Origin of the sequence: Paraburkholderia sp. GAS206C (assembly GCF_050435645.1) — a bacterium.
GTDB classification, from domain to species: Bacteria; Pseudomonadota; Gammaproteobacteria; order Burkholderiales; family Burkholderiaceae; genus Paraburkholderia; species Paraburkholderia phenazinium_B.
Window position 1 is genome coordinate 55,938 of record NZ_JBNDKR010000016.1, and the last position, 102,906, is coordinate 158,843.

General features: G+C 61.1%; 84 protein-coding genes (1 of these 84 cut by a window edge). 51 read left to right on the forward strand and 33 right to left on the reverse strand.

Annotation, left to right across the window (positions count from 1 at the left end; all coding sequences use genetic code 11):
* Together P3T20_RS34535 and P3T20_RS34540 are read right to left on the reverse strand one after the other, a co-directional pair.
* Positions 1-1,561, reverse strand: the 5' portion of a protein-coding gene (locus P3T20_RS34535) for an MFS transporter (protein ID WP_429289301.1). It extends 11 nt beyond the left edge of the window; only the first 1,561 of its 1,572 coding nucleotides appear in the window; the start codon lies at positions 1,559-1,561; the stop codon falls past the left edge of the window.
* 105 nt (positions 1,562-1,666) lie between these two features.
* Entirely contained in the window at positions 1,667-2,341 is a 675-nt protein-coding gene (locus P3T20_RS34540; protein ID WP_429289302.1) for an antibiotic biosynthesis monooxygenase family protein, read from the reverse strand.
* Between the two features lie 241 nt (positions 2,342-2,582).
* Between P3T20_RS34540 and P3T20_RS34545 the strand changes: the two genes are divergently transcribed.
* Positions 2,583-3,515, forward strand: coding sequence for a LysR family transcriptional regulator (locus tag P3T20_RS34545; RefSeq protein WP_074266493.1), 933 nt, complete (start codon positions 2,583-2,585; stop codon positions 3,513-3,515).
* Here P3T20_RS34545 and mug read toward each other — a convergent pair.
* Together mug and P3T20_RS34555 are read right to left on the reverse strand one after the other, a co-directional pair.
* Positions 3,476-4,006: a G/U mismatch-specific DNA glycosylase gene (mug, locus tag P3T20_RS34550; protein ID WP_429289238.1), complete on the reverse strand. Its 531-nt coding sequence runs from the start codon at positions 4,004-4,006 to the stop codon at positions 3,476-3,478. The genes P3T20_RS34545 and mug overlap by 40 nt on opposite strands.
* Positions 4,003-5,028, reverse strand: coding sequence for a GlxA family transcriptional regulator (locus P3T20_RS34555; RefSeq protein WP_429289239.1), 1,026 nt, complete (start codon positions 5,026-5,028; stop codon positions 4,003-4,005). The genes mug and P3T20_RS34555 overlap by 4 nt, the downstream gene beginning before the upstream one ends.
* 299 nt (positions 5,029-5,327) lie before the next feature.
* On the opposite strand from P3T20_RS34555, the gene P3T20_RS34560 reads away from it, so the two are divergent.
* The 3 genes from P3T20_RS34560 to P3T20_RS34570 all read left to right on the forward strand — a co-directional run bounded on the left by P3T20_RS34560 (position 5,328) and on the right by P3T20_RS34570 (position 7,235).
* A complete protein-coding gene (locus P3T20_RS34560; RefSeq protein ID WP_429289240.1) occupies positions 5,328-5,903 on the forward strand; it encodes a DJ-1/PfpI family protein in 576 nt (191 codons plus the stop codon).
* Between the two features lie 65 nt (positions 5,904-5,968).
* On the forward strand, positions 5,969-6,268 hold the full coding sequence (locus tag P3T20_RS34565) for an ArsR/SmtB family transcription factor (RefSeq protein ID WP_429289241.1): 300 nt from the start codon (positions 5,969-5,971) through the stop codon (positions 6,266-6,268).
* A gap of 229 nt (positions 6,269-6,497) precedes the next feature.
* A complete protein-coding gene (locus tag P3T20_RS34570) occupies positions 6,498-7,235 on the forward strand; it encodes a dienelactone hydrolase family protein (RefSeq protein ID WP_429289242.1) in 738 nt (245 codons plus the stop codon).
* 137 nt (positions 7,236-7,372) lie between these two features.
* On the opposite strand, the gene metG is transcribed toward P3T20_RS34570, so the two are convergent.
* Both metG and P3T20_RS34580 read right to left on the reverse strand, forming a co-directional pair.
* Positions 7,373-8,908: a methionine--tRNA ligase gene (gene metG / locus P3T20_RS34575; protein ID WP_429289243.1), complete on the reverse strand. Its 1,536-nt coding sequence runs from the start codon at positions 8,906-8,908 to the stop codon at positions 7,373-7,375.
* A gap of 264 nt (positions 8,909-9,172) precedes the next feature.
* The gene (locus P3T20_RS34580; protein WP_429289244.1) at positions 9,173-9,964 is read right to left on the reverse strand and encodes an SDR family NAD(P)-dependent oxidoreductase; all 792 of its coding nucleotides are present in this window, start codon (positions 9,962-9,964) and stop codon (positions 9,173-9,175) included.
* Positions 9,965-10,161: 197 nt separating this feature from the next.
* Here P3T20_RS34580 and P3T20_RS34585 point away from each other — a divergent pair, with 197 nt between their 5' ends.
* From P3T20_RS34585 to P3T20_RS34600, 4 genes are all read left to right on the forward strand, one after another.
* Positions 10,162-11,127: a GlxA family transcriptional regulator gene (locus P3T20_RS34585; protein ID WP_429289245.1), complete on the forward strand. Its 966-nt coding sequence runs from the start codon at positions 10,162-10,164 to the stop codon at positions 11,125-11,127.
* A 145-nt stretch (positions 11,128-11,272) separates the two neighbouring features.
* Entirely contained in the window at positions 11,273-11,563 is a 291-nt protein-coding gene (locus P3T20_RS34590) for a hypothetical protein (protein ID WP_429289246.1), read from the forward strand.
* A 154-nt stretch (positions 11,564-11,717) separates the two neighbouring features.
* On the forward strand, positions 11,718-12,548 hold the full coding sequence (locus P3T20_RS34595; RefSeq protein ID WP_429289247.1) for a class I SAM-dependent methyltransferase: 831 nt from the start codon (positions 11,718-11,720) through the stop codon (positions 12,546-12,548).
* Between the two features lie 121 nt (positions 12,549-12,669).
* A complete protein-coding gene (locus P3T20_RS34600; RefSeq protein WP_429289248.1) occupies positions 12,670-13,818 on the forward strand; it encodes an iron-containing alcohol dehydrogenase in 1,149 nt (382 codons plus the stop codon).
* A 60-nt stretch (positions 13,819-13,878) separates the two neighbouring features.
* Here the strand turns inward: P3T20_RS34600 and P3T20_RS34605 are convergent, their stop codons facing one another.
* Positions 13,879-15,690 (reverse strand): IlvD/Edd family dehydratase, encoded by a 1,812-nt coding sequence (locus P3T20_RS34605; RefSeq protein WP_429289249.1) that lies wholly within the window; start codon positions 15,688-15,690, stop codon positions 13,879-13,881.
* Between the two features lie 293 nt (positions 15,691-15,983).
* Between P3T20_RS34605 and P3T20_RS34610 the strand changes: the two genes are divergently transcribed.
* The 5 genes from P3T20_RS34610 (at position 15,984) to katG (ending at position 21,488) form a co-directional block, all read left to right on the forward strand.
* Complete coding sequence (locus tag P3T20_RS34610) at positions 15,984-16,754, forward strand: SDR family oxidoreductase (protein ID WP_074266481.1); 771 nt, start codon at positions 15,984-15,986, stop codon at positions 16,752-16,754.
* 40 nt (positions 16,755-16,794) lie between these two features.
* The gene (locus tag P3T20_RS34615; protein WP_429289250.1) at positions 16,795-17,550 is read left to right on the forward strand and encodes an aldolase; all 756 of its coding nucleotides are present in this window, start codon (positions 16,795-16,797) and stop codon (positions 17,548-17,550) included.
* A gap of 101 nt (positions 17,551-17,651) precedes the next feature.
* Positions 17,652-18,539 (forward strand): LysR family transcriptional regulator, encoded by an 888-nt coding sequence (locus tag P3T20_RS34620; protein WP_429289251.1) that lies wholly within the window; start codon positions 17,652-17,654, stop codon positions 18,537-18,539.
* A gap of 134 nt (positions 18,540-18,673) precedes the next feature.
* Entirely contained in the window at positions 18,674-19,102 is a 429-nt protein-coding gene (locus P3T20_RS34625) for an ester cyclase (RefSeq protein ID WP_429289252.1), read from the forward strand.
* Between the two features lie 205 nt (positions 19,103-19,307).
* Positions 19,308-21,488: a catalase/peroxidase HPI gene (gene katG, locus P3T20_RS34630; protein ID WP_429289253.1), complete on the forward strand. Its 2,181-nt coding sequence runs from the start codon at positions 19,308-19,310 to the stop codon at positions 21,486-21,488.
* Between the two features lie 94 nt (positions 21,489-21,582).
* Here the strand turns inward: katG and P3T20_RS34635 are convergent, their stop codons facing one another.
* Complete coding sequence (locus P3T20_RS34635; protein ID WP_074266477.1) at positions 21,583-22,101, reverse strand: cysteine hydrolase family protein; 519 nt, start codon at positions 22,099-22,101, stop codon at positions 21,583-21,585.
* Positions 22,102-22,223: 122 nt separating this feature from the next.
* On the opposite strand from P3T20_RS34635, the gene P3T20_RS34640 reads away from it, so the two are divergent.
* A complete protein-coding gene (locus P3T20_RS34640; protein ID WP_429289254.1) occupies positions 22,224-23,180 on the forward strand; it encodes a helix-turn-helix domain-containing protein in 957 nt (318 codons plus the stop codon).
* A 28-nt stretch (positions 23,181-23,208) separates the two neighbouring features.
* Here the strand turns inward: P3T20_RS34640 and P3T20_RS34645 are convergent, their stop codons facing one another.
* A complete protein-coding gene (locus tag P3T20_RS34645) occupies positions 23,209-24,303 on the reverse strand; it encodes an adenosine deaminase family protein (RefSeq protein ID WP_429289255.1) in 1,095 nt (364 codons plus the stop codon).
* A gap of 27 nt (positions 24,304-24,330) precedes the next feature.
* Complete coding sequence (locus P3T20_RS34650) at positions 24,331-25,722, reverse strand: NCS2 family permease (RefSeq protein WP_429289256.1); 1,392 nt, start codon at positions 25,720-25,722, stop codon at positions 24,331-24,333.
* Positions 25,723-25,807: 85 nt separating this feature from the next.
* On the opposite strand from P3T20_RS34650, the gene P3T20_RS34655 reads away from it, so the two are divergent.
* On the forward strand, positions 25,808-26,722 hold the full coding sequence (locus P3T20_RS34655; RefSeq protein ID WP_429289257.1) for a LysR family transcriptional regulator: 915 nt from the start codon (positions 25,808-25,810) through the stop codon (positions 26,720-26,722).
* A gap of 396 nt (positions 26,723-27,118) precedes the next feature.
* Positions 27,119-28,294, forward strand: coding sequence for a porin (locus P3T20_RS34660; protein ID WP_429289258.1), 1,176 nt, complete (start codon positions 27,119-27,121; stop codon positions 28,292-28,294).
* A gap of 65 nt (positions 28,295-28,359) precedes the next feature.
* Here the strand turns inward: P3T20_RS34660 and P3T20_RS34665 are convergent, their stop codons facing one another.
* A complete protein-coding gene (locus tag P3T20_RS34665) occupies positions 28,360-28,605 on the reverse strand; it encodes a hypothetical protein (protein WP_429289259.1) in 246 nt (81 codons plus the stop codon).
* A gap of 183 nt (positions 28,606-28,788) precedes the next feature.
* On the reverse strand, positions 28,789-30,072 hold the full coding sequence (locus P3T20_RS34670) for an MFS transporter (protein ID WP_429289260.1): 1,284 nt from the start codon (positions 30,070-30,072) through the stop codon (positions 28,789-28,791).
* Between the two features lie 104 nt (positions 30,073-30,176).
* Between P3T20_RS34670 and P3T20_RS34675 the strand changes: the two genes are divergently transcribed.
* Positions 30,177-31,076 carry a LysR substrate-binding domain-containing protein gene (locus tag P3T20_RS34675; protein ID WP_074266474.1) on the forward strand — a complete coding sequence of 300 codons (900 nt, stop codon included), beginning with the start codon at positions 30,177-30,179 and terminating at the stop codon, positions 31,074-31,076.
* A 6-nt stretch (positions 31,077-31,082) separates the two neighbouring features.
* Here P3T20_RS34675 and P3T20_RS34680 read toward each other — a convergent pair whose 3' ends face one another.
* The 4 genes from P3T20_RS34680 to msrB all read right to left on the reverse strand — a co-directional run bounded on the left by P3T20_RS34680 (position 31,083) and on the right by msrB (position 35,465).
* Positions 31,083-32,021, reverse strand: coding sequence for a glycoside hydrolase family 6 protein (locus P3T20_RS34680; protein ID WP_429289261.1), 939 nt, complete (start codon positions 32,019-32,021; stop codon positions 31,083-31,085).
* A 190-nt stretch (positions 32,022-32,211) separates the two neighbouring features.
* A complete protein-coding gene (gene msrA, locus P3T20_RS34685; RefSeq protein WP_429289303.1) occupies positions 32,212-32,919 on the reverse strand; it encodes a peptide-methionine (S)-S-oxide reductase MsrA in 708 nt (235 codons plus the stop codon).
* 104 nt (positions 32,920-33,023) lie between these two features.
* Entirely contained in the window at positions 33,024-34,907 is a 1,884-nt protein-coding gene (locus tag P3T20_RS34690) for a cytochrome c biogenesis protein DipZ (protein WP_429289262.1), read from the reverse strand.
* A 45-nt stretch (positions 34,908-34,952) separates the two neighbouring features.
* Entirely contained in the window at positions 34,953-35,465 is a 513-nt protein-coding gene (gene msrB / locus P3T20_RS34695; protein ID WP_074266471.1) for a peptide-methionine (R)-S-oxide reductase MsrB, read from the reverse strand.
* Between the two features lie 198 nt (positions 35,466-35,663).
* Here msrB and P3T20_RS34700 point away from each other — a divergent pair, with 198 nt between their 5' ends.
* Complete coding sequence (locus tag P3T20_RS34700) at positions 35,664-36,413, forward strand: response regulator transcription factor (RefSeq protein ID WP_074266470.1); 750 nt, start codon at positions 35,664-35,666, stop codon at positions 36,411-36,413.
* Positions 36,410-37,891 carry an ATP-binding protein gene (locus tag P3T20_RS34705; protein WP_429289263.1) on the forward strand — a complete coding sequence of 494 codons (1,482 nt, stop codon included), beginning with the start codon at positions 36,410-36,412 and terminating at the stop codon, positions 37,889-37,891. Before P3T20_RS34700 ends, P3T20_RS34705 begins: the two co-directional genes overlap by 4 nt.
* A 15-nt stretch (positions 37,892-37,906) precedes the next feature.
* On the opposite strand, the gene alr is transcribed toward P3T20_RS34705, so the two are convergent.
* Positions 37,907-38,974, reverse strand: coding sequence for an alanine racemase (alr, locus tag P3T20_RS34710; RefSeq protein ID WP_429289264.1), 1,068 nt, complete (start codon positions 38,972-38,974; stop codon positions 37,907-37,909).
* A gap of 243 nt (positions 38,975-39,217) precedes the next feature.
* Between alr and P3T20_RS34715 the strand changes: the two genes are divergently transcribed.
* From P3T20_RS34715 to P3T20_RS34750, 8 genes are all read left to right on the forward strand, one after another.
* Positions 39,218-40,336: a metallophosphoesterase family protein gene (locus P3T20_RS34715; RefSeq protein WP_429289265.1), complete on the forward strand. Its 1,119-nt coding sequence runs from the start codon at positions 39,218-39,220 to the stop codon at positions 40,334-40,336.
* The gene (locus P3T20_RS34720) at positions 40,333-42,960 is read left to right on the forward strand and encodes an AAA family ATPase (RefSeq protein WP_429289266.1); all 2,628 of its coding nucleotides are present in this window, start codon (positions 40,333-40,335) and stop codon (positions 42,958-42,960) included. The genes P3T20_RS34715 and P3T20_RS34720 overlap by 4 nt, the downstream gene beginning before the upstream one ends.
* Positions 42,957-46,601 carry an exodeoxyribonuclease V subunit gamma gene (gene recC, locus P3T20_RS34725; RefSeq protein WP_429289267.1) on the forward strand — a complete coding sequence of 1,215 codons (3,645 nt, stop codon included), beginning with the start codon at positions 42,957-42,959 and terminating at the stop codon, positions 46,599-46,601. Before P3T20_RS34720 ends, recC begins: the two co-directional genes overlap by 4 nt.
* The gene (recB, locus tag P3T20_RS34730) at positions 46,598-50,500 is read left to right on the forward strand and encodes an exodeoxyribonuclease V subunit beta (RefSeq protein ID WP_429289268.1); all 3,903 of its coding nucleotides are present in this window, start codon (positions 46,598-46,600) and stop codon (positions 50,498-50,500) included. The genes recC and recB overlap by 4 nt, the downstream gene beginning before the upstream one ends.
* On the forward strand, positions 50,497-52,647 hold the full coding sequence (gene recD, locus P3T20_RS34735) for an exodeoxyribonuclease V subunit alpha (RefSeq protein ID WP_429289269.1): 2,151 nt from the start codon (positions 50,497-50,499) through the stop codon (positions 52,645-52,647). The genes recB and recD overlap by 4 nt, the downstream gene beginning before the upstream one ends.
* Positions 52,648-52,753: 106 nt before the next feature.
* Positions 52,754-53,464, forward strand: coding sequence for a response regulator transcription factor (locus tag P3T20_RS34740; protein ID WP_074266462.1), 711 nt, complete (start codon positions 52,754-52,756; stop codon positions 53,462-53,464).
* Positions 53,465-53,618: 154 nt separating this feature from the next.
* Positions 53,619-53,993, forward strand: a complete 375-nt coding sequence (locus P3T20_RS34745) for a transposase (RefSeq protein WP_074266461.1) — start codon at positions 53,619-53,621, stop codon at positions 53,991-53,993.
* Positions 53,994-54,144: 151 nt separating this feature from the next.
* The gene (locus P3T20_RS34750) at positions 54,145-55,818 is read left to right on the forward strand and encodes an acyl-CoA synthetase (protein WP_429289270.1); all 1,674 of its coding nucleotides are present in this window, start codon (positions 54,145-54,147) and stop codon (positions 55,816-55,818) included.
* Between the two features lie 16 nt (positions 55,819-55,834).
* Here P3T20_RS34750 and P3T20_RS34755 read toward each other — a convergent pair whose 3' ends face one another.
* From P3T20_RS34755 to P3T20_RS34765, 3 genes are all read right to left on the reverse strand, one after another.
* Positions 55,835-56,059, reverse strand: a complete 225-nt coding sequence (locus tag P3T20_RS34755; RefSeq protein WP_074266459.1) for a hypothetical protein — start codon at positions 56,057-56,059, stop codon at positions 55,835-55,837.
* Positions 56,060-56,304: 245 nt separating this feature from the next.
* Entirely contained in the window at positions 56,305-56,508 is a 204-nt protein-coding gene (locus P3T20_RS34760; protein WP_012428559.1) for a cold-shock protein, read from the reverse strand.
* Positions 56,509-56,840: 332 nt separating this feature from the next.
* Positions 56,841-57,479: a LysE family translocator gene (locus P3T20_RS34765; protein ID WP_074266458.1), complete on the reverse strand. Its 639-nt coding sequence runs from the start codon at positions 57,477-57,479 to the stop codon at positions 56,841-56,843.
* 373 nt (positions 57,480-57,852) lie between these two features.
* On the opposite strand from P3T20_RS34765, the gene P3T20_RS34770 reads away from it, so the two are divergent.
* The 3 genes from P3T20_RS34770 (at position 57,853) to P3T20_RS34780 (ending at position 60,934) form a co-directional block, all read left to right on the forward strand.
* The gene (locus tag P3T20_RS34770) at positions 57,853-58,116 is read left to right on the forward strand and encodes an H-NS family nucleoid-associated regulatory protein (RefSeq protein WP_074266457.1); all 264 of its coding nucleotides are present in this window, start codon (positions 57,853-57,855) and stop codon (positions 58,114-58,116) included.
* 221 nt (positions 58,117-58,337) lie between these two features.
* On the forward strand, positions 58,338-59,855 hold the full coding sequence (locus P3T20_RS34775) for a sugar ABC transporter ATP-binding protein (RefSeq protein WP_429289271.1): 1,518 nt from the start codon (positions 58,338-58,340) through the stop codon (positions 59,853-59,855).
* Between the two features lie 122 nt (positions 59,856-59,977).
* A complete protein-coding gene (locus P3T20_RS34780) occupies positions 59,978-60,934 on the forward strand; it encodes an ABC transporter permease (RefSeq protein WP_429289304.1) in 957 nt (318 codons plus the stop codon).
* Here P3T20_RS34780 and P3T20_RS34785 read toward each other — a convergent pair.
* The 4 genes from P3T20_RS34785 to P3T20_RS34800 are packed head-to-tail and all read right to left on the reverse strand — an operon-like array spanning position 60,925 to position 65,429.
* Positions 60,925-61,884: an ABC transporter permease gene (locus P3T20_RS34785; protein ID WP_429289272.1), complete on the reverse strand. Its 960-nt coding sequence runs from the start codon at positions 61,882-61,884 to the stop codon at positions 60,925-60,927. The genes P3T20_RS34780 and P3T20_RS34785 overlap by 10 nt on opposite strands.
* Entirely contained in the window at positions 61,877-62,902 is a 1,026-nt protein-coding gene (locus P3T20_RS34790; RefSeq protein ID WP_074266453.1) for an ABC transporter permease, read from the reverse strand. Before P3T20_RS34790 ends, P3T20_RS34785 begins: the two co-directional genes overlap by 8 nt.
* Positions 62,899-64,458: a sugar ABC transporter ATP-binding protein gene (locus P3T20_RS34795; RefSeq protein ID WP_429289273.1), complete on the reverse strand. Its 1,560-nt coding sequence runs from the start codon at positions 64,456-64,458 to the stop codon at positions 62,899-62,901. The genes P3T20_RS34790 and P3T20_RS34795 overlap by 4 nt, the downstream gene beginning before the upstream one ends.
* Complete coding sequence (locus P3T20_RS34800; protein WP_429289305.1) at positions 64,455-65,429, reverse strand: sugar ABC transporter substrate-binding protein; 975 nt, start codon at positions 65,427-65,429, stop codon at positions 64,455-64,457. The genes P3T20_RS34795 and P3T20_RS34800 overlap by 4 nt, the downstream gene beginning before the upstream one ends.
* Positions 65,430-65,720: 291 nt before the next feature.
* On the opposite strand from P3T20_RS34800, the gene P3T20_RS34805 reads away from it, so the two are divergent.
* The 5 genes from P3T20_RS34805 to P3T20_RS34825 all read left to right on the forward strand — a co-directional run bounded on the left by P3T20_RS34805 (position 65,721) and on the right by P3T20_RS34825 (position 71,441).
* Positions 65,721-66,959, forward strand: coding sequence for an SfnB family sulfur acquisition oxidoreductase (locus P3T20_RS34805; RefSeq protein WP_429289274.1), 1,239 nt, complete (start codon positions 65,721-65,723; stop codon positions 66,957-66,959).
* A gap of 4 nt (positions 66,960-66,963) precedes the next feature.
* Positions 66,964-68,193: an SfnB family sulfur acquisition oxidoreductase gene (locus tag P3T20_RS34810; protein ID WP_429289275.1), complete on the forward strand. Its 1,230-nt coding sequence runs from the start codon at positions 66,964-66,966 to the stop codon at positions 68,191-68,193.
* A gap of 55 nt (positions 68,194-68,248) precedes the next feature.
* Entirely contained in the window at positions 68,249-69,631 is a 1,383-nt protein-coding gene (locus P3T20_RS34815) for an LLM class flavin-dependent oxidoreductase (protein ID WP_429289276.1), read from the forward strand.
* 59 nt (positions 69,632-69,690) lie between these two features.
* Positions 69,691-70,761, forward strand: a complete 1,071-nt coding sequence (locus P3T20_RS34820; protein WP_429289277.1) for a substrate-binding domain-containing protein — start codon at positions 69,691-69,693, stop codon at positions 70,759-70,761.
* A gap of 101 nt (positions 70,762-70,862) precedes the next feature.
* Positions 70,863-71,441, forward strand: a complete 579-nt coding sequence (locus P3T20_RS34825; RefSeq protein WP_429289278.1) for an NnrU family protein — start codon at positions 70,863-70,865, stop codon at positions 71,439-71,441.
* 142 nt (positions 71,442-71,583) lie between these two features.
* Here the strand turns inward: P3T20_RS34825 and pcaG are convergent, their stop codons facing one another.
* Together pcaG and pcaH are read right to left on the reverse strand one after the other, a co-directional pair.
* A complete protein-coding gene (pcaG, locus tag P3T20_RS34830) occupies positions 71,584-72,174 on the reverse strand; it encodes a protocatechuate 3,4-dioxygenase subunit alpha (RefSeq protein WP_429289279.1) in 591 nt (196 codons plus the stop codon).
* 3 nt (positions 72,175-72,177) lie between these two features.
* Positions 72,178-72,882: a protocatechuate 3,4-dioxygenase subunit beta gene (pcaH, locus tag P3T20_RS34835; RefSeq protein WP_074266444.1), complete on the reverse strand. Its 705-nt coding sequence runs from the start codon at positions 72,880-72,882 to the stop codon at positions 72,178-72,180.
* Positions 72,883-72,991: 109 nt separating this feature from the next.
* On the opposite strand from pcaH, the gene pcaQ reads away from it, so the two are divergent.
* Together pcaQ and P3T20_RS34845 are read left to right on the forward strand one after the other, a co-directional pair.
* A complete protein-coding gene (pcaQ, locus tag P3T20_RS34840; protein ID WP_429289280.1) occupies positions 72,992-74,056 on the forward strand; it encodes a pca operon transcription factor PcaQ in 1,065 nt (354 codons plus the stop codon).
* Positions 74,057-74,309: 253 nt separating this feature from the next.
* Positions 74,310-75,428, forward strand: coding sequence for a 4-hydroxyphenylpyruvate dioxygenase family protein (locus tag P3T20_RS34845; protein ID WP_429289281.1), 1,119 nt, complete (start codon positions 74,310-74,312; stop codon positions 75,426-75,428).
* A 70-nt stretch (positions 75,429-75,498) separates the two neighbouring features.
* On the opposite strand, the gene P3T20_RS34850 is transcribed toward P3T20_RS34845, so the two are convergent.
* Entirely contained in the window at positions 75,499-76,431 is a 933-nt protein-coding gene (locus P3T20_RS34850; RefSeq protein ID WP_429289282.1) for a LysR substrate-binding domain-containing protein, read from the reverse strand.
* Between the two features lie 176 nt (positions 76,432-76,607).
* Between P3T20_RS34850 and P3T20_RS34855 the strand changes: the two genes are divergently transcribed.
* Both P3T20_RS34855 and P3T20_RS34860 read left to right on the forward strand, forming a co-directional pair.
* Positions 76,608-77,636 (forward strand): DUF1338 domain-containing protein, encoded by a 1,029-nt coding sequence (locus P3T20_RS34855; RefSeq protein WP_429289306.1) that lies wholly within the window; start codon positions 76,608-76,610, stop codon positions 77,634-77,636.
* Positions 77,637-77,792: 156 nt separating this feature from the next.
* The gene (locus P3T20_RS34860; protein WP_429289283.1) at positions 77,793-80,813 is read left to right on the forward strand and encodes an FAD-binding and (Fe-S)-binding domain-containing protein; all 3,021 of its coding nucleotides are present in this window, start codon (positions 77,793-77,795) and stop codon (positions 80,811-80,813) included.
* Here the strand turns inward: P3T20_RS34860 and P3T20_RS34865 are convergent.
* Positions 80,731-81,357, reverse strand: a complete 627-nt coding sequence (locus P3T20_RS34865) for a helix-turn-helix domain-containing protein (RefSeq protein ID WP_429289284.1) — start codon at positions 81,355-81,357, stop codon at positions 80,731-80,733. The two genes, P3T20_RS34860 and P3T20_RS34865, sit on opposite strands and share 83 nt — an antisense overlap.
* Before the next feature lie 384 nt (positions 81,358-81,741).
* Between P3T20_RS34865 and P3T20_RS34870 the strand changes: the two genes are divergently transcribed.
* Positions 81,742-82,887, forward strand: a complete 1,146-nt coding sequence (locus P3T20_RS34870; protein WP_429289285.1) for an acyl-CoA dehydrogenase family protein — start codon at positions 81,742-81,744, stop codon at positions 82,885-82,887.
* Between the two features lie 24 nt (positions 82,888-82,911).
* Here the strand turns inward: P3T20_RS34870 and P3T20_RS34875 are convergent, their stop codons facing one another.
* Positions 82,912-84,468, reverse strand: a complete 1,557-nt coding sequence (locus P3T20_RS34875; protein ID WP_429289286.1) for a class I adenylate-forming enzyme family protein — start codon at positions 84,466-84,468, stop codon at positions 82,912-82,914.
* Between the two features lie 543 nt (positions 84,469-85,011).
* On the opposite strand from P3T20_RS34875, the gene P3T20_RS34880 reads away from it, so the two are divergent.
* From P3T20_RS34880 to P3T20_RS34915, 8 genes are all read left to right on the forward strand, one after another.
* Entirely contained in the window at positions 85,012-86,256 is a 1,245-nt protein-coding gene (locus P3T20_RS34880) for a branched-chain amino acid ABC transporter substrate-binding protein (RefSeq protein ID WP_074266438.1), read from the forward strand.
* A gap of 67 nt (positions 86,257-86,323) precedes the next feature.
* Complete coding sequence (locus P3T20_RS34885) at positions 86,324-87,271, forward strand: branched-chain amino acid ABC transporter permease (RefSeq protein WP_074266437.1); 948 nt, start codon at positions 86,324-86,326, stop codon at positions 87,269-87,271.
* 3 nt (positions 87,272-87,274) lie between these two features.
* Complete coding sequence (locus P3T20_RS34890) at positions 87,275-88,591, forward strand: branched-chain amino acid ABC transporter permease (RefSeq protein ID WP_429289287.1); 1,317 nt, start codon at positions 87,275-87,277, stop codon at positions 88,589-88,591.
* Positions 88,588-89,361 (forward strand): ABC transporter ATP-binding protein, encoded by a 774-nt coding sequence (locus tag P3T20_RS34895; protein ID WP_074266435.1) that lies wholly within the window; start codon positions 88,588-88,590, stop codon positions 89,359-89,361. The genes P3T20_RS34890 and P3T20_RS34895 overlap by 4 nt, the downstream gene beginning before the upstream one ends.
* On the forward strand, positions 89,361-90,074 hold the full coding sequence (locus P3T20_RS34900; RefSeq protein ID WP_429289288.1) for an ABC transporter ATP-binding protein: 714 nt from the start codon (positions 89,361-89,363) through the stop codon (positions 90,072-90,074). Before P3T20_RS34895 ends, P3T20_RS34900 begins: the two co-directional genes overlap by 1 nt.
* A gap of 25 nt (positions 90,075-90,099) precedes the next feature.
* Complete coding sequence (locus P3T20_RS34905; RefSeq protein WP_429289289.1) at positions 90,100-92,139, forward strand: acetoacetate--CoA ligase; 2,040 nt, start codon at positions 90,100-90,102, stop codon at positions 92,137-92,139.
* A gap of 100 nt (positions 92,140-92,239) precedes the next feature.
* The gene (locus tag P3T20_RS34910) at positions 92,240-93,409 is read left to right on the forward strand and encodes a fumarylacetoacetate hydrolase family protein (protein ID WP_429289290.1); all 1,170 of its coding nucleotides are present in this window, start codon (positions 92,240-92,242) and stop codon (positions 93,407-93,409) included.
* A 37-nt stretch (positions 93,410-93,446) separates the two neighbouring features.
* The gene (locus tag P3T20_RS34915; RefSeq protein ID WP_429289291.1) at positions 93,447-94,832 is read left to right on the forward strand and encodes an FAD-binding oxidoreductase; all 1,386 of its coding nucleotides are present in this window, start codon (positions 93,447-93,449) and stop codon (positions 94,830-94,832) included.
* A gap of 52 nt (positions 94,833-94,884) precedes the next feature.
* On the opposite strand, the gene P3T20_RS34920 is transcribed toward P3T20_RS34915, so the two are convergent.
* Together P3T20_RS34920 and P3T20_RS34925 are read right to left on the reverse strand one after the other, a co-directional pair.
* Entirely contained in the window at positions 94,885-96,555 is a 1,671-nt protein-coding gene (locus tag P3T20_RS34920) for a glycoside hydrolase family 13 protein (RefSeq protein WP_429289292.1), read from the reverse strand.
* Positions 96,556-96,755: 200 nt separating this feature from the next.
* On the reverse strand, positions 96,756-97,022 hold the full coding sequence (locus tag P3T20_RS34925; RefSeq protein WP_429289293.1) for a DUF4148 domain-containing protein: 267 nt from the start codon (positions 97,020-97,022) through the stop codon (positions 96,756-96,758).
* 257 nt (positions 97,023-97,279) lie between these two features.
* On the opposite strand from P3T20_RS34925, the gene P3T20_RS34930 reads away from it, so the two are divergent.
* The 3 genes from P3T20_RS34930 to P3T20_RS34940 are packed head-to-tail and all read left to right on the forward strand — an operon-like array spanning position 97,280 to position 100,094.
* Complete coding sequence (locus P3T20_RS34930) at positions 97,280-97,957, forward strand: response regulator transcription factor (RefSeq protein ID WP_074266429.1); 678 nt, start codon at positions 97,280-97,282, stop codon at positions 97,955-97,957.
* Positions 97,958-97,966: 9 nt separating this feature from the next.
* Entirely contained in the window at positions 97,967-99,328 is a 1,362-nt protein-coding gene (locus P3T20_RS34935; protein ID WP_074266428.1) for a sensor histidine kinase, read from the forward strand.
* 13 nt (positions 99,329-99,341) lie between these two features.
* Positions 99,342-100,094 (forward strand): response regulator transcription factor, encoded by a 753-nt coding sequence (locus P3T20_RS34940; protein ID WP_429289294.1) that lies wholly within the window; start codon positions 99,342-99,344, stop codon positions 100,092-100,094.
* 106 nt (positions 100,095-100,200) lie between these two features.
* Here P3T20_RS34940 and rpoD read toward each other — a convergent pair whose 3' ends face one another.
* Positions 100,201-102,186, reverse strand: a complete 1,986-nt coding sequence (gene rpoD / locus P3T20_RS34945; protein ID WP_074266426.1) for an RNA polymerase sigma factor RpoD — start codon at positions 102,184-102,186, stop codon at positions 100,201-100,203.
* A gap of 190 nt (positions 102,187-102,376) precedes the next feature.
* A partial coding sequence (locus tag P3T20_RS34950) for a hypothetical protein (RefSeq protein WP_429289295.1) occupies positions 102,377-102,906 on the reverse strand: 530 nt, incomplete at its 5' end.

Sequence of the window (102,906 nt, forward strand, 5' to 3'; positions counted from 1 at the left end):
TGGAGGGCGTCGTGCACCACGGCGGGTAGATCCGCACGGGTAACACGGGCACCAGGAAAAGGAGGGCGATGGCAACACCCGCCATGACCCGGTAGAGATCCGCCGACGTCAGCACCACTGCCTGCTCGTGGATCCGGTGTGCAAGTTCGCCGAGGCTATAAGCTGCGTCGACGCTTTGACTTGCTACAAGCGCGTGGTTGCCTAAATGGTCCACGAGCATGTTCGAATGAAGGTGTTCCCGATCGGTGCTCAGCCCTTCGATGAGTGCCGTTGCTACAGCCGCTGAAAAGGTTTTGAGCGAGTTGAACATCGCCGAAGCAAATGGGCCGTCTGTCGGGGCCAGGCCCGTCGTCACACCCATCAGGATTCCCAGGATTACCATCGGCTGCGCGACGATCTGGATCGATTGAAGCCAGTAGAAGTTGTTGCGAATCCATTCGGAGGTAATGAAGCTTCCCATCAGGCACGTGGCAAGCATGAGGCACAGGCCGATCGCCATGACCCACCGGTGATCGACCCGCCGCAGATTCAGAACGGCAGCGGTCAGTGGGAGCGTGATCAGAAGCGGGATCGCAACCAGCAACGACAAGGGCGCAGTCTGCAGCGGCCTGTAGGCATGAACGCTCGCGAGATACTGGCCGGGTATTGCGGCCACACCCACCAGCAGGATCACCGCGCCCAGCAGGGTCGTCAGTCCGTGCGTGAAGTTTCTGCGCGACAGCAACTGCAGCTTGAAAAAAGGCAGGGGGTGAAACCACTCGTTGACGAGGAATGTCGCAAACAGAAGCCCCCCGCCAATAAACATCACGCGAATGAGCTCGGAATCGAGCCAGTCCAGACGATCGCCTTGCAGCAGGCCCGTCACGAGCATCGCGACGGCCGGAAATCCCGTCAGAAACCCGGTCCAGTTGAATGCCTTGAGCCGTTCGAGTTTGAGGGGATCGGCGGGAAGCCCTTGCTGGATCGCCACACAGCACGCGATACCAAGCGGCACGATTTGCCAGAACGCCATCTGCCAGCCGACATACTCGGTCCACAAAGCAGCGAGCGGCGTGCCGAGCGCCGGTCCAAAGGTCGCCGTGAGGGCGTAGCCCGCGAGGCCGTATAGCTTCACCTTGGGCGGAAGGTAGCGCAGCGCCACGATGATCAGCATCGGGGGCAGACATCCTCCTGCAATTCCCTGCAGGACGCGCAGCGCATAGAGCGTCAGCAGGTTTGGTGCGAAGGGGCAGAGGATCCCGAACAGCATCGTCGCGATCACGGCGCCGATGGTGAATCGCTTGAGCGTGAACGTGATGCCAAACCACGGAGCAAACACCATCGTCGCGACATTGGCTGCTTCGAATAAAGCGGTCAGCCAGGTTCCGTCGTCATGCCCTATCGAGAGCGCGCCCTGAATGTCCGCCAGGGACTGCGCGGTGACCTGTTCGTTGAGAATGGCCAATAAAGACGCGAGCAGCATGCCAACGAGACCAATCGCCAGGCGAAGCGGAAGCGCGGATTGTGCGGGCGCCGCCTGCGCAGGAGCGGCTGTGGTCGTTAAAAGGTTGGCTGTAGTCATGGCAATCCCGTTACTGTTCAGGTTCAATAGGGCTTCTAAATGTCGGTGTTGGAGATCACATGAGAAGCGAAGACTCTCCGGCACCGATAGCGGCCGGCGGCCGGGTTACATCTTCGGTTGCGCCTCTTTGAAGTACTGCGGCGCTTCCCGGCGATCGAACATGCCGTACTCCCGGATAACGCGGATATTGCGCACGCGCGATGCATCCGCCGTAGCTGCCTTGGCCAGGAACGCTTCGGCTGCTGCATGGTCGCGCCACGTCAGAACGGCGATGACGTCTCCCGGTGCCAGCAGTGCGTCGAAGACGTCCCAGGAAACGAGGTCAGTCGCGCTCGTATCCACTCCGAGTGATTTCGCCACCTCGTCTGCGCTGCTCTGCTTCACCCATGCCGGCGAGAATTTCCCGTCATGTAGCGTCACTGCCTTACCTTTTCCCGTCTCGGTGACATCCAGGCGCTGCTCGAGCAAGGCGTGTCCCGCGGGAACATGCGTATCGCTGACGGTCTGACCAATGCGCAGGCGATAGTCGGAAAACACGCGGTCGCGCGCAGCCTGCATGATCCTGTTGTGCGTCGCTTCGGTACGCCAGCGGATGAGCGATTTCTCGTCGCGCCAACTCGACAGCGAAAGAAGCCACCCCTCGCGTGTGAGACTTGCGTAGCGGTTGTTGTCAATAAATCCGTCGATTTTGTCCAGTTCAGGACGCAGCATTTTGGCCATGCCGAGATAGGCATCGACCTGCTCAGGGATCGGGTGAACTTCAAGCATTGCGGAGAACATGTGGACCTCTCTCGTTTGGTTAGTCGTACAACGTGTAGAGATTGTCCAGGATCGGCCCGATTCATTGGAGTCCAAACGGGTTGGTATTGGGCCAATGAGTGATCGAAATTTGCCATGCTTTCAAGGACGTTCTGCATAACCCTCACGGCCTGAAAGAGTCTTTTGCAGGCCGATCTCCGGCACCTCGATCACAACGCATAGAATCACGGCTTATGGACGCGTGATGAGGGTAGGGAGCGAAATGGACAAATTGCGTGAGATGGAGATTTTCGTGGCCATCGTCGACCGGGGCAGCTTCACGGGTGCGGCTGACAAAGTTGGCATGTCGTCCGCCGCGGTCTCGCGGGCGGTCAATTCGCTGGAATCGCGTCTCGGCACACATCTGCTGGCCCGCACGACCCGAACGGTTCGTCCGACGGATGCAGGCCTGTCATACCTCGAAGCCTGCCGCAAGGTGTTGGACACCATCACGGATGCAGAAGCGACCTTGGCGGCCGATCAACTCAATCCCGTGGGGACATTGACTATTTCCGCACCGGTCCTGTTCGGCCAGCGATATGTTGCGCCGCTGGTCAACGCATTCGTGCTGCGTTATCCGGACGTCAACGTCAATGCGGTGTACGCCGATCGAACGACGCGGCTTCTGGAAGAGGGTGTGGATATTGCCATCCGTATCGGCCATCTCGGCGACTCTTCGGCATTCGCCGTTCCGCTAGGCTTTGTGCGGCGTCGGACGTACGCAGCGCCTTCCTATCTCGCCGAGCATGGGGAGCCCCTTCACCCCAGAGATCTGGCCGATCACCACTGTGTATCTTTCACGGGCGTCTCGCTTCCGCTCGAGTGGGCGTTCAACGAGAACGGTTCGCGGCTGCCTGTGAGACTTCAGCCGCGGATGATTGTCGACCTGGGTCCTGCTGCTCTTCTCGCTGCCGTCGATGGAGTGGGAATCGCCCAGTTTCTGTCGTATCAGGCAGCGCCTGATGTAGCCGATGGCAGGCTCCAACCGGTGCTGACCTCATTCGAGCCCGAGGCGACACCGGTGAGCCTGCTTCACGTAGAAAGGCGAAGCACCAGCGGCAAGATTCGCGCTTTCGTGGAGTTCGTGACCGAGGCGCTACGCAAAAATGCGCACCTTCAGGACGTGGACGCTACAGCGACGCGAACTTCCCGGTAGGCGGCCACCAGCGCGTCAAGGCCGAACGCCCGGTTCAATCCGCTTGGATTGGGTACGACCCACGCGTATGCGCCACCGAAGGGTTTTGTTTGCAGCCCCCAATCGATATCGCGCGTGCCGGAGATGGCCGCGAGTGCCATCTTTCCGAGGAAAACGACGTGTTGCGGGGCGTACCGCCCGATCTTTAGCCGAAAAGCCTCCCCGGCCAACTCGATCTCCGAGCGCGACAACTCGGCAGCCTGCGCTGTGGCGCGCGGGACCACCGCGGTGAGACCGCAACCGTATCGAAGAAGCGAACGGTCGTCTTCGGGAGGGATCTGTTCAGGCGTGAAGCCTGCAAGATGCAGCACCCGCCAAAACCGGTTGCCGCGGCCCGCAAAGTGATGACCTGTCGACGCCGCACGCTGACCCGGATTGATCCCGCAAAAGATTACCGACAGGCCCGGTTCAAGGATGTCAGGAAGCGGCTGAATGGAATCAGCTTCGGTCACAGATGAGCCAGTCCTTGAAGCGATATCTGCTTGCCGGCACCCTGATTGGCCCACGGTTGCGCGCCGGCCTCGCCGCGGAATCGTTGCCGATATTGTTTCGGGGTGACCTCGAGGCGGCGCGAGAAAGTCGTGCGCATATGTGTGGCACTCCGAAATCCGCATTTGAATGCGACGGTTTTCAGCGGTGCATCCGAGTCTTCGAGCAACTTTCTTGCGGTGTCGACGCGAACCTGTTCGACGAACGCGGAGGGCGTCACCTTGGCATACTTCGCGAATACTCGCGAGAAGGTTCTTCGACTCACCGCAACTGCGCCAGCGAGCTGTTCGATCGATAGCGCTTCGGTGATGTGCTCGGTCACGTAGCGGTGGACCTTGCCGATAATCGGATCTTCATCCCTTCCGCTTCCGACGTATGGGCTGTACTGGGACTGACCACCTTCGCGCTGGATGTAGACGACAAGACGCTTTGCGACGCGCACCGCCAGTTCATGCCCCCAGTCTTCGGCGACAAGCGAGAGGCACAGATCGATGCCGGCCGTCACACCTGCCGAGGTAATCAGGCGTCCGTCACGAACGAAGATCTTGTCGGGCTGCACGGAGGCCTGCGGAAATTCGTGGGCGAGGCGATCTGCGTCCGACCAATGAGTCGTCACTTCCTTGCCGTCGAGCAGTCCCGCATGAGCCAGTACGAATGCACCATTGCAAACGGAGCCAAACCGCGTCGCGTTGCTTGCCTGATTTTGCAGCCACGTCAGGAAGTCACTGGACGGTTGAGCGTCGGGCAATTGCGGGCCGCCTGCGACGAGTAGCAGATCCCATTGCGTGTCGAGGTCCGCGTAGCCGAACGGCACGGAAAGTCCCATCCCGTTCGAGCAGGTCACGGTACCGGCGCGCGCGCCCACCAGCGAGACTTCGTACTTCTGATGTTCGGGCAGGATCGTGTTTGCTTCCGCGAACACGTCGAGGGGGCCTGCAACGTCGAGCGCCTGGACACCATCGAATATGACAATGGCGACTTTCATACCGTGACCTTCGTGGAGTGAATGGACCCGTTTCCGAGCGGTATTGCAGCTTACCGCAATGGCCCAGAAAGAGGGACGCACTAACCGGTAATTGACTTTTGCAGCGGTGTAACAAGCGGACGGGCGTCCAGCCGTGCCTGGCCCAAATCTCACGTTGATTGGCCCGGTATCGTGCTATCCGCGTGTTTCCTCTCCCATGCCGTCTGATTAGACTTTATCCCATGGATACGGCTATAGCCGCCCCTTCGTCGCGGTCTACGTTGACACGGGACGACAACCAGGGACAGGAGTGACGGCGCATGCATGTTGCAATGATGCTCTACGCAGGATTTCGGCTGCTCGAAGTGACGGGCCCGATGGAGGTTTTCCACGAAGCGAACCGCTTGTGCGGCGCAACGATGTACGAGCAGCATCTCGTGGGGCCGTCCCGAGGGCCGGTGGTGTGCTCGAGTGGCGTGGCGGTTAGCACGACTGAGTGTCTGCTGGATGTGAGCGCTCCATTTGACATCGTCGTAGTGCCAGGTTCGCCGGTGGTTGGCCCGAGGCACGGGCATCGCGAGCTGGTGGAGTGGCTCAGTGACGCCGGCCGTCGGGTGCGAAGGCTCGTGTCGGTGTCCAATGGGGCCTTTTTAATCACACGCGCCGGCCTCGCCGACCATCGCTCGCTGACCACGCATTGGCGCGACGCCGAACGGCTCTCCAGCGACTACCCCTTGGTGCACGTCATGAGCAATCAAGGCAGCGTGAAGGACGGCAACCTCCACTCGTCGCGCGGCGTCAGTGACGGTATGCGGGTGGCGTTGGCCCTGGTCAGGGAGGACCTTGGTGACGAATTCGCCACGAACCTCGCACGGTCATTGTCGAGGCAGTCATGACCCGGGACCCTATCGTCGAATGTGACGGATCTGCCTTTCACGCGCTAACGGTCGAAATGAAATGTATGGTTGACGAAAACCTGATCCATAAGGCACTCGCAAATCCGTTCCGGCGCGAGATCTTGAGATGGTTAAAGACGCCAGAAGAATACTTTTTGCGAAGTCGAATCGATCTTGGATGCGGGGTACCTTTAAACGCAATTCACGCGCGCAGTGGGCTATCCCAGTCGACCGTGTCGGCCCACCTTGCGATCCTGGTCGAAGCCGGACTGCTTGTTTCGACGCGCGTCGGTCAGTGGATGTTTGTGATGCGAAACGATGAAGTGATTCGCGCCTTCGCGGAACAGATAAGGAAAGAAATATAGTCGCATCAGATGGTTAAGGCTGCATCCAGCTGAGGGCACGAACGCTTGCAACGATCTCCATCGCACGCTGGCGACAGCCCTCAAGGCCTGGCCGAGTTGAAGGCGCCGTCCGCCCATGCTTGTAATGACGATCCCCGTTACAATTAAGTTTTCCCTGAATAACCATGATCGTCGTGATCATTGGGCCGATGTCGGGAACCCGCGGCGAACACACACGGAGGCGTAGCGCATGAGCGAATCACAAGTCACCATTCAGGAACAGGAAGGTGCCTGTAAGGCGTGGGTCCTGACGCCCGAAGGCGAGGGCAAATGGCCCGCTGTGATCTTCTACATGGACGCCTTTGGCATCCGGCCAGGCATGCTCCAGATGGCAAAGCACGTGGCGAGCAAAGGGTACGTTGTGCTTCTGCCCGACCTGTTTTACCGCTTCGGAGCTTACGGGCCGCTCGACCCCAAGGAAGTGCTGAAGGGCGATTTCCGTGCCACCGTTGGGCCCATGATGGCCAGCAGCGACAACCACAAAGCCGCTGAAGACACCGCGGCCTTTATCGAATACCTCGATACGCGCGCTGATGTGGCCGGTAAGAAGATTGGCACCGTCGGTTTCTGCATGGGCGGCGGCATGGCACTCACGGCGGCGGCTTACTACCCGGATCGCATTGTTGCGGCGGCGAGCTTCCACGGCGGCAATCTCGCGACCGACCAGCCGACGAGTCCCCACCTGCTTCTCGACAAGATCAAGGCCGAGTTGTATATCGGCATTGCCGACAACGATCACAGCTTCCCACCCGAAATGGGCGAGCGCTTCGAAGCCGCGCTGGGCGCCGCGGACGTGAAGCACAAGAGCGAACTGTACAAAGGCAAGGCGCACGGCTGGATGAAGCCGGACATGCCCGTCTACGACGCAGAGGCGGCCGAGCGGGGCTGGAAGGAGCTGTTCTCGTTGTACGCTCGAACGCTCAAATAACAGTTCCTGATGCGCGGGAGACTCAGCGCGCAGTGAGCCGTCGGGCTTGAACCGGTACCTTTGATTGCTGTGCAGATCCGCAAACACCGTTCTGATAAAGACGGTGGATTGCGGATTGAACAGATCAGATCAAATGGCTAGTCCGGGTGTTCAGCGCCCGGCCGCTTTGGAAACAGGATGCCTTCCTTGACCTGCGTCCCCGGTCTTACGCCATGACCCCAAGGCAGATTCCACTGCGCTTCGGCGGAAACCCCAAGCAAGCCTCGCAACTCCTCCATCTTGCCCGGCATCACAGGATGCAAAAGATTGCTGGCGCTGCAAAGCGCTTCTAACAGCGTATAGAGCACCGTATCCAACTGGTCCGACGCGTTGGAATCCGTCGCCAGTGCCCATGGCGCGCTACTCGCAACGTAGCCGTTCAGGTGTTTGACGAAATCCATTACCTGTTCCACCGCGCGACTCAGTTTCATTTCTTCCACTAGTGCCAGAACGATGCCGGGCAGTTCGTTCGACCAGCCGATGATCGCTTCCTCGCGCGCTTCATAGGCCTTCGGCGCAGGCACCGTGCCGCCGCGATATTTCATCGCCATGGCCAGCGTGCGCGCGGCCAGATTGCCCAGATCGTCGGCGAGATCCCGATTCAGGCGTTGTTCGATCACTGCGTTACTAACGATTCCGTCGAAGCCGAAGCTGACCTCCCGGATTAGCGTGTAGCGCAGCGTATCGACACCGTAGGTATCGGCGGCCTCCAGCGGATCGACGCCATTGCCGAGCGACTTGCTCATCTTGCGGCCATCGGAACCGAGCAGGTGTCCGGAAACATGCAAGCGCTGATACGGCGCGATTCCCAATGCATGGGTCATGCTCAACCAGAAGAGCGTGTGCGTGCGCAGGATGTCCTTGCCGATCACATGCCGCACCGACGGCCAGTAATCAGCGAAGGCAGGCTGGTCGGGATAACCCAGTGGCGAAACGTAGCTGAGGAGCGCGTCGAACCATACGTACGTAACATGTCCGGCATCCCACGGAATCGGGATGCCCCAGTCGAGACGATCCACGGGACGCGAAATACTCAGGTCACCTATCGGCTGTTCCAGCAGCTTCAATATCTCGTTGCGGTATTGCACCGGTTGGATGAGGTCTGGCGTGTCCAGCAACAGCTGACGCATCCATTCGCGATGCGCTTCCATGCGGAAGAAATAATTGGGTTCGCGCCGCAACACAGGCGGTTCCTTGTCTTCAGGAAGTTTGCCATCCACCAGTTCCTTCTCAGTGACAAAGCGCTCCTGACCGATCGAATAAAGCCCCTCGTAGTCCGCCAGGTAGATATCCCCGGCATCGAAGAGCCGTGTCAGGCAATCGGACACCACCCTGGCGTGCGCGGGGTTCGTGGTGCGAACGAACATGTGGGGCTTGACTGCCAGGCGCCGCCACGCTTCCTTGAAGCTCTGTGCGTGGCGTTCCACAAACACTTGTGGCGCCTCGTTGGCCTGCAGGGCGGCCCTGGCGATCTTCTCGCCGTGCTCGTCAGCGCCCGTTAGCAGCAGGACCTGGTGACCGGCAGCACGCAGGTAGCGGGCCATGATGTCAGCATGCACGCTGGCGTAAGCATGGCCCAGATGCGGCCGATCGTTTACGTAGTAAATCGGCGTGGTGATGTATCGGTATGACATTGCCGCTCCAAAAAAGAAAAGGGACGCCTGCGGCGTCCCTTTTTCAGAAGCAAAAAAGCCCTCAGCGCCTGGGGGGAGAACCTGCCAGGGGCATACGCATCGAACGAAGGAGGACTTGGTTAGCTTGCATTGTGTTGGGGTTAAATTCAAAGAAGAATCGGCGGATTCATCCGCGGTGGATGAATCCTGCCAGCTAATTTAATGATTGTCTAGCGCCGGGCGCGTCGATCGTTGCTCGCACTTGCATGGCGCATTGCAGTTTCCCTAAACCGTCCTTAACATCCCGCCATCGACAAAGTAGGTCGACCCGACGCTGTAGCTAGCCTTGTCGGAACAAAGAAACACAATAAAGTTGGCCAACTCTTCCGGAGACGCAAACCTGCGGATAGGCGCGTGCTCGTCCGCGACCTGCTGCAGATGTCCCTCCCAATCACCGCCTGAATCCTGCGTCAACTGCCTGGCGGTCTTGATCCAGTCGGGTGTGAGCACGAGCCCCGGATTAATCGTATTCACGCGGATGTTGTCCTGTATGAATTCGTTCGCCATATTCTTCGACAACATCATCAACGCCGCTTTCGTCACGTTATAGATCGGCTCGTAGCCGAGCGGCTGTGTTGCGCAAATCGATGCGTTGTTCAGGATCGTGCCGCCGCCGCGTGCTTTCATCAAAGGTACGAGGCCGCGTGCGATGCGCACTGCAGCCATCACATGAAGGTCCCAGTACGCGAGCCACTTTTCATCGGGCGCGTTCATGATCGTTTCGTTGCTGCCCGTGCCCGCGTTATTGAAGACAATATCCGCGCCACCGAAATTTTCCTTCGCGGCAGCAACCAGTTTGTCGACGCCTGCCGAAGTCGACACATCGCAAGCGACCGGCACAGCGGTCACGCCGAACTTCGTTGCGATGCCTGCTGCGGCAGCGGACAGGCGCTCCTCATTGCGCGCCGCGAGCAGAAGATGCGTGCCTTCCGCTGCGAACGCCTCTGCCACAGCCAGCCCGATACCCACGCTGGCTCCCGTCAATACGGCCACCTTACCGCGTAAATTCAGATCCATTTCGTTGTCTCCGTTTTTGATAGTCCAGGCTCGACGCTTAAGGCTGCTTTGGCGTCATTGACCTCACCACTGTGCTTGCGCAGAGCTGCGTTGTAAAGGCCTTCGCTTGTTGCGTATGTGCATGTCTGGCTCGCCGGATACGCATGAAGGTGATAGCTGGTAGAGTCGCAAATACCGGCTTTGGAGGTATTTACGCCATGCGCATTTCTGTGCTCGCTCTTGAAGGGCTCTTCGATACGGGGCTCACCGTCATGCTCGACGCGTTCGGGCTCGCCAACAAATTCTCGGCCACGCAACTAGGTGGCACACCGCGTTTCGATGTATCGATCGTAGGCGTGCGCAAGCGGGTTCGGTCCGGACAAGGGCTGACGATACCTGTGCAACCCGTAACGGCAGGTTTGAAACCGGACTGGGTAGTTGTTCCGGCATTGAGCACTGGCACGCCTGAGCAGCTGGTTCCTGCTCTCACGAGACCGGATGTGGTTCAGGCCAAAGCGCAACTGCTGAAATGGCATGCCGAGGGAGCGCTGATCGCCGCGTCCTGTATCGGAACATTTCTTGTGGCGGAAACCGGACTTCTCGATCAGCAGGAAGCGACGACGACGTGGTGGCTCGGCCCGCTGTTTCGACAACGCTACCCCAACGTGTCGCTCGACGAGTCTCGCATGCTGGTACCGTCAGATGTAGGTGTGACAGCCGGCGCGGCTTTAGGACATCTCGATCTCGCCCTCTGGCTGATACGGCGCGCGAGCCCCGAGTTGGCCACGCTCGTCTCGCGTTACCTGCTGGCTGATATACGCTCCTCGCAGGCGCCGTACATCATTCCCAATCACCTCGCGCAGGCAGATCCGCTGATTCAACGCTTCGAACAGTGGTCGCGGAAAAATCTTCGCTCGGGCTTTTCGCTGCAGGAAGCCGCCAGCGCACTCGCGACGAGCACGCGCTCGCTGCAGCGCCGTTGTCAGGAGGTGCTTGGCAAATCGCCGCTTGCCTACTTCCAGGACCTGCGAGTCGAGCACGCACAATCGCTTCTGCGCGGGGGACGCCTCGACCTCGAAGCGATCGCAAGCGAAGTCGGCTACGGCGATGGTGCGACATTGCGTACGCTGCTGCGCCAACGTCTGGGACGGGGTGTGCGCGACCTCCGTTCCGACCTGCTCTGACACGCGGATGCGCCTGGCGCGAATGGCTCTAAAGTTGGCGTTTGTGACTGTGTGAGTTCTAGGGTTCAGAGACTAGACTCGATCGCGCTGTTTGCAGCAATGAACACGCAGTCTCTGTCAATGAACGTTGAACCAGGAGTTATCCATGAAAGTTTTTGCCATCGCATCCGCCAAGCCGACCCTCACACCGGAGAAGCTCCAGCAGCATATGCCAAACGAAGTTCCGGCCACACTCAAGCTCTATCTCGACGGCAAGGTCGAGCAGTTCTGGTTTCGTGAGAAGGGCGGTCCGATCTTTCTGATGAATGTCGAATCGGTCGAGCACGCCAAGGCGACGCTCGATACGTTGCCGCTCGTGGCTGACGGCGTCATGAGCTACGAACTGTTGCCAGTCGGCCCGCTGGCCCCGCTTGGCATGCTGATCCAGAACAAGTGAAGTCAGTGAAGTCATAAGCCGGAGCTTATGGCGATCCGTTTGACGTGTTGGATCTCGTTGAAGAACCATTCGATGAGATTTCACCGATGATGGATCGCCTGCAGTTACGGCATCCGTAGCCGCATCGAGATGTGCATCACGAAGGAGTACGAAGATGGACGACGCAGCAGAGATCACCCGGCATTACGAGCGCGAGAGCCTGGTCGAGCACCTTCGCTCGGCTATGGCCAAAAGCGGACTCGGCGAGAAACAACTCTCTGCGCGAGATCTTGCTCAACTTGACCAGTTTCATTCGCGCGGCCTCGCGGCCACCGTAGAACTGGCGAAGGCCCTGCCGATCACCGAGGCGACCCGTGTTGTCGATATCGGATCTGGGCTGGGCGGCCCGTCGCGCTATCTGGCGGAAACCTATGGCTGCACGGTGCACGGCGTCGACCTCAGTCAGTCGTTCGTCGAGGCTGCTACGTTTCTGGCGGAGCGTTCGGGTCTCGGAGGCAAGGTCACGTATCAGCGCGGCAATGCGCTCTCGCTGCCGTTCCCCGCCGACGCTTTCGATCTCGCGTGGACGCAGCACGTTGCCATGAACATTAGCGACCGCGCTGCGCTTTACGGTGAAACATGCCGCGTTTTACGTTCTGGCGGCCATTTCGCCATCTTCGATGTCATCGCTGCATCCAACGAACCCCTGCATTTCCCTGTGCCGTGGGCGAGCGTGCCTGAGTCAAGCTTCCTGGTGACGGCGGACGAGATGCGCACTGTTCTCGCTAAGGAGGGGTTCCGCATCACGTCCTGGACCGACTGCACGGAAGCCGGGATCAGCTGGTTTCTGGAGCGCGAAGCCGAACGCAAGCAGTCTTCGACGCCACCGTTGCTCGCACTCGGCGCTGTGATGGGCCCCGAGTTCGGGCAAGCGACCGTCAACCTTCGCCGCAATCTGAGCGAGGGGCGTGCGGCGCTTATCCAGGCTATCTGCGAAAAGGTCTGAGGATGCTTGAGCCAGAAGGTGCGACAATGTTTTGCGACTTCCATGTAGTCGATGCACTCTGCCGCGTTGTTCATCCCGTGCCGACGGTCGCCACGAACCCCACTCTGGAGGCTTCCGATCCATGTCGCTCATCAATTACATCACGCAGATCCAGTTCGATTTCGGCGCGATTGCGAAACTGCCTGACGAATGCACACGGATCGGCATCAAACGACCTCTGATCGTCACCGACGCGGGCGTGAAAGCCGCGGGCCTCATCGACAAGGTGCTCATTGCTCTTCAGGCAGATCACGAGCCCCCTATCTTTCTGGACACCCCTCCGAACCCCAACGAGCGGGCTGTGCGGGCCGCTGTCGCGATGTACAAGGAGAATCAGTGCGATGGCGTCGTCGCGGTAGGAGGAGGCAGTTCGATCGATCTGGCCAAGGGCGTCGCAGTGTGCGCGACCCACGAAGGACCTTTGCGCCAGTTCGCGCTTATCGAAGGTGGATTGCAGCGCATCACAGCGGCTACGGCGCCGGTTATCGCAGTCCCAACGACTGCCGGCACTGGCAGCGAAGTGGGGCGCGGCGCCATCCTGATTCTCGATGACGGCCGCAAGCTCGGCATTATTTCCCCCTACATCGTGCCCCGTTCCGCAATCTGCGATCCGCAACTCACGTTAGGGTTGCCCCCGCAACTCACCGCTGCAACGGGAATGGATGCGATTGCCCATTGCATCGAGACCTTCCTGTCGCCGGCGTTTAACCCGCCTGCCGATGGCATCGCCCTCGACGGACTTTGGCGTGCATGGCGTCACATCGAGATTGCAACGCGTGACGGCAGCAACGTCACCGCACGTCTGAACATGATGAGCGCTTCATTGCAGGGAGCGCTTGCGTTCCAGAAAGGGCTGGGATGTGTCCATAGCCTGAGCCACTCGCTGGGCGGCATCAATCCGAAACTGCATCACGGAACGTTGAACGCGATCTTTCTTCCCGCGGTGATCCGCTTCAATCGCGAAGCCCCTACAGTCCAGGACGAAGGAAAAATGGTGCGGTTAGCAGGCGCAATGGGGCTGGAATCGCCAGCGGACGTAGAAAGCGCGATTGCGCGCATGACGGCCGACCTGGGGCTGCCGACGCGCTTGTCGACGCTTGGGGTGGAGCGTGAGCAGTTCGACAGGATTATCGAAGGCGCACTCGCCGATCATAGTCACAAGACCAATCCGCGCGAGGCAAGCCCTGCGGACTATCGGGCCATGCTCGAAGAGTCGTTCCAGGGGTTCTAAAGAACAGAGGGAGATGCGCCGGCACGACTGCTTGCTGGTAGCCGTGTCGGCGCGTCCGTATCAGTGGTTATGGCGCGATTCGCCGCGCGTTTCCAGGATGTTGAGATACAGCGTTGCCGGCTCGAGGCATGCGCCACTCGCCTGCTGACCTACCATGCTGCGATAGATCTCTTCCCACGGCGTTTTGTTCTGCAGAACAGGCGCTTTCCACTGTGCGCGGCGTGCTGCCAGTTCGCTCTCGGGGATCATCACGTCGACCTTGCGCGAGTTCAGGTCGATGCGGACCCGATCGCCGGTTCGCAGCAACGCAAGCCCGCCGCCGACTGCCGCTTCCGGCGAAACGTTGAGAATCGAAGGCGTGGCCGAGGTACCGCTTTGACGGCCGTCGCCAAGGGTCGGCAGCGTGTCGACACCTTGCTTGAGCAACGCCGCAGGCGGCTGCATGTTGACCACCTCGGCGCCGCCCGGATAACCGACCGGCCCGCAGTTGCGAATCACGAGGATAGAGCGCTCGTCGACGCCCAGTTGCGGATCTTCGATGCGCGCATGGTAGTCCTCCGGCCCTTCGAATACGATCGCTTTCCCTTCGAACACGTCGGGATGCTCAGGATCGGCGAGGAAGCGTTTGCGGAACGCCTGGTCGATCACGCTGATTTTCATCACGGCGCTGTCGAACAGATTGCCGGACATCACCACGTAACCTGCTGCTTCCTTGAGCGGCTGCTGGTAGCTGCGGATCACTTCGCGATCGGGCTCGACGACTTCCGCGAGATCCTCGGCAAGCGTGCGGCCGGAAACCGTACGCACATCGCCGTTCAGCTTGCCTGCGTTGAGCAGCTCGCGCATCACGGCGGGAACGCCACCTGCGCGATGGAATGCTTCGCCCAGAAAGCGACCGGCCGGCTGGCAATCGACAAGCAGCGGAACGTCCGGTCCCAGTCGTTGCCAGTCGTCGAGCGAATGTTCGACGCCCATGTGCCGTGCGATCGCGACCATATGGATCGGACAGTTCGACGATGCACCAAGTGCGGCAGCGGCCACGACCGCGTTTTCGAAAGCCTCTTTGGTCATGACATCCGACGGGCGCAGATTCTCCGCGACCATCTCGACGATGCGTTTGCCCGTGCGATACGCCATCCAGCCGCGCTCGCGATGTGGCGCCGGAATCGCCGCGCAGCCCGGCAGCGACATACCCAATGCTTCGGCGAGCGAGTTCATCGACAGGGCGGTGCCCATCGTATTGCAATGGCCGACGGAGGGTGCCGACGAGGACACCATGTTCATGAATTCCTCGTAGTCGATCTCTCCGCCGGCGAGGCGCTTGCGCGCGTCCCAGATGACCGTGCCGGAACCTGCGAGCTTGCCGTGCCACCAGCCGTCGAGCATCGGGCCGCCCGAGAGCACGATGGCCGGGATGTTCACGGTCGCCGCTGCCATCAGGCACGCGGGCGTGGTCTTGTCGCACCCAGTGGTGAGCACGACGCCGTCGATGGGATAGCCGTGCAGGATTTCGACGAGGCCGAGGTACGCCAGATTGCGGTCGAGCGCGGCAGTGGGGCGTTTGCCCGTCTCCTGGATCGGATGGACCGGAAACTCAAGGGGGATGCCGCCGGCGTCACGAATGCCGTCGCGCACACGCGTCGCCAGCTCGAGATGGTGGCGATTGCAGGGCGCAAGGTCCGACCCTGTCTGCGCAATCCCGATGATCGGTTTGCCCGACTGCAGCTCCTCTCGGGTAATCCCGTAGTTCATGTAGCGCTCGAGATACAGCGCCGTCATGCCCGGATCGGCGGGATCGTCGAACCAGCGGCGGCTGCGCAGGCGTGACGGTGAACCATTCTGAGGACTGTCGGGGGATGAGTGGTTTGACATGCTGTTATTCCGTTCGGCTTGTGGAGGCTTGTGGATATAGGCGCCCTCTGAGCAGCGCAACCGCCATACGGGAAGGCGAATTGCCATTCTAGAGCGCATTGGGCCCGGAGCGCATCGGGCCGGGCCGTGTCTTTCGGAAAACCCTGGGAATCACGTGGACGGCCGGGTCGGTCTGTCATAGCAGGTATGAACCCAACTGCATAGCTCGTCATGGCTCCTTGTCCGATACTGGTCTCGAGCGCCGAGACGTGACGGCGCAATGAAACGCGTTAAACCAACCGGAGGAATTCGACATGAGCAATCGTATCGCGATCGTAACTGGGGCCAGCCGTGGGATCGGACGGGCAACTGCAATTCGCCTCGCTAAAGACTTTGGCGGCCTTGTGTTGGTGGCCCGCAGCACGGAGTTGCTGGAAGAGACTGCCGAGGCGGTGCGCGCCGCCGGGGCCGAACCGCTGCCGCTGGGCGCGGACCTGCGCATACCGGCCGCCGCGAAGGAAACCGTCGATCAGACGCTGGCGAAGTTCGGGCGTATCGATGCGGTGGTGAATATCGCCGGCGCGGTTCCTCAGATCGATGTGCTCGACATGACGGACGAGCAGTGGGACGACGGTTTTGCGCTGAAATTGCATGGCGCGCGGCGGCTCGCGGTTCACGCGTGGGAGTCGCTCAAGAAGTCGGAAGGCTCGGTGATTTTCACATCGGGAAATTCGGCCCAGGCCCCGAAGTCGGGTTATGGCGCAGTTGGGACAGTCAACGCGGCGATCGTCGCGATGGCCAAGGCTTTCGCAGATCGCGGCATTGCGGACGGCGTGCAGGTGAATAGCGTGCTGCCCGGCCCGGTGATGACCAATCGTCGCCGCACGTATATGGAAAAGTACGCGCCGGCTCACGGCATGACACTCGAAGAAGCGCTGGAGAAGTTTCCGGCGCAAGTCGGTATCACGCGCTACGGAAATCCCGAGGACATCGCTGAATTAATGGCGTTCGTGTTGTCGCCTGCGGGCCGCTGGATGGTGGGCTCGGCGTTGCGGATGGATGGCGGCGAAATCAAAGGCGTTTGAGGTTCAGACGGCTGGCGGAGTTCGGGTAACGGAGGCAGTCATGGAATTGCGAGCAAAGCAGTATTTCGACGAGCGTGCGACTCAGGAAATGAAGGAGAACCTGAAGCCGCAGGACCGGACGCTTCAGGAGAGGCTGGCGTACGCCTGTCGCATCCTCGCGATGACGGGTCAGGAAGCGGGACTGGCCGGGCAGATCACGGCTCGTTCGGACAAGCCGAAATGCTACTGGACGCTGCGTTTCGGTTTGGGCTTCGATGAAGCGACGCCCGACGATTTCATCGAGGTCGATGCTGATCTGAACACGATCAGCGGCAAGGGAATGGCCAATCCCGCGACGCGTTTTCATCTGTGGGTCTACGAAGCGCGGCCGCAGACGAATGCGATCATCCACACGCATTCGCCTTATGTGTCCGCGTTGGTCGCAGCGCGTCAGCCGCTGGTGATCGCGCAGATGGACATGACCCCCCTGCATAATGACTGCGCGTTTTTGGCCGACTGGCCCGGTGTACCGATCGCCGATCAGGAAGGGGTGATCATTTCGAAGGCGCTCGGCGACAAGCGTTGCATTCTGCTGGCTCATCATGGCCAGCTCACGACGGGTGCGTACGTCGAAGAGGCTACGTATCTCGCTGTGTACCTGGAGCGGGCAGCTCGCATGCAAGTGCGCGCGCGGGTGTTTGGCCCGATTACGCCGGTACCCGACGACCTCGCTGCCGAGGCACACGATTATCTGCTGAAGCAATCGATCGTGAAGGGTACGTTCGATTACTGGTGCCGTCAGGCGGACCGGACGTGAGCGGGTGGTTTTATTAGGCGTGGCATAGTGCCGGCAGGAGAAGCGCGAATCGCTTAAAGGTTGCGGCGCCGTTCAGCCGCACGCAATGCCAGGAAGACCGAATGAAAGCCAACGTCGATCACCAAGTGCGCCTGTTTGTTGAGATCGCGAACAGCAAGTCGCTGTCCGCTGCGGCCGAGGCGCTATCGCTGACGCAATCGGGTCTGAGCCGGCAGCTTTCGAGCCTCGAGAGCTACATCGGTCAGCCGCTCTTCGTGCGGCACGGGCGTGGCGTGGAGCCCACCGAGGCCGGACAGAAACTGCTGGAGGCTGCGTCCTCGGCCTATCAGCTGGTCGACAGCACGTTGGTACAGTTGCGCGACCAGCACGGCGTGACCGCCGGCAGCCTCAACGTCGCCACCATTCATACGCTGAGCTACTACTTCATGGCCGAGGTGGTGGCGCGATTCATGGCGCAGCGGCCTAAAGCGAATGTCGCATTGCTCGGACGCAGCTCGCCCGGCGTGGTCGAACTGGTCGAGGCGGGCCGCGCGGAGATCGGCTTCGTCTACGATTCAGCGGTCGCCTCCGACGAGCTGGAAATCACTCCGCTGTTCGAGGAGGAAATGAGTTTCGTGGTGCACGAGAATTCGCGGTTTGCGACACTCGCCAGTGTCTCGTTGAACGAAGAGACCCCTCCGCTGGTCGTCTTTCCCGCGGGTTATGCGTTGCGCCGCATGCTGCATAGCCGGGCTTTCAATGCCACTGTCGCGGCTGAAGTCGAAACGGTGGATGCGATGCTCAAACTCGTTTCGCTGACCAACGGTCAATGCATCTTGCCCAGTCTGATTCCTGAAAAGCTGCTGCGCGAATACGAACTCAAACGTATTCCGATCGAGGAGCCTGTGATGCGCCGGCGTATCGTCGCCATTACCCGGCGCGGCCGGCCGCTTTCGGCGATGACCTCGCTGATTCTCGAGATTGCCCGCGCAAGCGCACCCACAGCGTAGCGCGCGGCGCACTGTGACGTCGACGACCAGATTGCGCTATCTTATGGAGAGCGCTGCATAGTGCATCAGGTGTGTTCCGTTTCAGTGATCAATCGAGACTCTCGTCGCCCGGAGGCGTCACCATGAATACCGTTTTGGATGAGCAGGCAACCCGGGACCTGATCGCTCGGCTTTACGATGCGTTTTCGCGCAGGAGCGTCGACTTATTGCGTCAGGTGGTCGCTGCCGATTGGGAGTACATTCCCGAGCCTGCAGGTGCCCAGCCGGGACCGGATCAGATGACCACGGTCTTCGCAAGGATCGACAGCGCGTTGCCCGACATGTCGATTCAGCTGCTGGACGTGCTCATTCATGGCGATCGCGTTGCCGTCCGGGCGGAAGTGAGCGGCACGCAGTCAGGCAAGCTGCTCGGTATCGAGGCAACCGCAAAGCCAGTGAAATTTGCGATTCATTCCTTTCATGAAATCCGCGATGGCCTGGTCGCCAAGACCTGGCATATCGAAGACTGGCTTTCGGTATTCAGGCAGCTCGGTGCATTTCCTCAGGGCGTTCCGGGCGGTTGAGCCGTATTGACACCTTGGGAGCGGGCGATGTCTCGAGATTGACGCCGGAATTTTGCTGCACCTGCACCTTCAAACCGTCCCTGCTTCGGCTATCAGTCCGTTTGGAAGAATTAATACTCGCAGTGCGCGCCCGAACGCTAAACTGGGTTGAGTAGTCGAAGCTTAGCCGAGCAGTTGAGTGAAAACGATCTCAAGGAGAAAGCGCATGTCGACTGAAACGAAGTGCCCGTTCAACCACACCGCTGGTGGCGGCACGTCGAACCGAGACTGGTGGCCCAATCAGCTAAGCCTGAAAATCCTGCACCAGCATTCGTCCCTGTCCGATCCCATGGACAAGGACTTCAACTACGCTGAAGCGTTCAAGAGTCTCGATCTGGCGGCCGTCAAGAAAGATCTTCTCGCGGTAATGACCGATTCAAAGGACTGGTGGCCGGCGGACTTCGGCCACTACGGCCCTTTGTTTATCCGCATGGCATGGCATAGCGCAGGCACCTACCGCATTGCCGACGGCCGTGGCGGTGCCGGCGGTGGACAGCAGCGCTTTGCGCCGCTCAATAGCTGGCCTGACAACGTGAGCCTCGACAAGGCGCGCAGGCTGATCTGGCCGGTCAAGCAGAAATATGGCAAAAAAATCTCCTGGGCCGACCTCATTGTCCTGACGGGCAACGTCGCGCTGGAATCGATGGGATTCAAGACGTTCGGCTTCGCCGGCGGCCGCGAGGACTCGTGGGAACCGGATGACGACATCTATTGGGGCACTGAGACCAAGTGGCTCGACGACAAGCGCTATACCGGCGACCGTGACCTCGAAAACCCGCTTGGCGCCGTTCAGATGGGCCTGATTTACGTCAACCCGGAAGGCCCGAACGGCAACCCCGATCCGCTCAAGGCCGCCCGCGATATTCGCGAGACGTTTGCCCGCATGGCGATGAACGACGAAGAGACGGTGGCGCTAATCGCAGGCGGCCATACGTTCGGCAAAACCCACGGTGCAGGCGATGCGACGCTTGTGGGCCCCGAGCCGGAAGCGGCCCCGCTCGAGCAGCAGGGGTTTGGCTGGAAGAGCGCGTACGGCAGCGGCAAGGGCCGTGACGCCATCACCAGCGGTCTGGAAGTCACCTGGACCACTACGCCGACGAAGTGGAGCAACGACTTCTTTACGCATCTGTTCGGCTACGAATGGGAATTGACGAAGAGCCCGGCCGGTGCGCATCAATGGAAGCCGAAGGGCGATGCAGGCGCGGGTACGGTGCCCGATCCGCAGGACCCGTCAAAGCCGCGTGCGCCGTCCATGCTGACCACGGACCTCGCGCTGCGTTTCGATCCGGCTTACGAGAAAATTTCACGGCGCTTCTTCGAAAATCCGGACCAGTTGGCCGACGCGTTTGCGCGAGCCTGGTTCAAGCTGACGCACCGCGACATGGGGCCGCTCGCACGTTATCTCGGTCCGGAAGTGCCGAAAGAGGAGTTGCTCTGGCAAGACCCTGTGCCTGCGGTCAATCATCCCTTGATCGATGAGCAGGACATCGCCGCGCTCAAGAGCAAGATCCTCGCTTCGGGGCTGCCGGTGTCGCAACTGGTTTCGACGGCCTGGGCATCGGCGTCGACGTTCCGCGGCTCGGACAAGCGTGGCGGTGCAAATGGCGCTCGCATCCGTCTCGCGCCGCAGAAAGACTGGGAAGTCAATCAGCCGGCTCAACTGGCGACGGTGCTCGAGACACTCGAGGGTATCCAGCGCGAGTTCAACGGCGCACACGCGGGCGGCAAGCAGGTTTCGCTCGCCGACCTGATCGTGCTGGCCGGTTGTGCCGGCGTCGAAAAGGCGGCGAAGAATGCCGGCCACGACGTGAAGGTTCCGTTTTCACCGGGCCGCACGGATGCGTCACAGGCGCAAACCGATGTGGATGCTTTCGCGGTGCTCGAACCGCTTGCCGATGGTTTCCGCAACTATCTGAAGGGCAAATACACGGTTACAGCCGAAGCGCTGCTGGTGGACAAGGCGCAATTGCTGAAGCTGACCGCGCCGCAACTGACGGTGCTTCTCGGCGGCTTGCGTGTCCTGAACACCAACTTCGGCCAGACGCAACATGGTGTTTTCACGAAGCGTCCGGAAGCGTTGACCAACGACTTCTTCGTCAATCTGCTCGACATGGGCACGGAGTGGAAGCCGGTATCGGACGCTAACGATGTGTTCGAAGGTCGTGATCGTGCAACGGGTGCGCTCAAGTGGACCGGTACACGTGTCGATCTGATCTTCGGCTCACACTCGCAGCTTCGGGCTTTCTCCGAAGTCTATGGGAGCGCGGACGCGCAGGAGAAGTTTGTTCATGACTTTGTCGCGGTCTGGAACAAGGTGATGAACAGTGACCGCTTTGATCTTGCTTGAGCCTGGAGGGCAGGTTTTAAAGTTCTTAAGCTGAAGTGTGAAGCGGCCGGTCGCTGTGACCGGCCGCTTTTTTTTGCGCGCCAACGCGGCCCTATCAGAGCACGTCCTTCGCTTGCACCAATTCAACACGCGTCGATACACCGCTAAGCGCGATCAGGTGAATCATCTCGGTTACGGTTGTGCAGCAATCGGCCAGAATCTTCACGGAATACTTCTCCGCTGCCTTCGAGATCGACGTGTGCGTGACGCAGTTTTGCGTCATCATTCCGCAGATCAGAAGTTCTTCGGCATCCAGTCGCGTCAACGTTTCCTCGAGTGTCGTGCGGTGGAACGCGTCAGCAAAAGACTTGATGACGACAGGTGCATCCGGCGCGGCTGCGAGTATGCGTGGGTGAATTTCGACGCCTGGCGTCGCTTCGTTGAAGAACGGTGCAGTACCCTTGGTCTTGTCAGCAACGTGCTGGATCAGAACGACCGGAATGTCCTTCGCCTGGGCCTGCGCGATCGCAGTTTCGGTTTTGGCCAGAGTGGCGTCGGCGTTCCATAGCGGGAATTTGCCTTCAGGGAAGTAATCGTTCTGCAGGTCGATGACGATCAACGCTTGTTTGGACACGATGGACTCCAGGTGAGGTCGGGATAGATGCATTCTTCGCCATCCGGCCTTTCAACGGAAGTGGCCGTCATGACAATATCCGGTAAGATCGGGCCATTGCGGGTTCGTCGTCAGGTGCATCCATGTCCCAACCTATCATCGCCGTCGTGGCGTTCGACAGGATCAGTCCGTTTCACCTCTCCGTACCTTGTGTTGTGTTCGGTGAGCCTCATCCGGGCCTGCCGCCTGTCAAATTCAAGGTTTGCGCAGCCGAGCCTGGCGCCATCAATACGACGGCTGGTTTTTCCCTCGGCGTAAGTCACGGTTTGTCCGCTTTAAGGACGGCGGATACGATCATCGTTCCGACCTGGCGTGACATCGAGGAACGGCCGCCAGAACCGCTTCTTAAGGCGTTGGTGGCTGCACAGCGACGAGGTGCGCAGATTGTCGGCCTCTGTCTTGGCGCTTATGTGCTGGCGGAAGCGGGACTGCTGGACGGACGTCGCGCTACGACGCATTGGGCGTATGCGCGCGATTTCGCGCAACGCTACCCCATGGTCACGGTGAACGCTGATGTGCTGTATGTGGAGGACGGCAACGTGCTGACTTCCGCGGGCACTGCGGCTGGCATCGACTGCTGTCTGCACATGGTGCGCCAGCGCTACGGGACCGAGTCTGCCAACAGCCTGGCGCGACGCCTCGTCGTGCCGCCGCATCGTCAGGGCGGCCAGGCGCAATTCGTCGAGCAGCCTATGCCGGCAACCGCGAGAGAATCGCGGCTGTCAGGGTTGATCGATCAGGTACGCGGTACGCTGGACGAAGCGCACACGTTGGACAGCCTCGCCGGCGAGGCATTGATGACTCGCCGTACCTTCACCCGGCAATTCCGGCAACTGACCGGCATGACAGTCGGTGAGTGGCTGCTGAACGAGAGACTGGCCTTGACGCAGCGATTGCTGGAGACCAGCGATCACTCAGTGGATGCAATTGCGGTGCTTGCCGGTTTCGGATCGCCGGAGTCGCTGCGGCTTCACTTCAGGCGAGCGTTTAGTGTCTCGCCAACGGTGTGGCGGCAGAGTTTCAAAGGTCAGGACGCTTGATTCGTTTGCAGGGCTGTTTATCGGGCGTCTAGGCGAGGTTCGTAGCCAGTGCGTCGAAGTCCTCTGCCCATTGCTTGCGCCACGTATCCTGGGTCGTCGCGTCGACCCACGCACCATCAATCCCGTTCATCATAAAGCTGCGCAGATCGTCGATGCCAAAGCCGAAGTGGCTGAACATCAATTCCCACGCCTCGCTCGGACTGATCTTGTGCAAGGTTGGATCGTCGGTATTCGGGTGGATCTTCAGGCCGAGTCCCGGCATTTTACGGATCGGATGACGCTCCGCCCATTGCTCCGGTGGCAGCGTGCGCAGATAGTAGGAGTTGGTCGGAACGACGGTGAAGACGATTCCGGATTCCGCGTAGCGTGCGGCCAGTTCGGGGTTGTCGACGATCGTATAGCCATGATCGACACGATCCACCTTGAGCAGATCCACCGCGGTTTCGACGTTGCGCCAGGGCATGCCGAACTCCCCGGCGTGCGCTGTGGTCTTGAAGCCCGCTTCGCGCGCGTTGCGATAGGCTTTCCAGAACAGTTCGGGTGGCCGGTCGTTTTCGCGGTAATCGATGCCTATGCCGGCGACTTCATCGGCACGATGCTGCTTCATCCATTCCACCAGGGCTACCGCTTCATCGGGGTCCGCTTCGCGATCGATGCTGGGGATCAGACGTGCGGAAAGTCCGAAATCGGCTGCTGCGTCGCGGATCGCTGCAACGATGGCCGCTTGCGCGTCGCCGTATTCGATCTTTGACACTCGTACGGTGCCAGTCGGATTCCAGAAAAATTCGCTATGACGCACGTTGTGCGCCGCGGCGTCCGCGAGATATTCGTAAGTTATACGATGCAAATCGTCCGGGTCGGTCAGGAGATATTCGTCGAGCGCACGCAGTACACGCAACACGCCCACTGGTTTTTCACCGCGTGTATAGAACGAGTCGATCTCGCTGCGCTCGATGGGCGCGTTGCTTTTTTCCGCTAATGCGATGAACGTCTCCTGCCGAACCGCTCCCAGCAGGTGGCAGTGCAGTTCGACTTTGGGAATCGCGTTGAAGAAGTCCCTGTGTGCAGGCGTAATCGTGATGCCGGTAAGGGACGCGGGCACGTTGCCAAATTTCTCGTTCATCTTTTTAGGTGTTCGTGTAGGGCAGGATTAGTGATGCTTGACCACGGTCCAGAAGTAATAACCGAGGGGACCGGCCAGTACGATGAGTCCCCACGGCACTTCGCGAAAGCGTCCGGCGAGCAGTTTGACGAGCACGAAGCAAAGCAGGCCGCCCGCGATGCCGGTGCCAAAGCTGTTCGACATCAGCGTGAGCAGCACCATCGAGAGGACTGGGAACGCATCCGTGAAGTCGTCGAAATGCGCGTTGCGGATGGTGCTGAACATCGACAGGCCAATCAGGATTAGCGCAGGCGCGGTAGCTTCCTTGGGAATCGCGAGCGCGACCGGCACAAACAGCAGCATCAGAGCGAACATTGCACCCGCCGCCAATGAAGACAGCCCGCTTCGCCCACCCGCTTCAACGCCTGCCGCTGACTCTACCAATGCCGTCAGCGCTGGAACACCCAACACGGGACCTAGCGTAGCCGCGATCGAGTCGACCAGAAACGGCCGGTTGATATTGGGCAGGTTGGCGTTCTCGTCCAGCAGATTCGCTTTGGCGCCGACAGCGAGCGTTGTTCCTAGCGTCGAGAAGAACTCGGCGGCGAAGAATACGAACAGATAGGGTATGGCTGCCACCGTCAACGCGCCGGGAATATCGAGCTTGAACGACACTGGCATGATGTCGTGAGGCAGCGCGATCAATGACGGCGGCAGGTGCGTGACGCCAAGCGGCACGCCGACGCCGGCCGCAATCAGTATTGCCCAGAGAATTGCGCCTGGCACCCGGCGGCCTTGCAACACGACGGCTGCGGCGAGACCGATCAACGCGACCAGCGTGCCGGGCCGCGAAAAATCCCCGAGTGCCAGCGCATTGGTTTTCGCATTGGCGATCACCATCCCTGCGTTGCGAAAGCCGAGCACCGCGATGAACAAACCTATCGACGCGCCAAGCCCCAGCTTGATCTGCGCGGGAATCAGCCGCACCACCAGACTGCGCGCGCCAACCAGCGTCAGGATCAGGAACAGCAGGCCGGAAATGAAGGCGATCCCGAGGCCCGTTTGCCATGCAACGTGCTCGCCGGCCAGTGTGACGCCAAGTATTACCGCGCCGCCGATTCCCGGCCCGACCATAAACGGCATGTTCGTATAAAGCCCCATGAAAATGGTGCTCAAAACGAACACGATGATCGTCGACGTGGTTGTCGCGCCGCGATCCATGCCACCCATCGCCAGCAGCGACGGAATCACGACGAGCAGGTATGCCGCGGCGAGAAACGACGTGATGCCTGCAAGCGCTTCGGTGCGTACCGTGGTGTTGCGTGCGCGCAGTGCAAAGCGCCGCTCGAGCCAACCGGGCGGCGGCGCAGAGGCCGAGGCACTGCCCGGCAGGTTCGCAGACGGCGGTGCATCCGGTGCGCTGCTTACGCGCCTCGTCATCGAAGATTCCTCACTCATCAATCGTTTCCTCTTGTTACCGTTCGACTTTATACTGCGGCGCATCGTGTCTATCAGGGCGCTCGCCATGGCTACCCGTTCGTCTTTGCTGCCCGCGCTTACCCTGAAGCAGATCCAGTACTTTGTCGTGCTCGCGCATGCGGGTAGTTTCACGCAGGCCGCCCGGTCGCTTTCTCTAACACAGCCTGCATTGACCGCCGCGATTCGTCAGATCGAGAATCTGCTGGGCGGCCCCTTGTTCGCACGCTCCGCTCATCGGCTTACCCTCACCGACGCCGGCGCAAGCGTATTGCCGCTCGCCGAACGCCTCCTGAACAACGCGCGTGGTACGTTCGATGACATGGCGAGCATCTTTGCCGAACAAACGCAGTCGGTGCGCATCAGTCTGATTCCGTCGGTTGCGGGACGCCTGTTGCACGTCCTCGCTCCGTTGCGCGAGCGCGAACCATCGTTGCGCTTCATCTTCGAGGACATGCCGAATAGCACCCTGCTCGAAGCGATCCGCGAAGGGCGAGCCGATCTTGGCATTGGCGTGCATGAACCGGATGGCGCGGAGAACGACGACTCGCTGCGCTACCAGAACCTGCTCGAAGACGAGATCGTCGTCGTGATTCGCCGCGACGATCCGCTTGCCCGACGTAAATCGGTGGACTGGAGCAAGCTGGTGGACCGGGAGCTTGCGGTGTTCGTGCGCGGCAGCGTGAGCGATGCGTTGCGCCGAACCGGCATGGCGGAAAACCTGCGCCTCACTGTCGCGTATCGCATGGAATACACCGAGTCGCTCTATGCGCTCGTGCGCAACGGTCTCGCCGTTGCGGTGCTGCCGAGTTTCTACACGATGCATCTGCACGATCCCGAACTCATAGCGCTCCGCCTGGACAAGCCACGCGTCACGCGGGCTATCGCGCTGATTTCGCTCGCGGACGACGACCGCGGACCCCACGTGAGCGCGTGCCGCGAATGGATTGCTGCCAACTTCTGAAGCCCCTCGACGCCGATCTGCAGCGACTCAGCACTACTATACGGATCCGGTAAATAAAAAATAATTTTGTTTTTTTATTGATGTATAGATCGATTTTATGGGCTGGCGATAGCGCTCCACAAGCGGCCAGTTGGATCGCATGGCTCATAAATTGAATTTATGGGTAGATAACAATAATAAGTTTTTATTTTTCGGGCGATCTAAATACACTGCGGTCAGTCGGCAGATGACGTGACCGTTCAGCGGGACTCGTCGCCAACAGAGCGATTGCTTATCGGTCCTCCTGCAGATCCAATTAAATAGTATTCCTTCGTAATGACTGGACGCTTCGTTTGGCGGCGTCCTTCACTTCTATCGCCTGAACAAACGATGCTTTCCGAAACGGGGACCTGTTCTATGAAAAAGTGGCTTCTCTTCGCGTCTTTGCTGGGATCGTCTGCCGCGGTCTACGCACAAAGCAGCGTCACCTTGTACGGCCGCATCGATACGGGCATCCAGTATCAGACAGGCATGCCGCAGGGCAATCTCTTCAGCATGGAAACCGGCAACTGGGACACGCCTCGTTTTGGCCTGAAGGGTTCAGAGGATATTGGCGCAGGCACCAAGGTTATCTTCACCCTGGAGGCCGGTTTTAACTCTCTGGACGGGAGTATCGGCAGCACGCTGTTCAGCCGGCAGGCGACGATCGGCGCCGCGAACCCTGCGTGGGGTACCTTCAAGGTGGGCAATATGGGTGCGTACGAACTTCAGCAGGACAGTTTCGATCTCGACCCACAGTTGATGATGCTCTACGGTATCCAGACGCTTGTGCGCGGACGTAACTGGTCGGACGCTTCGAATGGATTCGAGTATACGTCGCCCACCTTGGGTGGCTTGCGAGTCAAAGGACAGTACGAACTGACCAATAGCACGAACTGGAACTCGGGCGATCCGGGCAGTGGCCCGGGTCAGCTTGGCGGAGCACAAGGGCGTTCAGACGGCATCGAATTGAACTACGACGCGGGCATCGCGCATTTGCTCGCAATCTACGACGAGATCCGCGACAGCAATGGCGAGTTCGATAACGTCTATGTCAATTCACGCTCGTTGATGGCGGGTGGCACGCTGGCGATGGGCCCGGTGACCTTGTATAGCGGCTATCAGCACCTGAGTGCGCCGCAAGCGTCGGACGAAGGTTACTTCGGAGATGGGGCTCCCACGTCGCTTCCATCCGGTGTGTCTTTGCCGACAGCGGTCGATCAGGAATGGATCGGCGCACGCTGGAATGCGACGCCCACCACCGGATTCGGCGCGGCCGTTTATCACACGAATACGAATCACGGGAACGGTAACGCGACGTTGTGGACATTGACGGCGACCTACGCGCTGTCCAAGCGTACGGTGCTGTATTCGGAAGTCGCGACGGTGCGCAACAGCTCGACGTCCAACATTGGCCTGGGCGACGGCTATAGCGATCCGTACGGTGCAAATGTCGTGGACGATCCTGCGAGCGGTGCGGCGAATAGCCGGACCGATCCGAACTTTGGTGGGTCGCAAACGGGCGTGTTTGCCGGCATTCTCACGCACTTCTGAGCAAGCCGTTTTACGCCTCGGATATCAGGCGTCATGCCCAAGACCTGAGGCATGACGCGGCAGGCTCAGGCTACCGCTTGACCCTGCTCGCAGAATTCGTCGATCAACAGTGTGGACCTGTGCTCGAGCGTGCTGATTGCCATCAGCGGATCGATCTTGACTCGAGGAATGGTCAGTTCGGGGCCGATTGGCGCGCCTTTTTTGCTATCGCCATCAATGCGCTCGATCAGCGCCCGACAAATCCACTGCACGCCGAGTTCATCCGGTACCACGTCAACATTTACTCGAAAGCCACGATGTTCCAACGCCACGACAACCTCCAGACACACAACGAAATTTAGATCACTCGAACGACAAGCGAAGAGTGTGGGGAAATGCTAGCACGGGTCCCACGATCTCTTCAGCCAAGTCGGCAATCAAACGTGATCAGTTCCGTTACAGATGAAATAGTGTGGCCTGGCTTCCGCCCTTTTTCCCTCGTTCGGGACAGGAACCTAACGTTGTGCGGGTTGCGTTGGCGTGCGGTAGAGCCAGAGCGCGATAACGATCGCGAGCAGCAGCAGCGCGCAAGCCATTGCAACGACGCCGTGCCATCCACGCAGATTCCAGAACACCCCGCCGAGCGATCCGACTACGCTCGACCCCAGGTAGTACGCAAACAGATACAGCGACGATGCCTGTGCCTTGCTGACCTGCGCTCGCGCGCCGACCCACGCACTGGCAATCGAGTGCGTGCCAAAGAACCCGATCGTCAAAACGGTGATTCCGAGGATGATGAGCCAGAGCTGGTTTGACAGCGTCATGGCCGTTCCCGCGAGCATCAGTATCAGCGTGGCGGGCAACACGGTCCGCCTTCCGAGCTTGCCGGAGAGACTACCCACCCAGGCCGAGCTGACGATACCGAACAGATACACCGCGAAAATCAGGCCGATCTTCGTCTGGCTCAGCGAGAACGGAGCGGCAATCAGGCGATAGCCGACGTAGTTGTACACGGTGACGAAGCTGCCCATCAGCAGGAAGCCTTCGACGAACAGCAACGGCAGAACGCCATCGCGCAGGTGCGTGCCAAAGGCACTCGCGAGCGGCGCAAGCCGCAACTCCCGCTTCTCGAAGTGGCGCGAGGGCGGCAGGAAGCGCCACAGAATGGCGGCACTCAGTATGCCCAGCACGCCGATCACCAGCACCGCGGAACGCCATCCCCAGACATCGGTTATGACGCCGGTCAACAGACGGCCGGCCATGCCACCCAGGCCGGTCCCGCCGACATACAGCCCCATCGCATGACCGAGTGAACGCGGATGCATCTCCTCGCCGACATAAGCCATTGCGACCGCCGGCAGGCCGCTGAGCGCGACTCCCATCAGTGCGCGCATGACGAGGAAGGTCGGCCAGTGCGGCACCGCGGCGCAGACGACGGTGAGCACCGCCGAGAGCATCAGCGACGCGACCATGATCGGCTTACGGCCCCATGCCTCCGACAGCGCGCCTGCCACGAGCATGGTGACCGCGAGCAGCCCGGTGGTCAGCGAAAGGGAGAGGCTCGCACCTGCAGCGCTGACATGAAAGTCTGCGGAGAAGAGCGGCATCAGCGGCTGCACGCAGTACAACAAGGCGAAGGTCGCGAAGCCGGCTGCGAACAGGGCGAAATTGGTTTGCCAGAACGCCGGCGTGCCGTGCTCGATTTTGCCTGCCGTCCCGTGAGCGCGAGGCGCCTCGCCGGCGGCCAGCGTCGCGGCCATCGTGTTGGGCGTCAGCAGATTGACGTCGTGCTTTCCCATGATTCCTGTAACTCCGTGTGCCATTTCCTTAAGACTGAATAATGACGCCGGCTCGTTCCATAGTCCAATATCGATTCGACTGGAATTGATACATAATCGATATCATGGATCTCCGCCGCATTCGCTATTTCATCGTGCTGTCCGAAGAGTTGCATTTCGGGCGGGCAGCGCAACGCCTGAACATCGCGCAGCCTCCGCTGAGCCAGCAGATCCGCGTATTGGAGGACGAACTAGGTGCGCGCCTGTTTGACCGGAGCAACCGGCGCGTGGAATTGACGGCTGCCGGCAAGGCGCTGTTGCCCGAGGCGCGCGCACTCGTGGCGCAGGCGGAGCGCACGGGTGAGGTGGCGCGGCGGGCGCAACTGGGCGAACTCGGTGAGCTGCGCGTCGGCTTTACCGGTTCGGCTGCCTTCGGCTCGGTCATCCCAAAGTTGATCTTCGAATTCCGCCGCCGCCTGCCGGAGGTGCACTTACGGCTCGAAGAACTGACCACTCAGCAGCAGTTGACGGCGATGCTGGAGCGGCGGCTGGAGGTGGCGTTTGTGCGCGGCATGACATCGCCGGATTTGCCGTCGTCGCTGCAAGTCACGCGTCTTTTCGAGGATGCGCTCGTGGTCGTATTGCCCGCGCAGCATCCGCTCGCCGCGCGGGAGAGTGCGCTTTCCATCGAAGCCCTGAAGGACGAGGGCTTCGTGATGTATCCGCGCGAGCGTGGCACAGGGGTGTACGACCAGATCATCGCGTTGTGTCAGCAAGCGGGGTTCGCGCCGCGGCTTGCCCAGGAGGCACGGGAGTCGGCCACCATCGTAGCGTTGGTGGCGGCCGGGCTCGGGGTGGCGATCGTGCCGGCCTCTCTGAGCAGCATCAATGTGGACGGCGTGGCATACCGGCCGCTACGTGGGAAAGCCGCACGCTCCGCCATGTGGATGGTGCTGCGCGCCGGCAAGCTGTCGCCGCAGGAGGCGTTGTTCATGACGCTGGCGCGGGAGTTGGGGACGCGGTAGGGCTTGTCAGTTTCCCTCAATCAACCGAACTGCCAGATTGGGGCTGAATACCCCCGCTTTCAAAGTCGGTCCAACGCCGCAAGGCCCGTCGGAATCGCCAGGGTTCTTGATCCAGGCAAGCAGGATCTGACCTGTTGCGTCGCCGGTCGGCTCGCCCAGTTTCGCGCCGGCCGGATTGCACCACTGGCCATTTGAACCGTTGCCGTTACGACTGGTGTCGATCACAACTGGCTTCGTATAGCCGAATCTGCTCCCTAAAACGCCATTCACTGCGTTCGCATACGCGATCGATTCCTGAGTCGGGTAGAAATTCGACACGTTCAATGCAAACCCCTTCGCCTCGCCGATGCCTGCATCGTGCAGACGGTTCGCCATGACATCCGCAGCAGTCCAGTGAGCATTGCCGGCGTCAAGGTAGATGTCGGCTGCCGGTGCGTTGAGCCGCAAGCGCGACACCGCATAGCTCAGCAGGTTCAGCCGGGCGTCCTGTGCGTCGGTCGTCTTCAGGCAGTCGAACTGCGCCAAAGAATCCGGTTCGACGACAACGACCGCCTGGTTCTTGCCTATGCCTTGCGAGAACGCGTCGATCCATGCGCGATAGGCGTCGGCATCCGCGGCTCCGCCCGCAGACGCGCCGCCGCAGTCGCGGTTGGGAATGTTATAGGCGACGAGGATCGGTACCTGGTGCGCGGCGTCGGCGGCAGCCACGAACTGACTTACTGCCGCATGAACGTCCTTGTTCCAGCTACCGAACCATTGGGCGGTAGGGACGTGTGTGATCGACTCGGTGATTTTTGCCGCGCGCGGATCGGCCGCATGATTGCGAGCCCATACGGCGGGCTCGGAGTTGGGATCGACGTAGAACGAACCGGCGGCCCACGTCTGTCCCATGACGAACAGGGTGGCCAACGCCATACCAAGGACTTGCGCGAAGCGTTTTTTCATTTTTAGTCGCAGAGAGGTGGCAGCGGGCGGCGACCGCCGCGGACAGCGAACCGCACCAGAACTCTGAATCCTACCAACTCCGCAGGTTCCCGCGTGCTCGCGCAGCAAGCTGGACACCTCATTGCGAGGAGGTGTCCAACTTGCGCAAGCACACGATCATCTTCCTGAGGATACAGCGTAACGTGCCCTTCTATGACGAAGCAACCTTTAGCAGCACCGGATCGTTGCGATAGAGATCCGGGAACATCTTCTTCAGATCGGTGACCTTGGGCAAATCGTTGATGGCGATATACGGATAGTCCGGATGCAGCACGAGGAAGTTCTGGTGATAGTTTTCCGCAGGGTAAAAGCCCTTGAAGTTTTCTACGCGCGTGACGACCGGCTGCGAAAACACATGCGCCTTGTCAAGTTGCGCTATATACGCCTGCGCGACAATACGTTGCTCCGGATTGACCGGGAACACCGCGGAACGATACTGCGTGCCGTGGTCTGGGCCCTGGTAATCCAGTTCGGTCGGGTTATGTGCAACCGAGAAGAAAATCTGCAGCAGCCGGCCGTAGGTAATCTGCGTCGGGTCGTAGGTGATCTGCACTGATTCAGCGTGACCGGTATCGCCGCCGCTAACGGTTTCGTATTGAGCCGTGCTGGCCGCGCCGCCGCTATAGCCGGCCGCGACCTGTTTCACCCCGCGCACATGTTCGAACACGCCTTGCACGCCCCAGAAGCAGCCGCCTGCGAACACCGCGGTTTCGCTATGGGTCGCGGTGACTTTCTCGTCCTGCGCGGGCGGCGGGACCTGGGTTGCCGCTTCCGCGGAGTTTGCCACGCGCTGCACGGCGACTGCCCCGAGCACGAGCGCTGCAACGCCTGCCAGCTTCGCGAACGATGCACGCTTCACTAACGGAGATGACGAAGCCACCTTGTCTGAAATTTTGCTCACGATGATCACCTGTTAAGTCTTAAGTGTTGAGTACTGCAAACGTATCGACATCGCGCCCGGCATCAGCCGAACGTAAATGAATAAGCTTCGACGCCCGGGTCCAGAAACTCGATCGAGAAGGTGTGATCCTTGACGTCGCCGGTCTGCCGCACCAGTTGATAGAGCCGCTGCTCCGTCACCGTGCCTGTGCCGTCGGCCGTCACGTCGCTGCCATGTGCTGCCCCAGGCGCGGCGCCGTCGATGCTGACGCGGAACCGCACAGGCTTGCCGTCCTTGTCCGGACCGAGCACCAGATGCAGATCGCGCGCATGGAAGCGGTAGACGATGCCACCGGACGCTGCGGCGAGCGTCGCGTGCTCTTCACCGACCCGCCACTTGCCGTCGAGACCCCACTCGTTGAGCGAGAGCTGTGTGGGGGCCGCGTACGTATGCGACTTGTCTTCTGCTTCGCCGCCAGGCGAAGCGAAGTTCTCGGCACGCGAGTAACCGATATACGTTTCCGGTGACTTCATATCGGAGTTATCGGCCGCTGCTTCCACGCCCATGACGCTGGTGCTGGTCAAACCCGTCGGGACGCTGGTCGCGTTCGCGTGCCCTGCTTCAGCCAGTAACTGCTGGATGACCTTCTCCGACTCCGCATAGTCGCCTTCGCCGAAGTGGTGATAGCGGATGCGTCCCTGTGAATCGACAAAGTAATGCGCCGGCCAGTATTCGTTGTTCAGCGAGCGCCAGATGGCGTAGTTGTTGTCGATCGCTACCGGATAGTCGATACCGAGGTCATGCGTGGCCTTCTTCACGTTGTCGATATTGCGTTCGAAGGCGAATTCCGGGGCGTGCACACCGATCACGACGAGCCCTTGATCCTTGTACTTTTCGGCCCATGCTTTGACATATGGCAGCGAGCGCAGGCAGTTGATGCACGAGTACGTCCAGAAGTCGACCAGTACGACCTTGCCGCGCAGGCTCTGGGCAGTCAGAGGGGGCGAGTTGAGCCACTGGACCGCGCCGTTGAGCGACGGCAACTGGCCTTCGACAGGCAACGGCGGTGCGTTTTCGCTAACGGGTTGTGCTGCGCGCAGCATGCCGCCGGATGACGCCGCCATCATGCTGCCCGACGTCGCGACCATCGCGTTGCCTGTGGTGACCACGTCGTTGTCGGAAGAGGCAGCTATCGTGCCCGAAGCAGCGACGGGGTTGGCCGCCGCCATCGCCGTCGTCGTGCGGGGCGCAAGCCGGTCGACCAGCTTTTGTTCAATACCACCGGTCGCCACCGTGGACACGCGGGTCAGCACGCCGGTGTCGAGACCCAGCGCAATCGCGACCACACCGCACAGCATCGCCGCGCCGATCCCACGACGGACCCATTCTCCTGCGCCCAGCGAGCGCTTCATCGCCGTAAACACGCGTCCGCCGATCAGCAGCGCCACCGCCAGCGAGGTAGCCGCGCCGGCTGCATAGGCAACCAGTAGCAGGGTAGTGCCAACGCTCGCGCCACGCAGCGCCGCACCCGTCAGCACCAGACCGAGAATCGGACCCGCGCACGGTGCCCACAGCAGTCCGGTGGCGATCCCGAGCAGGAACGACGAACCTGCCCGCACCTGCTGGCCATCGGCCTGGGCAAAGTTCGACAGGCGGTTGCCGGCGCTCACCAGCGGGCGCATCAGATGGTCCGCAAAACGCGGAAACAGGAGGGTCAAGCCGAACACGCCGAGCAGCGCAATCGCGACCCAGCGGCCGTACTGATTGGCCTGGGTCACCCAGCCGCCGCCGACCGCGGCGAGCGTCGCCACGAGAGCGAACGTGAGCGCCATGCCGGCGAGCAGCGGCAGGCCGCTGCGCACGAATGGCTGATCGGCGCGCGCGAAGACGAACGGCAGCACCGGCAGGATGCACGGGCTGAGAATCGTCAGGGCGCCGCCAAGGTAGGCAAGAACGATGAGCAACATGACTGGTCCAGAAAGGTTATTGGCCTATGTTTGGTCCACTGGGGTTCAGGTGGCGGCCGGCGTAAATTCCATGGCCAGGCCGTTCATGCAATAACGCAGGCCGGTGGGCTTCGGGCCGTCGTCGAAGACGTGGCCCAGATGCCCGCCGCAGCGCCGGCAGTGCACTTCCGTGCGCGACATGCCGAACGAGCTGTCCTCGCGCTTGTCCACGGCGTGATCGAGCGGCGCCCAGAAGCTCGGCCAGCCGGTATGGCTGTCGAATTTCGTGTGCGACGAGAACAGGTCGAGCTTGCATCCGGCGCAGGAAAACACCCCGGTGCGATGTTCTTCGTTCAATGGGCTGGAGTAGGGGCGCTCCGTGCCTTCCTCGCGCAGCACCTTGTACTGTGCCGGGGTCAGCAATTTGCCCCATTCGACGTCCGTATGGGTCACTTCGAAGGCCTTGGCCGGCGTGCCGGTATCGGTCGGCGCCGCGGCCAGCTTCGGCAAACGGCTGACGGCGGCCAGCGCCGCTACGGCTACGCCGCCCGAGAACAGAAAACGTCTGCGACTTTGCATGAGATGCTCCTTGGTGCCAGTCTGAGGATAGTGGCGCCATACTAGGACGGAGGCGGTGTCGAAGTCCTCACAGAAAGTTAAATTAAATGTGATAACTCGCCGGCTGGAAATTTTGCACAATGGGGGCAACGCGGCGTTCCTGCGCTGCTATGGCCGAACACCCCTCCAACCACCGCCTGACAGGCGTTTGAAGCCCTTATGGATCATCCGAAGCGCGTACTGATCGTCGAGGACGATGTCGACATTGCCAACGTTTTGAGCCTGCATCTGCGCGACGAACGCTACGAAGTCGTGCATAGCGCCGACGGTAACGAGGGCCTGCGGCTGCTCGAGCAGGGCGGCTGGGATGCCTTGATTCTGGACCTGATGCTGCCCGGCGTCGACGGCCTCGAAATCTGCCGGCGGGCCCGTGCGATGACGCGCTACACGCCGATCATCATCACCAGCGCGCGTTCGAGCGAAGTGCACCGGATTCTTGGCCTGGAACTGGGCGCCGACGACTACCTCGCCAAGCCGTTCTCCGTGCTCGAACTGGTGGCGCGGGTGAAGGCGCTGCTGCGGCGCGTCGATGCAATGGCGAAAGACTCGCGGATCGACGCCGGTACATTGCAGACCGCCGGTTTGACGATCGACCCGTTGACGCGCGAAGCAGCCGTCGATGGCCGCCGTATCGAGCTGACGCCGCGCGAATTCGATCTGCTGTACTTCTTCGCCCAGCACCCGGGCAAGGTGTTTTCGCGGATGGATCTGCTGAACGCCGTCTGGGGTTATCAGCACGAGGGGTATGAGCATACGGTCAACACGCACATCAACCGGCTGCGCGCGAAGATCGAAGCCGATCCGGCGCAGCCTTCGCGCATCCTGACCGTCTGGGGGCACGGCTACAAGCTCGTGGCGCCTTCTGAAGGGGCTTCTTCCCAAGACTCCAAGCCGAAGGACACACCGTGAACCTGACGCTTACCCAGCGGCTCCTGATCGTCTTCTCGGTGCTGTTACTCGCCTGTTCGGGCGCGTCCGCGTGGCTGCAGATTCGCTCCAGCGACCTGCACGAGAAGGAAGTCGTGCAGGGCCTCTCGCGCGACCTTGCCGCACACATTGCCGGCAGCGCGACACTGATGGATGCCAATGGCCTGCGACCCGACGCCGTGCGGCAACTGTTCGGCCAGTTGATGGCAGTCAATCCGAGCGTCGAGGTCTATCTGCTCGACAACGAGGGGCGCATCAAGGGCGATGATGCCCCCGCCGGACGCGTCAAGCGCCAGCAGATCGACCTCGCGCCGATCCGACGCTTCATTGCCGGCGATGCGTTGCCGATCCTCGGTGACGACCCGCGCAGTCTCGACGGGGGTAAGGTGTTCAGCGCCGCGCCATTGCAAACGGCCGGGCAGCCGCCTTCGGGCTACATCTACGTCGTGCTGCAGGGCGAGGCGCACGACCAGCTCGCGGCGCGCGTGGCCGCAAGCTCGGTTTTGCGGACCACGCTGTGGTCGATGGCCCTGGTGGCGCTGCTATGCCTCGTGGCGGGTTTGATGGCATTTGGCTTCATCACACGGCCATTGCGGCGTTTGACCGAGGCGATGCGCCAGTTCGATGCCAACGGTGAGCCGGATACGCAGCCGAAGGTGCCGCGCTCATCGTCGGCGGGGCGGCGCGATGAAATCGCCGTACTGGAGGCCACTTTCACGCAGATGGCCGATCGCATAGGCGAACAGTGGCGCGCACTGACGCGGCAGGACCAGCAGCGGCGCGAACTGCTCGCCAACATTTCGCATGATCTGCGCACACCGCTGACTTCGTTGCACGGCTACCTCGAAACGCTATCGCTCAAGGCGGATACGCTGAGCGACGTGGAACGCAAGCGCTATCTGGGGATCGCGCTGGCGCAGAGCGTCAAGGTGGGGCGGCTTGCGCAGGCGCTGTTTGAACTGGCGCGGCTCGAGCACGGCAATGTGCAGCCGGCGCTGGAGGATTTTTCGCTGGTCGATCTGGTGCAGGACGTGTTCCAGAAATTCGAATTGCCGGCCGAGGCTCGGCGTATCCAGTTGCGGGCCAACATTCCGCCGCGCTTGCCGGCGGTTAGCGCCGATCTGGGGATGATCGAGCGTGTGCTGACCAATCTGCTCGATAACGCGATTCGCCACACGCCGGCAGAAGGGGCGATTGATGTCGAGCTTGCGTATCGCGATGGCAAGGTGCAGGTGATGGTCAGCGATACCGGTCCGGGTATTCCGGCCGAGATGCGCGAAGGACTATTCGAGCGGCCGTTCAGCGCGGGTGGGGCGCATCGCGGCGGGGGCTTTGGGCTGCTGATTGTTCAACGCATGCTGCAATTGCATCACAGCCGGATTCGTCTGGTTGAGCGTGATGGTGGCACCGGGACGACGTTTTCTTTCGAGTTGCCGATCAGCGCCGCGGTGCATGCCTAGAGTGCCCTGGGGCGCTCAATCCACTTCAACGGGCACCCTGCGCGCCAAGGCACACATCAGTTCATACCCAATCGTGCCCGACGCCTCGGCCACATCGTCGATCTTCACCTGATCGCCCCATAGCTCGACTTGCGAGCCGACATGTGCGTCCGGGCAGGGCGTGAGATCCACGGTCAGCATGTCCATCGACACGCGGCCCACCACGCGTGTCAGCGTGCCGTCCACGGCGATTGGTGTTCCCGTCGGTGCGTGCCGCGGATAGCCATCCGCGTAGCCGCAGGCCACCACGCCGATCCGCATTTCCTCGTTGGCCGCAAACTTTCGGCCATAGCCGACGGTCTCCTGCGCAGACAGCGTTTGCGTGCCGATGATCTGGCTCGTCAAGCTCATCGACGCGCGCAACGGGGTGTCCGCGATATCGCGCGACACGCCCGACGGCGAGCCACCGTACAGAACGATACCCGGCCTGACCCAGTCCCGATGGGCGCCCGGATGCCACAGAGCCGCCGCCGAATTGGCAAGGCTGCGCTCGCCGGGAATCCCGGCGGTGGCGGCATCGAACCGCTCCACCTGCCAGTCGATATCGTCATTGTCCGCGCTGGCGAAGTGGCTCATCAGCGTGATGTTGCCAATCGATTCCGATGCACGCGCCCGTTCCCAGGCGGCCCGGTAGACGTCCGGTCTGAAGCCCAGGCGGTTCATGCCGGAGTTCATCTTCAGGTTGATATTGACAGGCTGTGTCACCTTGGCGGCGCGCAGCAGTTCCAGTTGCTCCGTGCAGTGCACCGAGACGGTCAGGCGCTGCTCGTCCGCAACGGCGACGTCGCCCGGCGTGAAGATGCCTTCGAGCAGCAGAACCGGCTTCGTCCAGCCCAGCTCGCGCACGCGGACCGCCTCGTCGAGGTCGAGCAGTGCAATACCGTCGGCATCGGCCAGGCCCGGATAGATGCGTTCGATTCCATGCCCATAGGCGTTTGCCTTGACGACGGCCCAAACCCTCGAGCCAGGGGTCTTTTGCCGGATCAGTTGAAGATTGTGTCGGACGGCATCCGGATGAATGCGGGCAACAATCGGGCGGGGCATCGAAGTCCTCTGCGGAAATAGGGGTTAGGAGTCAGCGGCATGCACTGGGTTTTTCATCTCCACCCAGTTTCGGGCACTAGCATAGATCGACGTTTTCAGGTTTTGTTACTGTATTTCTGTCGAATTTCAGTATAAAAAATGCCCGCGAAAATGACCTGGGCGGCTCCGTTTCGAGGCGCGGTCACGGTAACATCCATGATCCATGACGCACGCAGCTACGCTCATCCATAGAATGGGAACTTCATGATCAGATTTCTGCACACCGCGGACTGGCAGATCGGCACCCAATTCGGCCAGTTCGACGCCGAGGAAGCCGCGCATCTTGCCGAAGCGCGTTTCGAAACGGTGCGCCGGATCGCCAGTGAGGCCGCCACGCGCCGCGTCGATGCGGTGCTGGTGGCCGGCGACGTATTCGATCAGCAGACTGTCTCCGATACCGTCATCCGGCGCCTGTTCGGCGCGCTCGCAGGCTTTACCGGCGCGTGGATCATGCTGCCCGGCAATCACGATGCGGCGCTGGTCGAAAGTGTCTGGACGCGTGCGCAGCGTTTGAACTGCATCCCGGCGAATGTGCATGTCGTGCTGACACCGGGCGTCGTCCAGTTCGACGCAATGAAGTGCACGTTCCTCTGCGCGCCGCTTACGCAGCGCATCACCTACGACGACACCACGGCGTTTTTTGACCAGACGTCGACGCCGCCCGACTATTTCCGCGTTGCCCTGGCTCACGGCAGCGTGAGCGGCATCCTGCAGGAAGGAATCGATTCGACCAATCCCATCGAGCCGACCCGCGCCGAGACCGCGCGTCTCGACTATCTCGCGCTGGGCGACTGGCACGGCCACTTCCAGGTGAACGCTCGCACGTGGTACGCCGGCACGCATGAGCAGGACCGCTTCCGCGCCAACGATCCGGGCTTCATGCTCGATGTCACGTTCGACGAGCCGGGCGCGTTGCCGTCGGTGCAGGCGGTGCCTGTGGGCAAATATCGCTGGCTGCGTTGGGAAGAGGAGATCGTGGTGCCGAGTGATGTGGATGCGTTGAAAGCGCGTTTGCAGGCGCTCGGTGCGACCGACGTGCTCAAGCTGGACGTGCGCGGTACAACGGATCTCGCTTCCGCCGAAGCCGTGCGTCTTGCTGTGGACGAAGCCCGCGCACGAGTGCGTGCACTACGCGTGGAGATGAGCGAACTGCAAGTGCAGCCCACTGAGGACGACCTCGCCGCGCTCGGTGCGCAAAGCGGCTACCTTGGCAAAGTGGTCGCGCGTCTACGCGATCTGCAGGCCGACCCGCAGCAGGCGAAACTCGCGGCGGAAGCGCTGTTGCTGCTTGCCCAGTTTCAGCGTGAAGCGAGGCCTGCATGAAGCTAGAAAGCGTCGCGATCCAGGAATTCAAGCAGTTCAGCGGACGTCTGTTCATCGGCGATCTGCAGCCGGGGTTAAATCTGTTTATCGGACCGAACGAGGCGGGCAAGAGCACGATCGCCGAAGCGGTGCGCACGGTGTTTCTCGAACGCTACAAAGCCTCGCATCTGAAAGATCTGTTGCCTTGGGGAAAGGCGAGTGGGCAGCCGTCGGTGGAAGTCAGTTTCACGCTTGATGGCGTCGCCTGCATGCTCGCCAAACAGTTCGTCACGCGGCAGCGCTGCGATCTGCGGATCGGTCAGCAGGTGTTCGGCGAGGATGAAGCCGAGGACCGGCTGGCGGCGCTGCTTGGTTTCTCGCGTGCGGCGCGTGGTGCGATGAAGGCCGATCAGGCCGGTGTGCCGGGGTTGCTGTGGGTACAGCAAGGCGAAACGCATGACGTGCGCGATGCGAGCGGCCACGCGGCACTGTATTTGCGTGATGCGCTTACGCAGCTTTCGGGCGGTAACAGCTCGGCCGGCGAAGATGTGTTGATCGGCGCAGTGCAACGCGAGTTGCGGCAACTGCTCACCGCACGCACGCAACGCTCGACGGGTCCGCTTGCTGAAGCTGAGCAGGCTTTGGCGACGCTCGCGGGCGAACGCGACACGCTCGATGCGCAACGTCGTCAGTTCGACGAGAACCTCACCCGACTTGCGACGCAGCAGGAAGCGTTCGAGGATGCGCAACGCAAGCTGCCTTGGGAGGCTCACGAACAAAAGGCGGCGCAAGCGCAGGCGCGTGCCGCCGCGCTGGCCGAACTCGAGCGTAGCGTACAGGTGTTGGCGCAAACGCTGCATGTCAGTGAAGTCGAGTTGGCCATGTCGTTGCAGCAGGAGCAAAGCGCGGCGGAACTGGAAGCGACGCTTGCCAACGATCGGCAGCAACTCGAACGTTCGAAGGCGGCGGTGCTGACAGCCGATGCTGAGCACGCTCAAGCGAGCGCTGGAGTGGCGCGTTGCCAGCAGATTAGCGACGCTGCGGCCCGCGCGCTCGAACTCGCGAATGCCGCCGTGATGGCGCAGGAATTGAACAATCAGATCACGCTGCACAAGGACGAGATCGCGCGGCTTGAAACTTCGATCGCTGCTGCGGAGGCTGCGCAGACCGCGGTGCTCGACGCGACGCGCAGCGCAGCCTCGCTCGAAATCGATGTGGCCCAATTGCAGCGGCTGCAAGCGCTTGAATCGCGCATCAGTGTGCTGCGGGCGCGCAAGGAAGCTGCGATGACGCGCATCGATTATCGGTTGAGCGGCGGGGCGATCGTGGTGGGCGGTGAAACGCTCACAGGAGAAGGCGTATTGCGGCTCGACGATGAGCAAACTATCGAGCTGCCGGGTGTCGGCGAATTGCGCATCGTGCCCGGCGTATCGGATCTCGCAGCGCTGCGTACGGAACTGTCCGATGCCGAAGCGCAGCAAGCGGAGTTGTTGCGAGCGTTGGGCGTAGCTTCACTCAGCGATGCGCAGACGCGGCATGAACAATGGAAAGCACAGGTGGCGCATCTGCAGAGCCAGCAAAAGATTCTCGCGGTGCATGCACCGAAGGGCATCGAGCCGCTGCGTGCTTCGTTAGCAAGCGCATTGGCGCGTCACCAAATAGCTGATAAGCGTCTTGCCGGGCTGCCCGATGTCGCGGGTGCTCCAGGCGTCGACGACGCGCGTCGCACTTCGGATGAGGCGCGCCAGGCAATCGAGTCCGCGACGCGGATGTTGGCTCAAACCAGCGAGCGGCGTTCGACCGCACTCGCGTCGAGCGGCTCGCTTGCCGAACAGGTCCAACGCAAGGAAGCACAGTTGCAGGACGAAGCGTTTCGCGCACGTCGCTCGCAATGGCAGGCAAAAATCGTCGAACAGCGCGCACGTGTGGACGCTTTGACGAAGCAGCGCGACGAACGCAATCAGGAACTCGGCGCCGCGCGTACCGACGATCCGGCTGCGGAGGTGAAGCGCTATCGCGCGTCGGCGGAACTCGCACGCACCGAGCAGCAGGAGCGGCAAGTGCGGATCGCCGAACTGCGCAGCCAGTTGGAAACCATGGGTGCTTCCGGGCTCGGCGAGCGGCTCGCCGCTGTGCACGCCTCGATTGAGCAGATGGAGCGCCGCAAAGCCGAACTCAGTCTGCGCGCTGGCGCGTTGAGCCTGCTCGACAAGGTGCTGGTCGAAGAACGCGATGCGGCGGTGGCTCAATTGCGCGCGCCGTTGACGGAACGGCTCGGGCATTATCTGAAGCGTCTGTTCCCGCAGTCGGCGCTCGAACTTGGCGACGACCTGAGCCCCATCGCGTTGCAGCGAGACGGTCGCATCGACACACTCGATGCCCTCAGCTTCGGCACTCGCGAACAGATGGGGATCCTCGCGCGCCTCGCCTACGCGGACTTGCTGAAAGCCTCCGGACGTCCCACGCTGCTGATGCTCGACGACGCCGCAGTGCACACCGACGGCACACGCCGCGACGCATTGAAGCGCGCCCTGCTCGACGCAGCGACGCGCCATCAGATCCTGTTGTTCACCTGTCATCCGGAGCTGTGGGACGACCTCGGCGTCAAACAACGCGCTATTGATGACCTGAGGGCCGCCGCATGAGTTCGATTCCCGCGGGGCTCATGCTGGTCCACGGTAATCAGCCAGAACGCCTGCGCGATCTGATGGTGCAATGGATTCGCCAGCATCCGCTGAGGCCGCTGGAAAAGGAGGTCATCCTCGTCCAGAGCAACGGCATTGCTCAATGGCTAAAACTCGCCCTGGCCGCCGATCCTGAAGACGGTGGTTGCGGTATTTCGGCAGCGCTCGATATGTCGCTGCCGGCGAGCTTCCTGTGGCAGGTGTATCGCGCGGTACTTGGCGAAGACTCGGTGCCGGCCATCTCGCCGTTCGACAAATCGCGCCTCGTATGGCGGCTCACGCGTCTGCTGCCCGAGCTGCTCGAATCACCAGAGTACGCGCCGCTCAAACGCTTCATGTCCCGCGACGACGACCAGCGCAAACGCTTCCAGCTTGCGCAGCGGGTGGCGGATCTGTTCGATCAGTATCAGGTGTACCGCGCGGACTGGCTCGCGGCATGGGCCGCGGGCAAGGACGTGCAGATCGACGCGCGCAACAACAGCACACCGCTGCCGGACGAATACCGCTGGCAGGCGGCGCTATGGCGCTCGCTGCTGGAGGACGTTGAGGCGCATGCACCGGATGGCATCGACATGGCGACGGTTGGACGCGCCGCGGTGCACGAAGAATTCATGCGGCGTGCCGCTGCCATGCCTGACGACGAACGTCCGGCTGATTTGCCACGGCGGGTGATCATTTTCGGCATTTCGAGTTTGCCGAGGCAGGCGGTGGAAGTGCTCGCCGCGCTCTCGCGCTGGACCCAGGTGCTGATGTGCGTGCATAACCCTTGTGCGCATTATTGGGCCGACATCGTCGCCGACAAGGATTTGCTGCGGGCGGAGCGCTCGCGCCAGCAGCGCCGCCAGGGTGCGCCTGTCGCAATGGACGATGCGCAGTTGCACCTGCACGCGCAACCGTTGCTGGCGGCGTGGGGGAAACAGGGCCGCGACTTTATCGGTCTGCTCGATGAGTACGACAGCGCGGAGGAACGCGCACGCTACGCATCGCAGTTCACTGGTATCGGGCAGCGGATCGACCTGTTCGAAAGCGAAGACGCGTTGACCATGCTGCAGCAGCTGCAAGACGACATTCGCGATCTGCGGCCAATACGGGAAACGCGTGATCTCTGGGACGAGGTGGACCCGCACACGGACCACTCGATCCGCTTCCACGTCGCGCACAGCGCGCAGCGCGAAGTGGAGATCCTGCACGACCAGTTGCTAGCCGCGTTCGCCGCAGATTCGACTTTGCGTCCCCGCGACGTGATCGTGATGGTGCCGGATATCGAAGTCTATACGCCGCATATCCAGGCCGTGTTTGGTCTGCTCGACAAGGAAGACCCGCGCTACATCCCGTTCAGCGTGGCGGACCGCGGACAGCGCGATTTCGATCCGCTGATCGGCGCGCTCGAAACGCTGCTGGCGCTGCCGCAATCGCGTCTGACGGTCAGCGATGTGCTCGATCTGCTCGAAGTGCCCGCGCTGCGCGCGCGCTTCGGCATCAGTACGGACGATCTTCCGAAGCTGCGGACGTGGATCAGCGGGGCCAATATCCGTTGGGGGCTGCACGCTGAACAGCGCGCGAGCCTGGGCTTACCGCAGGCCGGCGCCGACAACGCGCCGAACAGCTGGGCCTTCGGTCTGCGCCGGATGCTGCTCGGCTACGCCGCGGGCGACAAAGCCGGTGCGTGGCGCGAGATCGAACCGTATGCGGAAATCGGCGGACTGGATGCTGCGTTGCTAGGGCCGCTGACGCGCCTCGTCGATGCGCTCGACCACACCTGGAAGACGCTACGCGAGCCCGCTACGGTGGAGGAATGGTGCAACCGTCTGCGTTGGCTCAAGACCACTTTCTTCGCCACCGACGATAGCGAGGACGCCTATACACTGGAACGCCTCGACGCCGCGCTCGAAGCCTGGCGCGATGCGTGCGACGAGGCGGCGCTTACGGGCGAGCTGCCGCTTTCGATTGTCGGCGACTACTGGTTGTCCCAGTTCGAAGGCGGTGGCCTGACGCAGCGCTTCTTTGCTGGCGCCGTCACCTTCGTCACGCTGATGCCGATGCGCGCGATCCCGTTTCGCGTCGTCTGTCTGCTCGGCATGAACGACGGCGACTATCCGCGTAACCGGATGCCGCTCGACTTCGACCTGATGCGCCGCAGCTACCGGCCTGGCGACCGCTCGCGTCGTGAGGACGATCGTTATCTGTTTCTGGAGGCGCTGCTGTCGGCACGCGAGCATCTGCATGTGTCGTGGGTGGGGCGCAGTGTCAACGACAACACGCCGCGTCCGCCGTCGGTGCTGGTCGGTCAGTTGCGCGATCATCTGAAAGCGGGCTGGCGTCTCGAAGGCGCAGCGGATGATGATGCGGATGCGCTCCTCAAGGCGCTTACAGTGGATCACAAGCTGCAACCGTTCAGCGCGGATTATTTCCCGGTGCAGCCGAAGGCGTCGGGGTTATTCACGTATGCACGGGAATGGAGCCGGGCTGTGCCGCAGCCTGGCTTTGGCACAGCTGCAGATGATGCGCCGCTACCGCCGCTCGAGCGCACTGAGCCGTTATCGGTACGCGAACTGGCGGACTTCCTCAAGGATCCGGTCAAGAGCTTCTTCCGACAGCGTTTGCGCGTCGCTTTCGAAGCCGAAGATGCGGCCAGCGAGAATCACGAGCCTTTTGAAGTCAATCAGCTTGAAGCGTGGCAATTGCAGAATGAACTGATTCGCGCACAGGCTGCAGCGTTGGAGCGCGGTGATGAAGATGTGTTGCCGGCCGCTATAGCCCGCCTCGAGCGCATGCATCGCAGCGGCGATCTGGCGGCGGGCGGTTTCGGCGAGGTTATCGCCGGGGAGTTGATGGAACCGATGGCCGATCTGTTCGAGCGCTTTCGGGCGGAACTGCAGCGCTGGCCCGATCTTCTCGACGAGCAGTTTGAACTGCGTGTGGCGGGCGGCCCGGGTTTGGGCACGCTGACGATCGAAGACTGGGTCGGCGAATTGCGTGCCGGTCCCAACCATACCCGTGGCCGGGTGTTTCTCGAACCGGGCACGCTGATCAAGGACCGCAAGTATCGCGGCGACCGGCTTATTGCCTATTGGGTGGGGCACCTGGCCGCGCAGCTTGCCGCAGGCGCGGTCACGACCGTAATCGTCAGCAAGGTAGGGAGCGTGGAGTTCACACCGCTCGCGGAGGACGTGGCGCGCGCGCATCTGCTGACCTTGCTGCGGGCCTGGGACGAGGGCACACGCAAACCGCTGCCGCTCGCCGTGAGAACGGCGTTTGCGTGGCTTAGAAAGCGGCCAGGCGCGCTTGATTTCGCCGATGCCGGGAGTCGCGCGGGCGCGGGTGGCGAGCATGACTTCAGTGATGGCGGCGAGGCGCTCGCTGCGCAGCTCAACGAAGCGCGCGAAGCCGCCCGTCTCACTTACGATGGCGTGGGTCGCCAGGCAGGCGAGCGGCAGACCAACGCGTATCTCTCCCGTGCCTACCCGGATTTCGACGCGCTCGCTGAAAGCGGCGAGTTCGAGACACTTGCCGTCGCACTGTTGTTGCCGCTGCATCGCGCGATTCCGGTCTCGGCGTCGAAACCGAAAAATGCACCGTCACAAACGGGAGACGCGCAATGAATACTCCCCTGACAACGCGGCAGTCCGAGGGAACCGCGGTAGAACTGAAGCCGCTCGAATTTCCACTGCGGGGCAGCAGCCTGATCGAGGCAAGCGCCGGTACTGGCAAGACCTTCACGATCGCCATGCTGTACGTCCGGCTCGTGCTCGGTCATCGTGGATCGGATAGCGAGGCACGGCCGCTGACGCCGCCCGAAATCCTCGTCGTGACGTTTACCGACGCGGCCACCAAGGAGTTGCGGGATCGCATCCGCGCGCGGCTGATCGAGGCCGCCGCCTATTTCCGCGCGTCGCCGGAGGAGGTTGAACCGCTCCCCTCCGGCAAGGACCTGTTGCACGACTTGCGCGACAGCTACGACGTCGAGCAGTGGGCCGCCTGCGCGCACCGCCTGCAGCTCGCCGCCGAATGGATGGACGAGGCCGCGGTCTCCACGATTCACGGCTGGTGCAACCGGATGTTGAGCGAGCATGCGTTCGACAGCGACAGCCTGTTTTCGCAGACGCTCGAAACCGACCAGAGCGAGTTGCGCGCTGAAGTCGTGCGCGATTATTGGCGCACCTTCCTTGCGCCGCTTGATGTGCAGTCGGCGGCCGAAGTTCGCCAATGGTTCGCGAGCCCGGCGAAGCTGCAGCAGGCGATTCGCGGTTTGCTAGGCCATGCCGATCTGCTGGAAGAGGCCCCGCCGCCGCTCGAAGCACTGCAGGACGCACGCGAGAAGCAGCGCGAACATGTCGACCATCTGAAGACGAACTGGGCAAAGTGGTGCGACGAACTCCAGACGCTGTTCGACGATGCGCGGGCGAAGAAGCAGTTCAAGGCGACGAGCCTGAACGCACCGAACTGCAAGAAGTGGCTCAACAAGCTTCGCGACTGGGCCAACACGCCCGACATGCAGCGGCCCGATTTCGAAGCTACCGCCGCAGTGTGGACGCGGTTTACGCGGGCTGGCGTCGCTGAAATCTGGCTCATTGGCGAGCCACCGGCGCATCCTGCCTTCATCGCGATGGAGACGCTGCGCGACGCGTTGGCCGCACAGCCCACGGCGCAACGCGCATTGCTGCGGCACTCGGCCCGCTGGATTGCGCAGCGCTTCACGGAAGAGGAAGCGCGCCGTTCGCAGATGGGTTTCGACGATCTGCTCACGCGTCTTAACGAAGCCTTGCACAAGCCGAACGGCAAACGCCTGGCCGAGATCATCCGTCAGCAATACCCGGTCGCGCTGATCGACGAGTTCCAGGACACGGACCCGGTGCAATACCGGATTTTCGATGCCGTCTACCGCATTGAGGAGAACGATCCGGACACGTCAATCGTTTTGATTGGCGATCCGAAGCAAGCGATTTACGCGTTCCGTGGTGCGGACATTTACACGTACCTTGAAGCGCGTCGTGCCTGCGCTGGACGGTTGTTCACGCTGAAGAAAAACTTCCGCTCGACGCAAGGAATGGTGGACGCCGTCAATCGCTGTTTCGAGGCGGCCGAAGAGCGGCAGAGCGGCGAGGGGGCATTCCTGTTTCGCAGCGCCGAGGGGGGAGCCAATCCGCTTCCGTTTATTGCCGCCGACGCAGCAGGCCGTAAAGACTCGCTGCAGGTCCAAGGTATGGAGGTGCCTGCGCTGAGTGCGTGGTGGCTGCCCTCCGTCGACGAAGGCAAGCCGCTCAGCAAGGAAGCATATCTGCGCGAGATGGCCGCCAGTTGCGCGACTGAGATGGTGCGCCTTCTCAACCTTGGGCAAGCCGGCAACGCGGGCTTCGAAGGCGCTAGTGGCAAGACGCCGCTGCAGCCGGGCCATATGGCGGTGCTGGTCAACAACGGCACGGAAGCCCGCGCGATCCGCGCTGCGCTGGCTGAACGCGGCGTGCGTAGCGTCTACCTGTCCGATCGGGATTCGGTGTTTCAGACGGGGGAAGCACAGGAATTGCATCACTGGCTCGCGGCGTGTGCGGACCCCGATGACGGGCGTCTGGTGCGCACGGCGCTGGCGACCGCGACGCTCGGACTCGATTGGGCCGCGCTTGATACGTTCAACCGCGACGAACTTGCGTGGGAGAAGTGCGTGCTGCGGTTCCGCGACTACCGCGACTGCTGGCGCGACAAAGGCGTGCTGCCGATGCTGCGCCGTCTGCTCAACGATTTCCACGTGCCGCAGCGGCTGCTCGGACAGACGGCAGGCGCGGCAGTCAACGGCGAACGCGTGCTGACTAACCTGCTGCATCTGGCCGAGCTGCTGCAACAGGCCAGTGCGCAGCTCGACGGCGAGCACGCGCTGATTCGCTATCTGGACGAACAGTGCGCGGATGAGGGCGCCAATGCGGGCGGCGATGCACGGCAACTGCGTCTCGAGAGCGATGCGGGTCTGGTGCAGGTGGTGACGGTGCACAAGTCAAAGGGGCTGGAGTATCCGTTGGTATTCCTGCCGTTTGCGTGCACCTACCGCCCGGTCAATGCAGACGATATGCCGCTCAAATGGCATGACGAAGCGGGCAAGTTGCACATCACGCTGGGCGACGTCGACGTGTTGCCGCGAGCGGACCGCGAGCGGCTCGGCGAAGACCTGCGCAAGCTCTATGTTGCGTTGACGCGGGCGCGCTATGCGACGTGGGTGGGGATTGCGCCGATCCAGAGCGTCGAGTTGAGCGCGTTCGGCTATCTGCTCGGCGGTGGCAAGCCGATTGCCGGCACTGAACTAGGCGCGCTGCTGGAGCAATTGCGAGGTGCGTGTGGCGATATCAGTATTGCCGAGGCGCCGCCGCCGACCGGCGAACCGTTTGTGCCGCTCGGCACACAGCAGTTGCGCGGTGAAGCTCGCATGCTGACGCGGCCCGTGCGCGAATCGTGGTGGATCGCCAGTTATTCGAGTCTGCGCAAGGACAATGGTGTGATCGGCGGTACGGGTGCTCATGTAGTTTCCGTGCCGGTAAGCGCGACCGACGACGCGGCGACAGACGATTCACGCTTGGCCCCTGAAACGCGCAGTGAAGATGTTTTCCACGAGTTGCTTGAAGCAGAAACGCTCGAAGACGACGAGGTTGCGTCAACAGCGCCGCCGCGGCACGCGCAACCGGTAGCGCCCGCCGCGGCCGCGACCGCGTTGCCGGCCGATGAGACCTTGCACGGCTTTCTGCGTGGCGCGGACGCAGGCAGTTTCCTGCATGACCTGATGGAGTGGGCGGCCAACGAAGGCTTCGCGAAGCTCGCCGCCCACCCGCAAACGGTGCGCGATACCGTGGCGCGCCGCTGCAATCTGCGTGGCTGGCCGCGCTGGATCGAACCGTTGACGGATTGGTTGCTGTACCTGCTGCGTACGCCACTTGCACTTCCGCCAATAGAAGGCGAGACGGTGCAGCCAGTTGTGCTGGCGAATCTCGACCCCGCGTCATACATGGCCGAAATGGAGTTCTGGCTCGCGGCGCACACCGTCGATACACAAGTGCTCGATCAACTCGTGTGCGACCTGACGCTCGATGGCGAAGCACGGCCCGCGCTCGAGCCCGCTCGCCTTAACGGTATGCTCAAGGGCTTTATCGATCTGGTGTTCGAACACGAAGGTCGCTATTACGTCGCGGACTACAAATCGAACTGGCTCGGACCGGATGACGCGGCGTACACGCCGGCGAGGATGCGCGCGCAGATCCTGCATTCACGCTACGAACTGCAGTACGTGCTGTATCTGTTCGCACTGCATCGTTTGTTAAAAGTGCGTCTGCCGGATTACGACTACGACCGCGACGTGGGCGGTGCGGTGTATCTGTTTTTGCGTGGCGGACGCGCGCCCGGTCAGGGCTTGCATGTCGAGCGGCCGCCGCGCGAGTTGATCGAAGAACTGGATGCGTTGTTTGCGCATCATCGCTCCGAGGGCGAAGATGCCGATGAGTATGCGTTAAAGGAAATCGAATGACGCCCCGTTCAAACGACACCGTAGCCATCACTGACGCCAAGGGCGACACGCGCCGCATGCTCGCCGTGCTGGACCAGTGGGTCGAGCGCGGCTGGTTGCGCGCGCTCGATGCCGGCTTCGCACGCTTCCTGTGGACGGAGGAACCGCAGACGCCGCCGCTGCTGGTGCTGGCAGCCGCGCTCGCGAGTCATCAGTTGGGGCGCGGTCACGTGTGCCTCGACCTGCAGGCGACACTGGACGATCCGACCTTCGCGCTTTCGTTGCCGCCCGATGGACCGCAGGCGCTCACCACAGTGGAACCGCCGCAGGCGCCGGCGGAAGTCCTGGCAGGCGTGAATCTCGCGCGCTGGCTGGGAGCGCTCGATCAGCCCGCGCTGGTCGGCGCCGATGCCGGCAATACGCCGCTCGTGCTCGTCGGCACGCGGCTGTATCTGCGTCGCTACTGGCAATACGAGCAGGATGTACGCGCTGGCATCGAGCGTCGGCTTGCGGCGTCGGCGCAGATGGAAGCGTCGCTCCAGGCTGGTTCTGCGCGTGCCGCGCTTGACGCGTTGTTTCCACCGCGCGCCGCCAACGTGACGGGCGCGGACTGGCAGAAGCTCGCTTGCGCACTGGCAGCGCGCAGCGCGTTCAGCATCATTACCGGCGGCCCAGGCACCGGCAAGACGACTACCGTGGTCAGACTGCTTGCGTTGCTGCAGACGCTTGCACTCGACGGCATAGCGAATCCGCTGCGTCCCGCGCGACCGTTGCGGATTCGTCTCGCAGCGCCGACCGGTAAAGCCGCGGCGCGTCTGAACGAGTCGATTGCAGGCGCGGTCGAGCAACTGCCCGTCGACGCGTTGCCGAACGGCGCGGCTGTGCGCGAGGCGATCCCGACCGTAGTGACGACGCTGCATCGGGTGCTCGGCACGCGTCCCGACAGCCGGCGTTTTCGTCACGACGCGAGCAATCCATTGCCGGTTGACGTGCTGGTGATCGACGAAGCCTCCATGGTCGATCTCGAGATGATGGCGGCCGTGCTCGACGCATTGCCCGCATCGGCGCGGCTGATTCTGCTAGGCGATAAAGATCAGTTGGCGTCGGTCGAAGCTGGGGCTGTGCTCGGCGAACTGTGTCAGCGTGCGGGCGAAGGGCATTACACGCCGGCCACGCGCGACTGGTTGCTCGCCGCAACCGGCGAGCGCATCGAGGGGGCCATGCTCGACGAACAGGGCACGGCGCTCGATCAGTCGATCGCGATGCTGCGGCACAGTCATCGGTTTTCCGCACAGAGCGGGATCGGCCAGCTCGCTACGCTCGTCAATGCGGGTGACGCTGCGGCTGTCGCCAGGATCTGGACACACGGTCACGCGGATCTCGCGTTGCTGGTTTGCTCGGCTACTGACGATGCGTCCTTTAAGGCACTTGTCATAGATGGATACGGCGGCGCTAGCGATGCATCGGCGTCAGCGCAATTGTTCGGCGCGAATGGCGAGCTGGGCCGGCCACGCTATGGCTATCGGCATTATCTGGAGACGATGCGCACCCAGCAGCCTGACCGCTACGACGCGCCCGAAGCATTTGACATTTGGGCGCGCGCGGTGCTCAAGGCGCACGGCGAATTCCAGCTTCTGTGCGCGTTGCGCCGCGGACCGTGGGGCGTCGAAGGACTCAACAAGCGCATTGCGCGGCTGCTGCAGGAAGACGGGCTGATTGCGATGCGCGGCGAGTGGTATCCGGGACGGCCGGTGCTCGTAACCCGTAACGATTACGAGTTGGGGCTGATGAATGGCGACATCGGCATCACGCTGGAGGTTCCGGGCACGACGGATGAGAACCCGGTGTTGCGAGTGGCCTTTCCGGCGGCCGACGGCACAGGCGGCATCAAGTGGGTTTTGCCTAGCCGTTTGCAGGCAGTGGAAACAGTGCTCGCGCTCACCGTACACAAATCGCAGGGCTCGGAATTCATGCATGCCGCATTGGTGTTGCCTGATACGTTTAGTCCGATTCTGTCGCGCGAACTCGTCTACACAGGCATCACCCGGGCGCGGGCGTTTCTGACTCTGGCGATCCCGCAAGGTAAGCCCGTGCTCGAACAGGCGGTGTGCGCGAAGGTGCAGCGGGCGAGCGGGTTGATGGCGGGGTTTGAGCGCGAGACGCAGTAGTCGGACTAATGGATGCGTCACCAGGGTTCAGGCTTATCAGCGACTTTTGTCCCACCGGGCTACAATAATTTCGCGCCCATGTTGCATGTCACTTCAAGAGGCGAGCATGAGAATCGCGGTACTCGATGACGACCCCGCCCAAACCGCTTTCGTGCATGAAACGATGTCAGCGGCGGGCCATGTCTGCCATACCTTTTCCGAAGGTCGCGCACTCGTCCAGCAGTTGCACCGTCAGACCTTCGATCTCCTGATCCTCGACTGGATCGTGCCGGACCTGTCCGGCGAAGAAGTATTGCGCTGGGTACGCTCGACGCTAGCCGAGCGCGTACCAGTGATTTTCATGACCTCGCGCGGCCGCGAAAGCGACATCGTTGCAATGTTAAATGCCGGCGCGGACGACTACGTCGTCAAGCCGGTCGCCGCGAGTGTGCTGCTAGCGCGGGTCGGCTCGCTGCTACGGCGCACCTATCAGCTCAACGCGGCTGCCGTCAAAGCGACCTTTGGCGATTTCGAATTCGACCTGAACGCTAAACAGGTACACGTGAAGCAACAATTGGTGAATCTCACGCAGAAGGAATTCGAACTCGCATTGTTGCTGTTCCAGCATTTGAACCGCCCGTTGTCGCGGGCGCATATCGTCGATATGGTCTGGAAGCAGACCGTCGACATTCCTACGCGCACCATGGACACCCATGTGTCGATGTTGCGCTCGAAACTGGGCCTGCGCCCGGAAAATGGCTACCGTCTCACGCCGATCTACGGTTATGGCTACCGGCTCGAACAGATCGGCGATGAAGTGATCGACACGCGCGACTAGCAGTCCCACGGCGAGTCCTACAGCTCGATCTAACAAGATTTGACTTTCTTCGACCGGCGCATCAGTTAAGCTGAATGCAAGGCATCGGAAGGGCGGCCGGATAGTCGTCCTGCGGGTGCCACCCTCATTCGCGTCGTTAGCGTTCCTCACTTGTATGAATACACTCGAGTCGACCCAATCGCATTCGCCGCTACCGTTCGCGCTTTCGGTCTACGATCTGACCGACGCGCAGTGGGAACGTATTGTGCCGCTGCTGCCCGAGCTTAACCAGAGCGTTGTGCGCAGAGGGCGTCCGTGCGTGAATCTGCGTGGCGTGGTCAACAGCGTTCTGTGGGTGTTGCGTACCGGCAAACCATGGAACGCCATGCCGCAGAACTACCCTCCCTATCAGACCTCGCACCGGTACTACTTACGCTGGCGTGAGGCGGGTGTGTTGTCGGACATCGCGCTCGAGTTGTTTCATACCGACGCGGTTCTAGCCCGTTACGTCTCCCGCAAGCGCGAGCAGCACGAAAACAAAGCTGCCTGATTTCGACGCGTCGTCTCCCTTCTGTACCATTCGCGCTTGATCGTACGGCGTCTTCCCGCTATGCCGCATGGGAAGTCGCGAGTACGATAAGCTGATTGGCCATAAGACGCAGAAGGACAGCGGAGCCGCTGGCTCCCGAGGAGACGACCCAATGATGCCTATGTTCGACGAAGGTCTCGGCCGCCGTGAGGCGAACCATGTTCCGCTCACGCCGATCGATTTCATCGCTCGTGCTGCGCAGGTCTATGGCGAGCGTTGCGCGGTGGTTCACGGTGCGGTCCGACGCACGTGGCGCGAGACGTATGAGCGTACGCGCTGCCTTGCCAGCGCGCTGCAACAGGCAGGGATAGGACGTGGCGACACCGTCGCGGTGCTGTTGCCCAACATCCCTCAGATGATTGAAGCGCATTTCGGTGTGCCGATGGCAGGAGCGGTGCTCAATACGCTGAACACGCGGCTCGATATCGCGTCGATCCTGTTCATGTTGCGGCATGGCGAGGCCAAGGCGTTGATCGTCGATACCGAGTACGCCGAACTGGCGCATCGTGCTTCGCTGGAGTTTCCGGAGCTGAGGATTGTCAGCGTCAATGACGTGATGCCTGCTGATCCGCACAGGTTTCCACGCGCAACCGATTACGAAGCCTTCCTGCAAGGCGGCGATCCGCAATTCGCATGGCAGCCGCCGGCCGACGAATGGGACGCGATCGCGCTGAACTACACGTCCGGTACGACGGGCGATCCGAAGGGTGTCGTCTACCATCATCGCGGCGCCTATCTGAACGCCGTGAGCAACATCCTCGAATGGGATATGCCGAAGCACGCGGTGTATCTCTGGACGCTGCCGCTGTTTCATTGCAACGGCTGGTGCTTTCCATGGACCGTGGCGGCGCGTGCGGGCGTCAACGTCTGCTTGCGCAAGTTCGACGCGAAGACCGTGTTCGAGCTGATTCGCACAGAGGGTGTCACCCATTATTGCGGCGCGCCGATCGTCCAGAGCGCGCTGGCCAATGCGCCTGAAGCGTGGCGCGAAGGTATCGGGCACCGGGTCGCCACGATGGTGGCCGGCGCGGCGCCTGCGCCTGCAGTGATAGCCAGGATGAAGGAGATTGGCTTCGATCTGACTCACGTCTATGGCCTCACCGAGGTCTACGGACCGGCGTCTGTCTGTGCCAGGCAAGAACACTGGAACAGCGTCGGCGACGACGAACTCGCGCGGCTCAACGCACGTCAGGGCGTGCGCTATCACCTGCAAGCCGCCGCGACCGTGCTGGATCCGGACACGCTCGAGCCGGTACCGAACGACGGCGAAACGCTGGGCGAAATCATGTTTCGCGGCAACATCTGCATGAAGGGCTATCTGAAGAACGAGCGCGCCACCGAAGATGCCTTCAGGGGCGGCTGGTTCCATACCGGCGATCTGGGCGTGATGATGCCGGATGGCTACATGCGCATTCGCGACCGCAGCAAGGACATCATTATTTCGGGCGGGGAAAACATCTCGAGCATCGAGATCGAAGACACGTTATACCGGCACCCGGCGGTTTCGGTGGCCGCCGTGGTGGCGATGCCCGACGCGAAGTGGGGCGAGGTGCCCTGCGCCTTCGTCGAGCTGAAAGAGGGCGCAGAGGCTACTGCCGAAGAGATCATCGCGCATTGCCGTCTGTTCCTTGCGAGCTTTAAGTTGCCCAAGGCAGTTCGCTTTGGAGAGCTACCTAAAACGTCGACCGGAAAGATCCAGAAATTCGAACTGCGCGCACGGGTGAAATCCGGCAGTGCGATTGATCTGGCCGACGGGAGTGCTAGCTCACCGCAGGCCAAACCGTGAAGCGGGCCGGACGCTATTAACCGCGGCTGTCGACCCAATGACGGGCCCAGCGGCATGAGTGCTGCAACGCCTGTTCTTCGTCGTTGAAGTAGTCGAGCGAGTAGAACTGATAACGCGCTTCGGTGCGAGCCGTGTCGGCACGCTCGAGCAACAGGTTGGAGGAAAACGAACCGTCAGGCAAACGATGTGCCGAAGGTTGGACGGCATAGCCGTTGTAATGATGAATGTGTTTGTTTTGCATTTTAATTTTAAATATTCGTACGCGCTCACGGCGATCAGGACGAACCCGTTCGAGCCGAAGCGAATGCCTGATGGAAAAGGCGGGGAAAGGCGTTAAAGCCGGTCAAGCCAGGGAGGATGAGGGGGCAAGCGATGCGTTTGGCGCAAAGAAACTGCTAAGCGATTACGCCAACTGTGGGAGAACAAGCTCCGCGAGGGTGTCGCTGCAGCCCGGTACCCGATGTCGGATACCGGACCCTTCAAACTTTACAGCGGCTTGATGTTAGCCGCTTGCAGACCTTTGGGGCCTTGCTTCGTTTCGAAGCTCACCTTCTGGTTTTCAGCCAGCGTCTTGAAGCCGTCGCCGCTGATTTCCGAGAAGTGAGCGAACAGGTCGTCGCCGCCCTTGTCCGGTGTAATGAAGCCAAAGCCTTTGCTGTCGTTGAACCACTTAACGGTACCGGTATCCATGAAGAATCCTTGAGGTAGAAAAAGTAAGAAATCGCTCGCTATGGAGCACGTGAAGCGTCAAGGAGGGAATGGACAACGAATACCGCTGAGGGAGCGAGCAATTGATGAACAGCAATCGAACTTCTTGAACTTCAAGGGCCACAATAGCGGTTCGGGACTACTGTCGTCAAGAACTATCTTGTAAAGTTTCCGTCGGGCGGCGTGCGGCGGAGCGCCAAATGGTCAGCCCCCCTTAAGAAAACGGCGCGCGGCGAACCCTCTGGATGTCATGCCTGGCATGGTTTGCAAGGATTCGGCTCGGAGCGGGCCGAGGCTCCGCACCTCGAGACGCGTTAAAGTCCGACGCGATGTGCCGCAATGATCAATCTGAGGCCCAGGGCAGTGATCGCGCCGGCCGCAAGCCGGTCGACCCAGGTCTTCGCCCGCAGATACAGCTCGCGTGGACGCTTGCTGGAAAAACACAATGCGACGACCGTATACCACCCGGCTTCAATCGAGAAGATCGCTGGAGGCAACGCGAAATAACACCACAGCGGCGGATGCTGGGGTAACAAGGCCGCGAATATGCTGCCGTAATAAATAGCGGTTTTCGGATTGCTGAGTTGCGTGCTCAAACCAATCCAGAAAGATTTTCTCGGATTGGCGCTGGCATTCGCTTGCCCCTGGTTGAACGCGAGCGGGGTCTTTGCGCCGCGCCAGATCTTCGACGCGAGATAGATCAGATACAGGCCGCCTGCCACCTTGAGGCTCACATACAACCACGTGACCGCGGCCAGCAACGTGTACAGCCCTAGCAAGGCGATGCCGCTAAAGAATACGCCGCCGATTCCCATGCCAAGCGCGGTCGCCAGTCCGTCGCGCCGCGACAGGCCGATCGAGTTGCGCGCGACGATGACAAAACTCGGTCCTGGGCTCATGGCGCCGATCAAAAGCGCAGTGAGAATAGCGGCGATTGCAGTTGACGGCGACATGGCTGCTTTCCTTTAGAGTAGGGCGAAAGAAAGTCTGGAACGACAAAATAGCACGCTACTGCTGCGATATCGAGGTCTCCACCGCGTATTGCCGTGCGCGGCGGAAAAAATGGGTGCTAAAATCCAGATATAGACGCTGAAGCAGCCCTTGAGGGTAAAGGGCCAGACGGGCGACGATTCGAGCCGCTTGCCGAACGGATTTCCTGATCAATAGATTTGTCGGGCATCATTTCCGGGGGCGCATTTGCGCAAAAGGCAAGGTGAGGTCGAACGGCGTTCGGCTCACCCGAATCACGCATAGGCTTCGCGTTTCTCAGCGAAGCCTTTTATTTTTTCAAACCGCGCGCAATATCAGCCGCGACATCGGTACGTTATGAAAGAGCGAGAAGAACAACGGATGTTCGACCTCGACGGGAACGCGCGTGAGCGGCTGGTCCTGTGGATACGTCGCCGCATGGACGAATACGGCATTACGATGGAAGCATTGGCCGCGGCGATTGAAGCGGACGCTCATGCAACCAAGGCGATAATGTACCGGGACGCCTACGGCAACACATGGGACGGCCAGGGCGATAAACCCGATTGGCTCGCGCGTGCGATTTACGCCGGTCAGAATATCGAGCATTTCCGCTGTTAAACCCCTGCTGAATCGGGCTTTTCCAGTGGGCGCTGAATACGCGTCGGCCTGCGATATGCCATCTCCTTCCTGCTAGCCTTCGGACACATCGGTCCGGGTAGAGGCTTTGTCATCCCCAGACAAGCTATCGATATGAACAACGCTTCGTTGGCACACCCGTAGCGGGTGGCTACGATGAACGGTCATCCTTTACGAGCGCAGTAAAGCGCGCGTCCCCTTCGATGACTGTTCCTGTTCTGACCGCTCGCGCGGTTTCCAAACGCTTTGGCCCTACGCTCGCGCTCGATCGTGTCGATCTGTCGATTCATGCGGGCGAAGTCGTTGCGCTAATGGGCGCGAACGGCGCCGGCAAGTCGACCCTCGTGAAGATTCTTAGCGGCGTCTATTCTCCCGATGAAGGTGAGCTCTCGTTGCGCGGGCAACCGTTTCGTCCGGCTTCACCGCACGATGCCAAACGGAGCGGTGTTTCGACCGTTCATCAATCGATTGCGGATGCAGTGGTGCCGACGCTTTCGATCGCGGACAACCTGTTGCTCGACCGCTTGTGCGATCCGTCCTCGCCGTGGCGCGCGACGCCTGCCGCCCGTCTTCAGGCGGCCGCGCCGTTGGCCGAGCGTGTTGGGCTCGAGGTTGATCTGTCCGCACCGCTCGCCTCGTTGTCGCTCGCGTCGCAGCAGTTGGTGACGTTGGCGCGTGCGTTGGCGACGCGGCCCGCGCTGCTGATTCTCGACGAGCCCACCGCCAGTCTGTCTGCCCCTGAGGCCGAGCGTCTCTTCGGTCTGCTTGACAGGTTGCGCGCCGAGGGTGTCGCGATCCTGCTGGTGTCGCACCGGCTGGGCGATCTGCGCCGCATTGCCGGACGCGTGACGATTGTGCGCGATGGGCGCATCGTCGCCGATCTGTCTGCACCGATCGATTTCGATGCCGCGGTTGAAACGATGATCGGCCGTCCGTTGCGTACTAAAGCTGCTGATGCGAGCGCAACGGCGGCGTTCGGCTCTGCTTGCGCTTCCGCTTTTGCGACACAGGTGCCGTATTTCAGCGTGCGTGATCTTCAGTTGACGCCCGGCAGCATCCCCTTCGATCTCGATGTGCAGCGCGGTGAAATTGTCGCGATTGCCGGTCCGGTCGGCGGTGGCAAATCCCGCTTCGCGCGAGCCATTTTCGGCGCGTCGCGCCCTGCGGCGGGGGCGATGACGCTCGATGGCAAGCCGTGGCGTCCTCGCTCACCCGCCGATGCAATCCGTGCCGGCGTGTTCCTCGCCGGTGAGGACCGTTGGCGAAGCTCGCTGTTTCCGGATAGCGTGCCGTTCGCTTCGATTGCGGGCACGCTTAGTTTTCCGTTCCTGTCACGCTGGTTCAAGCACGGCAGGGTCCAACGCGCGCGCGAACAGCGTGCCGCGACTGAAGCGATCGAACGCTTCGGGATTCGCTGCACAGGCCCTGACGATCGTCTCACGCGGCTTTCCGGTGGCAACCAGCAGAAGGTAGTGCTAGCGCGTTGGCATGCGCAGCCCGCACGCCTGCTATTGCTGGACGAACCGTTTCAAGGCGTGGATGCCGGAGCACGTGCCGATATCGTCGATACGCTGCGTCGCCATGCGCCCGAACGCGCCACTCTCGTCTTCGTCAGCGATCTCGAAGAGGCGATCGAGATCGCTGATCGTGTCGTCCGCTTCGACCGCGCGACGCTCGATCACGTTTTCCATTCCGATCTCACTTCCTACGTTCACTCATGAAAACCAGCCCTTCGGTTACCTCCGATGTTGCCTCTGAAGGCGTCCCCGCTATCCACGAGTCTGCTGATCGAATTCGCCCCAGCTGGCTGCAAAGGCTGCGCGTGCAACTTGAACGGACCGGCATGCTGCTCGTGCTTGCGTTGCTCGTCATCGTATTCGCCGTCAACCAGCCGGCGTTTTTGAACATCGACAATCTCTTCAGCATTTTGCAAGCGGTGTCGATTGTCGCGTTGCTGGGGATTGGCGTAACAGTGACGCTTGCCGCGGGCGGCTTCGATCTTTCCGTGGGCAGTGTGGCTGCCTCGGCGCAGATGGCGGCGAGCTATGTGCTAATCGTCTGGCACGGCAACGCGCTGGAAGCGGTTGCGGCATGCCTCGTCCTTGGTGTCGCCGCAGGCCTGTTTAATGGCCTGCTGATTACACGTCTGCGTGTGCCGGACCAGTTGGCAACACTTGGCACGCTGTTTCTTCTTGCTGGTCTGCAATTGATTCCGACGGGCGGCCGTTCGCTCGCAACTGGCACGATTCTGCCCGATGGCACTGAAACGACAGGTGTCTTTCCCGATGCATTTCTCGCGCTCGGGCGCCTGCGATTGTTCGATGTCGTGCCATTGCCGGTGATCGTGCTGCTCGTGCTCACCGTAGTGGCGTGTGTCGTGATGGAAACCACACGCTGGGGGCGGGTCATCTACGCAATTGGTGGCAACGAAACAGCGGCGCGCCTCGCCGGTGCGCCGACCGCGCGATACCGCGTCGCTGCCTACGTCGCGTCGGGCGTGATTGCCTCGCTGGGTGGCGTGCTGATTGCCGCACGTGTTGGACGTGGCGACGTCAGCGCAGGCCATTCGATGCTGCTCGATGCGGTGGCGGCTGCGCTGGTCGGCTATGCAGTCTGGGGCGCCAAGCGGCCCAACGTGTTTGGTACGGTAGTCGGCGCGGTATTCGTCGGCGTTTTGCTTAACGGCCTGACGATGTTAAATGCGCCGTACTACATGCAGGATTTCATCAAGGGCGTATTGCTGGTGGGTGCGTTGGCGTTCACGTTCAGCGTGGGGCGTGGCACGGAATCTCACGCATAGCGGCCACGTCTTTGCGCGAAGCTGACGGCCAGCACGGCGAAGATCAGCGCACCGGTCGCAACCTGCTGCCAGTAGAAATTCCAGCCAATCAGCAGCAAACCGTTTGCGACCAGGCTTAGCAGCAGGACACCAAGCAGTGTGCCGACGACGCCGGGACGGCGCGTCGGTGACAGCGTCGTGCCAATGAAGGTCGCGCCGATCGCATTGAGCAGATAACCGTTGCCGGCCTGCGGCACGTAAGCTTTGACGGTCGACGACAAGATCAAACCGACGACGCCATAAATCAATGCGCTGGCAATAAACGTCACCAGCGTGATGGCCGCAACCGGCAGGCCGGAATAACGTGCCACGCCGGGTTGTGCGCCGAGCGCGGTTAGCTGCCTGCCTAACGCGGCATGCGCGAGTGTGACATGCACGCCGAGCGCCAGTACCGCCACGATCCAGAGCGGCACAGGCAAGCCTGCAAATGTGCCGTGTGCCAGCGCGCTAAAGAGCGGCGGCAACGCGACGTTGAGCAGGTATACCGGCTGACCGCCGTCGGTGGCGAGCTGTTGGACAGTCTGGCCGATAAAGAGCGTGCCCAGCGTAGCAAGAAACGGCGCAATGCCAAGCCAGCCGATCAGCACGCCGTTAAACGCGCCGACGACGAGCGCTGCAGCAAGGCCGCCGAGCGCCGCGGGCACGACGCCAACCTGGTGTGCGCTTAGCAGGACAAACGCGAGGCTGGCTACATCGATTGATGTGCCGAGCGATAGATCAATGGCACCCAGCGACAACACGAGCGTCATCCCAAGCGAAGCAATTGCCAGCAGTGCGAAATTGTTCAACAGCACGTTAGCAAGATTATCCGCTCGCGCGAAACCGGGCGCGAACATCGCGAAGAAAGCGATCACCGCAATCAGTGCCGCCACCAGCGCGAAGCGCTGCAAGCGGCCAATCTGTTCAATCATGAGCTTGATTCCCTGCATGGCGGCGCACGAGCGCCGTAGTGGCAACGACGAACAGGATCAATGCACCTTCGACACCGTTGACCCAATAGCTCGATACGTTGTCGAGCTGAAACCCGTTGCTGATGACGCCGATAAAGAGAACGGCGAGCAGTGTGCCAGGGATGGTCGGCACGAGCCGCCGCGAAAATACGACGCCGAGTAGCGCTGCGGCCACGGTGGCGAGCAGATTCTCCCCGGCGCCGGGCGAACTACCGCTGAGCAGTGCGGTAGACGCCAACGCAGCGAGCGCTGCGGCAATCCCACTCAATATGTAGCTCGCAGCAATATAGCGGTTCGTCCGTATGCCGGCGGCCTGCGCTGCATCGCGATGCGCACCGGTGGCGCGTAGCCGCAGCCCGAATGGCGTGTAATGAACCACTACCGTAAACAACGCGGCAACGACGAGCAGCGCGTAGGCAAGATGCGGCACGCCGAATGCGCCGTTATCGAGCAGAGAGCTCAGCAGTGTGCCGCTCGCAGGCACTGACGTGTTCTGCGTCAGCACCAGTTCGAATCCGGCACAGAGATTCATCGTGGTCAGCGTGGCGAGCAGCGGAAAGATGCGCAGTACGATAACGGCGAATGCGTTAAGCGCACCGACTCCCGCGCCTGCTGCGAGCGTCAACAGCAGGGCATTGTCAGGTGCGATGCCTTCGCGTTGTGCTACGGCATAAACGGCCGCACACAGTCCGAGATTGGCCGCCACCGAAAGATCGAGACCGCCTCTAAGCGGATCCGCACCGCCACCGATCAGCACAACCGTCAAACCGAAACCGAGAATCCCAACGACAATGGATTGCTGCAACACGTTCGCAAGATTCCCAACCGTGAAAAACAACGGCGAGCTCACCGCGAAGCCAATAAAGACCACGGCGAACGCGAGCGCCGCGCCGCTTCTCAGCCACCATTGAGCGCCGAAGAGCCGCTCGGGCAATTCGAACTTGCTGGTACGCGGCGCGGCATCGAGTACCTTGCTCATGCTGCGATCTCCTGTTGTCCTGTCGAACCGTGCGTACCGCGTGCTCCGGTGGCCCATGCGAGCACGTCCTGGCTATCGGCTTCGCTCGAAACAAGTTCGCGCACGATGCGGCCGCGCGCCATCACGAGCACGCGGTCGGTGACGCCGAGCAGTTCGATCAGGTCGCTGGAGAACAGCAGGACGGCGGCACCATCGCGGGCGAGCCGGTCGAGTAGCCGGTAGATTTCGATCTTTGCGCCGACGTCGACGCCCACCGTGGGTTCGTCCAGCAGATAGAGCGAAGAGGTGCGGCTCAGCCATTTCGCGAGCGCGACCTTCTGCTGGTTGCCGCCGGAGAGATGCCGTACAGGAGTTTCCGTACTGGACGTGCGCACCGCCAGTTCTTCGATCAGGCGTTGCACGGTATCCGTTTCGCGGCGTTGCGCTAGTAGTCCGAAACGACTGAAACGGGCGAGGCTTGCAAGCGTCGTGTTCTCTCGCACCGAGAGCGCTGGCGCTACGCCATGCGCGCGTCGGTCCTCGGGGACGAAAGCGATGTGCTCGCGCACGGCGTCTTGGGGACGGCGCAGGCGCACCTCCTTGCCGTCCACTTCTATTTCGCCCTGCACCCCGCGTTCGAGGCCGAACAGGCTGCGCACTACGGGCTTGCCACCGGAGCCGAGCAAACCGGTGATGCCGACGATCTCGCCGCGTCGCACATTGAACGACACGTCTTCAAAGCGTCGCGGCGCGCTCAGATTGCGCACGTTGAGGACAACTTCCCCTGGCGTGCGCGCTGACGTTTCAGCTCGCGCTTCCGCCTGAGTGCCGATCATTGCAGTGACGAGGGCTTCGGTAGGCGTCGAGCGCGCGTCGACATGGGCGACATCCACGCCGTCGCGCAACACGGTGACCTGATCGCAGATAGCAGCGATCTCGTTGAGGTAGTGCGACACGTACAGGATCGTCAGGCCGCGTTGCCGCAAACGGTCGATGGTTTGCAGCAGACGGTCCACTTCACGGCTAACCAGTGCGGCCGTCGGTTCGTCGAAGACGAGAATGTGCGGCTCACGGACCAGTTCGCGCGTGATCTGCACGATCTGTTGTTCAGCGACGCTCAGGTCCCCGATGAGCCGGTTCGGTGGAATGTCGACCCCAAAGTGGTTGTGCAACGCGTCGCGCGCGTCGCGGTTCATGCGTCGCACGTCGAGCAGCCGGAAGCCGTTCGTTACCTTTGGACCTATGGCGCGTTCGTCGCCGAGCCAGAGCGCTTCGGCCACCGTGAAGGTGGCCGGCAGCAAGCGCTCCTGGTGAATGAAACCAATTCCCGTGGCGCTTGAGCGGTCCGATGCGGCGAGCGCTTGCGAGACTCCGTCGACGGCAGTCGTGCCCGAGTCGGCGTCGTGAATGCCGGCGAGGATCTTGATGAGCGTCGACTTGCCCGCACCGTTCTGTCCGATCAGACCATGAACGGTACCGCGCGCTACCTTCAGCGAGGCGCCGCGCAGCGCGGGCACACCGTCGAAATGCTTGACGATGTGGTGTAGCTCGAGCGCAGCAGGGATTTCGGCGCTCATTTTGCAGCGAGCTGACCGAGGGTCTGCTGGATCGTACCGGCGTTGTCCTTGGTGACGAGGATGGACGGCACATAGGTGTATGGCGCCAATGTGTGATCGCCGGCGAGATAGCGCGCAACGTTATCGACCGCGGTTTTGCCGATCAACGCGGGTTGCTGCGCTACGACAGCCGCGGCGCTGGATTTCGGATCCTTGACGAGCGTGACGACGTCAGGGCTGCCATCGACCGCATAGGTCTTGATCTCGTCGCGATGCGCGGCATCCACGGCCTGAGTGGCGCCAACCTGCGGCACGTCCCAGGCGGACCAGATCGCAGCGACCTGTCCCTTCGGATACTTCTGCAGCAACTGGCTCACTTGCGCATACGCGCTTTGCACCGTGTTAGGAATTACATCACGCAGTTCGGGCTGGATGATGTGTACTTTCGGGTAGTACTTGAGCACGGCCTTCAACTGGTCATAGCGGATCGCGCACACCGGCACGCCGTAAAAGCCGTTGAAGACGAGGATGTTGCCTTCGCCGTGGATGTCGTTGACGAGCTTTAGCGCGAGCTGCTCGCCGATGAAGAAATTATCCGAAGTGGTGTCGTTGATGCTCGACGGCGAAGCGGTATCGATCGTAAACAACGGGATGTTGGCCTGGCGGATTTTCTGCAACCACGGCTCGAGCACCGTTGCAGTACCCAATTGCTCCACGATTGCATCGGGCTTCTGCGCGATCAAGGTTTGAATCTGCGCGATCTGGCGATTGTCGTTACGGCCCGCGTCGAGTGCGATCGGTGTGCCGCCGAGGCGCTTCACTTCGTCGACGGCGCCCTGGTAGGCCTTGAGGTCCCAGTAGTGATCGGTGCCCGCAGCGGTAATGCCGATGCGCTTGCCTTTGAGCGAAGGCACGGAAGCCGCGTTGTCGGTTGCATCTGCTGCGGGTGCAGCGCCCTGGGCGTGAGCGTGAATGGCGATACCGCCGACCATGCCAAAGACTGTCGCGGCCAGCAGCGAAGAGAGAGTGTTGTGCAAGCGTTTCATGTTGTCCAGATCAAAGAGGCAGAAGGTGTCCAGCTTGCGACGACTTTAATCAACAACCCGCTGCGCATGAAACCATCAAATCCAACTATGCTTATCACGCTTTAGCCGAAGTGCTTATGGGCGATTCCATGGCGGTTGGTTTGCCATCCGAAGGAATATCTATTTCTCAAACGTTCAGTTTGCGCGTGTCGTACCCGCTGATAGATTGTGCGAACAGTCACTCAAGCGGAGATTTGTATGGCCGAGCTTTACGAAGCGACCTCATCGCATACAAGCGGTGCAGGTCAGCATGCGGTGCGCCTCATTCGGGACGACGCCCAGGCCATCGCCGTGGCGCACGAACTGGCGGTTCGCCTCGCGCAAGACGCGCCGCAGCGGGATCGCGAGCGCCGTTTGCCGCATGAAGAGATCGAGTGGTTCTCGCAATCGGGGCTGTGGGCGATCACCGTGCCGAAGGCTTATGGTGGCGCGGGTGTTTCCTTCGCCACGCTGACCGAAGTGATCAAGATCATCGCGGCGGCAGATCCGTCGTTAGGACAGCTGCCGCAAAACCACTTCGGCCTTGTCGATGTGATTTCGCTGACCGGCACGGAAGATCAGAAGCGCTATTTCTTTACCCAGATACTGGAAGGCAAGCGCTTCGGCAACGGCTTCTCCGAGAAGGGCACGAAGCACGTACTCGATCTGAAAACGCGCGTGCGGCGTGATGGCGGCGACTATGTCGTCGATGGCACCAAGTTCTATTCGACCGGTGCACTGTTTGCGCATTTCGTGCCGGTGCTGGGGCTCGACGACGAGCGCAAGGGCTGGCTCGCTTATATTCCGAAGGGCACTCCGGGCCTGAATGTGATCGACGACTGGTCGGGCTTCGGGCAACGCACTACGGCGAGCGGCACTGTGGTGCTCGAAGCGGTGCGCGTGCCGGCGTCGCATGTTTTTCCTGCGCATCGCGTCTCCGATTTTCCCACGCTGAATGGCCCGATCTCGCAGATCATCCAGGCGGCAATCGACGCCGGCATCGCGCAAGCGGCGATAGCGGATACCCTGAAGTTCGTGCGCACGCGTTCGCGCCCGTGGATCGACAGTAACGTCGAGCGCGCCAGCGACGATCCTTTGACCGTGCGCGAAGTCGGGCACCTGCATATCCAGTTGCACGCGGCCGAGGCGCTGCTCGAACGCGCCGCAAGGACACTCGATGTGATCGCCGCGAAAGGCGACACGACCGAGGACGATGTTGCGGTGGCGTCGGTGGCAGTAGGTGAAGCGAAGGTGTTGACCACTGAGATTGCGTTGCTGGCGAGCGAAAAGCTCTTCGAACTGGCCGGTACGCAATCCACGCTGGGCGAACACAATCTCGACCGGCACTGGCGCAATGCACGCACACATACGTTGCATGATCCCGTCCGCTGGAAATATCACCTGGTCGGCAACTACTATCTGAACGGCGTCAAACCGGCTCGCCATCCGTGGAATTGACGCTATGAATGCTTTTGCAGAAACCGTGGCTTCTCACGCGCCTCATGCGCCGCAGGCAGCGCGTATCGCGAACGATCAGCAGGCACTCGAGGTTGCACATGCGGTTGCGGGCACGCTTGCGGAAGGCGCTTCGCAGCGCGACCGCGAGCGCCGCTTGCCGTATGCCGAGATCGGCATCTATTCGGCGAGCGGTCTGTGGGGCATTGCTGTGCCGCGCGAGTTTGGCGGCGCGGAGGTCTCGTACGCCACGCTTGCAGAGGTGACCGCAATCATCTCCGAGGCGGATCCGGCGCTCGGGCAGATTCCGCAGAACCACTTTTACATGCTCGACGTGCTGCGCGTAAACGGTACACGCGAACAACAGGCGTTCTACTTCGAACGTGCCTTGGCGGGAGAGCGATTCGGCAATGCGCTCTCCGAGCGCGGCACAAAAACAGTCGCTGATTATCGGACCACGCTCGTGCCAGACGGTGATGGCTTTCGCATCAACGGCACGAAGTTCTACTCGACGGGTGCGCTGTTTGCGCAGTGGATTCCGATTGTCGCAAAGGCGGCGGACGACACCTTGTATGTTGCTTTCGCTAGCGCGCAGACACCGGGGCTGTCCGTGGTGGATGACTGGTCCGGATTCGGCCAACGCACGACCGGTAGCGGCACGACTACGCTCGACAACGTGTACGTCGAGGCATCCGCCGTCGTGCCCTACAGCTCGGCGTTCGACGCGCGGCCCACGACGGTCGGGCCAATCGGTCAACTGATTCACGCTGCGGTCGATCTCGGCATCGCACGCGCCGCTGTTGACGACGCACGGCGTTTCGTGCGCGAACGTTCGCGACCGTGGATCGATAGCGGGGTTGAGCGAGCCAGTGATGATCCGCTAACGCTCGAACTGTTCGGCAAGCTCGCACTGCAATTGCACGCGGCCGAAGCGCTTCTCGAACGTGCCGGACGGCGAGTGGACGCAGCGGTTAAAGAGTCGACAGCGCAGACGGTCGCTTCGGCTTCCATTGCCGTGGCCGAAGCGCGTGCCGCGACCACCGAGATCGCGCTGCAGGCGTCCACGCGTCTGATCGAGCTGGCCGGTACCCAGGCCACGCTTGCCGAGCACAACCTCGATCGTCACTGGCGCAATGCACGCACCCATACCTTGCACGACCCGGTGCGCTGGAAATACATCGCGGTTGGCAACTACTACCTGAACGACGTACTGCCCCCGCGTCACGGCGCGATTTGACGTTCAATTCGCGCTTGCCTTGGGCATTGTGCGCATCACCTAACTGGATCCGATTATGGCCAGACAGATCCGTCTAAACGCATTCGACATGAACTGCGTCGGACATCAATCGCCGGGATTGTGGGCGCATCCGCGCGACACATCCTGGCGCTACAAGCACCTCGATTACTGGACCGATCTCGCGAAGCTGCTCGAGCGCGGCAAATTCGACGGCCTGTTCATTGCCGACGTGCTCGGCATCTATGACGTTTTCAAGGGCAACGGCGAATCGGCGATTCGTCAGGCCGCGCAGGTGCCGGTCAACGATCCGGTGTTGCTGGTGTCCGCAATGGCTCACGTGACCGAGCATCTCGGCTTTGGCGTGACGTGTTCGCTTTCGTACGAACATCCTTATCCGTTCGCGCGGCGTATGTCCACACTCGATCACCTGACCAACGGAAGAGTCGGCTGGAACATCGTCACGTCGTATCTGGACAGCGCGGCCCGCAATGTCGGATTGCCGAGCCAGGCCAATCATGACGAACGCTACGCGTTGGCCGAAGAGTATCTGGATGTCTGCTACAAGCTGTGGGAATCGTCATGGGAAGACGATGCCGTTGTACGCGATGCGACACGGCAGGTCTTTACCGAACCCTCCAAGGTGCATCCGATCGATCACCACGGACAGTATTTCGACGTACCAGGGATTCACCTCTGTGAACCGTCGCCCCAACGTACACCGGTGTTGTATCAGGCGGGCGCGTCAAAGAGAGGCAAGGATTTCGCGGCACAGCACGCCGAATGCATCTTCATAGCGGCGCCTTCGCGAACCATTCTGAAGCAGTTTGTCGCCGATATTCGCGCTCGCGTGAAGTCGTTCGGCCGTGATCCGCACGACGTGCTGATCTTTAATCTGCATACCGTGATTACCGGCAAGACCTCGGCCGAAGCGCACGCCAAGCATGCGGACTACCGGCGCTATACGAGCGATGAGGGCGCGCTTACGTTGATGTCGGGTTGGACAGGTATCGACCTGTCGAAGTACGACCTCGACGAGCCGCTGCGTCACGTGGAGAGCAACGCGGTGCAGTCCGCGGTAGAAGCGCTCTCGAGCGCCGATCCTACGCGTGTGTGGACCGTGCGAGAGATCGCGAAGTGGGGCGGCATAGGCGGCCTTGGGCCGCTCTCGGTTGGCGATCCGCAGGAGATTGCCGACGAACTGCAGTCATGGGTCGAAGAGACCGATGTCGATGGTTTCAACCTCGCCTACGCGTTGACGCACGAAACGTTTAGCGATTTCGTGGATCTGGTTGTGCCCGAACTGCAACGACGTGGCGTCTACAAGACCGAGTATGAGAGCGGCACGTTGCGCGAAAAGCTGTACGGCGGCAGTGCGCGTCTGGCTGAGCCACACCCGGGTGCCCGCTATCGCGCTCATCACACGGTCCATGCGGGCTAACGCTTCGCCTTCGAATTTAAAACTTCACGAACTATTAGACAACGCGCTGAGGAGCATTCATGAAATCACTGTTTCGTCGTATATCGGGTGGGCGTCGCATGGTCGGCGCGTTGGCACTCGTGTCTGCGACCGTGTTGCTGGGTCAGACAATCCAGGCCGAGCCGCTCAAGGGCGCACCAGCACCGTTCAATAAAGGTGGCGTGAAGATCGCGCTGGTCAACTACCTGTCGACTGGGGACTTCTTCCAGGCCTATGAGGCTGGCGCACAGAAACAGGCGAAGGCGCTCGGCATCGATCTGCGCATTTACGAAGGACGGCAGGACGCCGCCGAGCAGCGTGAGCAGATCCAGCAGGCGATCAGCCTGGGGGTCTCGGCGATCATCGTGAATCACGGCTTACCGGAATCGCTTAAGGATGTGGTGCAGCGCGCGCTCGACAAGGGCATCAAGGTGGTCGCATTCGACGTCGACCTTAATAATCCCAAAGTGCCGCAGATCGAGCAGAGCGATCATGATCTGGCCACGCTGTTGCTGAATCAGGCAGTGAAAGACAATGGCGATTCATTCGCGGCAGGGTATGTGTACGTAGCGGGCTTCGCACCGCTCGATCGCCGCGATGCGGTGTGGCGCGACTTCAAGAGCGCGCATCCGCAGGTACAGGAGAAAGCGCGTTGGGGCACGGTGGACAACCCGATCGCGCAATCCGTCGCGAATCAGGCGGCCGCTGCTTACCGTGCGCATCCGGAGATTCGCGTGGTGTTTGCCCCGTATGACGAATTTGCGCGTGGTGCGACGCTCGCGGCGAACGAGGCGAACCTCGGCTCGAAGCTCCGCATTTACAGCGCGGATATTTCGACCGCGGACATCGAAGCGATCCGCGCGCCGGATAGCCCGTGGGTCGCCACAGCCGCAACCAATCCGGCGGTCGTGGGCGCAGTGTCGGTACGCGCGGCGGCGCTGGAAGTGGCAGGAGACGATCCCGGGCATCACATCGTGGTGAAGCCGACATTGATCACACGCGACGACCTCGTGAAGAACGACATCAAGACGGTTGCCGAACTGGGCGCCAAATTCCCGGCTTTTCGCGCGAGTGACGCGGCCAGCGCGGCGTGGATTCCGGCTGCGGAGTGAATTCACGGCCGGGCTGAGGCCCGGCAATCCGGCATTGGCAGGACGGGTGTCTTGAGCGACAATCGCGGCCATCGGTCGACACCCGTCGCGAGGAGCTTGCCATGTCGGTACTGGTACTGGGGTTGGTAATTTTTCTGGGCGCGCATTCGGTGCGAATCTTTGCCGAATCGTGGCGTACACGGCAGATTGCGCGCTTGGGGGCGAATGGGTGGAAGGGCCTCTATTCGGTAACCTCTGGCGTGGGGTTGGTGCTGATCATCTGGGGGTACGGGATCGCACGACGCGATCCTGTCTTGCTGTGGGCACCGCCGGTTTGGGCGCCGCATCTTACTGCGTTACTGACGCTGATTGCATTTGTTCTCTTTGTTGCGGCTTACGTCCCGCGCAATCACTTTAAGACCTGGGTCAAGCATCCGATGTCGCTTAGCGCCGCGCTGTGGGCTTTAGGGCATCTGCTGGCTAATGGGACTTTGAACGCGGTTGTCCTGTTTGCAGCTTTTCTGGTTTGGGGTGTGGTGGGCTATCGCGCTGCGCGGCGGCGGGACCTAGTTTCAGGGGTGGTTTATCCGGCCGGGACGGTGGCGATGGATGCGTTGGCGGTGGTGGTTGGGGTGGTGGCGTGGGTCGTGTTTGTGTTCTGGTTGCACGGGTGGTGGATTGGGGTGAAGCCGTTGGGGTGAGGGCGTCGATGAGCAGTCCGCCAACCACGACACAGCGAAAAAAAGCCCGCACACAAGCGGGCCCAAAGTACTCGGAGTTTCGCGATCAAGATCGCGAGAGGCAATCCTATCGCGCCAATATGAAAGCCCCGTGAAAGATCGATCACAGATCGAAGAACACGGTTTCCTGTTCGCCCTGCATATGGATATCAAACCGGTAAACGGTCTTGCTGGTTCCCGGCACACGTCGCGCGATCAAAGTCGTGCGCCGCTCCGCTGGCACAGCAGCCAACACCGGATCGCTCTCATTGGCTGCCGCCTCGTCGTCGAAATAAATCCGCGTGAACGTATGCAGCAACATCCCGCGCATCGTCAGGATCACATTCAGATGCGGCGCTTCATTCGCTGAAGCCCGCCCCGGCTTTACCGTTTCGACGATAAACCGCTTCTGCGGATCCGTCCCGGTGCCAACCCGAGCAAACCCGCGGAATCCGCTCGACGCGATCTCTTCGCGCGAAGCCGGATACTTCCCTTGGCTGTCCAGTTGCGATATCTCCAGCATCGCATCGCCTACTACCTTGCCATCGCCATCGAACACCTGGCCGACAACCGAAATATGCTCGCCAGCGGCTTCGTAATCGGCAACCGCGGCAGTGAAGAGGCTCTTGAAATCAAAGTTGTACTGCTCGGGGCACAGCCCATACGCGAAGTACGGTCCAACCGTTTGCGAAGGCGTTTGCTTGAGTGTGGTCATGGCTTAGCGCTCCATCGGAGTTTCGTTAGGGCCGCGCAGCACGATGTCGAAATCGTAGCCGAGCGCGTAGGCTTCTTCGGTCGTATCCAGCGAGAAGCGCGATACAAGACGCTCGCGTGCCTGCTCAGGTGTGCCCTGGAAGATCGGATCGAACGCCAGCAACGGGTCGCCGGGGAAATACATCTGCGTCACGAGTCGCGAACCGAAGTGATCGCCGAATAGCGAGAAGTGGATGTGATTCGGACGCCACGCGTTCGTATGATTGCCCCACGGATACGCGCCTGGTTTGATCGTCAGAAAGCGATACCGGCCCTCGTTATCGGTCAGGCAACGTCCGGCGCCCAGAAAGTTGGGATCGAGCGGCGCATCGTGCTGGTCGGCCTTATGCACATAGCGGCCGGCCGCGTTGGCTTGCCAGATTTCGACCAGCGTATTGCGCACCGGGCGGCCGCCCTCGTCGAGCACGCGGCCCGTCACGATGATGCGTTCGCCCAGCGGCGCGCCATTGCGTGCGGCATTGCGCGTCAGGTCGTTGTCGAGTTCGCCGAGGTCTTCCGCGCCATACACCGGCACGCGCTGATCGCGCAGCTTTTCCTTCAGCGGAATCAGCGGGCGTGTCGGGCCGCGCTTCACGGATGAACCGTAGCTGGGATACACGTGAGCGGGGTGCGATTCGAAATCGCGCGGAGTGAGGATGGACTCGTCCATGGGGTGTCTCCTTGGATGAATTATGGGATAGCAGGCTATGGCGGGACTTTAACTAATCCGAGAAGTTATGAAAAATGACGTTTTCTCGCCTTTCGTATAACCTGTCGTTATGCAACGAAGCCTCGCGGATAGCCGCGTCAAATTCCGTCATCTCCAGTGTTTTCTGGCCGTCGCACAGTTCGGCGGGGTCCAGAAGGCGGCTGAGAGCCTGTCCATCACGCAGCCTGCGGTCTCCAAGACGGTGGCCGAACTCGAGGCCATTCTTGGCGTCAGGCTGTTCGAGCGCGGCCGTCATGGGGCCGTGATCACCCGCGAGGGGCAGTTGTTCATGCCGCACGCCAGCGCTTGCGTCAGTGCGTTGCGGCTTGGTGTCGATCTGCTGTCGAGGGCCGAAGGCGCGGCGTCGGCGACGCTGGAGGTCGGTATTCTGCCCACCGTCGCCAGCGCGCTGGTGCCGCGGGTGCTCAAGCTGTTCGGCGCGCAATGGCCACGCGTGATTGTGCGCCTTGCGACCGGCGCGAACGCGGAACTGCTGGAGCGTTTGAAGGCCGGTTCGATTGAGTTCGCTGTGGGGCGTCTGGCCGATCCCGAGCGAATGGTCGGACTTAGCTTCGAGCAACTTTTCACCGAGCCGCTGATTGCGGTCGTGCGCGCCGGGCATCCGCTCGAGGCAAGTGCCGGGTTGCCGGCCACGTTGCTCGAAGGCTTCACGGTGGTCGTGCCGCCGTTCGGCACGCTGATCCGGCAGTCCGCAGATAGTCTGCTGGCGGCGTGGGGTGTGCCGCCGCTTTCGGCCTTCGTCGAGGTGCTGTCGGTATCGACGGGCCGCGCGCTGGCGCTCGAGAACGACGCGGTCTGGTTCGTGCCGCAAAGCGCCGTCGAATACGAGTTGGTACATGGCATGCTGGTACGCCTCCCGTTGCCGTTTGCCGGGACCGGCGAGCCAGTCGGCCTGATCCGGCGCTCCGATACGCAACCGTCGCCGGTGGGGCTGGCCTTGATCGATGCGCTGCGAACGGTCGCGCGGCAACGCATGGCGGATACGGCGGCGGCGCCGGTCAAGGCCAGCGCTAGCGCCGGTGCCAGAGCACGCGGGAGCACCGGCACCAGCGTCAGCGCAAACACAGACACCGGCGCGCCAAAGGCGCCAAAGCGCCGCCGCAAGCCCGCCTGAGCCTGCTTCCGCCGCGCCCAGGCTCGTTCAGCGAGACAGTCCCGCCAATCCAGCAAGCTCACGCGAAAGTGAACCATTCAGTACAAAATGCAGTTGCGGGCTGCCCCGTCTCCGGTGTACAAACACGGTGCGAAAGTCATGGCGCAATTTGCGTAGTGCGTAACATCCCCAGGTCGCAGCGGCATTGCGCAATCGCGATGGCCTGCGTACAACATCAGGAAGAGCGTCGGAACGTATGAACAAGGAGAGTGCCATGCCCAGCGACCTGCCCACTCCGGGCGACGCGATGCAGGCCATATCGGACCCGGAACACAATCCGCTCGGCACCGCCGGTCTCGAGTTCGTGGAGTTCGCCGCGCGCGATCCGCAGGTACTCGGGCAGACCTTCGAGCAACTCGGCTTCAAACCGATTGCGCGGCACGTCAGCAAGGACGTCACGCTATACCGCCAGGGCGAGATGAATTTTCTGCTCAATGCCGAGCCGGATTCGTTCGCTGCGCGCTACGCAGAGGAATACGGCGCGGGCATCTGCGCTGTGGGCATTCGCGTAGCCGACGCCCAGTTGGCCTTCGACCGGGCCGTCGAGCTAGGCGCCTGGGCCTTCGAAGGCGAGAAGGTCGGCAAGGGCGAACTGGTGATCCCGTCCATCCAGGGCATCGGCGATTCGCATATCTACTTCGTCGACCGCTGGCGCGGACGGGGTGGTCTGCGCGGCGGTGTAGGCGACATCTCGATCTTCGACATCGATTTTCGTCCTATCGAAATCGACACCGCCCACGCGGATCTGAGTCATGCCGGCACGGGTCTGGTCGCCATCGATCATCTGACGCAAACCGTCGGCGCGGGCAGGATGCAGGAGTGGCTCGATTTCTATCGCGACCTGCTTAACTTCCGCGAGATTCACGAGTTGCACGCCAACTGGCATGTCGCCGCGGAATCGCGCGTGATGGTGTCGCCGTGCGGGGCGATCCGTATTCCGCTCTACGAGGAAGGCACGCAGCGCACGAGTCTGATGCATGAATATTTGCCTGACCATCCGGGCGAGGGTGTGCAGCATATCGCCTTGGCCACCGGCGATATCTTTGCCTGCGTCGAGCAACTGATGGCCAATGGCATCGAATTCGTCGAACCGCCGCCGCGCTATTACGAGCAGATCGATGCGCGTTTGCCGGGGCATGGGCTCGATCTCGAGCGCCTCAAGCGCGGGCGGATTCTGGTGGACGGCGAGATCGGTGTGGATGGCGTGCCGTTGCTGTTCTTTCAGACTTTTGTGCGGCGCCGCGCCGGCGAGATCTTCTTCGAAATCGTGCAGCGCAAGGGACATCACGGATTCGGCGAGGGCAATCTGAGCGCGCTCGCCAAGGCCCGTTGATCGACGTCTCTATTGCCAGATCGACCAGAAGCGTTAGCGAATCGAATGCCAGAAGGCGGGAAGCGGCCGCTCAGTCTTCGTCTGCCTCGCTGGCCAACACGGGATTCGCGGCCCCATAGGCCGCAGCCTGCTCCAGCAACCACTCGCGGAAGCTCGCTAGCGGCCGGCCGTGGCTGAGCTCGGTGGGATAGACCAGGTAGTAGGCGGCTTCGGCAATCGCCGGCGCGTCGAACGGCACGATCAGCCCGAGTCGAGCGAATTGCGCATCCACGAAGAAGCGCGGCACCAGGGCGATGCCGAGCCCCGCCGCGGCGCCGCTGATCAACATCGTATGCAACTCGTAGCGTACGCCCTGCATCGTACGGTTATCGTCCACACCCAGTTTCTCGAACCAGTTCGCCCAGCCATCCGGGCGCGTCGTCGAGTGCAGCAGCGGGTAGTCGAGCAGTTCGGCGGGCGCGGTCACGGGCCGCTTCAATAGACTCGCCGCGCAGACCGGAATGACCTCCTCGCGAAACAGGAAGTCCGCAGACGTGCCGGGCCAGGTCGGCTTGCCGTAGTGAATCGCCGCTTCGAAGTGGGTCTCCGCAAACGGAAACGTGCCGGTGCGCACGCCCATATTCACGCGGACGTCGGGATAGCGCGCATTGAATTCGCCCATGCGCGGAATCAGCCAGTGCGATGCGAAGGTGGGGAGGGCGGCCAGTTCGAGGTAACCGCCGCCGCTGCCGTGCGCGACGATCGACAGCGTGTCGCGGTCGAGTCCTTCCAGCGCCCGGCGCACCTGAGCGCTGTAGACCTTGCCCGCCTTGGTGAGCACGACGCGTTGCTTGACCCGCACGAATAGCCTTACGCCGAGATTGCCCTCGAGCGTCGCGATCTGCCGCGAGACCGCGCTCTCGGTGAGAAAGAGTTCGCGTGCTGCGTGGGTGAAGCTTTCATGCCGTGCCGACGCTTCGAAAGCGAGCAGCGCGCCCATGTTGGGGATCTTGAACTTTCGCACGTTGATTCCGAAAACGCATCAAGTCTGAAGTTTATCTCGCTTTACGGCACCCGCGTGGATTTGAATAATTGCCGTCGAACGACGCCGGGCTTGCGTCCAAGCGACGCGGCACTGGCGGATCCCCTTACATGCGTCGGCTCATGCAGCCTCCGCTCCGGAGAAAGAACGTGCAGAACCTGCGAAATGCAAATGTCGAACAACTGCTGCTGAAACTGATCGGCGCCGAGAAGACCGCGGCGCTCTTCAAGACGCTGAACCATCCGCAAGTACTCAATGAATGGGAACCCGGCGTGGTCACCCGCGCGGAACTCGCGCAGGCGATGAACATGGTCCTGTTCGAAGACCTGCTGACGCGCTCGGCGAACGGCCGCGCCCACACGCAGGACGCGCTGACCGCGGGCGGCAGCGTGTACTTCGATCACGGGGCGTTGCGCACGGTGCGTTGGGCGTCGAGTGGAGCGTTGCCGCCGGGCGAGGCCGCATTCGCTCGCATTTTGCGGCCGCTCGGTTTTCGCATCAACGGACGCTATCCGCTCGATCGTCTTGGCATGACGGGCCGCGCATGGGCGCATGAGGATGCACCCGATGAAATCGCCCAGTTCTTCGTCAGCGAATTGCATCCGGAGCGCTTCTCGCCTGAATTTCAGCAGGCCGTCACGAATGTGATCGGGACATCGCGCGATCCGTTGACGCCGCTCGCCACGGCGCATCTTTGGGAACTCGAGCGTGAAGGCGTGCTGCCGCTCGCGGCGGCGCACGAATTGCTCCCGGTGATCGTGGGCGCGTTTGCGCGGCAACACGAGACGCCACGCGAGGCCGATTACGAAGTATTGTTGAAGGAGTCGGCGGAAATGGCGTGGATCGCCACCGAAGGTAATGCGTTCAATCACGCAACGGATCGCGTCGCCGACGTGTTCCAGCTTTCGGATGACGAAAAAGCCAAGGGACGTCCGATGAAACCCGAAGTCGAGCGTTCGCGTTCGGGCCGGGTGTTTCAGACCGCTTACCGGGCGGATATCGTGAAGCGCGAATTCCGCGCGGCGGATGGCAGCACGGTGACGCGTGAGGTGCCGGGATCGTTCTACGAGTTCATCACGCGCAAGCGGACGTTCGATCAGGACACGCGCCGCTGGGAAACGGACCTGCGTTTCGATGCGGGTAATGCTCAGGGGATCTTCAAGATGACCGCCAGTCAGGCTGCGTAAATACGCTTCCGGGCTGCTTGATTAGCAGGTCTATGAGCGTGCCGCGCTCATTCGCACGAGAGGGCAGTCGAGGTGGAATCGTCAACCGATGAGACACGGGTTAAAGCAACTGGCACCCCATCCGTAGCTACGCCGTTTCGCGGTACGGCGGCCGTCATGCAATCGCTCGAAGCCGATCTGCGGCAGCATGTGCGCGGCGAAGTGCGGTTCGATCAGGCGTCCAAAGCGCTGTACTCGTCGGATGCGTCGAACTATCGACAGGTGCCGCTTGCGGTGGTCGTGCCGGCCAATGTCGACGATCTCGTTGCCACCGTCACCGTGTGCCGGCGCAACGATGTGCCGTTCCTGCCGCGCGGCGGGGGCACGTCGCAGAATGGACAGTGCGTGAATGTGGCAGTCGTTGCGGACGCGAGCAAGTATGTGAATCGCGTTGTCTCCGTGGACCCGGTGGCGCGCACCGCGATCGTCGAACCCGGCGTGGTCTGCGACACGTTGCGCGATGCCGCGGAACAGCATGGCCTGACCTTCGCTCCGGATCCGGCCACGCACAGTCGCTGCACGCTGGGCGGCATGATTGCCAACAATTCTTGCGGCGCGCATTCGGTGATGGCCGGCAAGACGGTCGAGAACATCGAAGCGCTCGAGATCGTCACTTACGACGGCGCGCGCTTCTGGGTCGGTCCTACGCAGGATGATGAACTCGAACGCATCATTGCGGCTGGCGGTCGGCAGGGCGAGATTTATGCGGCGCTTAAACAGCTGCGCGATGCGTATGCCGACCTGATTCGCGCGAAATTCCCGCAAATCAAACGGCGCGTGTCGGGCTTCAATCTCGACCAGCTGTTGCCGGAAAACGGCTTCAATGTCGCGCGTGCGTTAGTTGGGACTGAAGGCACGTGTGCGATTACCTTGCAGGCGAAAGTACGGCTGGTGAAAAGTCCCGCCAAACGCGTGCTGCTCACGCTTGGCTTCACGGATATCTTCACGGCCGCCGACGCGGTGCCGCATTTCATGCATTGCGGACCGATCGCCATCGAGGGACTCGACCGGGCAATCATTCGTGGCCTGCAGGCGCGTGGTCTGAAAAAGGAAGAGATTGCGCTCCTGCCCGCGGGCGATGCGTGGGTCGTGCTCGAATTCGGCGCGGATTCGCACGACGAGGCAGTGTTGCAGGCTCGCGCGGCGGCTGAGTATTTTGCATCGGGCGCGGCAGGGCCCGATGTTTCGATGGAGCTCGTCGAAGATCGTGCGTTGCAGGCGAAGGTCTGGTCGATTCGCGAGACGGGTGCATCGGCGGTGGCGCTTTCGGTTGACCCTGCGCGTCCCGATCCGATCGTCGGATGGGAAGACGCGGCGGTCGATCCTCTACGGCTCGGCGATTATCTGCGTGCCTTTCAGGCGATGGTCGATCGTTACGGCTATGAAACCAGCTTGTACGGCCACTTCGGCGACGGCTGCGTGCACGCTCGCATCACCTTCGATCTGCGTACGGCAGAGGGCATTGCGACATGGCGCGGTTTTCTGCGTGAAGCGGCCGAACTGGTGGTGGAATTTGGCGGCTCGTTGTCGGGCGAACATGGCGATGGTCAGGCGAAGGCTGAGTTTTTGCCCATCATGTATGGGCCAGAATTGATGCAGGCGATGGAGCAGTTCAAGGCGATCTGGGATCCGGCGAACCGTCTTAATCCCGGCAAGGTAGTGCATGCGTATCGTGCCGATGAAAACTTGCGCATGGGGCCGGCGTACAGGACGGTGACCCTGCAGACCAGACTGACGTTCGCCAGTCAGGAGGGCGATGGTTTTCAGCGCGCGGTGGAACGTTGCATTGGCATGGGCAAGTGCCGTTCGCTGGAAGGAGGCACGATGTGTCCCAGTTATCGGGCTACGCGCGAAGAGAAGTATTCGACTCGCGGCCGTGCTCATCTGTTTTGGGAAATGCTGCAAGGCGAAGTCATTAAAGATGGCTGGCAGAGCCGGGAAATCAAGGAAGCGCTCGATACGTGTCTTGCCTGCAAGGGCTGCAAGTCCGATTGCCCCACGCATACCGACATGGCCACGTACAAAGCGGAATTTCTTTCGCATTACTATGAAACTAATCGCCGGCCACGCCAGGCGATGTTCATGGGCCGGATTGGCGAGTGGGCGCCGATTGCAGCGCGCTTTCCACGGTTGGCCAATTTTATGACTTCGGCGCCGGGGTTGGCGTCGTTGGGTAAGTGGATGGCTGGGGTGGCGCAGGCGCGTGAGTTGCCGAAGTTTGCGAAGCAGACGTATCGGGAACGTGCGAGGCTGGCGGCGTTTGATTTGGGTTTGTCTGAGGTGGCCCCACCTAAGCCGGCCGCACCTAAGCCGGTCGCTCGCAAAGTCATCCTCTGGGTGGATACGTTCAGCGATCACTTCTCGCCGGAGATCGCCGAGGCCGCCGCGGACGTGCTAACCCAACTCGGCTGGCAGGTCGTGCTGCCTGAAAATCGCTTGTGCTGCGGTCGCCCGCTGTACGACTTCGGCCAGCTGGACCGTGCGCGGCAATTGCTCGTGAACGTGCTTGACGACCTCGCCGACGATATCGCAGCAGGTGTGCCGCTAGTCGGTCTTGAGCCCGGCTGCCTGTCGGTGTTCAAGGATGAACTGCTCAAGCAGCTACCCGATCATGCCCAGGCGAAGCGTCTATCGGCACAGACTTTCCTGTTCTCGGACTTCGTCGTGCGCGAGCCGTACGACTGGCCCAGGCTCGACGCCGAGGTGGTCGTACACGGCCACTGCCATCAGAAGGCGCTGTTCGGCATGCAAGGCGATACGGCGCTGCTGGAACGGCTCGGGGTGAAATGGAAGCTGCTCGATACCGGTTGCTGCGGCATGGCCGGTTCATTTGGCTTTAACGCGGAACACCATGAGCTCTCGGAGAAGATCGGCGAAGACAAACTGTTTCCGGCGATTCGCGGCGCGGCGGCGCAAACCATCGTATTGACCAACGGATTTAGCTGCCGCGAACAGATCGAGCACGGCACGGGGCGTCATGCATTGCATATTGCGCAGTTGGCGCAGCGGGCGTTGTTAAAGCGAGGTGCCGTGCACGCTGCGACTCGCGCGGCGCCTATTTCTTCGCCGAATCAGCCGCTACTTGTGGAATGTCCGCGCTGGTCGCCATCCAGAGTACTTCGGCGTCTTCATCGCTAGTGGAAACCGCAGCGTGACCCGTGCGGCTATCGAAATAGATACTGTCCCCCGCATTCAGATGCGTAGGGGCGTAGAGCTCGGAGTACAGGCACACGCTGCCGCTGATCACGTACAGAAACTCTTCGCCTTCGTGACGCCCCCAGTCGTCGAATGCATCCAGCGTGTGCGCCGAGATACGGATGCGAAACGGCAGCATTGCCTTATGGGCGAGGTCGGTGGCGAGCAGTTCCATCTGGTAGCCGCGATACGCGTGGCGTTGACCCGCATCCTTGCGAGTCAGCGCACGGCGACCGCCGGCGCTGACCTTCGGCGTGGAGCCGAACAGCTCGCCGATCTCGATCTTCAGGCCGAGCACGATCTTTTGCAGCACGTCGAAGGTCGGCGACATCAGGCCGTTTTCGACTTTCGAAAGCGTCGAGCGCGACACGCCGCACAGGCGGCTCGCTGTCTCGAGCGTCAGGTCCTGCGTCTGGCGCGCAGCACGCACGCGCCGGCCCAGATCCGAGGTGGACGGCTCCGCGGGTTTGGTGAGATGGGTATCCATGGAATGTAGGGACCGACGTTCGCCTTTTGGCGGGTAATGTTTCCGATCATAACATTGGGTGACCTCCCAAGCCTTTTCTGTCGGAGGTCGTCCAAAACAGGCTTAACAGTCGGTGCGCCTGGAGCCCGACCTCAGGGCATTTCGCTCAGGTTTTCTCATCGGAAACGCCAACGGTTCCTGGAGTGCCGAGGGGAAGACACCACTGGAAGCGATCGTCCTTACCGAGTACGGTGCCCCTGACGTGCTGCGCTACGGTGTGCGCCGCCAGCATGGAATAAAGTAGTCGCTCATGCGTTCTATAAAACGATATCGCGCAGTTGTTGCCGATCTTAAGAGACGAGAACACAAATGACCGATACCGCTGCCCCCGACGCAACGCAAGCCTTGATCGATGCGGCCGATGCACTCGGCCCCATCGTCGCAAAGCATAGGAAAGCACTGGCACTGGGCCCGGATCTTCCGCTTGAAATCGCCGAGGCACTCGAAGCCGCGGGATTAACCCGTCTGTGGCTTCCCCGAAATATTGGAGGCATGGAGCTATCTCCAGTAGATTACTTCCGCGTAATGGAGGCGGTTTCCAGACACGACGGTTCAGTCGGCTGGTGCGCGAGCATTGCGTCCACGGGAACGCGCGCGGCGGGCCTGATACCGCAGTCGTCCGCAGCGGAATTGCTCGCAGACGGGGGCTTTGTCTCGGGCAGCCTCAGTCCGACCGGTAAGATCGTCAAGGAAAAGGATGGCTGGCGAATCAACGGACGTTGGCCTTGGGGAAGCTTTATCGTACACAGCAAGGTCACGCTGGCGGTCTGCGTGGAGTACGAAGACGGCGTCGCACGTTCAACCCGTGAAGGCGGCCCGGTGCTCAGAGCAGCGCTGCTGCCCACGCGCGAAGTTAATATCATCCGCACGTGGGACGGCGGTGGATTACGCTCGTCGGGCAGTCATGATTTCGCCATCGAGAATGGGTTTGTCGAAGACGCACGCACATTCGCCTTGACCGACTTCAACCCTGAACCGTGCCAGCAAGGGGCGCTTTACGGACTGCCTTTCATTACCATGTTTGCTTTAGGGATCACGGCCGTATCGCTTGGTATCGCTCGTGGGTCTATCGACGCGCTGGTTGAACTGGCACAGCACAAGGTCGCCGCGGGCGCACAAGGCCCGTTGCGAGAGCAAGCCAGTGTCCAGGCTGCCGTTGCTCAAGCTGAAACAGCGCTTCGTTCGGCGCGGGGATTTCTTTTTGAATCGGTCCAGGATCTATGGGACCGCCGCGTTTCAGGGCAACCGGACGATATGAAGCAGCGCGCGCTCGTCCGCATGGCGAGTTGCAATGTCGTCGATATGGGAAAGAAGGTTGCGATGCAGATGTTCGAGGTGGCCGGCGGCTCGGCTCTACACGAGCGTTCGCCGTTCAGTGCGTATCTGCGGGACGCGCAGGCGGCGGCCCAGCACCTGGCGTTTTCCCAACGCAATATGGAAACCGCCGGGCGCGTGCTGCTCGGTATGCACCCCGGTACTCACAGGTTCTAACGGACGAATACCGGGCGAGAACGTTCAACGCGCTCCCGAACTGAACTGCTCGCGCAACTCCCGTTTCAGCACCTTGCCGATGGGACTGCGCGGCAGCGTATCGACAAATCTCAGCGCGGAGAGCCTCTGCATCTTCCCCAGACGCGCATTGATCCACGTTAGCAACGCGTTTTCGTCTAGCGTTGCACCCAGGCGGCGCACGACGAAGGCCACAGGCGTTTCGCCCCATTGCTCGGACAGCGCGCCGACCACGGCGGCATCCGCAACATCAGGATGCCTATGCAGTTCTGCTTCCAGATCGCTTGGGTACACATTGAAGCCGCCCGAAATGATCATGTCCTTCTTGCGATCGAGCAACGTGAGAAAGCCGTCTTCGTCGAAACGTCCCATATCGCCGGTGCGGATGAAGCGCTTGCCGCTCGGGTCGTACCATTCCGCTTCAGCGGTTTTCTCGGGTTGCCGGTAATAGCCGGTCATCATTGCCGGTGAGTTGCCGACGATCTCACCGACTTCGCCTTGCGCGACCTCTTTGCCGTGCTCGTCGATGAGGCGGATATCGTGCCCTTCCACGGGTTTGCCGACCGTATGCAGTTTGTCGGGGAACGCGTGTGCTTCCAGCTGACATGAACCTCCGCCTTCGGTCATGCCGTAGTACTCGGTGAGCTTGCCGGGCCAGCGCCGTACCACGTCGGCCTTCACACTGGCCGAGAATGGCGCGCTGGTGCAAAACTTGGCCTGGAAGCTGGACAAGTCGTAACGGTCGAAGTCGGGGTGCGCCATCAGCCGCTGATACTGGACCGGAACGAGCATCGTATGCGTCACGCGGTATTGCTGCGCGAGTGTCAGGTAACGCGTGGTGTCGAATTTCGGCATCAGCACGACGGTGCCACCGAAGGTGAGCGTCGGCATGAAGCTCACGAGCGTGGTGTTCGAATACAGCGGCGTCGAGATCAGCGTTGTGGCGTGCGGCCCATAGCCACGCTCGACGCTGCGCTGCGCGTAAGCCCAACGCATGCCGTGCGACTGCACGATGCCTTTCGGCGTACCCGTGGTGCCCGAGGAATAGATGATGTTGAATGCCCATGCAGGATTGATCGCAACTGGCAGGGGCGCCGTACCCTCGGGCGCGAGCCATGTCTGCAGGGCGATGCTGCCTGAGTGCCCATCAAGTCCGATAGCCTTGGCGTTGATGTCGCCGGCCAGCGGCTCGAGCAGACGCTTGACCTCGGCGTCCAGAAACAGCAATCGCGCGCCTGAATTGCCGATCATGCTGACAAGGCTCGCCGTGCTCGATGTCGGTGCAAGCGGCGCAACCGCTGCGCCCGCCCTCAGGCCGCCAAGAAAAACGACTACGTATTCAACCGAAGCCGCCGCGCATAGCGCTACCGCATCGCACGGCTTAAGTCCATCGCGCTGTAACGCGGCCGCGAAGCGGTCGACTCTTGCGTCCAGTTCAGCGTACGTCACAACCTCGCCGTCGCAGATCAAGGCGGGATGATCGCCGCGTTCGGTGGCGAAGCGGCGTAACGTATCCGTGATGCAGACGAACGGTTCGTCCACCAATGTGTCGAGCCATGTCATTTGCGCGTGCCCTCGCAGGTCTTCATGCCACCATTCGATGTAGCAGACAGCATCATCTTGCGAAGCGGATGAAACACGTCTTTCACAGGCATTACAGCGCTCCTCGATGTTGTTGTGTGGCGCAGGCGTACGCGCGTATTGTTTGACGATCATACGTGCGCACTTGTGCCGTGTAAATAAAAGCACGCTCATTCACTTCGTGGGGCGCATCACTGCGCTAGGTGTTTTCCCGGCCAACCCCTGCCGGGGAGGACTTTTGCGCGGTTTGCCCGTTGACACGCTACGAACGGTCGTGCGAAATTGTGTGTCGAATCCCCTCGATAGCCATCCCGGATAGACGCGCATCACTTCGTCAATTGAAGCGATTTCAACTGACACGGAGATACGAAGCATGTCGGCCAGCCGTTCCTGTTTACGTGTCGCGGCAGCACCGTTCCCAACGTCTCATAACGCCCAGCGCAAACGTGCAGGGCCGCTTCAGCTTCGCATATAGTTAGTTATACCTAAGAAAGAATCGATTCCAGAATCGTAGGAGACAACTGCATGAACAAGATGCGTTCCTTAATGGCTGGCGCAACGATTGTCTTCGCGCTAGCGTCCAGTATCGCCTCGGCGGAAACGGTCCGGATTGCGTATATCGATACGCTGTCGGGCCTGATGGGTGCGCTAGGCAACAACGAACTGAAGAGCTGGCAATACGTGACCGAGGTGGCCAACCAGCAGGACTGGGCCGGTGGAACAAAATTCGAAATGGTCCCGTTCGACAACAAGTTGTCTCCGCAACAGAGTCTTACGCTGCTCAACGAAGCGGCCGATCAGGGCATCCGTTACATCACGCAGGGTAACGGCTCTTCCGTAGGCCTTGCGCTCGAAGATGCGGTGTCCAAGTACAATGCGCGCAATCCTGGCAAGGAGATCATCTACCTGAATTTTGCGGCGGTGGATCCGGCCATGACCAACGCCAAGTGCGACTACTGGCACTTCCGTCTCGATGCAAACTCGGACATGAAGATGGAAGCGTTGACGACATTTCTTGCCAAGGATCCGAACGTCAAGAAGGTCTATCTGATCGATCAGGATTATTCCTTCGGCCATGATGTGTCGCGTACTGCGCAGGAATACCTCAAGCGCAAGCGTCCGGACATCCAGATAGTGGGCGACGATTTTCATCCGCTTGCACAGGTCAAAGATTTCTCGCCCTATGCGAGCAAAATCAAGGCATCCGGTGCCGATACGGTTATCACGGGTAACTGGGGCAGCGATCTGGCGCTGCTCATCAAGGCCGGTAAGGACGCGGGTGTGACCGCCAATTACTATACTTACTATGCCTCGACCACCGGCGTGCCGACGGCGATGGGAGCGGCTGGCGCCGGGCGCGTCAGATACGTGGGTTACATGGGCGCGAATACCGCGAGCAATCCGCCGCAAGCGAATCAGATCATGGACGGCTTCAAGAAGAAGTACGACGACGATTTCTTCGAAATGGCCGCCTATACGGGCGTGGCATTACTGAGCAAGGCGATCAAGGACACCAGATCCACCGATCCGGTCAAGGTGGCCAAGGCGATGGAGGGCATGAAGGTACAAAGCCTGAACGGCACCGTCGAGATGCGGGCGTCGGACCATCAGGCGGAGCAGCCCCTCGTGATCGCCACGTGGGTCAAGGCGGATGGCAAAGACGTCAAGTACGACCAGGAGAAAACCGGCTATGGCTGGCGAACCGATGCGGTGCTCGATACTTCGTCGTCAGTGCAGCCGACAACCTGCCAGATGAAGCGACCGAACTAGGCGGCGCGCTCTCCATCGTGCGGCACGAGTTTCCCGATACTGGCGCAAGAAGCAAGGAATATTGTCTGTGGAATTCTTCGTCATTTCCCTGTTGAACGGCATCAGCTACGGGCTGTTGCTGTTCCTGTTGTCATCGGGGCTTACGCTGATTTTCAGCATGATGGGCGTGCTCAATTTCGCTCACGCCAGCTTTTACATGCTGGGCGCTTATTTTGCGTATGCCATCGCCAGCAAGATCGGCTTTTGGCCCGCGCTCGTGTTAGCGCCATTGCTGATCGTGGTTGTCGGGGCGCTCGTCGAACGTTTCGGCTTGCGCACCGTGCACAAGTACGGGCATGTGGCCGAACTGCTGTTTACGTTCGGTCTTGCCTATCTGATTGAAGAGGCCGTCAAGCTCGTCTGGGGACAGTCCGCGGTGCCCTACCGGATTCCGCAGGAACTGGATGGTCCGCTGTTTCAGGTGTTCTCGTCGGTGTTTCCGAAGTATCGTGCCTTCATGATGCTCGTGTCGGTGTTGATGCTGGTGACGATGTACCTCGTGCTTACTCGCACGCGCATCGGGCTCGTGATTCAGGCTGCGCTGACGCATCCGCAGATGGTCGAGGCGCTCGGCCACAATGTGCAGCGTGTGTTCATGCTGGTGTTCGCCGGCGGCGCAGCGCTTGCGGGCATTGCGGGCGTGATCGGCGGCAATGCGTTTGTCACTTCGCCATCGATGGCTGCTTCAGTGGGCACCATCGTGTTCGTCGTGGCGGTGGTGGGCGGCATGGGTTCGCTTGCAGGGGCGTTCATCGCTTCGCTATTGATAGGACTCTTGCAGACATTCGCCGTCACCATCGACTCCTCACTAGCCGACCTGTTCGGCTTCATTGGTTTGCATGTGACGAGTGCCACGCCGCTGTCCTCGGTGTGGAAGCTGACCGTCTCGCAGATGGCGCCAGTGCTGCCTTATCTTTTGATGGTGGTGATGATGATTGTGCGCCCACGTGGTCTCATGGGAACCCGGGAGGGCTAGATCATGAAACCAACCATGAGGCAGAGCTACGAACGGGCCATGGCACAAGAAGGCCGTGCGGCTTCTCCACCGCGTCATCTCGCGCGCTACCTGATCTGGGGGCTAACGGCTCTTGTGATGGCGATCGCGCCGCTAATCTTCTCCAGCGGCTTCGCGATCACCCTGTTGTCGCAGATGGGCATCATGATCATCTTCGCGCTGTCGTACAACATGCTGCTCGGGCAGTCTGGCATGTTGTCCTTCGGTCATGCGGTCTATTCGGGCATGGGCGCGTTCATCGCCGTGCATGTGCTAAATCAGGTCGGCGCGGGGGCGTACTGGTTTCCGGTCTCGTTGTTGCCGCTGGTGGGCGGCCTCGGTGGGGCTTTGTTCGGTGTGCTATTCGGTTACGTGACCACGCGAAAAGCGGGCACTACATTCGCCATGATCACGCTCGGTATCGGCGAGATGGTGTTCGCCAGTTCGCTGATGTTTCCCGACTTCTTTGGTGGAGAAGGTGGCGTCTCGACTAACCGGGTCGTCGGCAATGCGGTGCTCGGCATTACGTACGGGCCCGGGCGCCAGGTGTATTACCTGATCGCGGTGTGGTGCCTGCTGTCGATGATCGCAATGTATGCCTGGACGCAGACTCCTTTGGGTCGCATCGCCAACGCCGTGCGTGACAACGCGGAACGGGCCGAGTTTGTCGGCTACAACACGCAGCGCGTGCGCTATCTGGTGGTAATTCTCTCCGCGTTCTTTGCGGGCATTTCCGGCGGGTTGTCGGTTATCAACTTCGAGATCGTCTCGGCGGAGAACGTGGGTGCCGTGCACTCGGGCAGTGTGTTGCTGGCCACGTTTATCGGCGGTGGTGGCTTTTTCTTCGGGCCCGTCATCGGTGCTGTGGTCTTTGTGCTGTTTGCAGTCGCCCTGTCCAGCCTGACTCAGGCGTGGCTGCTGTATTTGGGGCTGTTCTTCGTGCTCATGGTGATGTTCGTGCCTGGCGGCGTCTCCAGTCTGCTGATGAAGCAGGTGCCGTTGCTAGCTAAGCGCAAGTTTGGCCGCATGTTGCCGACGTACTCGGTCGCGTTGGGGGCGGGCTTGATCCTGTTGGCCGCGTTGATCCTGACGGTGGAGTTGACCTACAAGCTGCAGATCGATAGTGACAACGGCACGGCCATGACACTCGCCGGCTTTAGCTTCGATGCGTCGTCGTTCAAGCCTTGGACGGTTGCCGTGGTGCTATGGCTAGCGGGTGCGCTGGGTTGGCGCGCAGCGGTTGCGCGCGTCCATCAGGCCTGGGACGCAGTGCAGGCGGAAATGGCAGGAGGCGCACGATGACGGCCGCACTTGAGCTAACAGACGTCCGCAAGAACTTCGGACAGACGGAGATCATCCGCGGCGTTAACCTGAGCGTTCCGAAGGGCGAACGCCATGCGCTGATCGGCCCCAATGGCGCGGGCAAGTCGACCACCTTCAATCTGATTTCGGGGCGCAGTGTGCCGAGTTCAGGCTCGGTCAAGCTCAACGGTACCGAGATCGGCGGACTCAAGCCGTTTGTGATCAACCGTATGGGCCTTTCGCGCAGCTTCCAGATCACCAACATTTTTCATCGGCTTTCGGTGTTCGAGAACTTGCGCTGCGCGGTGCTCTGGTCGCTCGGCTACAAATACTCGTTCTGGCATCGGCTGTCCCAGTTGCACGACGCGCGTCAGCGTGCCGACGAGGTGCTCGAACTGATTGGCCTGCAACGTCGCCGCGATACGCAGGCGAGCCTGCTGACCTACGCGGAACAGCGCGCGCTGGAGATCGGCATCACTATCGCCGGCGGTGCCGAGGTGATCCTGCTCGACGAACCGACAGCGGGCATGAGCCGCTCGGAATCGGATCAGGCGGTGGAGTTGATTCGCAATGTGACGGTAGGCAAGACGCTGGTGATGGTCGAGCACGATATGGGCGTGGTGTTCGGTCTCGCGGACCGTATCTCGGTGCTGGTTTATGGCGAGGTCATCGCAACGGATACGCCTGAGGCGATTCGCAACAACAGCAAGGTCAAGGAGGCCTATCTGGGCGCCTCCCTCGACGAAAGCTCCACGGAAGGAGCGCACTAATGACCCAGCGCATGCTCGACGTGCAAGGCCTGCACGCCTACTACGGCAAGAGCCATATTCTGCAAGGCGTCGACGTGCATGTCGACGAGGGCGAGATCGTCACCTTGCTAGGGCGCAACGGGGTAGGGCGTTCCACCATGGCTAAAACGATCCTCGGGATGGTCAAGGCTGCGGGGTCGGTGCGATTTCGCGACGAAGAAATTCTAGGGCGCCGCACGTTTGAGATCGCCCAATTAGGCATTGGATACGTTCCCGAGAACCGCGATATCTTCCCTACGCTAACGGTGCGCCAAAACCTGCTGTTAGGGGAAAAGCGTAATCGTCGACAACACAAACCACGCTGGACGCTAGCGGAGATGTACGGAATGTTCCCGCGCCTCAAGGAGCGCGAGAATACCGCAGCGGGCGTGCTTTCGGGCGGCGAGCAGCAGATGTTGACGCTGTGCCGAACGCTGATGGGCGACCCGGATCTGATTCTCATCGACGAGCCCACGGAAGGACTCGCGCCCAAGCTGGTCGCGCTGGTGGGTGAGTATCTGCAGGCGCTCAAGGAGCGCGGCGTGTCGGTGCTGCTGATCGAACAGAAGCTCGCCATTGCGCTCGACATCTCGCAGCGCGTCTATGTCATGGGCCACGGAAACATTGTGTTCGAAGGTACGCCTGCCGAGCTAAAGGCCAACGCGCAGATACGCAAGGAGTGGCTGGAGGTTTAGTGTTCCTCTATTGCCGATCGAAAATATGAACCAAGCAGATTCTGTCGCTAGAGACCCGGCTGTTGGTCCCACTTGCGCTCCGCAAATTCGCCTCTACCAGGAGTGGTTGCAGCAAACCCGCGGCCTCTCCTTCGATTCGTACGATGCGCTGTGGCGCTGGTCGGTCTCCGACCTCGACGCGTTCTGGGCAAGCGTCTGGGAGTTTGGCGGCATGCTCTCGTCGACACCCTACAGCGCGGTGCTGGCCGAGGAACGCATGCCGGGGGCACGGTGGTTTCCTGGTGCACAGGTGAACTACGCGCATCAGGTGTTTAGGCATGCGGACGCCGCACATGCCGCAGGTATGCCAGCTATCGTCAGCGAGGATGAGCAGGGCCGCACAAGAGAGCTAAGCTGGCCCGAACTGAAACGACAGGCTGCCTCGCTTGCACTGACCTTGCGTGAACGCAGAGTGCAGCGCGGCGATCGCGTTGTGGCTTATTTACCCAATGTACCCGAGACGATTGTGGCGTTTCTCGCCTGCAGCAGTATCGGGGCGGTGTGGAGCGTGTGTGCACCTGACATGGGGCTTAACGCTGTAATCGACCGGTTTCGTCAGATCGAGCCGCGCGTTCTGATCGCGGCCGATGGTGTCCACTATGCCGGCCGTCCAATGGACCGCAGCCAGGTGGTGGCCTCGTTGCGTGCCGCGCTGCCGGATGTGCATACGTTGATCGTGCTGGAAACGCCGCATGCGGCATCACGCGTGGACGATGCGCTCAGCTTTGCCGACGCGGTCGCGCGCGACGATGCGGCTACGGCCGCGTTTGCTCCCGAGTGGCTGCCGTTCGATCATCCGCTATGGGTGGTGTATTCGAGCGGCACCACGGGTCTGCCTAAAGCGATTGTGCAAAGCCAGGGCGGCGTCGCGGTGACCGCAATGGCCGTCGCGTTGCTTAACGACCTCGGCGCGAGCTATAGCAGCAACAATCTTGGCGAACGATTCCACTGGTACACGTCGACCGGCTGGATTATGTGGAACGTGCAGCTTTCAGGTTTGTTGGCCGGCACGACGATCTGCCTTTACGACGGTAGTCCGAATGGCCGCAAGGAACATCCGGACTGGGGCGTGCTGTGGCGCTTCGCGGCCCGCCATCGCATTACCGTGTTGGGAGCAGGCGCGGCTTTTCACGGCAACTGTAAGAAGGCGGGGCTTTCTCTGGCCGACTGCGGCGATCTTTCGCGGATGCGTGCGATCGGCAGCACTGGCTCGCCGCTGCCGGAAGATGTCCAGCGCTGGGGTACTGAGCAATTTGCTGCAATCGGTACGCCGGACATCTGGTGGATCAATATCTCCGGTGGCACCGATCTGTGCTGCAACTTCGCCACCGGTAACCGGGAACTGCCGCAAGTGCCGGGGCAAATGCAGTGCCGCCAGCTAGGCGCTGCAGTCGAGGTCTGGAACGAAGCGGGGCAGCCGGTGATTGGCGAGGTCGGCGAACTGGTATGCACCCGGCCCATCCCAGGCATGCCGCTGTATTTCTGGGGGGATGAAGGCAACGCCCGCTATCTTTCGAGCTATTTCGACGTTTATCCCGGCGTGTGGCGTCACGGGGACTGGCTCAAGATCGAAGCGGACGGAGGATGCATCATTTACGGCCGTAGCGACGCCACGATCAACCGTAGCGGCTTGCGCATGGGCACAAGCGAGATCTACGCTGCGGTCGAGGCCTTGCCTGAAGTGCTCGATTCAATGGTGATCGATCTCGAGTTTCTCGGCCGCGAGAGCTATATGGCGCTGTTTGTGGTGCTGCGCGACGGCATCGTGCTGGACGCCGCGCTCGAATCGCGTTTGGCGGCGGCAATCAGGACATCGCTATCGCCGCGTTTCGTGCCGGATCAGATTCTGCAGGCACCGGAAATTCCGCGCACCCTGTCCGGCAAGAAGCAGGAAGTACCGATCAAGAAACTGTTTCTCGGCCACGCACTCGAGAAGGTGGTCAATCGCGAAGCCATGGCCAATCCGCAGTGTCTGGACTGGTATGTGCGGCAAGCCGCCCTGCACGCGGCGCATCGTCAGGCGTAGTGCGGCGCGTTCCCAGAACGTGCCGCGTGCATCAAGAGGTGGACACTCTGCGTCGTCATGGATAGGATCGGTTTTTGGTCAATGCTCCGGACATGACGATATGCGAATCGAACCCGCTTCCTTGCTTCCCAATGATCTCGACCAGGCGCTGCTCGTAGGCCGCGTATGGCGCCCCGCGCCGGTTAATGGACCGTCTGTCGTGGTAGTTCGCGGCGGGCAGGTCTTCGATATCACGTCCACGGTGCCCACGACGGCCGATCTGTTCGATCGGGCCGACGCCGTGCAAATCGCCCGCACTGCGCCTGGAGAGGCGCTGGGATCAGTCCATGCGTTGCTAGAAGCAAGTTTGGCGTCGGCGGGTCAAGCTGACATACGACTGCTTGCGCCTTGCGATGTGCAGGCGATCAAGGCGTGCGGCGTAACCTTCGCCGTGAGCCTGCTGGAACGGGTGATCGAGGAGCAGGCGGGCGGCGACGCCGGCAAGGCTGACGAAGTGCGCCGGACCATCACGGAACTGATCGGCACTGACCTCGCGAAGATCAAACCTGGCTCGGACGCGGCGATGAAACTGAAAGCTGAACTCGAGCGACGCGGTGCATGGTCCCAATACATGGAGGTCGGTATCGGGCCGGATGCCGAGGTGTTTTCTAAGTCCCAGCCGATGTCGGCCGTAGGGCTCGGTGCTGACGTTGGTCTGTACCCCACGTCCGTGTGGAACAACCCGGAACCGGAGATCGTGCTGGCCGTGAATAGCTCGGCTCAGATTGTTGGCGCAACGCTCGGTAACGATGTGAATCTGCGCGATATCGAAGGCCGTTCGGCTTTGCTGCTCGGCAAGGCAAAAGACAATAACGGCTCGTGTGCGATCGGGCCGTTCGTGCGTCTGTTCGACGAGCGCTTCACACTGGATACCGTACGCGCAGCGAGCTTGTCGCTGCGCATCGAAGGCACGGATGATTTTGTGCTGGAAGGTGTGAGTCATATGAAGGAGATTAGTCGCGATCCGGCTGATCTCGTCGCGCAGACCAGTGGAAAACATCATCAGTACCCCGATGGTTTTATGTTGTTCCTCGGCACGATGTTCTCGCCGATCAAGGATCGCGATGCGCCCGGCGCGGGTTTCACTCACCATCTTGGCGATGTGGTGACGATTGCGACGCCTTCGCTAGGTGCTTTGGTGAACACAGTGCAGCTTTCGACCGAGATTCCTCCGTGGACCTTTGGTGTCAGAGCGCTCTATCAGAGTCTTGCAAAACGCGGACTGCTGTAGATCCTTCCTGAAGCGCATTCCTTTAAAAGAGACAGTCATGCAAGGCGATGTTGTGAAGGCGTTGCTTGAGGCGCTAGGTGCAGACGTGGTGACGTTGCCGGAGCAGTTCGGTTCACGTCAGGTGGTGGATTGGAGCGGGTTGCCGGGCAAGACGCCGCGCGCTCTCATCCGGCCGCGCAATACGGACGAAGTCGCAACGGCGATGAGGATCTGCAACGAATATCGCCAGCCTGTCGTTACGCAAGGCGGACTGACTGGGCTCGTTGGTGGTGCGAATGTGCTCGATGCCGAACTGGCGCTGAGTCTTGACCGGATGAACCACATCGTCGAAATCGATCGTGTTTCAGGCACGATGACGGTCGAAGCCGGAACGCCGTTGCAGGTCGTGCAGGAGGCCGCACTCGACGCGGATCTTTACTTCCCACTCGATCTGGGCGCGCGCGGCAGTTGCACGATTGGCGGCAATCTCGCAACGAATGCAGGCGGTAACCGCGTCATCAAATACGGAATGATGCGAGACCAGGTGCTTGGCGTCGAAGCGGTGCTGGCGAGCGGCGAAGTGGTAGGCGCGCTGCACAAGATGATCAAGAACAATAGCGGCTACGACCTGCGGAATCTGCTGATCGGCAGCGAGGGTACCCTCGGTGTCATCACGAGTGCGGTGCTGCGTTTGAGGCCGCGGCCTCGAGCGGTTGCGACTGCATGGTGCGCGCTGCCGTCATACAGTGCGGTGACGAAGTTGCTCGAAGAAGCCCAGGCCGGGCTCGCGGCTGGCGTTTCCGCCTTTGAGGTGATGTGGGCCGGTTACTACGACGCGGTGCTTGCGAATCTGCCTGAACTTCGTGCGCCCGTGGCGGAGCGCTATCCGTTTTACGTGTTGCTCGAAAGCGTAGGCGGTGATCCGGTGCGGCATGCGCAAGCGTTTGAGGAATTTCTCGGCCGTATGTTGGAGGCGGAGATAGTGAGTGATGCGGCGTTAGCTGTCTCGGAGTCGGATGCGCTTGCGTTCTGGGCGATCCGCGATGCGCCGGGCGAGTATCCGAAGTTCATTCCAGATCATGCCGCGTTCGACGTGAGCTTCTCAATCAGCAACGTTGGCGATGTCGCCCAGCGATGCGACGTCCGTTTGCGTGAGCGCTGGCCGCAGGCGTTGGTGATGATTTACGGTCACCTTGGCGACGGCAACATCCATATCGTTGTGGACGTGCCGGGAGCAGGCAAGACTTTGCATGGCGAGATCGACGACGTGATTTACGATGTCACGCGCGAATTCCACGGATCGGTTTCCGCCGAGCACGGCATTGGCACCAAGAAGAAAGCGTATCTTGAGTTCACGCGCAGCGATGCGGATGTTGCCGCGATGCGTGCCGTGAAAGCCGCGCTCGATCCGAATGGGATCTTGAATCCGGGGAAGATATTTTAGGGCGGCCACCTCTCCGATGGAGTAGGTGGCCTCTTGGTCTTTAACGTTAGTCTCAGCGCAAAGCCAGCCACGCCGCCGCGTTACCAGGCAAGCGTCCCGATGCGTCTCGCTGTTCGCTCGATAGCAGCAGCCTACCGGGCGGCAGTGTGACGGGGCGCATTCCCAGATTGATCACCGCGCATAGCGTGCCGTTGTCAAAGCTCAGCACATCTGACGAATCGCCGGACTGCCAGCGCAACTGGCCATTGCCGAGCTTGTAGTCATGCCGCAATTGAAGAAGCTGTCGATACAGTTCCAGCGTCGAACCGTACACGCCTTCCTGGCGATCCACCGCATAGCGCGCGAAATTTTCCGGCTGCGGCAACCAGCTTTTCTCGCTCGGACCGAAGCCGAAGGACGGTGCGTCCGCTAGCCAGGGCAGCGGCACCCGGCAGCCGTCGCGTCCGATTTCTTCGCCATTGGTGCGGAAAAACGCTGGGTCTTGCCGATAATGCGCTTCGAGCATGGTGTGCTCGGGCAAACCCAGTTCCTCGCCCTGATAGATGTATGCCGATCCCGGCAGCGCAAGCGTGAGGAAGGCGGCGGCACGCGCGCGGCGCAATCCCAACGCTTCGTCTGGCTGCTCGCCGTCCGCAGCGATGCCTTTAGGTCGAGCCCCCGGTTTGCTCAAGCCATAGCGCGACGTATGGCGCACGGAGTCGTGATTGGACATCACCCAGGTCGTGGGCGCGCCGACTGCTGCTGAGGCAGCCAGCGAACTGTCGACGACAGCCTTGATTTCAGCCGCATCCCAGTGCGTCAGCAGATAGTCGAAATTGAAGGCCTGTTGCATTTCATCGGGACGAATGTAGCGGGTAAGCCGGGCCTGCGGCGCGATCCATGCCTCCGCCACCATCATGCGCTCGCCGGGGTAGCTGTCCAGCAGGCGGCGCCAGCTCCGGTAAATCTCGTGCACGTCCTCCTGATCCCACATGGGGCCTGGATTGTCGTCTCCGCCCTCGGTGCCCTCCACCATTGCGGCCTGACCGGCCCAGTCGGGCAGCCCAGGCGCCTTGACGAGGCCGTGGGCGACGTCGACGCGGAAGCCATCCACGCCCCGGTCTAGCCAAAACTTCAGTACATCTTCGAACTCCGAACGAACGTCGGGGTGGTCCCAGTTCAGATCTGGCTGCCTGCGGTCGAACAGGTGCAGATACCACTGCGAGTCGCCCGGCGCACGCGACCACGCGTTACCGCCAAACACGCTTTGCCAGTTATTCGGCGGCAAATTGCCGTGCGCGCCTTTGCCGTCGCGAAACAGGTAACGCGCGCGCTCGGCGCTGCCGGGCGGCGATTGCAGCGCGGCCTGAAACCATGCGTGTTCGTCGGACGTGTGATTGGGCACCAGATCGACGATCACCCTCATGCCCAGCGCGTGCGCCTGCTCGAGCATGCGGTCAAAGTCGTCCAGTGTGCCGAATAACGGATCGACGACGCGATAGTCGGCGACGTCGTAGCCGGCATCCGCTTGCGGCGAGAGATAAAACGGCGACAGCCAGATAGCGTCGACGCCAAGACGCCCCAGGTAGGGCAGTTTTGCCGTGATACCGGGCAGATCGCCGATACCGTCGCCGTCCGAGTCTGCGAAAGAACGGGGATAAATCTGATATATCACCGCGCTGCGCCACCATTCCAGGTTGGTGCAGGCTGCGGGGGTGGTGAAGTCTTTCGTGCGCATATTCATGTTGCGTCCCTCTTGTGAGTCTGCCCGGACAGAGCTTCTGGTAAAGCCCCGGATTGGCAGGATGACAAGGTGCCAGGTGCACGACGGCATCACGACGTCGCAACCGCTAACGGTGAACCCCCGACGTAGAGCCGGCATGCACAGCATGCCGGCGCGCAACCGTGATTATGCGGCCTCGAAGGCAGATAGCGCGCGAGCGCTTACCTGACGAAGTTCGCATAGGCGGGGTCCACGCGTGCTTCCTTGACACGCTGCGCCGCGATTTCTGTCCGATCCTCGGGAGGTGACGGATAGGACGTCTTCTCGTCGGCGGCGGTCGTGCCGTTCAAGAATGCTTGGTACAACTGCGCCTTCACTTGTTCCCGTGTCAAACCCTGTGAAGGGACTTGAGCGGGAGAGGCATGGGCAGCGGCGGCAAGCAGGGAAAGCGTACCGGTAAGCAATAGCGTGGCGAGTGTGCGTTTCATGAGTGGCAACCTTGGGAGGGGAGTGAATGGTTCCGCACCGCGAGACAGGCGCTTGTTGCCCTCTGCGCGCGGTGCATTCACATCTTCGCAACGTGATTGCGGATGCTCGCTTGGCAAAGATTAAGGTTTGTTTATCGAGTGATGGGGTCGCATTGAATGCGTACCTAAAGGAACTTTCATGTTGCACTGCAGCGCATTTGAGATACTGCGGGTTCGCTTTCCTGGCGCCGGCTTCCATAACGCCGGCCACGCAGACCATGGCAAAAATCTTGACGATTGAAGACGATCGCATTGTCGGGCGCGACATCGTAGATACGTTGTGCGACGCCGGTTTCGAGGTGGAGTGGGTTTTGAGCGGACAGGACGGCATCGCGCGTGCGGTGCACGACGAGTTCGATGTCATTACGCTCGACCGCGTGCTGCCCGGCATCGATGGGCTGACGATTCTCAAGACAATCCGCGGCGTGGGCATCGAAACGCCGGTCTTGATGATCAGCGCGTTGTCCGATGTCGACGAGCGGGTGCGCGGACTGCTCGCAGGCGGTGACGATTACATTCCCAAGCCGTTTTCCGCGGAAGAGATGAAGGCGCGTATCGAAGTGCTGCTACGCAGGCGCGGACGTCGGCAGCAAGCTGCGTCCACGGTGCTGCGCGTCGACGATCTCGAGATCGATCTGATTGCCCGCACGGCGACGCGTGGCGAGCATGTGGTCGCGCTACCGCCGGTGGAATTCAAACTGCTTGAATACTTCGCGCGCAACTCCGGGCAGATCCTGACCCGCACGATGATCTTTCAGTCTGTATGGGACATGCATTTCGATCCGGGCACCAATCTGATTGAGGTGTACGTTGGGTTGCTGCGGCGGAAGATCGATCTCGCAGGCATGCGTCCGTTGTTGAAGACCGTGCGTGGATCGGGTTACATGCTGGGCTAGGCCATGACAATGAGCTTGTGGCGTAGCACGATATTCCGTTTGCTGATGATCTACGCGCTGGTGTTTGCCGGCTCCGTGTTGGGACTCGTATGGGTTAACTACTGTAGCTCTGCGAACTACACGGCGACCCAGGCCGATTACAACATCAACTGGCAATTCCAGTACTTCGCGGCATTGCCTCGCAATCTCATGCTCGAGCAGATCGATGCGCGTATCAGGACGACGATCCGCCGGCCGGTTAACTACTACGGTGTGTTCGCGCCGGATGGCCAGTATCTCAAGGGCGATATCGCCGTGCGGCCGGCCGCTGTCGAGCCCAACGGAGATGGCGTCTGGTTCAGGCCGCAGCTGACATCGCTAAAAATCGAGCGGCCACAATATATGCGGACCAAGGCCACGAGGCTTGCCGATGGCGATGTGCTGGTGATTGCCCGTGACGTGGACGAAATGACACGTTTGCGCGATTACATGCTGGGCGGCATCGCATGGAGCGGCGCGATTGCGTTGCTGGGTGGCCTCGGTTTCGGCGTCCTGTGTTCGGCTGTGCAACTGCGGCGTATCAAGGAGATGCGTCGTCTCGCGAATCTGATCGCGCAAGGCAACCTGAATACGCGCTTGCCGGAGCGCGGCGGCGATGAACTCGCGTGGTTGTCGCAGATCGTCAATCATATGCTCGACGAAATATCGCGTTTGATGAACGAGGTCAAAAGCGCATGCGATGGGATTGCTCACGATCTGCGTACACCGCTCATTCATATCCGGTCGCTGCTTGCACGTATCGAGCCTACAGCGCTCAGGGATGCCGATGCGCAGCGTGTGCAGCTAGCCGCGCAGGAGACGGACGAAGTGCTCAAGCGCTTCGCCGCGATACTGCGTATTTCGGAGATCGAAGCATTGCATCGTCGCGCAGAGTTCAGCGATACGGATATGTGTGCCTTGTGCCAGCAGATAGGCGAGCTTTATGCGCCTGTTGCTGCTGCGAGAAGCGTCGAATTGAAACTCGATTTGCAACCCGTGCTTCATGTGCGTGCCGATTATCCGTTGATGTACGAAGCGTTGGTCAACATTGTCGATAACGCGATCAAGTTTGCGCCAGAAGATGGGACAGTGGTGATCGCAGTGTCGCAATGCGCGGAAGGGCCGCGTATCACGGTGCGCGATGACGGCCCCGGGATTCGGCGCGAAGAAAAGCTCGCGGTGCTGCAGCGGTTCTATCGCAGCGAGCGCACGCGCGACACGCCGGGCTCCGGGCTGGGTCTTTCGGTTGTGCAGGCGGTCGCTCGTCTGCATGATTTCAGGCTGGCGCTCGAGGATGCCAATCCGGGCACGTGTGTCGCGCTCGATTGCTGGCCGGAGCGGCGCGGCTTATGAGCGGGGGGATGTCATGCGCATCTTGTGTGTGGGAAGCGGGACACGTGCCGAGTATCTGGCCGCTGCGCTGATTGAAGCGAATCACAGTGTTTCGAGCGTGGAACGCGTTATTGATGCGGCTTATCTGGTGGCAGTCGAGCATATTGATGCGGCGATCGTGCTCTGCGCGGGAGAAGCTGCGGACGCAGCACGCGCGATGGTGGCGCGGCCGGTCCATACCGTGCTGGTGATCATCGATGCGCCAGGCAATCAGGATGCGCGGATTGAGGCGTTGTATGCGGGCGCAGACGCGTGTTTTACTGGGGACTATGAGTACGCTGAACTGCAGGCGCGATTGCATGCGCTTTGGCGTGATGGTGCACAAGTGGATGCGGACATGCTTGTACCAGTCGCATCATCGTCGTCGTCTTTGGCTGGCGGTGCGGTGCTTTCTCGCACCAAGCGCAGCCTGATCGGCGCGGATGGCACTGAATTGCCTTTGACGCGGCGCGAGTACCTGTTGATGGAATGCCTGCTGCGCAATGCCGGCAGCGTCGTGCAGCGCGATGAACTGATCGGTTACGTGTTCGGCGATGCGGAGGCAGATGGCGTTTCACTGCAGCGCCTCGTGTCGGCGTTACGGCGCAGGATAGTGGAGTCCGCATGGGGCTTGCGCCTCGTTACGATGCCGCGGGTGGGGTATCGCGTAGTCCTCGATATGCAAGATGCTTCCGAGCCGTACTCGGGCGATTCACGTAAGCGCACTGCCGTGGAGAATTCTCCATGACGGATCGAGGAGCGGATTTGCGCACCCGGCTCTTTGATCGATCTGCCGAGTGCATAGAAAAAGAGCCCTGGTTTCAACAACCAGAGCCCCTTTTAAACTTACCGATTTACCGGTCGAGGAACGATTTCAGTCGATCCGCGCGGCTAGGATGCATCAGCTTGCGCATCGCCTTGCTTTCGATCTGGCGGATCCGTTCGCGCGTGACGTCGAACTGCTTGCCGACCTCTTCCAGCGTATGGTCCGACTTCGTGTCGATACCGTAGCGCATGCGCAGCACCTTCGCCTCACGCGGCGAGAGCGAATCAAGCGCGTCGTCGATCGCGATCCGCAAGTCGGCCTGCACCGCTGCTTCCGCCGGCGACGTGGCCGAGGAATCTTCGATCATGTCGCCCAGCGTTGCATCGCCGTCTTCGCCCATCGGCGTTTCCATCGAAACCGGCTGACGGGCAATCTTCAGGATGCTGCGGACCTTTTCTTCCGACAGATCCATCCGCGCAGCCAGCACGGAAGGATGCGCTTCCTGGCCGGTCTGTTGCAGAATCTCGCGCGAGATGCGGTTCAGCTTGTTGATCGTCTCGATCATGTGCACCGGCACGCGAATCGTGCGAGCCTGATCGGCCAGCGAACGCGTCACAGCCTGACGCACCCACCACGTGGCGTACGTGGAGAATTTCCAGCCACGGCGATATTCGAACTTGTCCACGGCCTTCATCAGCCCGATGTTGCCTTCCTGAATCAGATCCAGGAACTGCATGCCGCGGTTGACGTACTTCTTCGCGATCGAAATCACGAGACGCAGATTCGCCTCGATCATCTCGCCTTTCGCCTTGCGCATCTTCGATTCGGCAGCAACCATCTTCCGGTTGATGTCCTTCAGTTGCTTCAGCGGCAGGGCGACGGCGGCTTCGATGGCGATCAGCTTCTGCTGTTCGGCCTGAATGGCCGGCAGATTACGCTCGAGTGCGGCACCGAATTCCTTCGACTTGGCGGCCATGCGCATCGTCCAGCCCAGATCGGTTTCGTGACCGGGGAACGAGTCGATGAACAGCTCGCGCGGCATCCCGCTCTTTTCGAGCACGATTTGCTGCACGCGCCGCTCGATCGCACGGACCTGCGTGACCTGATGGTGCACGTCGCCGCAGAGACGGTCGATCGTGCGCGCCGTGAAGCGCAGCGCCGCGAGTTCCTGCTGGATGTCCTGGCGCGCGCGCAGATGCGCTTCCGAGGAACTACCCTCTTTCTCGTGGAGCGTACCCACTTCGTCGAAACGGGTACGCACGCGGTCGAAGATCTCGAGGCAGTCGGCCGTCAGCTTCTTCAGACGTGCTTCGTCTACCGCGCTCGAGTCTGCGGCGATGTCGTCGTCGCCGTCGGCTTCGTCGCTGTCTGCTGAGTCGGTGTCGAGATCCGCTGCGGCTTCGACGCTGTCATCCGCCACTTCTTCGGCGTTGATGTTTTCGTTCAGACCGTCGACGAGTTCGTCGATGCGCAGTTCACCGGCCGCGACCTGATCCGCGCTGGCCAGAATGGCCGACACGGCCGACGGGCACGCGGCGATCGCCTGCACCATCTCATGCAGGCCATCTTCGATACGCTTGGCAATGGCGATTTCGCCGGCGCGGGTCAGCAGTTCCGTTGCACCCATTTCGCGCATATACATACGCACGGGGTCGGTGGTGCGGCCAAACTCGGAGTCCACCGTCGACAGCGCGACTTCGGCTTCTTCGTCGGCCTGGTCGTCAGTGACCACCGGCGAGTTGGCGTTCAGCAGCAGCGCTTCAGCGTCGGGTGCGGTCTCGTAGACGGCCACACCCATGTCGTTGAAGGTGGCGACGATGGTTTCCATCGCCGCGGTTTGCGCGAAGTTGTCGGGCAGGTGGTCGTTGATCTGCGCGTGCGTCAGGTAGCCGCGCTCCTTGCCCAGCTGGATCAGGGCGCGCATCTGGCGTTGCTGTTCTTCGACTTGCTGCGACGTTTCGGCAGCAACCGGGATCGCTTTACCCGCGCCCTTGCCTTTGGCGGTTCGCCCGGCAGGGGCCTTGATTGAGTATCCGGCGTTGTCTCCGGAATCATCCCGATCGAAAGGGTTCAATGTCTTCTCCTCGAAGGCTTCGCTATGAGGCGCAAGACGCGTCGCTCAGGCGTTTCGGCTAGGCCGCAACATCACCTGAGTGATACATGCGGCTGGTTTGTCTATGCTCGCAAAGAGCGAAAAGATTGGCCCGCTCGAAGCGGGCCCATAGAGACGCGCGAAATTCGCGCGGCCAACGATTATATACGAACTAGAGGGCGAACTCCTCTCTTTCGTGAGATATATGTTGAAAATGGTCAAGTGGTGTGTGCCCTGGGGGCAGATCACCATGATGACGAATCCCCGCACGTGACGACGTTCCTTGCGTTGCCCTCCATATGTAGGGGCGACCTCGCGGCAAACAAGATGTTGTTGCGAGATACGTGAGGAACGAGCTGCGCGCTTGCGACGTGGGGCGTAATACATGCGCGATCGTCGTCTTCATCAACGCAGCGGAGGTCATGAACGTTGACTTCGATGTGCTCGCAAACTTTTTTCGTGGATGGGGTTGACGGCCCCGGAACCGCATCGCATAATTCGCCTCCCGTTTGATGACGGACGCGAAGAAAGCAGAGCTTCTGAGCGAGAGTTCTTTAAAAATTAACAGCCGATAAGTGTGGGCGCTTGATGGCGACGCGGCGGTGAACCTTTCGGGGTTTGCTGCGAAAGCGAAAGTATCAAGTCTCACACAGTAATGAAAGGAAGGTTTTTTCATCGCAAGATGATTGAACAATTCGTCAG

Coding starts and splice junctions, on each gene's coding strand:
- P3T20_RS34540 (WP_429289302.1), bottom strand. CDS start 2,341: ATGTTCTCCGCAATGCTTGAAGTTCACCCGATCCCTGAGCAGGTCGAT.
- P3T20_RS34545 (WP_074266493.1), top strand. CDS start 2,583: ATGGACAAATTGCGTGAGATGGAGATTTTCGTGGCCATCGTCGACCGG.
- P3T20_RS34555 (WP_429289239.1), bottom strand. CDS start 5,028: ATGAAAGTCGCCATTGTCATATTCGATGGTGTCCAGGCGCTCGACGTT.
- P3T20_RS34560 (WP_429289240.1), top strand. CDS start 5,328: ATGCATGTTGCAATGATGCTCTACGCAGGATTTCGGCTGCTCGAAGTG.
- P3T20_RS34565 (WP_429289241.1), top strand. CDS start 5,969: ATGGTTGACGAAAACCTGATCCATAAGGCACTCGCAAATCCGTTCCGG.
- P3T20_RS34570 (WP_429289242.1), top strand. CDS start 6,498: ATGAGCGAATCACAAGTCACCATTCAGGAACAGGAAGGTGCCTGTAAG.
- metG (WP_429289243.1), bottom strand. CDS start 8,908: ATGTCATACCGATACATCACCACGCCGATTTACTACGTAAACGATCGG.
- P3T20_RS34580 (WP_429289244.1), bottom strand. CDS start 9,964: ATGGATCTGAATTTACGCGGTAAGGTGGCCGTATTGACGGGAGCCAGC.
- P3T20_RS34585 (WP_429289245.1), top strand. CDS start 10,162: ATGCGCATTTCTGTGCTCGCTCTTGAAGGGCTCTTCGATACGGGGCTC.
- P3T20_RS34590 (WP_429289246.1), top strand. CDS start 11,273: ATGAAAGTTTTTGCCATCGCATCCGCCAAGCCGACCCTCACACCGGAG.
- P3T20_RS34595 (WP_429289247.1), top strand. CDS start 11,718: ATGGACGACGCAGCAGAGATCACCCGGCATTACGAGCGCGAGAGCCTG.
- P3T20_RS34600 (WP_429289248.1), top strand. CDS start 12,670: ATGTCGCTCATCAATTACATCACGCAGATCCAGTTCGATTTCGGCGCG.
- P3T20_RS34605 (WP_429289249.1), bottom strand. CDS start 15,690: ATGTCAAACCACTCATCCCCCGACAGTCCTCAGAATGGTTCACCGTCA.
- P3T20_RS34610 (WP_074266481.1), top strand. CDS start 15,984: ATGAGCAATCGTATCGCGATCGTAACTGGGGCCAGCCGTGGGATCGGA.
- P3T20_RS34615 (WP_429289250.1), top strand. CDS start 16,795: ATGGAATTGCGAGCAAAGCAGTATTTCGACGAGCGTGCGACTCAGGAA.
- P3T20_RS34620 (WP_429289251.1), top strand. CDS start 17,652: ATGAAAGCCAACGTCGATCACCAAGTGCGCCTGTTTGTTGAGATCGCG.
- katG (WP_429289253.1), top strand. CDS start 19,308: ATGTCGACTGAAACGAAGTGCCCGTTCAACCACACCGCTGGTGGCGGC.
- P3T20_RS34640 (WP_429289254.1), top strand. CDS start 22,224: ATGTCCCAACCTATCATCGCCGTCGTGGCGTTCGACAGGATCAGTCCG.
- P3T20_RS34645 (WP_429289255.1), bottom strand. CDS start 24,303: ATGAACGAGAAATTTGGCAACGTGCCCGCGTCCCTTACCGGCATCACG.
- P3T20_RS34650 (WP_429289256.1), bottom strand. CDS start 25,722: ATGACGAGGCGCGTAAGCAGCGCACCGGATGCACCGCCGTCTGCGAAC.
- P3T20_RS34655 (WP_429289257.1), top strand. CDS start 25,808: ATGGCTACCCGTTCGTCTTTGCTGCCCGCGCTTACCCTGAAGCAGATC.
- P3T20_RS34660 (WP_429289258.1), top strand. CDS start 27,119: ATGAAAAAGTGGCTTCTCTTCGCGTCTTTGCTGGGATCGTCTGCCGCG.
- P3T20_RS34670 (WP_429289260.1), bottom strand. CDS start 30,072: ATGGGAAAGCACGACGTCAATCTGCTGACGCCCAACACGATGGCCGCG.
- P3T20_RS34675 (WP_074266474.1), top strand. CDS start 30,177: ATGGATCTCCGCCGCATTCGCTATTTCATCGTGCTGTCCGAAGAGTTG.
- P3T20_RS34680 (WP_429289261.1), bottom strand. CDS start 32,021: ATGAAAAAACGCTTCGCGCAAGTCCTTGGTATGGCGTTGGCCACCCTG.
- P3T20_RS34690 (WP_429289262.1), bottom strand. CDS start 34,907: ATGTTGCTCATCGTTCTTGCCTACCTTGGCGGCGCCCTGACGATTCTC.
- msrB (WP_074266471.1), bottom strand. CDS start 35,465: ATGCAAAGTCGCAGACGTTTTCTGTTCTCGGGCGGCGTAGCCGTAGCG.
- P3T20_RS34700 (WP_074266470.1), top strand. CDS start 35,664: ATGGATCATCCGAAGCGCGTACTGATCGTCGAGGACGATGTCGACATT.
- alr (WP_429289264.1), bottom strand. CDS start 38,974: ATGCCCCGCCCGATTGTTGCCCGCATTCATCCGGATGCCGTCCGACAC.
- P3T20_RS34715 (WP_429289265.1), top strand. CDS start 39,218: ATGATCAGATTTCTGCACACCGCGGACTGGCAGATCGGCACCCAATTC.
- P3T20_RS34720 (WP_429289266.1), top strand. CDS start 40,333: ATGAAGCTAGAAAGCGTCGCGATCCAGGAATTCAAGCAGTTCAGCGGA.
- recC (WP_429289267.1), top strand. CDS start 42,957: ATGAGTTCGATTCCCGCGGGGCTCATGCTGGTCCACGGTAATCAGCCA.
- recB (WP_429289268.1), top strand. CDS start 46,598: ATGAATACTCCCCTGACAACGCGGCAGTCCGAGGGAACCGCGGTAGAA.
- recD (WP_429289269.1), top strand. CDS start 50,497: ATGACGCCCCGTTCAAACGACACCGTAGCCATCACTGACGCCAAGGGC.
- P3T20_RS34740 (WP_074266462.1), top strand. CDS start 52,754: ATGAGAATCGCGGTACTCGATGACGACCCCGCCCAAACCGCTTTCGTG.
- P3T20_RS34745 (WP_074266461.1), top strand. CDS start 53,619: ATGAATACACTCGAGTCGACCCAATCGCATTCGCCGCTACCGTTCGCG.
- P3T20_RS34750 (WP_429289270.1), top strand. CDS start 54,145: ATGATGCCTATGTTCGACGAAGGTCTCGGCCGCCGTGAGGCGAACCAT.
- P3T20_RS34755 (WP_074266459.1), bottom strand. CDS start 56,059: ATGCAAAACAAACACATTCATCATTACAACGGCTATGCCGTCCAACCT.
- P3T20_RS34760 (WP_012428559.1), bottom strand. CDS start 56,508: ATGGATACCGGTACCGTTAAGTGGTTCAACGACAGCAAAGGCTTTGGC.
- P3T20_RS34765 (WP_074266458.1), bottom strand. CDS start 57,479: ATGTCGCCGTCAACTGCAATCGCCGCTATTCTCACTGCGCTTTTGATC.
- P3T20_RS34770 (WP_074266457.1), top strand. CDS start 57,853: ATGAAAGAGCGAGAAGAACAACGGATGTTCGACCTCGACGGGAACGCG.
- P3T20_RS34775 (WP_429289271.1), top strand. CDS start 58,338: ATGACTGTTCCTGTTCTGACCGCTCGCGCGGTTTCCAAACGCTTTGGC.
- P3T20_RS34780 (WP_429289304.1), top strand. CDS start 59,978: ATGCTGCTCGTGCTTGCGTTGCTCGTCATCGTATTCGCCGTCAACCAG.
- P3T20_RS34785 (WP_429289272.1), bottom strand. CDS start 61,884: ATGATTGAACAGATTGGCCGCTTGCAGCGCTTCGCGCTGGTGGCGGCA.
- P3T20_RS34790 (WP_074266453.1), bottom strand. CDS start 62,902: ATGAGCAAGGTACTCGATGCCGCGCCGCGTACCAGCAAGTTCGAATTG.
- P3T20_RS34795 (WP_429289273.1), bottom strand. CDS start 64,458: ATGAGCGCCGAAATCCCTGCTGCGCTCGAGCTACACCACATCGTCAAG.
- P3T20_RS34800 (WP_429289305.1), bottom strand. CDS start 65,429: ATGGTCGGCGGTATCGCCATTCACGCTCACGCCCAGGGCGCTGCACCC.
- P3T20_RS34805 (WP_429289274.1), top strand. CDS start 65,721: ATGGCCGAGCTTTACGAAGCGACCTCATCGCATACAAGCGGTGCAGGT.
- P3T20_RS34810 (WP_429289275.1), top strand. CDS start 66,964: ATGAATGCTTTTGCAGAAACCGTGGCTTCTCACGCGCCTCATGCGCCG.
- P3T20_RS34815 (WP_429289276.1), top strand. CDS start 68,249: ATGGCCAGACAGATCCGTCTAAACGCATTCGACATGAACTGCGTCGGA.
- P3T20_RS34820 (WP_429289277.1), top strand. CDS start 69,691: ATGAAATCACTGTTTCGTCGTATATCGGGTGGGCGTCGCATGGTCGGC.
- P3T20_RS34825 (WP_429289278.1), top strand. CDS start 70,863: ATGTCGGTACTGGTACTGGGGTTGGTAATTTTTCTGGGCGCGCATTCG.
- pcaG (WP_429289279.1), bottom strand. CDS start 72,174: ATGACCACACTCAAGCAAACGCCTTCGCAAACGGTTGGACCGTACTTC.
- pcaH (WP_074266444.1), bottom strand. CDS start 72,882: ATGGACGAGTCCATCCTCACTCCGCGCGATTTCGAATCGCACCCCGCT.
- pcaQ (WP_429289280.1), top strand. CDS start 72,992: ATGCAACGAAGCCTCGCGGATAGCCGCGTCAAATTCCGTCATCTCCAG.
- P3T20_RS34845 (WP_429289281.1), top strand. CDS start 74,310: ATGCCCAGCGACCTGCCCACTCCGGGCGACGCGATGCAGGCCATATCG.
- P3T20_RS34860 (WP_429289283.1), top strand. CDS start 77,793: ATGCAATCGCTCGAAGCCGATCTGCGGCAGCATGTGCGCGGCGAAGTG.
- P3T20_RS34865 (WP_429289284.1), bottom strand. CDS start 81,357: ATGGATACCCATCTCACCAAACCCGCGGAGCCGTCCACCTCGGATCTG.
- P3T20_RS34875 (WP_429289286.1), bottom strand. CDS start 84,468: ATGACATGGCTCGACACATTGGTGGACGAACCGTTCGTCTGCATCACG.
- P3T20_RS34880 (WP_074266438.1), top strand. CDS start 85,012: ATGAACAAGATGCGTTCCTTAATGGCTGGCGCAACGATTGTCTTCGCG.
- P3T20_RS34890 (WP_429289287.1), top strand. CDS start 87,275: ATGAAACCAACCATGAGGCAGAGCTACGAACGGGCCATGGCACAAGAA.
- P3T20_RS34895 (WP_074266435.1), top strand. CDS start 88,588: ATGACGGCCGCACTTGAGCTAACAGACGTCCGCAAGAACTTCGGACAG.
- P3T20_RS34900 (WP_429289288.1), top strand. CDS start 89,361: ATGACCCAGCGCATGCTCGACGTGCAAGGCCTGCACGCCTACTACGGC.
- P3T20_RS34905 (WP_429289289.1), top strand. CDS start 90,100: ATGAACCAAGCAGATTCTGTCGCTAGAGACCCGGCTGTTGGTCCCACT.
- P3T20_RS34910 (WP_429289290.1), top strand. CDS start 92,240: ATGCGAATCGAACCCGCTTCCTTGCTTCCCAATGATCTCGACCAGGCG.
- P3T20_RS34915 (WP_429289291.1), top strand. CDS start 93,447: ATGCAAGGCGATGTTGTGAAGGCGTTGCTTGAGGCGCTAGGTGCAGAC.
- P3T20_RS34920 (WP_429289292.1), bottom strand. CDS start 96,555: ATGAATATGCGCACGAAAGACTTCACCACCCCCGCAGCCTGCACCAAC.
- P3T20_RS34925 (WP_429289293.1), bottom strand. CDS start 97,022: ATGAAACGCACACTCGCCACGCTATTGCTTACCGGTACGCTTTCCCTG.
- P3T20_RS34930 (WP_074266429.1), top strand. CDS start 97,280: ATGGCAAAAATCTTGACGATTGAAGACGATCGCATTGTCGGGCGCGAC.
- P3T20_RS34935 (WP_074266428.1), top strand. CDS start 97,967: ATGAGCTTGTGGCGTAGCACGATATTCCGTTTGCTGATGATCTACGCG.
- P3T20_RS34940 (WP_429289294.1), top strand. CDS start 99,342: ATGCGCATCTTGTGTGTGGGAAGCGGGACACGTGCCGAGTATCTGGCC.